This window comes from Streptomyces aidingensis (assembly GCF_900112355.1).
Taxonomy (GTDB): domain Bacteria; phylum Actinomycetota; class Actinomycetes; order Streptomycetales; family Streptomycetaceae; genus Streptomyces; species Streptomyces aidingensis.
On record NZ_FOLM01000001.1, the window covers coordinates 158732 to 270543 of the forward strand.

General features: G+C 72.8%; 111 protein-coding genes and 2 pseudogenes (2 of these 113 running past the window's edge). 87 read left to right on the forward strand and 26 right to left on the reverse strand.

Going from position 1 to position 111812, the window contains the following annotated elements; genetic code table 11:
• Positions 1–818, reverse strand: the 5' portion of a protein-coding gene (locus BM242_RS00705; protein WP_093836612.1) for an LCP family protein. Its footprint begins 388 nt before the window's first position; only the first 818 of its 1206 coding nucleotides appear in the window; it begins with the start codon at positions 816–818; its stop codon lies off the left edge, out of view.
• A 369-nt stretch (positions 819–1187) separates the two neighbouring features.
• Between BM242_RS00705 and rpsL the strand changes: the two genes are divergently transcribed.
• From rpsL to truA, 42 genes are all read left to right on the forward strand, one after another.
• Entirely contained in the window at positions 1188–1559 is a 372-nt protein-coding gene (rpsL, locus tag BM242_RS00710; RefSeq protein WP_093836613.1) for a 30S ribosomal protein S12, read from the forward strand.
• Between the two features lie 3 nt (positions 1560–1562).
• Positions 1563–2033 carry a 30S ribosomal protein S7 gene (gene rpsG / locus BM242_RS00715; protein WP_093836614.1) on the forward strand — a complete coding sequence of 157 codons (471 nt, stop codon included), beginning with the start codon at positions 1563–1565 and terminating at the stop codon, positions 2031–2033.
• Between the two features lie 39 nt (positions 2034–2072).
• The gene (gene fusA, locus BM242_RS00720; RefSeq protein WP_093836615.1) at positions 2073–4190 is read left to right on the forward strand and encodes an elongation factor G; all 2118 of its coding nucleotides are present in this window, start codon (positions 2073–2075) and stop codon (positions 4188–4190) included.
• Positions 4191–4466: 276 nt separating this feature from the next.
• A complete protein-coding gene (gene tuf / locus BM242_RS00725; RefSeq protein WP_093836616.1) occupies positions 4467–5660 on the forward strand; it encodes an elongation factor Tu in 1194 nt (397 codons plus the stop codon).
• A gap of 290 nt (positions 5661–5950) precedes the next feature.
• A complete protein-coding gene (locus tag BM242_RS00730; protein WP_217652340.1) occupies positions 5951–6313 on the forward strand; it encodes a DUF485 domain-containing protein in 363 nt (120 codons plus the stop codon).
• On the forward strand, positions 6310–8010 hold the full coding sequence (locus BM242_RS00735) for a solute symporter family protein (RefSeq protein ID WP_217652342.1): 1701 nt from the start codon (positions 6310–6312) through the stop codon (positions 8008–8010). The genes BM242_RS00730 and BM242_RS00735 overlap by 4 nt, the downstream gene beginning before the upstream one ends.
• 246 nt (positions 8011–8256) lie before the next feature.
• Complete coding sequence (locus BM242_RS00740) at positions 8257–9336, forward strand: sensor histidine kinase (RefSeq protein ID WP_245833721.1); 1080 nt, start codon at positions 8257–8259, stop codon at positions 9334–9336.
• 182 nt (positions 9337–9518) lie between these two features.
• Positions 9519–10382 carry a LytR/AlgR family response regulator transcription factor gene (locus BM242_RS30695; protein ID WP_093836618.1) on the forward strand — a complete coding sequence of 288 codons (864 nt, stop codon included), beginning with the start codon at positions 9519–9521 and terminating at the stop codon, positions 10380–10382.
• Complete coding sequence (locus BM242_RS00750; RefSeq protein ID WP_093836619.1) at positions 10379–10843, forward strand: sodium/substrate symporter small subunit; 465 nt, start codon at positions 10379–10381, stop codon at positions 10841–10843. The genes BM242_RS30695 and BM242_RS00750 overlap by 4 nt, the downstream gene beginning before the upstream one ends.
• Positions 10840–12330: a sodium/solute symporter gene (locus BM242_RS00755; RefSeq protein ID WP_093836620.1), complete on the forward strand. Its 1491-nt coding sequence runs from the start codon at positions 10840–10842 to the stop codon at positions 12328–12330. Before BM242_RS00750 ends, BM242_RS00755 begins: the two co-directional genes overlap by 4 nt.
• A 437-nt stretch (positions 12331–12767) precedes the next feature.
• A complete protein-coding gene (gene rpsJ, locus BM242_RS00760) occupies positions 12768–13076 on the forward strand; it encodes a 30S ribosomal protein S10 (RefSeq protein ID WP_016473429.1) in 309 nt (102 codons plus the stop codon).
• Between the two features lie 16 nt (positions 13077–13092).
• The gene (gene rplC, locus BM242_RS00765) at positions 13093–13752 is read left to right on the forward strand and encodes a 50S ribosomal protein L3 (RefSeq protein ID WP_093837256.1); all 660 of its coding nucleotides are present in this window, start codon (positions 13093–13095) and stop codon (positions 13750–13752) included.
• Positions 13753–13757: 5 nt separating this feature from the next.
• A complete protein-coding gene (gene rplD, locus BM242_RS00770; protein WP_093836621.1) occupies positions 13758–14438 on the forward strand; it encodes a 50S ribosomal protein L4 in 681 nt (226 codons plus the stop codon).
• The gene (gene rplW, locus BM242_RS00775; protein WP_093836622.1) at positions 14438–14785 is read left to right on the forward strand and encodes a 50S ribosomal protein L23; all 348 of its coding nucleotides are present in this window, start codon (positions 14438–14440) and stop codon (positions 14783–14785) included. Before rplD ends, rplW begins: the two co-directional genes overlap by 1 nt.
• Before the next feature lie 43 nt (positions 14786–14828).
• On the forward strand, positions 14829–15665 hold the full coding sequence (gene rplB / locus BM242_RS00780) for a 50S ribosomal protein L2 (RefSeq protein ID WP_093836623.1): 837 nt from the start codon (positions 14829–14831) through the stop codon (positions 15663–15665).
• Between the two features lie 12 nt (positions 15666–15677).
• Entirely contained in the window at positions 15678–15959 is a 282-nt protein-coding gene (gene rpsS / locus BM242_RS00785; RefSeq protein ID WP_093837257.1) for a 30S ribosomal protein S19, read from the forward strand.
• Between the two features lie 46 nt (positions 15960–16005).
• On the forward strand, positions 16006–16353 hold the full coding sequence (gene rplV / locus BM242_RS00790; protein ID WP_093836624.1) for a 50S ribosomal protein L22: 348 nt from the start codon (positions 16006–16008) through the stop codon (positions 16351–16353).
• Positions 16353–17198, forward strand: coding sequence for a 30S ribosomal protein S3 (gene rpsC / locus BM242_RS00795; protein WP_093836625.1), 846 nt, complete (start codon positions 16353–16355; stop codon positions 17196–17198). Before rplV ends, rpsC begins: the two co-directional genes overlap by 1 nt.
• A 6-nt stretch (positions 17199–17204) precedes the next feature.
• On the forward strand, positions 17205–17624 hold the full coding sequence (rplP, locus tag BM242_RS00800; RefSeq protein ID WP_093836626.1) for a 50S ribosomal protein L16: 420 nt from the start codon (positions 17205–17207) through the stop codon (positions 17622–17624).
• Positions 17624–17848 (forward strand): 50S ribosomal protein L29, encoded by a 225-nt coding sequence (rpmC, locus tag BM242_RS00805; RefSeq protein ID WP_093836627.1) that lies wholly within the window; start codon positions 17624–17626, stop codon positions 17846–17848. Before rplP ends, rpmC begins: the two co-directional genes overlap by 1 nt.
• Entirely contained in the window at positions 17848–18141 is a 294-nt protein-coding gene (gene rpsQ, locus BM242_RS00810) for a 30S ribosomal protein S17 (RefSeq protein WP_093836628.1), read from the forward strand. The genes rpmC and rpsQ overlap by 1 nt, the downstream gene beginning before the upstream one ends.
• A gap of 98 nt (positions 18142–18239) precedes the next feature.
• Positions 18240–18608 (forward strand): 50S ribosomal protein L14, encoded by a 369-nt coding sequence (gene rplN, locus BM242_RS00815; protein WP_093836629.1) that lies wholly within the window; start codon positions 18240–18242, stop codon positions 18606–18608.
• Positions 18609–18611: 3 nt separating this feature from the next.
• On the forward strand, positions 18612–18935 hold the full coding sequence (gene rplX, locus BM242_RS00820) for a 50S ribosomal protein L24 (protein WP_093836630.1): 324 nt from the start codon (positions 18612–18614) through the stop codon (positions 18933–18935).
• On the forward strand, positions 18935–19501 hold the full coding sequence (rplE, locus tag BM242_RS00825) for a 50S ribosomal protein L5 (RefSeq protein ID WP_093836631.1): 567 nt from the start codon (positions 18935–18937) through the stop codon (positions 19499–19501). Before rplX ends, rplE begins: the two co-directional genes overlap by 1 nt.
• Before the next feature lie 5 nt (positions 19502–19506).
• Complete coding sequence (locus BM242_RS00830) at positions 19507–19692, forward strand: type Z 30S ribosomal protein S14 (RefSeq protein WP_004571834.1); 186 nt, start codon at positions 19507–19509, stop codon at positions 19690–19692.
• 187 nt (positions 19693–19879) lie between these two features.
• On the forward strand, positions 19880–20278 hold the full coding sequence (gene rpsH / locus BM242_RS00835; protein ID WP_093836632.1) for a 30S ribosomal protein S8: 399 nt from the start codon (positions 19880–19882) through the stop codon (positions 20276–20278).
• 23 nt (positions 20279–20301) lie between these two features.
• Complete coding sequence (gene rplF / locus BM242_RS00840; RefSeq protein WP_093836633.1) at positions 20302–20841, forward strand: 50S ribosomal protein L6; 540 nt, start codon at positions 20302–20304, stop codon at positions 20839–20841.
• 3 nt (positions 20842–20844) lie between these two features.
• On the forward strand, positions 20845–21228 hold the full coding sequence (gene rplR, locus BM242_RS00845) for a 50S ribosomal protein L18 (RefSeq protein ID WP_093836634.1): 384 nt from the start codon (positions 20845–20847) through the stop codon (positions 21226–21228).
• A 52-nt stretch (positions 21229–21280) separates the two neighbouring features.
• Complete coding sequence (gene rpsE / locus BM242_RS00850) at positions 21281–21883, forward strand: 30S ribosomal protein S5 (protein WP_093836635.1); 603 nt, start codon at positions 21281–21283, stop codon at positions 21881–21883.
• The gene (gene rpmD, locus BM242_RS00855; RefSeq protein ID WP_093836636.1) at positions 21883–22065 is read left to right on the forward strand and encodes a 50S ribosomal protein L30; all 183 of its coding nucleotides are present in this window, start codon (positions 21883–21885) and stop codon (positions 22063–22065) included. Before rpsE ends, rpmD begins: the two co-directional genes overlap by 1 nt.
• A gap of 1 nt (position 22066) precedes the next feature.
• A complete protein-coding gene (rplO, locus tag BM242_RS00860; RefSeq protein WP_093836637.1) occupies positions 22067–22525 on the forward strand; it encodes a 50S ribosomal protein L15 in 459 nt (152 codons plus the stop codon).
• A gap of 305 nt (positions 22526–22830) precedes the next feature.
• Positions 22831–24135 (forward strand): preprotein translocase subunit SecY, encoded by a 1305-nt coding sequence (gene secY, locus BM242_RS00865; protein WP_093836638.1) that lies wholly within the window; start codon positions 22831–22833, stop codon positions 24133–24135.
• Complete coding sequence (locus tag BM242_RS00870; protein ID WP_093836639.1) at positions 24135–24791, forward strand: adenylate kinase; 657 nt, start codon at positions 24135–24137, stop codon at positions 24789–24791. The genes secY and BM242_RS00870 overlap by 1 nt, the downstream gene beginning before the upstream one ends.
• Before the next feature lie 130 nt (positions 24792–24921).
• A complete protein-coding gene (gene map, locus BM242_RS00875) occupies positions 24922–25758 on the forward strand; it encodes a type I methionyl aminopeptidase (RefSeq protein WP_093836640.1) in 837 nt (278 codons plus the stop codon).
• 160 nt (positions 25759–25918) lie between these two features.
• Positions 25919–26140, forward strand: a complete 222-nt coding sequence (infA, locus tag BM242_RS00880) for a translation initiation factor IF-1 (RefSeq protein WP_093836641.1) — start codon at positions 25919–25921, stop codon at positions 26138–26140.
• A 58-nt stretch (positions 26141–26198) separates the two neighbouring features.
• On the forward strand, positions 26199–26312 hold the full coding sequence (gene rpmJ, locus BM242_RS00885; protein ID WP_009740505.1) for a 50S ribosomal protein L36: 114 nt from the start codon (positions 26199–26201) through the stop codon (positions 26310–26312).
• A gap of 259 nt (positions 26313–26571) precedes the next feature.
• Entirely contained in the window at positions 26572–26952 is a 381-nt protein-coding gene (gene rpsM, locus BM242_RS00890; RefSeq protein ID WP_093836642.1) for a 30S ribosomal protein S13, read from the forward strand.
• Between the two features lie 66 nt (positions 26953–27018).
• Positions 27019–27423: a 30S ribosomal protein S11 gene (rpsK, locus tag BM242_RS00895; protein ID WP_093836643.1), complete on the forward strand. Its 405-nt coding sequence runs from the start codon at positions 27019–27021 to the stop codon at positions 27421–27423.
• 27 nt (positions 27424–27450) lie between these two features.
• Complete coding sequence (gene rpsD, locus BM242_RS00900; RefSeq protein WP_093836644.1) at positions 27451–28077, forward strand: 30S ribosomal protein S4; 627 nt, start codon at positions 27451–27453, stop codon at positions 28075–28077.
• 127 nt (positions 28078–28204) lie between these two features.
• Positions 28205–29227 carry a DNA-directed RNA polymerase subunit alpha gene (locus BM242_RS00905; protein WP_093836645.1) on the forward strand — a complete coding sequence of 341 codons (1023 nt, stop codon included), beginning with the start codon at positions 28205–28207 and terminating at the stop codon, positions 29225–29227.
• Between the two features lie 147 nt (positions 29228–29374).
• Positions 29375–29896 (forward strand): 50S ribosomal protein L17, encoded by a 522-nt coding sequence (gene rplQ / locus BM242_RS00910; RefSeq protein WP_093836646.1) that lies wholly within the window; start codon positions 29375–29377, stop codon positions 29894–29896.
• Between the two features lie 128 nt (positions 29897–30024).
• On the forward strand, positions 30025–30882 hold the full coding sequence (truA, locus tag BM242_RS00915) for a tRNA pseudouridine(38-40) synthase TruA (protein WP_093836647.1): 858 nt from the start codon (positions 30025–30027) through the stop codon (positions 30880–30882).
• A 22-nt stretch (positions 30883–30904) separates the two neighbouring features.
• Here truA and BM242_RS00920 read toward each other — a convergent pair whose 3' ends face one another.
• Positions 30905–31858 (reverse strand): hypothetical protein, encoded by a 954-nt coding sequence (locus tag BM242_RS00920; RefSeq protein ID WP_093836648.1) that lies wholly within the window; start codon positions 31856–31858, stop codon positions 30905–30907.
• 302 nt (positions 31859–32160) lie between these two features.
• Between BM242_RS00920 and rplM the strand changes: the two genes are divergently transcribed.
• The 3 genes from rplM (at position 32161) to glmM (ending at position 34762) form a co-directional block, all read left to right on the forward strand.
• Complete coding sequence (gene rplM, locus BM242_RS00925) at positions 32161–32604, forward strand: 50S ribosomal protein L13 (RefSeq protein ID WP_093836649.1); 444 nt, start codon at positions 32161–32163, stop codon at positions 32602–32604.
• 37 nt (positions 32605–32641) lie between these two features.
• The gene (rpsI, locus tag BM242_RS00930; RefSeq protein WP_093836650.1) at positions 32642–33157 is read left to right on the forward strand and encodes a 30S ribosomal protein S9; all 516 of its coding nucleotides are present in this window, start codon (positions 32642–32644) and stop codon (positions 33155–33157) included.
• A 204-nt stretch (positions 33158–33361) separates the two neighbouring features.
• A complete protein-coding gene (gene glmM, locus BM242_RS00935; protein ID WP_093836651.1) occupies positions 33362–34762 on the forward strand; it encodes a phosphoglucosamine mutase in 1401 nt (466 codons plus the stop codon).
• A 31-nt stretch (positions 34763–34793) separates the two neighbouring features.
• Here the strand turns inward: glmM and coaA are convergent, their stop codons facing one another.
• Positions 34794–35807: a type I pantothenate kinase gene (gene coaA / locus BM242_RS00940; protein WP_425443802.1), complete on the reverse strand. Its 1014-nt coding sequence runs from the start codon at positions 35805–35807 to the stop codon at positions 34794–34796.
• Positions 35808–35931: 124 nt separating this feature from the next.
• Here coaA and BM242_RS00945 point away from each other — a divergent pair, with 124 nt between their 5' ends.
• The 5 genes from BM242_RS00945 (at position 35932) to tsaE (ending at position 40510) form a co-directional block, all read left to right on the forward strand.
• Entirely contained in the window at positions 35932–36645 is a 714-nt protein-coding gene (locus BM242_RS00945) for a glutamine--fructose-6-phosphate aminotransferase (RefSeq protein ID WP_093836652.1), read from the forward strand.
• The gene (locus BM242_RS00950) at positions 36642–37010 is read left to right on the forward strand and encodes a holo-ACP synthase (RefSeq protein ID WP_093836653.1); all 369 of its coding nucleotides are present in this window, start codon (positions 36642–36644) and stop codon (positions 37008–37010) included. The genes BM242_RS00945 and BM242_RS00950 overlap by 4 nt, the downstream gene beginning before the upstream one ends.
• A gap of 92 nt (positions 37011–37102) precedes the next feature.
• Positions 37103–38647: an NAD(P)H-hydrate dehydratase gene (locus tag BM242_RS00955; protein ID WP_093836654.1), complete on the forward strand. Its 1545-nt coding sequence runs from the start codon at positions 37103–37105 to the stop codon at positions 38645–38647.
• Between the two features lie 13 nt (positions 38648–38660).
• Positions 38661–39938, forward strand: coding sequence for an alanine racemase (alr, locus tag BM242_RS00960; RefSeq protein WP_093837259.1), 1278 nt, complete (start codon positions 38661–38663; stop codon positions 39936–39938).
• An 83-nt stretch (positions 39939–40021) separates the two neighbouring features.
• The gene (gene tsaE, locus BM242_RS00965; protein WP_093837260.1) at positions 40022–40510 is read left to right on the forward strand and encodes a tRNA (adenosine(37)-N6)-threonylcarbamoyltransferase complex ATPase subunit type 1 TsaE; all 489 of its coding nucleotides are present in this window, start codon (positions 40022–40024) and stop codon (positions 40508–40510) included.
• A 76-nt stretch (positions 40511–40586) separates the two neighbouring features.
• On the opposite strand, the gene BM242_RS00970 is transcribed toward tsaE, so the two are convergent.
• Positions 40587–41237 carry a L,D-transpeptidase gene (locus tag BM242_RS00970; RefSeq protein ID WP_093836655.1) on the reverse strand — a complete coding sequence of 217 codons (651 nt, stop codon included), beginning with the start codon at positions 41235–41237 and terminating at the stop codon, positions 40587–40589.
• A gap of 129 nt (positions 41238–41366) precedes the next feature.
• Between BM242_RS00970 and tsaB the strand changes: the two genes are divergently transcribed.
• Genes tsaB through BM242_RS00990 form a run of 4 tightly spaced genes read left to right on the forward strand, consistent with a single transcriptional unit; the run spans position 41367 to position 44086 of the window.
• On the forward strand, positions 41367–42065 hold the full coding sequence (gene tsaB / locus BM242_RS00975; protein WP_093836656.1) for a tRNA (adenosine(37)-N6)-threonylcarbamoyltransferase complex dimerization subunit type 1 TsaB: 699 nt from the start codon (positions 41367–41369) through the stop codon (positions 42063–42065).
• A complete protein-coding gene (rimI, locus tag BM242_RS00980) occupies positions 42062–42667 on the forward strand; it encodes a ribosomal protein S18-alanine N-acetyltransferase (protein WP_093836657.1) in 606 nt (201 codons plus the stop codon). Before tsaB ends, rimI begins: the two co-directional genes overlap by 4 nt.
• Complete coding sequence (gene tsaD / locus BM242_RS00985) at positions 42660–43805, forward strand: tRNA (adenosine(37)-N6)-threonylcarbamoyltransferase complex transferase subunit TsaD (RefSeq protein WP_093836658.1); 1146 nt, start codon at positions 42660–42662, stop codon at positions 43803–43805. Before rimI ends, tsaD begins: the two co-directional genes overlap by 8 nt.
• A complete protein-coding gene (locus BM242_RS00990) occupies positions 43802–44086 on the forward strand; it encodes a hypothetical protein (protein ID WP_093837261.1) in 285 nt (94 codons plus the stop codon). The genes tsaD and BM242_RS00990 overlap by 4 nt, the downstream gene beginning before the upstream one ends.
• Here the strand turns inward: BM242_RS00990 and BM242_RS00995 are convergent.
• Positions 44083–45348 (reverse strand): THUMP-like domain-containing protein, encoded by a 1266-nt coding sequence (locus tag BM242_RS00995; protein ID WP_093836659.1) that lies wholly within the window; start codon positions 45346–45348, stop codon positions 44083–44085. The two genes, BM242_RS00990 and BM242_RS00995, sit on opposite strands and share 4 nt — an antisense overlap.
• A gap of 62 nt (positions 45349–45410) precedes the next feature.
• Here BM242_RS00995 and BM242_RS01000 point away from each other — a divergent pair, with 62 nt between their 5' ends.
• The 3 genes from BM242_RS01000 (at position 45411) to groL (ending at position 48799) form a co-directional block, all read left to right on the forward strand.
• Positions 45411–46469 (forward strand): polysaccharide deacetylase family protein, encoded by a 1059-nt coding sequence (locus BM242_RS01000; RefSeq protein WP_093836660.1) that lies wholly within the window; start codon positions 45411–45413, stop codon positions 46467–46469.
• Between the two features lie 236 nt (positions 46470–46705).
• Positions 46706–47017 carry a co-chaperone GroES gene (gene groES / locus BM242_RS01005; RefSeq protein WP_093836661.1) on the forward strand — a complete coding sequence of 104 codons (312 nt, stop codon included), beginning with the start codon at positions 46706–46708 and terminating at the stop codon, positions 47015–47017.
• A 153-nt stretch (positions 47018–47170) separates the two neighbouring features.
• Positions 47171–48799 (forward strand): chaperonin GroEL, encoded by a 1629-nt coding sequence (gene groL / locus BM242_RS01010; protein ID WP_093836662.1) that lies wholly within the window; start codon positions 47171–47173, stop codon positions 48797–48799.
• A 155-nt stretch (positions 48800–48954) separates the two neighbouring features.
• On the opposite strand, the gene BM242_RS01015 is transcribed toward groL, so the two are convergent.
• The 3 genes and pseudogenes from BM242_RS01015 to BM242_RS01025 all read right to left on the reverse strand — a co-directional run bounded on the left by BM242_RS01015 (position 48955) and on the right by BM242_RS01025 (position 51026).
• Complete coding sequence (locus tag BM242_RS01015) at positions 48955–49662, reverse strand: ester cyclase (protein WP_093837262.1); 708 nt, start codon at positions 49660–49662, stop codon at positions 48955–48957.
• 157 nt (positions 49663–49819) lie between these two features.
• Positions 49820–50587 (reverse strand): annotated as a pseudogene (locus BM242_RS01020) (SDR family NAD(P)-dependent oxidoreductase); the annotation flags it as partial.
• 130 nt (positions 50588–50717) lie between these two features.
• Entirely contained in the window at positions 50718–51026 is a 309-nt protein-coding gene (locus BM242_RS01025) for a WhiB family transcriptional regulator (RefSeq protein WP_093836664.1), read from the reverse strand.
• Between the two features lie 443 nt (positions 51027–51469).
• On the opposite strand from BM242_RS01025, the gene BM242_RS01030 reads away from it, so the two are divergent.
• From BM242_RS01030 to BM242_RS01045, 4 genes are all read left to right on the forward strand, one after another.
• Positions 51470–52081, forward strand: a complete 612-nt coding sequence (locus BM242_RS01030; protein WP_093836665.1) for a response regulator transcription factor — start codon at positions 51470–51472, stop codon at positions 52079–52081.
• Between the two features lie 299 nt (positions 52082–52380).
• On the forward strand, positions 52381–52965 hold the full coding sequence (gene shbA / locus BM242_RS01035) for an RNA polymerase sigma factor ShbA (protein WP_243761444.1): 585 nt from the start codon (positions 52381–52383) through the stop codon (positions 52963–52965).
• Between the two features lie 174 nt (positions 52966–53139).
• Positions 53140–54660 (forward strand): IMP dehydrogenase, encoded by a 1521-nt coding sequence (gene guaB, locus BM242_RS01040; RefSeq protein ID WP_093836667.1) that lies wholly within the window; start codon positions 53140–53142, stop codon positions 54658–54660.
• Positions 54661–54820: 160 nt separating this feature from the next.
• Entirely contained in the window at positions 54821–55936 is a 1116-nt protein-coding gene (locus BM242_RS01045; RefSeq protein WP_093837263.1) for a GuaB3 family IMP dehydrogenase-related protein, read from the forward strand.
• On the opposite strand, the gene BM242_RS01050 is transcribed toward BM242_RS01045, so the two are convergent.
• The 3 genes from BM242_RS01050 to BM242_RS01060 all read right to left on the reverse strand — a co-directional run bounded on the left by BM242_RS01050 (position 55914) and on the right by BM242_RS01060 (position 58558).
• Complete coding sequence (locus tag BM242_RS01050; protein ID WP_093836668.1) at positions 55914–56225, reverse strand: alpha/beta fold hydrolase; 312 nt, start codon at positions 56223–56225, stop codon at positions 55914–55916. The two genes, BM242_RS01045 and BM242_RS01050, sit on opposite strands and share 23 nt — an antisense overlap.
• The gene (locus tag BM242_RS01055) at positions 56222–56917 is read right to left on the reverse strand and encodes an alpha/beta fold hydrolase (protein ID WP_139238231.1); all 696 of its coding nucleotides are present in this window, start codon (positions 56915–56917) and stop codon (positions 56222–56224) included. The genes BM242_RS01050 and BM242_RS01055 overlap by 4 nt, the downstream gene beginning before the upstream one ends.
• A gap of 168 nt (positions 56918–57085) precedes the next feature.
• Complete coding sequence (locus BM242_RS01060) at positions 57086–58558, reverse strand: alkaline phosphatase PhoX (RefSeq protein WP_093836670.1); 1473 nt, start codon at positions 58556–58558, stop codon at positions 57086–57088.
• A gap of 216 nt (positions 58559–58774) precedes the next feature.
• Here BM242_RS01060 and BM242_RS01065 point away from each other — a divergent pair, with 216 nt between their 5' ends.
• A complete protein-coding gene (locus BM242_RS01065) occupies positions 58775–60103 on the forward strand; it encodes a hypothetical protein (protein ID WP_139238232.1) in 1329 nt (442 codons plus the stop codon).
• Positions 60104–60127: 24 nt separating this feature from the next.
• Here the strand turns inward: BM242_RS01065 and BM242_RS01070 are convergent, their stop codons facing one another.
• Positions 60128–61450, reverse strand: a complete 1323-nt coding sequence (locus tag BM242_RS01070; protein WP_093836672.1) for a nucleotide sugar dehydrogenase — start codon at positions 61448–61450, stop codon at positions 60128–60130.
• Between the two features lie 311 nt (positions 61451–61761).
• On the opposite strand from BM242_RS01070, the gene BM242_RS01075 reads away from it, so the two are divergent.
• From BM242_RS01075 to BM242_RS01100, 6 genes are all read left to right on the forward strand, one after another.
• The gene (locus BM242_RS01075; protein ID WP_093836673.1) at positions 61762–63492 is read left to right on the forward strand and encodes a glycerol-3-phosphate dehydrogenase/oxidase; all 1731 of its coding nucleotides are present in this window, start codon (positions 61762–61764) and stop codon (positions 63490–63492) included.
• A 109-nt stretch (positions 63493–63601) separates the two neighbouring features.
• Positions 63602–66571 carry a serine/threonine-protein kinase gene (locus tag BM242_RS01080; RefSeq protein WP_093836674.1) on the forward strand — a complete coding sequence of 990 codons (2970 nt, stop codon included), beginning with the start codon at positions 63602–63604 and terminating at the stop codon, positions 66569–66571.
• Between the two features lie 130 nt (positions 66572–66701).
• Positions 66702–69959, forward strand: coding sequence for a protein kinase (locus BM242_RS01085; protein ID WP_245833722.1), 3258 nt, complete (start codon positions 66702–66704; stop codon positions 69957–69959).
• A 147-nt stretch (positions 69960–70106) separates the two neighbouring features.
• Entirely contained in the window at positions 70107–71762 is a 1656-nt protein-coding gene (locus BM242_RS01090; protein ID WP_093836675.1) for a serine/threonine-protein kinase, read from the forward strand.
• 146 nt (positions 71763–71908) lie between these two features.
• Positions 71909–73483 carry a succinic semialdehyde dehydrogenase gene (locus BM242_RS01095; RefSeq protein ID WP_093836676.1) on the forward strand — a complete coding sequence of 525 codons (1575 nt, stop codon included), beginning with the start codon at positions 71909–71911 and terminating at the stop codon, positions 73481–73483.
• Positions 73484–73558: 75 nt separating this feature from the next.
• Complete coding sequence (locus BM242_RS01100) at positions 73559–75463, forward strand: GMC oxidoreductase (RefSeq protein WP_093836677.1); 1905 nt, start codon at positions 73559–73561, stop codon at positions 75461–75463.
• A gap of 134 nt (positions 75464–75597) precedes the next feature.
• Here BM242_RS01100 and BM242_RS01105 read toward each other — a convergent pair whose 3' ends face one another.
• On the reverse strand, positions 75598–76773 hold the full coding sequence (locus BM242_RS01105; RefSeq protein ID WP_093836678.1) for an LAETG motif-containing sortase-dependent surface protein: 1176 nt from the start codon (positions 76771–76773) through the stop codon (positions 75598–75600).
• Between the two features lie 706 nt (positions 76774–77479).
• Complete coding sequence (locus tag BM242_RS01110) at positions 77480–77845, reverse strand: chorismate mutase (protein WP_093836679.1); 366 nt, start codon at positions 77843–77845, stop codon at positions 77480–77482.
• A 367-nt stretch (positions 77846–78212) separates the two neighbouring features.
• On the opposite strand from BM242_RS01110, the gene guaA reads away from it, so the two are divergent.
• The 3 genes from guaA (at position 78213) to BM242_RS01125 (ending at position 82250) form a co-directional block, all read left to right on the forward strand.
• Positions 78213–79805: a glutamine-hydrolyzing GMP synthase gene (gene guaA / locus BM242_RS01115; protein WP_093836680.1), complete on the forward strand. Its 1593-nt coding sequence runs from the start codon at positions 78213–78215 to the stop codon at positions 79803–79805.
• A gap of 81 nt (positions 79806–79886) precedes the next feature.
• Complete coding sequence (locus BM242_RS01120) at positions 79887–81323, forward strand: sigma-70 family RNA polymerase sigma factor (RefSeq protein ID WP_245833723.1); 1437 nt, start codon at positions 79887–79889, stop codon at positions 81321–81323.
• 102 nt (positions 81324–81425) lie between these two features.
• Entirely contained in the window at positions 81426–82250 is an 825-nt protein-coding gene (locus BM242_RS01125) for an SDR family NAD(P)-dependent oxidoreductase (RefSeq protein WP_245833724.1), read from the forward strand.
• A 28-nt stretch (positions 82251–82278) separates the two neighbouring features.
• Here the strand turns inward: BM242_RS01125 and BM242_RS01130 are convergent, their stop codons facing one another.
• Both BM242_RS01130 and BM242_RS28765 read right to left on the reverse strand, forming a co-directional pair.
• Positions 82279–83244 carry a cytochrome c biogenesis CcdA family protein gene (locus BM242_RS01130; protein WP_175541194.1) on the reverse strand — a complete coding sequence of 322 codons (966 nt, stop codon included), beginning with the start codon at positions 83242–83244 and terminating at the stop codon, positions 82279–82281.
• Positions 83241–84053, reverse strand: a complete 813-nt coding sequence (locus BM242_RS28765) for a DsbA family protein (RefSeq protein WP_093836683.1) — start codon at positions 84051–84053, stop codon at positions 83241–83243. Before BM242_RS28765 ends, BM242_RS01130 begins: the two co-directional genes overlap by 4 nt.
• A 158-nt stretch (positions 84054–84211) precedes the next feature.
• Between BM242_RS28765 and BM242_RS01140 the strand changes: the two are divergent.
• Both BM242_RS01140 and BM242_RS01145 read left to right on the forward strand, forming a co-directional pair.
• Positions 84212–84481: pseudogene (locus BM242_RS01140) on the forward strand (RNA polymerase sigma factor); the annotation flags it as partial.
• 134 nt (positions 84482–84615) lie between these two features.
• The gene (locus tag BM242_RS01145) at positions 84616–85212 is read left to right on the forward strand and encodes a Uma2 family endonuclease (protein WP_093836684.1); all 597 of its coding nucleotides are present in this window, start codon (positions 84616–84618) and stop codon (positions 85210–85212) included.
• Positions 85213–85343: 131 nt separating this feature from the next.
• Here the strand turns inward: BM242_RS01145 and BM242_RS01150 are convergent, their stop codons facing one another.
• On the reverse strand, positions 85344–86021 hold the full coding sequence (locus BM242_RS01150; protein WP_093836685.1) for a LuxR C-terminal-related transcriptional regulator: 678 nt from the start codon (positions 86019–86021) through the stop codon (positions 85344–85346).
• The gene (locus BM242_RS01155; protein WP_093836686.1) at positions 86018–87355 is read right to left on the reverse strand and encodes an ATP-binding protein; all 1338 of its coding nucleotides are present in this window, start codon (positions 87353–87355) and stop codon (positions 86018–86020) included. Before BM242_RS01155 ends, BM242_RS01150 begins: the two co-directional genes overlap by 4 nt.
• 124 nt (positions 87356–87479) lie before the next feature.
• Here BM242_RS01155 and BM242_RS01160 point away from each other — a divergent pair, with 124 nt between their 5' ends.
• Both BM242_RS01160 and BM242_RS01170 read left to right on the forward strand, forming a co-directional pair.
• The gene (locus BM242_RS01160) at positions 87480–89108 is read left to right on the forward strand and encodes a PspC domain-containing protein (protein ID WP_175541195.1); all 1629 of its coding nucleotides are present in this window, start codon (positions 87480–87482) and stop codon (positions 89106–89108) included.
• Positions 89105–89419 (forward strand): hypothetical protein, encoded by a 315-nt coding sequence (locus BM242_RS01170; protein WP_139238233.1) that lies wholly within the window; start codon positions 89105–89107, stop codon positions 89417–89419. Before BM242_RS01160 ends, BM242_RS01170 begins: the two co-directional genes overlap by 4 nt.
• A 340-nt stretch (positions 89420–89759) precedes the next feature.
• Here the strand turns inward: BM242_RS01170 and BM242_RS01175 are convergent, their stop codons facing one another.
• Positions 89760–90299: a DoxX family protein gene (locus tag BM242_RS01175; protein ID WP_093836689.1), complete on the reverse strand. Its 540-nt coding sequence runs from the start codon at positions 90297–90299 to the stop codon at positions 89760–89762.
• Positions 90300–90551: 252 nt separating this feature from the next.
• Positions 90552–91310 carry a DsbA family protein gene (locus BM242_RS01180; RefSeq protein WP_175541196.1) on the reverse strand — a complete coding sequence of 253 codons (759 nt, stop codon included), beginning with the start codon at positions 91308–91310 and terminating at the stop codon, positions 90552–90554.
• A 61-nt stretch (positions 91311–91371) separates the two neighbouring features.
• On the opposite strand from BM242_RS01180, the gene BM242_RS01185 reads away from it, so the two are divergent.
• Entirely contained in the window at positions 91372–91722 is a 351-nt protein-coding gene (locus BM242_RS01185; RefSeq protein ID WP_093837265.1) for a hypothetical protein, read from the forward strand.
• A gap of 37 nt (positions 91723–91759) precedes the next feature.
• On the opposite strand, the gene BM242_RS01190 is transcribed toward BM242_RS01185, so the two are convergent.
• Positions 91760–93055 (reverse strand): C40 family peptidase, encoded by a 1296-nt coding sequence (locus BM242_RS01190; RefSeq protein ID WP_093836691.1) that lies wholly within the window; start codon positions 93053–93055, stop codon positions 91760–91762.
• 483 nt (positions 93056–93538) lie between these two features.
• Between BM242_RS01190 and BM242_RS01195 the strand changes: the two genes are divergently transcribed.
• The 4 genes from BM242_RS01195 (at position 93539) to BM242_RS01210 (ending at position 97531) form a co-directional block, all read left to right on the forward strand.
• Positions 93539–94831, forward strand: coding sequence for a protein phosphatase 2C domain-containing protein (locus BM242_RS01195; protein WP_093836692.1), 1293 nt, complete (start codon positions 93539–93541; stop codon positions 94829–94831).
• Positions 94832–94866: 35 nt separating this feature from the next.
• Positions 94867–96048 carry a hypothetical protein gene (locus BM242_RS01200; RefSeq protein ID WP_093836693.1) on the forward strand — a complete coding sequence of 394 codons (1182 nt, stop codon included), beginning with the start codon at positions 94867–94869 and terminating at the stop codon, positions 96046–96048.
• Between the two features lie 81 nt (positions 96049–96129).
• Positions 96130–96831, forward strand: coding sequence for a vWA domain-containing protein (locus BM242_RS01205; RefSeq protein WP_245833725.1), 702 nt, complete (start codon positions 96130–96132; stop codon positions 96829–96831).
• Between the two features lie 19 nt (positions 96832–96850).
• Positions 96851–97531, forward strand: coding sequence for a hypothetical protein (locus BM242_RS01210; protein WP_093836694.1), 681 nt, complete (start codon positions 96851–96853; stop codon positions 97529–97531).
• 38 nt (positions 97532–97569) lie between these two features.
• Here BM242_RS01210 and BM242_RS01215 read toward each other — a convergent pair whose 3' ends face one another.
• Positions 97570–99531 (reverse strand): outer membrane protein assembly factor BamB family protein, encoded by a 1962-nt coding sequence (locus tag BM242_RS01215; protein WP_175541197.1) that lies wholly within the window; start codon positions 99529–99531, stop codon positions 97570–97572.
• Positions 99532–99746: 215 nt separating this feature from the next.
• Here BM242_RS01215 and BM242_RS29095 point away from each other — a divergent pair, with 215 nt between their 5' ends.
• Complete coding sequence (locus BM242_RS29095) at positions 99747–99950, forward strand: hypothetical protein (RefSeq protein WP_175541198.1); 204 nt, start codon at positions 99747–99749, stop codon at positions 99948–99950.
• Positions 99951–99966: 16 nt separating this feature from the next.
• On the opposite strand, the gene BM242_RS01220 is transcribed toward BM242_RS29095, so the two are convergent.
• Positions 99967–100626 (reverse strand): DUF1707 SHOCT-like domain-containing protein, encoded by a 660-nt coding sequence (locus BM242_RS01220; RefSeq protein WP_093836696.1) that lies wholly within the window; start codon positions 100624–100626, stop codon positions 99967–99969.
• Positions 100627–100724: 98 nt separating this feature from the next.
• On the opposite strand from BM242_RS01220, the gene pcrA reads away from it, so the two are divergent.
• Together pcrA and BM242_RS01230 are read left to right on the forward strand one after the other, a co-directional pair.
• Positions 100725–103235, forward strand: a complete 2511-nt coding sequence (gene pcrA, locus BM242_RS01225; protein WP_093836697.1) for a DNA helicase PcrA — start codon at positions 100725–100727, stop codon at positions 103233–103235.
• A gap of 174 nt (positions 103236–103409) precedes the next feature.
• A complete protein-coding gene (locus tag BM242_RS01230; protein WP_139238234.1) occupies positions 103410–104108 on the forward strand; it encodes a hypothetical protein in 699 nt (232 codons plus the stop codon).
• A 66-nt stretch (positions 104109–104174) separates the two neighbouring features.
• Here BM242_RS01230 and BM242_RS01235 read toward each other — a convergent pair whose 3' ends face one another.
• Positions 104175–105701 (reverse strand): M23 family metallopeptidase, encoded by a 1527-nt coding sequence (locus tag BM242_RS01235; protein ID WP_093836699.1) that lies wholly within the window; start codon positions 105699–105701, stop codon positions 104175–104177.
• 331 nt (positions 105702–106032) lie between these two features.
• On the opposite strand from BM242_RS01235, the gene icmB reads away from it, so the two are divergent.
• From icmB to sucD, 3 genes are all read left to right on the forward strand, one after another.
• Entirely contained in the window at positions 106033–106437 is a 405-nt protein-coding gene (gene icmB, locus BM242_RS01240) for a coenzyme B12-dependent isobutyryl CoA mutase small subunit (protein WP_093836700.1), read from the forward strand.
• Between the two features lie 443 nt (positions 106438–106880).
• On the forward strand, positions 106881–108053 hold the full coding sequence (gene sucC, locus BM242_RS01245; protein ID WP_093836701.1) for an ADP-forming succinate--CoA ligase subunit beta: 1173 nt from the start codon (positions 106881–106883) through the stop codon (positions 108051–108053).
• Positions 108054–108132: 79 nt separating this feature from the next.
• Entirely contained in the window at positions 108133–109023 is an 891-nt protein-coding gene (gene sucD / locus BM242_RS01250; RefSeq protein WP_093836702.1) for a succinate--CoA ligase subunit alpha, read from the forward strand.
• A gap of 142 nt (positions 109024–109165) precedes the next feature.
• On the opposite strand, the gene BM242_RS30700 is transcribed toward sucD, so the two are convergent.
• On the reverse strand, positions 109166–110095 hold the full coding sequence (locus tag BM242_RS30700; RefSeq protein ID WP_093836703.1) for an RNA polymerase sigma factor: 930 nt from the start codon (positions 110093–110095) through the stop codon (positions 109166–109168).
• A gap of 138 nt (positions 110096–110233) precedes the next feature.
• Between BM242_RS30700 and BM242_RS01260 the strand changes: the two genes are divergently transcribed.
• On the forward strand, positions 110234–111697 hold the full coding sequence (locus BM242_RS01260; RefSeq protein WP_093836704.1) for a cell division protein PerM: 1464 nt from the start codon (positions 110234–110236) through the stop codon (positions 111695–111697).
• A 44-nt stretch (positions 111698–111741) separates the two neighbouring features.
• Here the strand turns inward: BM242_RS01260 and BM242_RS01265 are convergent, their stop codons facing one another.
• Positions 111742–111812 carry the end of a hypothetical protein gene (locus BM242_RS01265; RefSeq protein ID WP_093836705.1) on the reverse strand. Its footprint extends 949 nt past the window's final position, so the window shows 71 of its 1020 coding nt (coding positions 950–1020); its start codon lies beyond the right edge, outside the window — the gene reads right to left on this strand; it ends in the stop codon at positions 111742–111744.

Consider the following 111812-nt stretch of genomic DNA (forward strand, 5'->3'; position numbering starts at 1 on the left):
TTCCGGCGCTCCCGGACATAGGCCAGGGCCTGTTCGCCGGTCATCCTCTCGCCGTCGATGGTGACGCCGCCGACCGCGTCGGTGAGTTCCCGGAAGCCGGACCAGTCGAGCACCGCGAGATGGTCGATGCGCAGATCGGTGTAGTCCTGGACGGTCTGCACCAGCAGCGGGGTGCCGCCCCATGAGTAGGCGGCGTTGAGCTTGGCCTCGCCATGGCCGGGGATCTCCACCCAGGTGTCGCGGGGGATGGAGACCAGGGTGGCGGAGGACCGGTCGCCCGGTATGTGCATCAGCATCATGGTGTCGCTGCGGGCCGCCCCGGCCTGCCAGGCGGGGCCCGGCTCGGCGTCCGGTTCCCACTCCGCGTCCAGGCCGATCAGCAGATAGATCTGGGCGTCGCCCGCGGAGGGGGCGGGCTGCTCCTCCTCGGGCAGATCGGGGAGGGCGTCCGGGATGCGGTCCACGGAGTCGAAGGTCTGCTCCGTCTTCCACCACAGCCAGCCGGCTCCGGCCAGGACCAGGCCCAGCAGCGCGGCGGTCACGCCGGCCAGCACCAGCGGCCACCGGCGGCGCCGGCGTTTCGCCGGGGCGCCCCGGCCGGTCTTCCCGCCGTCCCCGTTGCCGACCCCGTTGCCGACCACGGCCCCGTCGGCGTCGGTGTCCGGCGTGTCCGGGCGGGGACGGGGTGTAGGGTCGGCGGCGGCCCCCTCGTCCCGCCGCCCCCGGTCCTGCGTGCCGGCCCGGGCCGGCACCTCACTCGCACTGGTGTCACGCACGGCATCCGTCAGGGATCTGCCGCCGTCCCCTCCTGTTTCCATCTACACATTGTGCCCATCTCCCGTGTCCCCGGGAGGGGTTCGCAAGAGCTTTCGCAGGCCGGAGGGTGCCGGGGAGGGCGGCGGAGCTGTGCGCGTCCTGTTGTTTTGACCCAGGCGGATGCGCTAGGTAGGCTCTGACCTTGTGCCTGGGCTGTCCCCTGCGCGCTCACGTTTTCCCGCCCTCGCCGCGGGGTGGGCCGGGGCGGGGCGGACGTCAGCCGGTGCATCCTCTCCCGGACAACACTCCCCGCCCGGCGGGCGGGTAAAACCCGCGGGATGGTGGACCGGTGGCGACACGCCCGACCGCGTGGGTCGGCCGCGTGGCCCGGGTTAGTTTTACCGAGACGGCACACAGAAACCGGAGAAACTGTGCCAACGATCCAGCAGCTGGTCCGCAAGGGCCGGCAGGACAAGGCCGAGAAGAACAAGACGCTTGCGCTCAGCGGCTCCCCGCAGCGGCGCGGCGTCTGCACGCGTGTCTTCACCACCACCCCCAAGAAGCCGAACTCGGCCCTGCGCAAGGTCGCGCGTGTGCGACTGACCAGCGGGATCGAGGTCACGGCTTACATCCCGGGGGAGGGCCACAACCTCCAGGAGCACTCCATCGTGCTGGTGCGCGGTGGCCGGGTGCGGGACCTGCCGGGTGTTCGCTACAAGATCATCCGCGGTTCCCTGGACACCCAGGGCGTCAAGAACCGCAAGCAGGCCCGCAGCCGCTACGGCGCCAAGAAGGAGAAGTAAGCAATGCCTCGTAAGGGCCCTGCCCCGAAGCGTCCGGTCATCATCGACCCGGTTTACGGCTCCCCCCTGGTGACGTCCCTGATCAACAAGGTGCTGCTGCACGGCAAGCGCTCCACCGCCGAGCGCATCGTGTACGGCGCCCTGGAGGGGCTGCGGGAGAAGACCGGCAACGACCCGCTGATCACGCTGAAGCGTGCGGTGGAGAACGTGAAGCCGACCCTTGAGGTGCGCTCGCGCCGGGTGGGCGGTGCGACCTATCAGGTGCCGGTCGAGGTCCGGGCTTCCCGGTCCGCCACGCTGGCGCTGCGCTGGCTGGTCGGGTACTCGCGCGCCCGCCGGGAGAAGACCATGACCGAGCGGCTGATGAACGAGCTGCTCGACGCGTCCAACGGCCTGGGCGCCTCGGTCAAGAAGCGCGAGGACACCCACAAGATGGCCGAGTCCAACAAGGCCTTCGCGCACTACCGCTGGTAGTCGCTACCCCATCGAGAACCGAGAGAAGACTGAAGCCTTATGGCTACCACTTCACTTGACCTGGCCAGGGTCCGCAACATCGGGATCATGGCCCACATCGACGCGGGCAAGACGACGACCACCGAGCGGATCCTGTACTACACGGGCGTCAGCTACAAGATCGGTGAGGTCCACGACGGCGCAGCCACGATGGACTGGATGGCCCAGGAGCAGGAGCGGGGCATCACCATCACCTCCGCGGCCACCACCTGTCACTGGCCGCTGGAGAACGTGGATCACACGATCAACATCATCGACACCCCGGGCCACGTGGACTTCACCATCGAGGTGGAGCGTTCGCTGCGGGTGCTCGACGGTGCGGTGACCGTGTTCGACGGGGTCGCCGGTGTGGAGCCGCAGTCCGAGACGGTGTGGCGTCAGGCCGACCGCTACGGCGTGCCGCGGATCTGCTTCGTCAACAAGCTCGACCGCACCGGTGCCGACTTCCTGCGCTGTGTGGACATGATCGTGGACCGGCTGAACGCCACCCCGATCGTGATGCAGCTGCCGATCGGTGCCGAGGCGGACTTCCGGGGCGTGATCGACCTGGTCCGGATGAAGGCCCTGGTGTGGTCCGAGGAGGCCAAGCTGGGCGAGATGTACGACACCGTCGACATCCCCGCCGAGCTCCAGGCGCAGGCCGAGGAGTACCGGGCCAAGCTGCTGGAGACCGTGGCCGAGAACGACGACGAGGCCATGGAGAAGTACCTGGAGGGCGAGGAGTTCTCCGAGGACGAGCTCTATGCGGCGATCCGCCGGGCCACCCTGTCCTCCATCGGCGGCGGCACCACCGTCACCCCGGTCTTCTGCGGCACCGCCTTCAAGAACAAGGGCGTGCAGCCGCTGCTGGACGCGGTGGTGCGGTACCTGCCCTCCCCGCTGGACGTGGAGGCCGTGGAGGGGCACGACCCGAAGGACCCGGAGAAGGTCCTGGCCCGCCGGCCGTCCGAGGACGAGCCGCTGTCGGCGCTGGCCTTCAAGATCGCCAGCGACCCGCACCTGGGCAAGCTGACCTTCATCCGCGTCTACTCCGGTGTCCTGGAGGCCGGCACCCAGGTGCTGAACTCGGTCAAGGGCAAGAAGGAGCGGATCGGCAAGGTGTACCGGATGCACGCCAACAAGCGGGAGGAGATCAGCCGCGTGGGCGCCGGCGACATCGTCGCCGTCATGGGTCTGAAGCAGACCACCACCGGTGAGACCCTTTCCGATGCGGCGCAGCCGGTGATCCTGGAGTCCATGGACTTCCCGACGCCGGTCATCGAGGTGGCCATCGAGCCGAAGTCCAAGGGCGACCAGGAGAAGCTGGGCGTGGCCATCCAGCGGCTGGCCGAGGAGGACCCGTCCTTCCAGGTCAAGACCGACGAGGAGACCGGCCAGACGATCATCGCGGGCATGGGCGAGCTGCACCTGGACGTGCTGGTCGACCGCATGAAGCGCGAGTTCCGGGTCGAGGCCAACGTCGGCAAGCCGCAGGTGGCCTACCGCGAGACGATCCGCAAGACGGTGGAGAAGCTCGAATACACCCACAAGAAGCAGACGGGTGGTTCGGGCCAGTTCGCCCGCGTGATCATCGCGGTGGAGCCGCTGGAGGGCGACGGCTACGAGTTCGTCAACAAGGTCACCGGTGGCCGCATCCCCAAGGAGTACATCCCCTCGGTGGACGCGGGCTGCCAGGAGGCGATGGAGTTCGGCGTGCTCGCCGGCTACCCGCTGACCGGCGTCAAGGTGACCCTGCTCGACGGCGCCTACCACGAGGTGGACTCCTCGGAGATGGCGTTCAAGATCGCCGGTTCCATGGCCTTCAAGGAGGCCGCCCGCAAGGCCGGTCCGGCCCTGCTGGAGCCGCTGATGAAGGTCGAGGTCACCACGCCCGAGGACTACATGGGCGATGTGATCGGCGACCTGAACTCCCGCCGCGGCCAGATCCAGGCCATGGAGGACCGCAGTGGAGCCAAGGTCGTCAGGGCTCTGGTCCCGCTCTCGGAGATGTTCGGCTATGTCGGCGATCTGCGGAGCAAGACCTCGGGCCGGGCGAGCTACTCCATGGAGTTCGACTCCTATGGCGAGGTTCCCAAGAACGTCTCCGAGGAGATCATCGCAAAGGCCAAGGGCGAGTAAGGCCGGGCACGCCGTCCGGTCTCACACCCCTTAAGCTGGAGCAATCAGGCATACGGGGCATATGCTCCCAGGTCGGGCGGGCTGCGTTCCGTCGCGGTCCCGCCCGGCCGGAGCATCGTCCCGGTGGCTCTGACCGCCCAGTCAGACCCAGCCAAAACCCAAAGCGAAACGGTCAAGGGCGTCCCCCTCGGGGTCCTGACCGGTTCGGTCTACGACCATCTGGCCCTCTCCGCAAGACGCGGAGGGCGTACAGCACCAGTCCACAGGAGGACCCCAGTGGCGAAGGCGAAGTTCGAGCGGACTAAGCCCCACGTCAACATCGGCACCATCGGTCACATCGACCACGGCAAGACCACTCTTACCGCGGCGATCACCAAGGTGCTGGCTGACACGTACCCGGAACTCAACGAGGCGTCGCCGTTCGACCAGATCGACAAGGCGCCCGAGGAGCGGCAGCGCGGTATCACCATCTCCATCGCGCACGTCGAGTACCAGACGGAGAACCGTCACTACGCCCACGTCGACTGCCCGGGTCACGCGGACTACATCAAGAACATGATCACCGGTGCCGCCCAGATGGACGGCGCGATCCTGGTGGTGGCCGCCACCGACGGCCCGATGCCGCAGACCAAGGAGCACGTGCTCCTGGCCCGCCAGGTGGGTGTGCCGTACATCGTCGTCGCTCTGAACAAGACCGACATGGTGGACGACGAGGAGATCCTGGAGCTGGTGGAGCTGGAGGTCCGCGAGCTGCTCTCCGAGTACGAGTTCCCCGGTGACGACCTCCCGGTGGTCCGCGTCTCCGCGCTGAAGGCGCTGGAGGGCGACGCCGAGTGGGCGAAGAGCATCGTCGACCTGATGAAGGCCGTCGACGAGAACGTGCCGGAGCCGGAGCGCGAGACCGAGAAGCCGTTCCTGATGCCGATCGAGGACGTCTTCACCATCACCGGTCGCGGTACGGTCGTCACCGGCCGTATCGAGCGCGGTGTGCTGAAGGTCAACGAGACCGTGGACATCATCGGTATCCACGAGACCAAGACCACCACCACCGTCACCGGCATCGAGATGTTCCGCAAGCTGCTCGACGAGGGCCAGGCCGGTGAGAACGTCGGTCTGCTGCTCCGCGGCGTCAAGCGCGAGGACGTCGAGCGCGGCCAGGTCGTCATCAAGCCGGGCTCGGTCACCCCGCACACCGAGTTCGAGGGCCAGGTCTACATCCTGTCCAAGGACGAGGGCGGGCGGCACACCCCGTTCTTCAACAACTACCGTCCGCAGTTCTACTTCCGGACCACCGACGTCACCGGCGTGGTGCACCTCCCCGAGGGCACCGAGATGGTCATGCCGGGCGACAACACCTCCATGCGCGTGGAGCTGATCCAGCCCATCGCCATGGAGGAGGGCCTGAAGTTCGCCATCCGCGAGGGTGGCCGCACCGTGGGCGCCGGCCAGGTCACCAAGATCATCAAGTGATCTGACGACGGCCGACCGTCACCCGAAGGGCCCCGGCCCGCCGCATGATCCGCGGCGGACCGGGGCCCTTTGCCGTGCCCGGGGCCGCCGCGTCCCGGCGCCCGGTGAGCGGCGCACCGGCCGTTCGGCGGCCGTTCGGCGCATGGCGGACGGCCGTTCGGCGCGGGACACCCGCTTTCGGCGACTGGGCCGGTAAGGGCACTGCCCAGGGAAAGTGAGCCTCCTTACATTCCCACGACACGTGCCTCGTTGATCAGGCCGACATATCGTCCCCGAACCAGGAGCCGGACATGAGCTCTTCACACGCCTTGCACGAAGCCACCGATCCACCCCGTGGAGAACTTCAGGCCCGCTCGGTGACCATGCACGACGACCCGCGTTTCAAGGAGCTGCGCAGCCGGCTGCTGCGGTTCGTCGTTCCGATGAGCATCGCCTTCTTCGCCTGGTACCTGCTGTATGTGGTGATGTCCGCCTACGCCCGCGGTCTGATGGGCACCGACATCATCGGCAGCTTCAACTTCGCCCTGGTCTTCGGCGTGCTCCAGTTCGTCTCCACCTTCGGCATCGCCTTCTGGTACGCCCGGTTCGCCAACCGCCGGATCGATCCGCTCGCCGACGAACTGCGCGAGGAGCTCGAGGAGGGCGTCCGATGATGACCTTCGCCCAGGAGGCGTCCTCCTCCGGACGTCTGATCACCGTCATCCTGTTCACCGTGATGATCGCCGCCACCCTCGGCATCACCGTGTGGGCCAGCAGGTACACCCGGACCGCGGCCGACTTCCACTCCGGCGGCCGGGAGTTCACCGGCATGCAGAACGGCTTCGCCATCGGCAGCGACTACATGTCGGCGGCGTCCTTCCTCGGCATCGCCGGCATCATCTCGCTCTCCGGCTACGACGGCTTCCTGTACTCCATCGGCTTCCTGGTGGCCTGGCTGGTGGCGCTGCTGCTGGTGGCCGAACTGCTGCGCAACTCCGGCCGGTTCACCATGGCCGATGTGCTGTCCTACCGGATGCGGCAGCGCCCGGTGCGGACCGCCGCCTCGGTCTCCACCCTCACCGTGTCGATCTTCTATCTGCTGGCCCAGATGGTCGGCGCGGGCGCGCTGATCGCCCTGCTGCTGGGCATCCGGCCGGGCGAGACCTACCTCGGCATGAGCGCCGACACCGCCAAGATCATGGGCATCATCATCGTGGGCATCCTGATGATCGTCTATGTCACCTTCGGCGGCATGAAGGGCACCACCTGGGTGCAGATCGTCAAGGCGGTCATGCTGATGGGCGGCGCCGCGCTGCTCACCGTGCTGGTACTGGCCATCTACGGCTTCGACCTGGCCGAGCTGATGAACGACGCGGCCGACGCCAGCGGTGTGGGCGCCGCGTTCCTGGAACCCGGGCAGCGATACGGCGTGGATGTGGCGGGCGATGCCTGGCAGACCATGATCAACAAGCTGGACCTGATCTCGCTGGGCCTGGCCCTGGTGCTGGGCACCGCCGGTCTGCCGCACATCCTGATCCGCTTCTACACCGTGCCGGACGCCAAGACCGCCCGGAAGTCCGTCAACTGGGGCATCGGCCTGATCGGCAGCTTCTACCTGATGACGCTGGTGCTGGGCTTCGGTGCCGCCGCCCTGGTGGGCAAGGACGCCATCACCGCCCAGAACGCGGCCGGCAACACCGCGGCACCACAGCTCGCCGAGGAGGTCGGCATCCACTTCGGCGGCGAATTCCTGGGCGCGGTGATGCTGGCGCTGATCGCCGCGGTGGCCTTCGCCGCCATCCTCTCCACGGTGGCCGGCCTGACCATCGCGTCCTCCTCCTCGCTCGCCCACGACCTGTACAACAGCGTCATCAAGCGGGGCAGGGCCACCGAGCAGCAGGAGGTCCGGGTGGCGCGGCTGGCGGCCTTCGGGGTCGGGGTGGCCGCCATCATCCTGGCGATCTTCGCGCAGAACCTGAATGTGGCGTTCCTGGTGGCGCTGGCCTTCGCCATCGCGGCCTCGGCCAACCTGCCCACCATCCTGCTCAGCCTGTTCTGGAAGCGGTTCAACACCACCGGTGCGCTGTGCGGCATCTACGGCGGTCTGATCAGCGCGGTGGGCCTGGTCTTCTTCTCGCCGGTGGTGTCCGGAAAGGTCGACGCCGAGGGGAACTCCCTCTCGCTCTTCCCGGCCGGGGTCGACTTCTCCTGGTTCCCGCTGTCCAACCCGGGACTGGTCTCCATCCCGCTCGGCCTGCTGTGCGCCGTCGTCGGCACCCTGCTGTCCAAGGAGCGGGACGACGCCCGGTTCGCCGAGCTCCAGGTCCGTGCCCTCACCGGCGCGGGCGCGGAAAAGGCGGTCGTGCACTGAGCCGCACCCGGTGCGGCCCAGCCGCACGTCCTGGGACCGGTGCGCCTTTCGGGCGCGGCGCACCGGTCCTCTTCCCGGGTCCGTCCCGCCGGGCAGCCACCGCTGTGGCCGCCCAGGCGGGGCGGACCGGGTGCATCCGGCGGCCGGGCGGCCGGCCCGGGCCGGGCCGATGACCGACCGGACCACCGGAATTCCGCCATCCCGGCATCTACCTGCCATCGGCTCCGCTGGGCTAGCGTGCCGCCCATGCTGGAGCGGATGCGCCGTCGCAACGTCGCCGCGGGGGAGACCGCGGTGGTGCTGACCGCCGCCCGGCAGATCGGTGAGGACCTGGCCGAGGGCCTGCACGGCCGGCGCGCCGCCTCGGCCGCGGCCCGGCTGCGGCGGCTGCTCGGGGCCGGCGGGGTGCTGCTGGCCGATCTGGACGGCGCCGTGGCCGCGTCCGGCGCCCGGCCGGAGCCCGAGGAGATCGGCGCGCTGCTGGCCCAGGCGTATGAGCACGCCACCCCCGCCCAGCGGGAGGGCTGGACGGCGGCGCCGCTGCTGGTCGCGGGGGAACTGGCCGGGGCGCTGGCCGCCACCGGGGCGGCCGAGCAGGATCTGGTGGCCGCGGCCGATCTGGTGGCCCGCTCGCTGGACCACGCCGCGCTGCGCCGGGCCCGGGCCCGCATCGCCCAGGCCGATCTGCGCACCCTGCGCGCCCAGATCTCGCCGCACTTCCTGCACAACGCGCTGGCCGTGATCGCCGCCCGGATCCGCCCCGACCCGGACCGGGCGCGCACCCTGCTCACCGACTTCGCCGACTATCTGCGCTACAGCTTCTCCACCAAGGGCGACTACGCCACGGTGGCGGACGAGCTCCAGGCCGTGCACACCTATCTGGAGCTCCAGCGGGCCCGGTTCGACGACCGGCTGGAGATCACCGTGCGGATGGCCCCGGAGATCCTGCCGGTGGCCATTCCCTTCCTGGTCATCCAGCCGATCGTGGAGAACGCGGTGCGGCACGGACTGGAGCGCAAGCCGGGCAAGGGCTCGGTCACCGTCTCCGGTTTCGGCGAGGGGCCGCTGTGCGTGATCGAGGTGGAGGACGACGGGGTCGGCATGGAGCCGGAGCGGGCCCAGGCGATCCTGGCCGGGACGGGCGCGCCGGCCCTGGGCGTGCCCCCGCGGGAAGCGTGGGGGAGTGTCGGGCTGGCCAATGTGGACCAGCGGCTGCGCACGGTCTACGGGCCCGAGCACGGGCTGGTCATCGAAACCGCGCCGGGCAGCGGCACCAAGGTGATCGTCCGCATCCCGCGGTTCATGAGAGGAGTCACGCTGGACTGACGGCCGGCCGGCGGGATTGTCCGCTTCATCGGCTTAACGTGACATGCGTGACATAACCGCCGTCCCGCGAAGAACGTGCGCCGGGGGATTCCCTCCGCCCGCCGGGTGAGGTTTGCTGCTGTCATCACCCTTCCGGCTCTCTGCCCGACTCCCGCCGTTTCCCGTCCCTGCGAGGAGAACCGATGACTGGACCCAGCGGAACCGCCGCCGTCGCCGAGGGCGCCCCGGCCGCCGGCCCGGGGCTGCGGGCGCTGGTGGTCGAGGACGAGACCTCCACCCGCCAGGAACTGGCCGGCATGCTGGAGCGCTTCCGGGAGGTCGGCACCGTGCGGCAGGCGGACAGCGGCGAGGCCGCGGTCCGGCTGATCGGCACGGCCGCCTTCGACGTGGTCTTCCTGGACATCTCCATGCCGGGGCTGGACGGCATGGAGGTGGCCCGGGTGCTGAACATGCTCTCCGAGCCGCCCGCCATCGTCTTCGTCACCGCCTCGGAGAACCATGCCGTGGCGGCGTTCGGCGTGGGCGCCGCCGACTATCTGCTCAAACCGGTCCGGCCGGAACGGCTGGCCGAGGCCGTCGCCCGGGTGCGCGGCCCGCGCCGGGCACCGGCCGCCGCCGGGCCGGACGCCGGGGACGGGCCCGGCGCGCCCGGCGGGCCGGCCGGTCCGGCCGCCGGGGAGGAACTGTCCGTGGTGCAGATCGAGACCGGCCGGCACACCGTCTTCGTGCACCGGGACGACATCCAGTACGCCGAGGCGCACGGTGACTACGTCCGGCTGCACACCGCGGAGGGCGTGCACCTCATCCGGCTGTCGCTGTCCTATCTGGAGGACGTCTGGGGCCCGGCCGGCTTCGTCCGGGCGCACCGCGGCTATCTGGTCGCCGTCCGCTGGATCCGGGACCTGCGGGTGACCAGCTCCTCCGGGCTGCTGGCCTGCACCCCGGCCGGTGATGTGCCGGTCAGCCGGCGCCATGCGCGGGCGCTCAAGGAGCGGCTGCTGGCCGCGGTGCGGGACGCCGGGCAGCAGGCCCGGCCGCCGCGGTGACCTCGCCGCGCCGGGTCCGCGTCACCTCCCCGCAGACCCGGATCGCGCTGTCCCGGCGCCACCGGCCGGCCCAGCATCTGCTGCCGCCGCCGGACGGTGACGCCGCCGACCGGCGGGCGGACGCGGAGGCGCGCAAGGTCTTTGTGCGCCAGCGGCGGCTGGCGGTGCGCACCCTGGTGCTGCTGATCGCGCTGCTGTTCGGGCTCAGCGGGATACTCGCCGTCTCCCCGGGGCTGGACCGGGTGACGCTGTTCGGCGCGCCGGTGTCCTGGCTGATGCTGATGACCGGCAGCTATCCGGTGCTGCTGGTGATCGCCTTCCTGCACGTCCGCGCCGCGGAGCGGATCGAGGACGGCTCCTCCTGGCACTTCCGCGAGTCCGGGCCCGGCCCGTTCTCCGGCGGTCCGGCCGGGGACCGGCCCGCGGCCCCGGGGCGCGGGCAGCGGGGGGCGGTGCGGTGACCGGGCTGCTCGCCATCGGGCTGCTGCTCGCCACCAGCATGGCCATCGGCGTCTACGGGGTCCGGGCGGCCCGCTCCACCCCGGACTTCCTGGTCGCCTCGCACCGGGTCAAGCCCGGCTGGAACGCCATGGCCATCGCGGGCGAGTATGTCTCGGCCGCCTCGGTGCTCGGCCTGGCCGGGCTGATGCTGAAGAACGGCGTGGGCACCCTGTGGTACGCGGTCGGCTTCACCGCCGGCTATGTGGCGGTGGCCGCCCTGGTCGCCGGGCCGATGCGGCGCTCCGGCGCCTACACCGTGCCGGACTTCGCCGACTACCGGCTCGCCTCCCGGACCATCCGCAAGCTGTGCGCGGTGATCGTGCTGGTGATCATGTGGCTGTATCTGGTGCCGCAGTTCAAGGGCGCGGGCGTGGTGCTGCATCTGGTCTCCGGCACTCCCTACTGGGTCGGGGTGGTGCTGGCCGGGCTGGTGGTCAGTGTCTCCATCGTCACCGGCGGGATGCGCGCCGCCACCTATGTCCAGGGCTTTCACTACCTGGTCAAGCTGCTCTTCATCGCCGTGCCCGCCATAGTGCTGATCTTCTCGGCCGGCACCGGGCCGCGCGCCGAGGCGCTGCATGTGGACCTTTCCGACTGGAGCCGCCCGCTGCTGGACGTGGGGGACTCCGGCCATCCGCTGCTGGCCACCTGGTCGGTGCTGCTGGCCACCACCCTGGGCGCGGTGGGGCTGCCGCACGTCATCATGCGCTTCCACACCAGCTCCACCGCCCGGGTGGCCCGCCGGGTGGCGGTCGGGGTGATCGTGCTGCTGGGGGTCTTCTACCTCTTCCCGGCCGTCTACGGGCTGCTCGGCCGGGTGTTCACCCCGGATCTGGTGGAGACCGGCGACACCGACACCGTCACCGTGGTGCTGCCCGGCGCGATCGTGCCCGGGCCCTGGGGCACCCTGCTCACCGCCGTGGTGGCGGCCGGGGCGTTCGCCGCCTTTCTCTCCACCTCCTCCGGGCTGCTGCTGGCGCTGGCCGGCGGCCTCTCCCACGATCTGGCCCGCACCGGCACCCCGGGGCCCGGGCTGCGCCGGCTGCGGCTGGCCGTGGCCGGCGGCGCGCTGGTCGCCGTGCTGCTCTCCCTGCCCGCCGCCTCGGTGGACATCAATGTGCTGGTCGGCTGGGCGTTCGCGGTGGCCGCCTCGACCTTCTGCCCGCTGCTGGTGCTGGGCATCTGGTGGCGCGGCCTGACCACGGCGGGCGCCGCGGCCGGGCTGGCCGCCGGGGTGCTGGCCTCCACCGGGGCCGCGCTCGCCTCGGTGTTCGTCCCCGCCGGGCCCGGGGTGGTGGCCGTGCTGCTGGCCCAGCCGGCCGCCTGGACGGTGCCGTTCGCCTTCACGGTGATGTACGCCGTCTCCCGCGTCTCCCGGCTGGGCACCCCGCCGCCCTGGGCCGAGCGCGCGGTCCTGCGGCTGCACACCCCGCTGCGCACCGACTGAGCCGCGCGCCGCGGCGAGGCGCGGAGCAGTGGAGTGAGCAGGATCACACGGCCGGGCCCGCCCATGGGGCCGATTGGCGGGGGGTGTGTCCGGTATGGCACACTGGCCAGGTTGCTCGGTCGAGTGCCGATGCCGCGCGCCTCCCGCCGGGAGGACCGGAAGCGAGTCCCACTGTATTCGTCGTCCCGCGAAAGCCCTGGTCAACGGGGCAGGGGCGGAAGTACCGGGATCTTCCGGGAAGCGTGGGCGGGGTGCCGGCCAGGCGCCTGGCTTTCAGCCTCCCCCTCCTCCTCCCCGGGGAAACCTCCAGGGGGGATCCGCCGTGCGGCGAACTCCGCCCAGGAGTGCGACACGCCCGACCGCGTGGGTCGGAGGGGAAGGCCACCGGAAGCCGGGTCCCGGAAGAGCTCAACGAGAGACAGGACAACGAAGCAGCCATGGCGGGACAGAAGATCCGCATCCGGCTCAAGGCCTACGACCACGAGGTCATCGACAACTCGGCGAAGAAGATCGTCGAGACGGTGACCCGTACCGGTGCGTCGGTCGCGGGCCCGGTGCCGCTGCCCACTGAGAAGAACGTGTACTGCGTCATCAAGTCGCCGCACAAGTACAAGGACTCGCGCGAGCACTTCGAGATGCGCACCCACAAGCGTCTGATCGACATCCTCGACCCGACGCCCAAGACCGTTGACTCGCTGATGCGCCTGGACCTGCCGGCCGGCGTCGACATCGAGATCAAGCTCTGAGGGGCGGGTGATCGAGATGACTGCAACCGTGCAGACCAAGCAGATCAAGGGCCTGCTGGGCGAGAAGCTCGGCATGACCCAGGTGTGGGACGAGAACAACCGCGTGGTGCCGGTGACCGTGGTCAAGGCCGGTCCCTGCGTGGTCACCCAGGTACGCGTGAACGACCAGGACGGCTACGACGCGGTCCAGATCGCCTTCGGCGAGATCGACCCGCGCAAGGTCAACAAGCCGCTCAAGGGCCACTTCGCCAAGGCCGGGGTCACCCCGCGCCGCCACCTGGTGGAGATCCGCACCGCGGACGCCGCCGAGTACTCCCTCGGCCAGGAGCTCACCGCCGAGGTGTTCGAGTCCGGTATCAAGGTCGACGTGACCGGCACCTCCAAGGGCAAGGGCACCGCCGGTGTCATGAAGCGCCACGGCTTCCGCGGCGGCAAGGCCAGCCACGGTGCCCACCGGGTGCACCGCAAGCCCGGCTCGATCGGCGGCTGCGCCACCCCGGGCCGTGTCTTCAAGGGCATGCGGATGGCCGGCCGGGCCGGCAACGAGCGGGTGACCACCCAGAACCTGACCGTCCACGCCGTTGACGCGGAGAAGGGCCTGCTGCTCATCAAGGGCGCGGTGCCCGGTCCGAACGGCGGCCTCGTCCTGGTCCGCAGCGCGGCCAAGGGGGCCTGAGGAACATGAGCACCGTTGACATCCTTTCGCCGGCCGGCGAGAAGACCGGGACCGTCGAGCTCCCCGCGGAGATCTTCGACGTGCAGGTCAGCATTCCGCTGATCCACCAGGTCGTCACCGCCCAGCTGGCCGCGGCCCGGCAGGGCACGCACAAGACCAAGACCCGTGGCGAGGTCCGCGGCGGCGGCAAGAAGCCGTACCGCCAGAAGGGCACCGGCCGCGCCCGCCAGGGCTCCACCCGGGCGCCGCAGTTCGCCGGCGGCGGCGTGGTGCACGGCCCGGTGCCGCGCGACTACAGCCAGCGCACGCCCAAGAAGATGAAGGCCGCCGCGCTGCGCGGGGCGCTGACCGACCGGGCCCGGCACGACCGGATCCATGTGGTGACCAGTGTGGTGGACGGCGAGATCTCCACCAAGGCCGCCCGGACCCTGCTCGGGAAGATCAGCGACCGCAAGAACCTGCTGCTGGTCGCCGACCGGGCCGACGAGGCCCTGTGGCTGTCCGCCCGCAACCTGCCCGGCGTGCACATCCTGGAGCCGGGGCAGCTCAACACCTACGACGTGCTCCTCTCCGACGACGTGGTCTTCACCAAGGCGGCGCTGGACGCGTTCGTGGCCGGCCCGGTCCGGGGCGGCAAGGCCGTGGCCACGCAGGCCGAGGCGGAGCTGGAAGGGAGCGCCGCCTGATGAGCGACGTCACCACGACGGCCGGCCAGACCACCGACGTCACCAGCAAGACCTTCACCGACCCGCGGGACATCCTGCTGCGCCCGGTGGTCTCCGAGAAGAGCTATGCGCTGCTCGACGAGAACAAGTACACCTTCATCGTCGACCCGCGGGCCAACAAGACCCAGATCAAGCAGGCCGTCGAGGCGGTCTTCTCGGTCAAGGTCGCCTCGGTGAACACCATCAACCGGCAGGGCAAGCGCAAGCGCACCCGCACCGGCTACGGCAAGCGCGCCGACACCAAGCGCGCCATCGTGACCCTTGCCGAGGGCGAATCCATCGACATCTTCGGCGGCCCGGTCTCCTGACGGGGACGGGCAGTCACCAACAGTCACCAACAAGGACTGAGAAATGGGAATCCGCAAGTACAAGCCGACGACTCCGGGCCGCCGTGGCGCCAGCGTCGCCGACTTTGTCGAGATCACGCGGTCCACGCCGGAGAAGTCCCTGGTCCGCCCGCTGCACAGCAAGGGCGGCCGGAACAACTCCGGCCGTGTGACCGTCCGCCACCAGGGCGGCGGCCACAAGCGGGCCTACCGGCTGATCGACTTCCGCCGTCATGACAAGGACGGCGTGCCGGCCAAGGTCGCGCACATCGAGTACGACCCCAACCGCACCGCCCGCATCGCGCTGCTGCACTACGCGGACGGCGAGAAGCGGTACATCATCTGCCCGCAGGGCCTGAAGCAGGGCGACCGGGTGGAGAACGGCGCGGGCGCCGACATCAAGCCCGGCAACAACCTGCCGCTGCGCAACATCCCGGTGGGTACCGTGATCCACGCCGTGGAGCTGCGGCCGGGCGGCGGCGCCAAGTTCGCCCGCTCCGCCGGTTCCTCCATCCAGCTGCTGGCGCGGGAGGGCACCATGGCGCACCTGCGCATGCCCTCCGGCGAGATCCGGCTGGTGGACGCCCGCTGCCGGGCGACCGTCGGCGAGGTCGGCAACGCCGAGCAGTCCAACATCAACTGGGGCAAGGCCGGCCGCATGCGCTGGAAGGGCGTCCGCCCGACCGTCCGCGGTGTGGTCATGAACCCGGTGGACCACCCGCACGGTGGTGGTGAGGGCCGTACCTCGGGTGGCCGTCACCCGGTGTCGCCCTGGGGCAAGAAGGAAGGACGTACGCGTTCGCCCAAGAAGGCGAGCAACAAGTACATCGTCCGCCGCCGCAAGACGAACAAGAAGCGCTAGGAGCGGGTGGAGATGCCGCGGAGTCTGAAGAAGGGGCCGTTCGTCGACGACCACCTCATGAAGAAGGTGGACACGCAGAACGAAGCCGGCACCAAGAACGTCATCAAGACCTGGTCCCGCCGCTCGATGATCGTCCCGGACATGCTGGGGCACACGATCGCCGTGCACGACGGCCGCAAGCACGTCCCGGTGTTCGTCACCGAGTCGATGGTCGGTCACAAGCTGGGCGAGTTCGCGCCGACCCGCACCTTCCGCGGGCACGTGAAGGAAGACCGCAAGTCGCGCCGTCGCTGAGGGCGCGGGGTGAGATTCGATGACAGAAACTGTTGAAGGGACAACCATGGAAGCCAGGGCTCAGGCGCGGTACATCCGCGTCACGCCCATGAAGGCCCGCCGTGTGGTGGACCTGATCCGTGGGCTGGATGCCACTGAGGCCCAGGCGGTCCTGCGTTTCGCCCCGCAGGCCGCGAGTGTGCCGGTGGGCAAGGTGCTGGACAGCGCCATCGCCAACGCCGCGCACAACTACAACCACAGCGACCCCTCGACGCTCTACGTCTCCCAGGCGTACGTCGACGAGGGTCCGACCCTGAAGCGGTTCCAGCCGCGTGCCCAGGGCCGTGCCTACCGGATCCGCAAGCGGACCAGCCACATCACCGTGGTCGTCAGCAGCAAGGAAGGGACCCGGTAATGGGCCAGAAAGTCAACCCGCACGGGTTCCGGCTCGGCGTCACGACCGACTTCAAGTCGCGCTGGTACGCCGACAAGCTGTACAAGGACTACATCAAGGAAGACGTCGCGATCCGCCGCATGCTCACGCAGGGCATGGAGCGGGCCGGCATCTCCAAGGTGGAGATCGAGCGCACCCGCGACCGGGTCCGGGTCGATGTGCACACCGCCCGTCCGGGCATTGTGATCGGCCGCCGGGGCGCCGAGGCCGACCGCATCCGCGGCCGGCTGGAGAAGCTCACCGGCAAGCAGATCCAGTTCAACATCCTCGAGGTCAAGAACCCCGAGACGGACGCGCAGCTCGTCGCCCAGGCGGTCGCCGAGCAGCTCTCCTCCCGGGTGTCCTTCCGCCGCGCCATGCGCAAGTCCATGCAGGCGGCGATGAAGGGCGGGGCCAAGGGCATCAAGATCATGTGCTCCGGCCGGCTGGGCGGCGCCGAGATGTCCCGCTCCGAGTTCTACCGCGAGGGCCGGGTGCCCCTGCACACCCTGCGCGCCAATGTGGACTACGGCTTCTTCGAGGCCCGCACCACCTTCGGCCGCATCGGTGTGAAGGTCTGGATCTACAAGGGCGACGTCAAGAACATCTCCGAGGTGCGGGCCGAGAACGCCGCGGCCCGGGCGGGCAACCGTCCCTCCCGCGGTGCGGGCGCGCCCGGCGGTGCCGGCGGCCGTGGCCGCGGCGGCCGGGGCGGGCGCAAGCCGCAGGGCCAGGCCCAGCAGCAGGCCCAGGGTGCCGAGGCCCCGAAGACCGACGTTCCCAAGGTCGAGGCCGCCGCCCCGGCCGCGGAGAACAAGGAGGGCTGAGGAACCATGCTGATTCCGCGCAAGGTCAAGTACCGCAAGCAGCACCACCCCAAGCGCCGCGGCATGGCCAAGGGCGGCACCGAGGTCACCTTCGGTGACTGGGGCATCCAGGCGGTCACCGGCCACTATGTGACCAACCGCCAGATCGAGGCCGCGCGTATCGCCATGACCCGGCACATCAAGCGTGGCGGCAAGGTGTGGATCAACATCTACCCGGACCGCCCGCTGACCAAGAAGCCCGCCGAGACCCGGATGGGTTCCGGCAAGGGCTCGCCGGAGTGGTGGATCGCGAATGTCAAGCCCGGCCGGGTGATGTTCGAGCTGTCCTACCCGAACGAGAAGATTGCACGTGAGGCGCTCACCCGCGCTGCTCACAAGCTTCCGATGAAGTGCCGGATCGTTCGGCGCGAAACAGGTGAGGCGTGATGGCGGTCGGTACGAAGGCCACCGAGCTGCGGCAGCTGAACGACGACGAGCTCGTGATCAAGCTGCGCGAGGCCAAGGAGGAGCTCTTTAGGCTCCGCTTCCAGGCGGCCACCGGTCAGTTGGAGAACAACAGCCGGCTGAAGGCCGTCCGCAAGGACATCGCCCGGATCTACACCCTGATGCGGGAGCGCGAGCTCGGCATCGAGACGGTGGAGGGCGCCTGATGAGCGAGGACCAGAACAACGTGACGCAGACGGGGACGCAGCAGCGCGGCCGGCGCAAGGTCCGTGAGGGCCTCGTCGTCAGCGACAAGATGGACAAGACCGTCGTCGTCGCTGTCGAGGACCGGGTCAAGCACGCGCTGTACGGCAAGGTCATCCGCCGTACCAGCAAGCTCAAGGCGCACGACGAGCAGAACGCCGCGGGTGTCGGCGACCGGGTTCTCCTGATGGAGACCCGGCCGCTGTCCGCGACCAAGCGCTGGCGCATCGTCGAGATCCTCGAGAAGGCCAAGTAATCAGGTAATCCCCTGAGTTTTCTCAGGACGAGTTCCGCCAGGCTCGGCAGGGGCCGCAGGGCCCCTGCCGGGAACCGGCAGACGATCAGGAGACAGACGTGATCCAGCAGGAGTCGCGACTGCGGGTCGCCGACAACACCGGGGCAAAGGAGATCCTTTGCATCCGGGTGCTCGGCGGCTCCGGTCGGCGCTACGCGGGTATCGGTGACGTCATCGTCGCCACCGTCAAGGATGCGATCCCCGGTGGCAACGTGAAGAAGGGCGATGTCGTCAAGGCGGTCATCGTGCGCACCGTCAAGGAGCGCCGCCGCCCGGACGGCTCGTACATCCGCTTCGACGAGAACGCCGCCGTCATCATCAAGAACGACGGCGACCCCCGTGGCACCCGTATCTTCGGCCCGGTCGGCCGGGAGCTGCGCGAGAAGAAGTTCATGAAGATCATCTCCCTCGCGCCGGAGGTGCTGTAACCGATGAAGATCAAGAAGGGCGACCTGGTCCAGGTCATCACCGGCAAGGACAAGGGCAAGCAGGGCAAGGTCATCGTGGCCTACCCGCGCGAGAACCGGGTCCTGGTCGAGGGTGTCAACCGGGTCAAGAAGCACATCAAGGCCGGCCAGACCGCGCGCGGTTCCAAGACCGGCGGCATCGTGACGACCGAGGCCCCGATCCACGTCAGCAATGTGATGCTGCTGGTGGAGAAGGACGGCAAGAAGGTCACCACCCGCGTCGGCTACCGCTTTGACGACGAAGGCAACAAGATCCGCGTTGCCCGGCGGACCGGTGAGGACATCTGATGACTGCCACTGCAACCGCGAACGCGCCGCGCCTGAAGACGCGGTACCGCGAGGAGATCGCGGGCAAGATGCGTGACGAGTTCAAGTACGCCAACGTCATGCAGATCCCGGGACTGACCAAGATCGTGGTCAACATGGGGGTGGGCGAGGCCGCCCGCGACTCCAAGCTGATCGAGGGCGCCATCCGCGACCTCGCCACGATCACCGGCCAGAAGCCGGCCGTGACCAAGGCCCGCAAGTCCATCGCCCAGTTCAAGCTGCGCGAGGGCCAGCCGATCGGCGCGCACGTCACGCTGCGCGGCGACCGGATGTGGGAGTTCCTGGACCGGCTGCTGTCGCTGGCGCTGCCGCGTATCCGCGACTTCCGCGGCCTGTCGCCCAAGCAGTTCGACGGGCGGGGCAACTACACCTTCGGTCTGACCGAGCAGGTCGTCTTCCACGAGATCGACCAGGACAAGATCGACCGGGTCCGGGGCATGGACATCACCGTGGTCACCACGGCCAACACCGACGAAGAGGGCCGCGCGCTCCTTCGTCACCTCGGATTCCCGTTCAAGGAGAGCTGACAGACATGGCGAAGAAGGCTCTGATCGCCAAGGCCGCTCGCAAGCCGAAGTTCGCCGTGCGTGCCTACACGCGCTGCCAGCGCTGCGGCCGGCCGCACTCCGTCTACCGCAAGTTCGGCCTGTGCCGGGTGTGCCTGCGCGAGATGGCGCACCGCGGCGAGCTGCCGGGGGTCACCAAGTCGTCCTGGTGACGGCGGCCGACCCGAGACCCGACATGCCCGGCGGGGCACCCGGCCCCTGCGGAGGCCCCGCCGGACATGGCCCCCGCGGACCGGCGCCACTGGCCGCCCGGTCCGCACAGATCACGACTACGCCGTAGGTCCCCGCCGCGCTACCGGCGGCGGAGAAACCCCGGTGAGAGAGGCCCAAGGCCATCACATGACCATGACCGATCCGATCGCAGACATGCTGACGCGTCTGCGGAACGCGAACTCGGCCTATCACGACACCGTGCTCATGCCGCACAGCAAGATCAAGGCACGCATGGCGGAGATCCTCCAGCAGGAGGGCTACATCAGCGGCTGGCGCACCGAGGACGCCCGGGTGGGCAAGAACCTGGTGCTGGAGCTGAAGTACGGCCCCAACCGGGAGCGCTCGATTGCCGGCCTGAAGCGGATTTCCAAGCCTGGCCTGCGGGTCTACGCGAAGTCCACCGGCCTGCCGCGGGTGCTCGGCGGCCTCGGCGTGGCGATCATCTCCACGTCGCACGGCCTGCTGACCGACAAGCAGGCGCAGAAGAAGGGTGTGGGCGGGGAAGTCCTCGCCTACGTCTGGTAACGGAAGGGAACGGAGGTCAAGCAATGTCGCGTATCGGCAAGCTGCCCATCCCGGTTCCCGCCGGTGTGGACGTCACCATCGAGGGCCGCACGGTCGGCGTGAAGGGTCCCAAGGGCTCGCTGTCGCACACCGTGGTCGAGCCGATCGAGGTCGCGCGCGCGGAGGACGGCACCATCGTCGTCACCCGTCCGAACGACGAGAGCCGGAACAGGGCCCTGCACGGCCTGTCCCGCACGCTGGTGGCCAATCTGATCACCGGGGTGACCGAGGGCTACACCAAGCGGCTGGAGATCAGCGGGGTCGGCTACCGCGTCCAGGCCAGGGGTTCGAACCTGGAGTTCGCCCTGGGCTACAGCCACCCCATCACGGTGGAGGCGCCCGAGGGCATCTCCTTCACGGTGGAGACCCCGACCCGGCTGACCGTGCAGGGCATCGACAAGCAGAAGGTGGGCGAGGTCGCCGCGCGCATCCGCCGCCTGCGCAAGCCGGACCCGTACAAGGCCAAGGGCATCAAGTACGAGGGCGAAGTCATCCGGCGCAAGGTCGGAAAGGCTGGTAAGTAAGCCATGGCATACGGTGTCAAGATCGCCAAGGGCGAGGCGCGCAAGCCCGCCGCCCGCAAGCGCCGGCACATCCGGATCCGCAAGAAGGTCGCCGGCACCCCGGAGCGTCCCCGCCTGGTGGTGACGCGGTCCAACCGTCACATGGTGGCGCAGGTCATCGATGACGAGAAGGGCCACACGCTGGCCTCGGCGTCCTCGCTGGACGTCGCCATCCGCGGTGTGGACGGCGACAAGAGCGACAAGGCCCGCAAGGTCGGAGCGCTGGTCGCGGAGCGGGCCAGGGCGGCCGGCGTCGAGGCCGTGGTGTTCGACCGCGGGGGCAACCAGTACGCGGGGCGGATCGCCGCCCTGGCGGACGCCGCCCGTGAGGCCGGGCTCAGGTTCTGAGCTGGTCCCGAAGCCAGTCGGAACGCTGGCGGAGAAGAGAGAGGTAATTCCAATGGCTGGACCCCAGCGCCGCGGTGGCGGCGCCGGTGGCGGCGAGCGGCGGGACCGGAAGGGCCGGGACGGCGGCGCTGCCGCCGAGAAGACCGCGTTCGTTGAGCGCGTTGTCGCGATCAACCGCGTCGCCAAGGTCGTGAAGGGCGGCCGTCGTTTCAGCTTCACCGCGCTGGTCGTGGTGGGCGACGGCGACGGCACCGTGGGTGTGGGCTACGGGAAGGCGAAGGAGGTTCCGGCCGCCATCGCCAAGGGCGTCGAGGAGGCCAAGAAGAACTTCTTCAAGGTCCCGCGGATCCAGGGCACCCTGCCGCACCCGATCCAGGGCGAGGCAGCCGCGGGCGTGGTGCTGCTCAAGCCGGCTTCCCCGGGTACCGGTGTGATCGCCGGCGGCCCGGTGCGCGCCGTGCTGGAGTGCGCCGGCATCCACGACGTGCTGAGCAAGTCCCTGGGCTCGTCGAACCCGATCAACATCGTGCACGCCACGGTGGCCGCGCTGAAGGGCCTCAAGCGCCCCGAGGAGATCGCCGCCCGCCGTGGTCTGCCGCTGGAGGACGTGGCTCCCGCCGCTCTGCTGCGGGCGCGTGCCGGGGTGGGTGCGTAATGGCCCGCCTGAAGATCACGCAGACCAAGTCCTACATCGGCAGCAAGCAGAACCACCGGGAGACGCTGCGGACCCTGGGTCTGCGGAAGATCAACCACTCGGTGGTGAAGGAGGACCGTCCCGAGATCCGCGGCATGGTGCAGACCGTGCGGCACCTCGTGACGGTCGAGGAGGTCGACTGAGATGGCTGACGCGAGCAAGCCGCTGAAGCTGCACAATCTGCGGCCGGCCCCGGGCGCCAAGACCGCCAAGACCCGGGTGGGCCGTGGCGAGGCGTCCAAGGGCAAGACCGCGGGCCGCGGCACCAAGGGCACCAAGGCCCGCTACCAGGTGCCGGTCGGCTTCGAGGGCGGGCAGCTTCCGCTGATCCAGCGGCTGCCCAAGCTCAAGGGCTTCCGCAATCCGAACAAGAAGTACTTCCAGGTGGTGAACCTCGACAAGCTCGCCGCGCTCTACCCCGAGGGCGGGGAGGTGACCGTGGCCGATCTGGTGGCCAAGGGCGCCGTGCGCAAGAACGAGCTGGTCAAGGTGCTCGGCCAGGGTGAGATCTCGGTGGCGTTGACGGTGACGGTGGACGCCGTCTCCGGTTCCGCCAAGGAGAAGATCACCGCGGCCGGCGGTACCGTCACCGAACTGCTCTGACCCGCTTCGAGCGGTTTATGACAGTGAAAACGGAACTGTAGACGCGGACCGGGGGCGCTGGGCGTCCCCGGTCTGCGTCGTTCCGGGCCGGGGCGGTACCCCGGTATGGTTGCCTGCGGTGTTGACTTCCCCGGCCCTTGTGCCGTGGGGTGTGCAGTACACCCAGAACGACCCCCGCCCAGCACCACCCCGGCACCACCCCGGCAATACCCCCAGCAACACCCGCAGTACCCGTCCCGCATCACCCTTGTTGGATCAAGACCGTCACCCCTCTCGCGAGCATCGCGGGGGGCGCAGGAGGAGCCGTGCTCACCGCGTTCGCCCGGGCGTTCCAGACCCCCGACCTGCGCAAGAAGCTGCTGTTCACGCTCGGCATCGTGGTGCTGTTCCGGTTCGGAGCGCACATCCCGACCCCCGGCGTGAGCTACCCAAACGTCCAGGAGTGCGTGGCCGAGCAGGATACTTCCGGTCTCTTCGGCCTGATCAACATGTTCAGCGGTGGCGCGCTGATGCAGCTCACCATCTTTGCGCTGGGCATCATGCCCTACATCACCGCCTCGATCATCCTTCAGCTTCTGGTCGTGGTCATTCCGCGGCTGGAGGCGCTGAAGAAGGAGGGCCAGTCGGGACAGGCCAAGATCACGCAGTACACGCGCTATCTGACGGTGGCGCTGTCGGTGCTGCAGGCCACCGGGCTGGTGGCCACCGCCCGCAGTGGCACCCTGTTCCCCGGCTGCACCGCGGACATCATCCCGAACGACTCGATCTTCGCCGCCGTGGTGATGGTGATCTGCATGACCGCCGCCACCGTGCTGCTGATGTGGCTGGGCGAGCTGATCACCGACCGCGGCATCGGCAACGGCATGTCGATGCTGATGTTCGTCTCCATCGCGGCCGGCTTCCCCGGCGCGCTGTGGGCGATCAAGACGGGCGGTGAGCTGGCCGACGGCTGGATCGAGTTCGGCGTGGTGATCGTCTGCGGTCTGGCCATCGTCGGCCTGGTGGTCTTCGTGGAACTGGCCCAGCGCCGGATCCCGGTGCAGTACGCCAAGCGCATGATCGGCCGCCGCTCCTACGGAGGAACCTCGACCTACATTCCGCTGAAGGTCAACCAGGCGGGTGTGATCCCCGTGATCTTCGCCTCGTCGCTGCTGTACATTCCGCTGCTGCTGGTCCAGTTCACCGACTCCACCGCGGGCTGGGCGGACTGGATCCGGCGCAATTTCCAGACCATGGACAGCCCGACGTACCTGATCACCTACTTCGTGCTGATCGTCTTCTTCGCGTTCTTCTATGTGGCCATCACCTTCAACCCCGAAGAAGTGGCCGAAAACATGAAGAAGTATGGTGGCTTCATCCCCGGGATCCGGGCAGGTAGGCCCACGGTCGAGTACCTGAGCTATGTGCTGAACCGCATCACATGGCCGGGTTCGCTCTACCTGGGTCTGGTCGCACTGGTTCCAGCCGTGGCCCTGATCATGTTCAACGCCCAGGGTGAGTTCCCGTTCGGCGGCACCTCGGTACTGATCATCGTGGGCGTCGGCCTGGAGACGGTTCGGCAGATCGAGAGCCAGCTCCACCAGCGTAATTACGAAGGGTTCCTCCGCTGATGCGTATCGTTCTCGTCGGGCCCCCGGGTGCGGGCAAGGGCACGCAGGCCGCGTTGCTCGCCCAGCGTCTCGGTGTTCCGCACATCTCGACCGGAGATCTGTTCCGCGCCCACCTGTCCCAGGGCACCGAGCTGGGACTCAAGGCGAAGGCGTTCATGGACGAGGGGCGGCTGGTACCCGACGAGATCACCGTGGGAATGGCGGCCGAGCGGATGGCCCGCCCGGACGCCTCGGAGGGCTTCGTGCTCGACGGCTTCCCGCGGAACATCGCCCAGGCCGAGGCACTGGACACGCTGCTGCGCGAGACCTCGCGCAAGCTGGACGCGGTGCTCGATCTGGAGGTGCCGGAGGACGAGGTGGTGCGGCGGATCGCCGGCCGCCGGCTGTGCCGGGCGGACTCGTCGCACATCTTCCACGCCCAGTACAACCCGCCGGAGACGGACGGCGTCTGCGACATCTGCGGCGGCGAGCTGTACCAGCGCGACGACGACCGCGAGGAGACCGTCCGCAAGCGGCTGGAGGTCTACCGCGAGGAGACCGAGCCGATCATCGGCCACTACCGGGAGCAGGGGCTGGTGCACACCATCCTCGCCCTGGGCGGGGTGGCCGAGGTGACCGGGCGGGCGCTGGCGGCGCTCCCCGGCCACGACGACTGAACAATCCCGCCCGCGTGCGGGCCCGCACCGGCCGGGTGGCCGCCACCCGGCCGGTGTCCCGTCCCCGGGCCTCGGGGCCGCGCACCGGACGCGCACAACGCGCCAGACGCGCGAGGAAGAGGACCCTCCCATGGTGGAACTGAAGACCCCCGAACAGATCGCCAGCATGCGGGCGGCCGGTCTGGTCGTGGCCGAGATGCACCGCCGGTGCTCCGAGGCCGCGGTACCGGGGGCCACCACCAAGGAGCTGGACGAGATCGCCGCCCGGGTGCTGGCCGATCACGGCGCCAAGCCCAATTTCCTCGGCTACGGCGGTTTCCCCGGCAACATCTGCACCTCGGTGAACGAGGTGGTGGTGCACGGCATCCCGACCGAGAACCGGGTGCTCGCGGCCGGGGACATCCTCTCCATCGACGCCGGGGCCATCGTGGACGGCTGGCATGCCGACGCCGCGGTCACGGTTTTCGTGGGCCAGGGGCACCCGGCGGAGGTGACCGAGCTGAGCCGGGTCACCGAGGAATCCCTGTGGGCGGGCATCGCGGCCATGCGCAAGGGCGGCCGGCTGGTGGACATCTCCCGGGCGATCGAGGGCTATGTGCGCCGCCAGCCGCGGCCCGCGGCCGGCCGCTACGGGATCATCGAGGACTACGGCGGGCACGGCATCGGCAGCCAGATGCACATGGACCCGCATCTGCTGAACTATGTGGACCGCCGGCGGGGCCGCGGGCCCAAGCTGGTACCGGGCATGTGCCTGGCGATCGAGCCGATGCTCTCGCTGGGCACCAGCAAGACCCATGTGCTCTCCGACGACTGGACCGTCAAGACCAATGACGGGTCCTGGTCGGCGCACTGGGAGCACTCGGTGGCGCTGACCGAGGCCGGGCCGCTGGTGCTGACCGCGCCGGACGGCGGCCGGGAGCGGCTGGCCCGGCTCGGCGTGACCGCCGCGCCCGACCCGCTGGCCTGAGCCCGCCGCCGGGTTGCCCGATTAACGATCTTGACGCCGGGGAACACATCCCTGGATTCGTCTTTCCGGGCCGCCTGCCGTAGACTGGCTAGTCGGTCCTGGTACGCCTGCGTATTGGGGCTGTCCAGGTAGCCGATCCCGGAAGGTGAAGCGCACAGGCATGGCCAAAAAACAGGGGGCCATCGAGATCGAGGGCACCGTCGTCGAGTCCCTGCCGAACGCGATGTTCAGGGTGGAGCTGGCGAACGGCCACCAGGTCCTCGCGCACATCAGCGGCAAGATGCGCATGCACTACATCCGCATCCTTCCCGACGACCGAGTCGTGGTGGAGCTGTCTCCCTACGACCTCAGCCGCGGGCGGATCGTCTACCGCTACAAGTAGTCCCCCGCCCCTGCCCGGGGCGAGGGACCGTGGATCACGACCCGGAGAACCTCAGACCATGAAGGTCAAGCCGAGCGTCAAGAAGATCTGCGACAAGTGCAAGGTGATCCGCCGCCACGGCCGGGTCATGGTCATCTGCGAAAACCTGCGCCACAAGCAGCGCCAGGGCTGACGCGGCGGCCACGCCTAGCACCCACGCAGCACTTCTCGGCAGCATCAGCCACAGACCAGCCCGGAGCCGCTGCGCAAGCAGTACGGATCCGGCCGCTGATCTGGCGACAGCAAGCACCGCAGCAGCCCGACCCCCCGCCACGCGGGGACGCCACCCCCGGTCCGGAGGCCGGGGACCCGGTCCGCCCGGCCACGGCCGAGCGGCGACCGGGACCGGTGTTGCGGCAGACCTCCGCAACAAGAATCAGGAGAGCCATTAGATGGCACGCCTCGTAGGCGTTGACCTGCCGCGCGACAAGCGCGTCGAGGTCGCCCTCACCTATGTTTTCGGCATCGGCCGGACCCGTTCCCAGGAGACGCTGGCCTCCACCGGCGTCAGCCCGGACACCCGGGTCCGCGACCTGACCGAGGAAGAGCTGGTCAGGCTCCGCGACCATGTGGAGGCCCACTACAAGACCGAGGGCGACCTGCGCCGGGAGATCCAGGCGGACATCCGCCGCAAGGTCGAGATCGGCTGCTACGAGGGTCTGCGTCACCGCCGCGGCCTGCCGGTGCACGGCCAGCGGACCAAGACCAACGCCCGTACCCGCAAGGGTCCGCGCCGCACCATCGCCGGCAAGAAGAAGCCGGGCAAGAAGTAGTCCGCACCGGACCGTCTCCATCCCGGTCCCGTCGCCGGACCGACCACCTCCAGGGAGTAACCCTTTATGCCTCCTAAGGGCCGTACCGCGGGCACCAAGAAGGTGCGCCGCAAGGAGAAGAAGAACGTCGCCCACGGGCACGCCCACATCAAGAGCACGTTCAACAACACCATCGTCTCGATCACCGACCCGCAGGGGAATGTGATCTCCTGGGCCTCCGCCGGCCATGTCGGCTTCAAGGGCTCGCGCAAGTCGACGCCGTTCGCCGCTCAGATGGCCGCCGAGAACGCCGCCCGCCGTGCCCAGGAGCACGGCATGCGCAAGGTGGACGTGTTCGTGAAGGGCCCCGGCTCCGGCCGGGAGACCGCCATCCGGTCGCTCCAGGCCACCGGCCTGGAGGTCGGGTCCATCCAGGACGTCACGCCCACGCCGCACAACGGCTGCCGCCCGCCCAAGCGCCGGCGCGTCTGACCAGCAGGAACAGGAGACCAGTAGACAATGGCGCGTTACACCGGGGCCGACTGCAAGCGTTGCCGTCGGGAGAAGCAGAAGCTCTTCCTCAAGGGAGCCAAGTGCGAGAGCGCGAAGTGCCCGATCGAGATCCGTCCTTACCCCCCGGGTGAGCACGGGCGCGGGCGCACCAAGGACTCCGAGTACCTGCTGCAGAAGCGCGAGAAGCAGAAGGCCGCCCGTATCTACGGCGTGCTGGAGAAGCAGTTCCGCGGGTACTTCACGGAGGCCAACCGGCAGCAGGGCAAGACGGGTGAGAACCTGCTGCGCATCCTGGAATCCCGTCTGGACAATGTGGTCTACCGGGCCGGCCTGGCCAAGTCCCGGGACCACGCCCGTCAGCTCGTCCGGCACGGTCACTTCATCGTGAACGGCCGCAAGCTGGACATCCCCTCGGCGCGGGTATCGGCCAACGACATCATCGAGGTGCGGGAGTCCTCCCGGAACCTCACGCCGTTCCAGGTGGCGCAGGCCGAGGCCGGGGACAAGAACGTTCCGGCCTGGCTGGAGGTCATTCCCTCCCGGCTGCGGATCCTGGTCCACTCGCTGCCCGAGCGCCAGGTGATCGACACCCAGGTGCAGGAGCAGCTGATCGTGGAGCTGTACTCCAAGTAATCCGGGCAATCCGTCGCGGGTGCGGGCGGAGCCACGGCGTTCCACGGTTCCGCCCGTACCCTTGACAACACCACACATCCATCTGGCTCGGCATCAAATAGCGGGTGCCGAAGACTGGAGTCGTCTCATGCTGATCGCTCAGCGTCCCACCCTCACCGAAGAGGTCGTCGACGAATTCCGCTCCCGGTTCGTGATCGAGCCGCTGGAGCCGGGCTTCGGCTACACCCTCGGCAACTCCCTGCGGCGTACCCTGCTCTCCTCCATCCCCGGCGCGGCCGTCACCAGCATCCGGATCGACGGTGTGCTGCACGAGTTCTCCACCGTGCCCGGCGTCAAGGAGGACGTGACCGACCTGATCCTGAACATCAAGCAGCTCGTGGTCTCCTCGGAGCACGACGAGCCGGTGGTGATGTATCTGCGCAAGCAGGGCCCGGGTCTGGTCACCGCGGTGGACATCGCCCCCCCGGCCGGCGTCGAGGTGCACAACCCCGACCTGGTGCTGGCCACCCTGAACGCCAAGGGCAAGCTGGAGATGGAGCTGACCGTGGAGCGCGGTCGCGGCTATGTCTCCGCCGCCCAGAACAAGCAGGCGGGCCAGGAGATCGGCCGTATCCCGGTCGACTCCATCTACAGCCCGGTGCTGCGGGTCACCTACAAGGTGGAGGCGACCCGGGTGGAGCAGCGCACCGACTTCGACAAGCTGATCGTCGATGTGGAGACCAAGGAGTCCATGCGTCCCCGGGACGCGGTGGCCTCCGCGGGCAAGACCCTGGTCGAGCTGTTCAGCCTGGCCCGCGAGCTGAATGTGGACGCCGAGGGCATCGACATGGGCCCGTCGCCCACGGACGCGGCGCTCGCCGCCGACCTGGCGCTGCCCATCGAGGAGCTGGAGCTCACCGTCCGCTCCTACAACTGCCTCAAGCGTGAGGGCATCCACACCGTGGGCGAGCTGGTGGCCCGTTCCGAGGCGGACCTGCTGGACATCCGCAACTTCGGCGCCAAGTCGATCGACGAGGTCAAGGCCAAGCTGGCCGGCATGGGCCTGGCCCTGAAGGACAGCCCGCCCGGATTCGACCCGACCACGGCGGCCGATGCCTTCGGGGCCGAGGACGAGGGCGACACCGGCTTCGCCGAGACCGAGCAGTACTGACCCCGGCGGTACCGACAGCGGTACCGAGCCGGCTTCCGGCGGCCGTCCCGGTCCGGGGCGGACCGCCGGAGACCCGGCGGACAGCAGTCCGTCCGGGCCCTGACACCGGTGCCTGGCACGGCCGGTGCAGAACCGAGGAGAAGGACAATGCCGAAGCCCACCAAGGGTCCCCGCCTGGGCGGCAGCCCGGCACACGAGCGGCTGATGCTGGCCAACCTGGCCACCGCGCTCTTCGAGCACGGCCGGATCACCACCACCGTGGCCAAGGCGCGCCGGCTGCGCCCGGTCGCGGAGCGGCTGATCACCAAGGCCAAGAAGGGCGATCTGCACAACCGCCGGCTGGTGCTGCGGACCATCCGGGACAAGAGCGTGGTGCACACGCTCTTCACCGAGATCGGCCCGAAGTTCGCCAACCGTCCCGGCGGCTACACCCGGATCACCAAGATCGGCCCGCGTCGTGGCGACAACGCCCCGATGGCGGTCATCGAGCTGGTCGAGGCGCTGACCGTGCAGCAGGAGGCGGTCGGCGAGGCCGAGGCCGCCGCCCGGCGCGCGGTCAAGGAGAAGGACGAGGCCGCGGCCAAGGCGGACCTCACCAAGAAGGACACCGAGGCCGCCGAGCCCGCCGCCGAGGCGTCCGAGGCCGGCGAGGAGCAGAAGGAAGCCTGACGGCCCGCCTTCCTCCCGCGCACGGGTCCGCTCCCGCACCACGGGGAGCGGGCCCGTGCCGCATCCGGCGGCGGTGGCGCAAGTGACGGGGCGGCGGGGCGGCGGGGTGGAGCCGAGGAGGGGCACCGATGACTGACGGTCCGGCACCCGGACTGGTCCGGCTGCGGCTGGATCTGTCGTACGACGGCACGGACTTCCGCGGCTGGGCCCGGCAGCGGGAGGGCCAGCGCACCGTGCAGCAGGAGGTCGAGGACGCGCTGCGCGTCGTCACCCGCTCCGCGCACGGCTTCGAGCTGACCGTGGCCGGGCGCACCGACGCCGGGGTGCACGCCACCGGCCAGGTGGCCCATGTGGATGTGCCCGGCTGGCTGTGGGCGGAGCAGCGGGAGAAGCTGCCGCGCCGGCTGGCCGGAAGGCTGCCGCAGGATGTCCGGGTATGGCGGATCGCCGAGGCGCCCCCGCACTTCCACGCCCGGTTCTCGGCGGTCTGGCGGCGCTATGTGTACCGGGTGACCGACCATCCGGCCGGGGTCGAGCCGCTGCACCGCCGCCATGTGCTGTGGCACGACCGCCCGCTGGATGTGGCGGCCATGAACGCCGCCTCGCGTCTGCTGCTGGGCGAGCACGACTTCGCCGCCTTCTGCAAGAAGCGGGAGGGCGCCACCACCATCCGGGCGGTGCGGGCGCTGAGCTGGCAGCGCCGGCCGGACGGGGTGCTGGAGGGCACCGTGCGGGCCGACGCCTTCTGCCACAACATGGTGCGTTCGCTGGTCGGCGCGCTGCTGTTCGTCGGGGACGGGCACCGGCCGCCGCAGTGGGCGGCCGAGGTGCTGGCCGCCCGGGTGCGGGACTCGGCGGTGCGGGTGGTGCGCCCGCACGGTCTGACCCTGGAGGAGGTCGGTTATCCGCCGGACGACCGGCTCGCCGCCCGGGCCGCCGAGGCCCGCACGCTGCGCACCCTGGGCACCGGGACAAGCGAGGTGTAGCGGGGCATGGCGGTGCCGGGCGTCAGCCGTCGCCGTCCTCATCCTGCCGGTTGCGCTCCTGGACCAGCGCCTCGGCGGAGGCCGAGGCCTGGCTCTCGCCGCGCTGCACGATCCGGGCGTGGGCATGGGTGTTGCCGTCCCGGGAGGCCTGCTGGGCGGGGGTGTTGTCGCCGCTGTCCGGAGTGCCGTCGGCATTGCCCGCGATGGTGAGATAGACGTAGCGGCCGATCTGGTTGCGGGACACCCGGCAGCCGCCGCGGTCGCAGAACTCCGCGACCCCGCCGCCGCTCAGCGGCAGCAGATGGGCGGCGCCGCCGCTGAGGCCGGCCGCCTCCTTGGCCGCCTCGGCCTCGGCCTCGCCGGGGAACTGCGCCACGCCGACGGTGACCGCCACACCGCCGGTGGTGTAGGTGGCGCGCAGCATGGTCAGGCAGCCGCTGTCCTGGAGCACCGCGGTCAGCTCGGGGGTGCCCGCCCCGGCGCACCCCTCGGCGGTGTGCAGGGCCCGCCGGGCGTACTCGCGGCCCTCCACGGCCATGGTCTCCCCGGCGAAGAAGCCCTCCTGGGTGAAGGGCGCCAGGTCCTTGTCCGCGTCGCTGATGAACTCCACCGGCTGGGGGATCGGTGGCAGCGTGGTCTCCTGGAAGGACGGTTCGGGGTGGGTGGTCTCGGCGGGCAGGTCGTCCGTGGTGGGCAGTTCGGAGGAGGACGCCCCGGAGCCGTTGCCGCCGCCGCCCTGGTTGACGATGGCCAGCGCCACCCCGGTGCCGATGGCCAGCGCGGCCAGGGCGCCGCCGCCGATCAGCAGCCAGCGCCTGCGCCGGCCGGTGCGTTCCGCCTCCTCGGCCAGGGCTCCCCAGTCCGGGGTGGCCGGGGTCTGTGGTGCGGCGGGCTGCCCGCTCTGCCACTGCGGGTACTGCTGTTGCGGGTATTGCGGCGGCTGCGGCCCGCCGTTCCCCCACTGCCCGTGACTCATGCGTGGCATCTTAGGGAAAGGCGTTTCCGCGTACCGCACCCGGATGGTCACAATCCCCGCACCGCGCCCGCACCGCACCGCCGGGGCATGGTCGTTTTGACCGGCCAGGAGGCGGGAAGGTAGCCTGGCTGGTCGATATGCGTATGGCTTGCTCGATCTCACGTGAGGGGCCTTACGCAGGAGACCGCCCGAGCGTCGGCGGTCGGCCCCCGGCTCGCGTCACCGGTGTCCGACCTGCGTCGGCGCGTCGTCGCGTGATCCTTCGGTAAGGAACCACTCACCACTAAGCGAAGGCTACGACCGTGCGTACGTACAGCCCCAAGCCCGGCGACGTTGAGCGTCAGTGGCACGTCATCGACGCCCAGGACGTCGTGCTCGGCCGCCTGGCGTCCCAGGCCGCGACCCTGCTGAAGGGGAAGCACAAGCCGGTGTACGCGCCCCACGTCGACACCGGTGACTTCGTCATCATCATCAACGCCGACAAGGTGCACCTCTCCGGCAACAAGCGGACCCAGAAGCTGGCCTACCGCCACTCGGGCTACCCCGGCGGTCTGCGCTCCGTCCGCTATGACGAGCTGCTGGCCAAGAACCCCGAGCGGGCCGTGGAGAAGGCCGTCCGCGGCATGCTCCCCAAGAACACCCTCGGCCGTCAGATGCTGAAGAAGCTGAAGGTCTACGCGGGCGCCGAGCACCCGCACGGGGCCCAGAAGCCCGTGCCGTTCGAGATCACCCAGGTCGCGCAGTAGTCCGGCCACTACCGACAGAAGGAATCCGAGGAGAATCGTGGCCGACACCACTGAGTTCGACGCGCAGATCGACACCGAGGAGCCCGAGGTGCAGGAGTACACCTCCGAGTCCGCCCCGGTGGAGGAGTACAGCACCGAGACCCTGGCGTCCCGCTTCGGCGAGGCCCAGCCGGGCGCCGGCACCGGCCGCCGCAAGAGCGCCGTGGCCCGGGTCCGGATCATGCCGGGCTCCGGCAAGTGGAAGATCAACGGCCGTCCGCTGGACGTGTACTTCCCCAACAAGGTGCACCAGCAGGAGGTCAACGAGCCCTTCAAGGTGCTGGAGCTGGACAACCGGTACGACGTCGTCGCCCGCATCTCCGGCGGCGGCACCTCCGGCCAGGCGGGTGCGCTGCGTCTCGGCGTGGCCCGGGCGCTGAACGAGGCCGATGTCGACAACAACCGCGGCCCGCTGAAGAAGGCCGGCTTCCTGACCCGTGACGCCCGCGCGGTGGAGCGGAAGAAGGCCGGTCTGAAGAAGGCCCGCAAGGGCACCCAGTACAGCAAGCGCTGATCGCGCGCGCTGCCCGTCCGCGACGGCGCCCCGCCGGCACCCGGTGCCGGCGGGGCGCCGTCGTGTGCGCCCCGGCGTGCCGCGGCCCGGTGACCTCTCACACCGGTCACGCTGGACCCGGCGGAAGGTTACGAGCCGGTGAAGCCGCCGGTTAGGGTTGTCGGGCGGGGGTTGGCCCGCGGAACGATCTCGGAGGAAACGACAGTGGGACGACTCTTCGGCACGGACGGGGTACGCGGTGTCGCCAATGTGGAGCTGACCGCCGAGCTGGCGCTCGGCCTGTCGGAGGCGGCGGCACGGGTCCTCACGGACGCGCGGGAGGCGGCCGGCGGCGACGGCGGCGAGGCCCGGCCGCGGCCGGTGGCCGTGGTCGGCCGGGACCCGCGGGCGTCCGGGGAGTTCCTGGAGGCCGCCGTGGTGGCCGGGCTGGCCGGGGCCGGTGTGGATGTGCGCCGGGTCGGTGTGCTGCCCACCCCGGCGGTGGCGTATCTGACCGGCTCGCTGGGCGCCGACTTCGGCGTGATGCTCTCCGCCAGCCACAACCCCATGCCGGACAACGGCATCAAGTTCTTCGCCCGCGGCGGGCGGAAGCTGGCCGACGAGCTGGAGGACCGGATCGAGGCCGCGTACCGGGAGGCCGCCGAGGGCAAGCCCTGGGACCGGCCGGTGGGCGCGGCGGTCGGCCGGATCACCGAGTACACGGGCGGCGCCGAGGACTACACCGGCCACCTGGTGTCCGTGCTCCCGGCCCGGCTGGACGGCCTGCGGATCGTGGTGGACGCGGCGCACGGCGCGGCCTGGCGGGTGGCGCCGGAGGCGTTCGCCCGGGCCGGGGCCGAGGTGGTGGCCATCGGCACCGATCCGGACGGGCTGAACATCAACGCCGGCTGCGGCTCCACCCATCTGGACGCACTGCGCGCCGCCGTCACCGAGCACGGGGCGGACCTGGGCGTCGCGGTGGACGGCGACGCCGACCGCTGCCTGGCCGCGGACGCCGCCGGGCGGGACGTGGACGGCGACCAGATCATGGCGGTGCTGGCGCTGGCCATGCGGGACGCGGGCACGCTGCGGCGCAACACCCTGGTGGCCACCGTGATGTCCAATCTGGGCCTGCGGCTGGCGCTGGAGCGGGAGGGCGTGGAGCTGCGCGAGACCGCGGTCGGGGACCGCTATGTGCTGGAGGAGATGAAGCGCGGCGGCTACTCGCTGGGCGGCGAGCAGTCCGGGCATGTGATCGCCCTGGACCACGCCACCACCGGGGACGGCACGCTCACCGGGCTGCTGCTGGCCTCCCGGGTGGCGGCCACCGGGCGGTCACTGGCCGAGCTGGCCGGCGTGGTGACCCGGCTGCCGCAGGTGCTGATCAATGTGCCGGGGGTGGACAGGAGCCGGGTGGCGGAGAACGCCGAGCTGGCCGCCGCCGTCGCCGCGGCGGAGCGGGAGCTGGGCACCACCGGACGGGTGCTGCTGCGGCCCTCCGGCACCGAGCCGCTGGTGCGGGTGATGGTGGAGGCCGCGACCGCGGAGCAGGCCCGGCGGGTGGCGGAGGAGCTGGCGGACGTGGTGCGCACCGCCCTGGCCGTCGCCCCCGTCCCGGGCGGCTGAGCCACACGCGCCCTCGCCCGGTGGTGCCGCGTCACATCTTCCGCAGTGACAGCCGCTGCACCCGGTGGTCGGGCCCCTTGCGCAGGATCAGGGTGGCCCGGCCGCGGGTGGGCACGATGTTCTCCACCAGATTGGGCTCGTTGATGGACTGCCAGATGGAACGGGCGTAGGCCAGCGCCTCCTCCTCGGAGACCTGGGTGTAGCGGCGGAAGTAGGAGGACGGGTCCTGGAAGGCGGTGCGGCGCAGCTTGCGGAACCGCTCCAGGTACCAGCGCCGGATGTCGGCGGGCCGGGCGTCCACATAGACCGAGAAGTCGAAGAAGTCGGCCACCGAGACCCGGGACCGGCCGCCGGTGCCGGGCAGCGCGGGCTGCAGCACGTTCAGCCCTTCGACGATCAGTATGTCGGGGCGGCGCACGGTGAGCCGTTCACCGGGCACGATGTCGTAGATGAGATGTGAGTAGACGGGCGCGGAGACCTCGTCCCGGCCCGCCTTGACGTCGGCCACGAAGCGGACCAGGGCGCGCCGGTCGTAGGACTCGGGGAAGCCCTTGCGGGTCATCAGGCCGCGCCGCCGCAGCTCGGCGTTGGGCAGCAGAAAGCCGTCGGTGGTGACCAGTTCCACCCGCGGGTGCTCGGGCCACCTCGCCAGCAGTTCCTTCAGCAGCCGGGAGACGGTGGATTTGCCCACCGCCACGCTGCCCGCCACGCCGATGACGAACGGGGCGGTGCCCGGCGGCCGGTCGCCGGGGGCGCCGAGGAAGGTGCGCAGCGCGCCGCGCAGCCCGTGGGCCGCGCCGACATACAGATTCAGCAGCCGGGAGAGCGGCAGATAGACCTCGCGCACCTCGTCCAGGTCGATGACATCGCCCAGCCCGCGCAGCCGTTCCAGCTCCCCGGCGGTCAGCGGGAGCGGGGTGCGTTCGCGCAGCGCGCTCCACTCGGCCCGGCCGAGGTCCAGAAACGGGCTGGCGTCGCCCCGGCGCGGGCGGCCGGCCGCCCCCTGGCCGGCGGGGTCCGGCGGAGCCGCCGGCCGGGCGGCCAGGGCCACCGGCGCGTCCGGCTGGATGTAGTCCGACACCCAGCCATCCTCCCACCCGGCCCTGGCGGGGCGGTCGGCCGGGGCTCGCGGGCCGTTGCGGAGGGGAGGCATCCCGTAGTCTGACCCCGTGAGCGGCATTGTCGGATACGTCGGGGGCCAGTCCGCGCTCGAAGTGCTGCTGGACCGGCTGCGGGCCCTGGAGCGGGGCGGAGCGGGGAGCTACGACTCGGTGGGCGTGGCGCTGCTCGCCGACGGTGGCCTGGCCGCCGCCAAGACCGCGGGCAAACTGCCCGATCTGCTGGCCCTGCTGGAGCGGCGTCCGCTGCCGAGCTGCGGCACCGGAGTGGCCCACACCCGCCGGGCCACGCGCGGCGCGCCGTCCGGCACCAACGCCCATCCGCAGCTGGACGAGGCCGGCCGGGTGGCGGTGGTGCAGAGCGGCACGCTGGACGGCGCGGAGGCGCTGCGCGGGGAGGTGAGCGGGCGCGGCCACCGGCTGGTCTCCCAGACCGACACCGAGGTGGTGGCGCATCTGCTGGCCGAGGCGTTCTCCTCCAGCGGCGAACTCGGGGAGGCCATGCGGCAGGTCGGCGGCCGGCTGCGGGGCGGGTTCGCGCTCACCGCGCTGCATGCCGACGAGCCGGACACGGTGGTCGCACTCCGGCGGGGCGCGGCGCGCACCCTGGCGGTCGGTCTGGGCCAGGGCGAGGCCTATCTGGTGACCGACCGGGCGCTGCTGGACGGGCTGCCGGTGTGGGAGATCGTGGAACCGGCCGAGGGCGACGTGGCGGTGGTCCGCCGGACCGGGGACGAGGTCCGCTGCGACGTGGTGCCGGCGTGATCGTCGGGGTGGGCATCGATGTGGCGGAGATCGACCGCTTCGCCGAGGCCCTGGAACGCACGCCGCAGCTCGCGGACCGGCTCTTTGTGGCGAGCGAACTCCGGCTGCCCAGCGGGGAGCGGCGCGGGGTGGCCTCCCTGGCCGCGCGGTTCGCGGCCAAGGAGGCGCTGGCCAAGGCGCTGGGCGCGCCGCCCGGGCTGCGCTGGACGGACGCCGAGGTGTTCACCGAGCCGGGCGGCCGGCCCCGGCTGCGGGTCACCGGCACCGTTCTGGCCCGCGCCGAACAGCTCGGGGTCACGAGCTGGCATCTCTCGCTGAGCCACGACGCGGGCGTCGCCTCCGCCGTCGTCATAGCCGAATCCTGAGCCCCGCCGCGTGAGGTGGCCGGGGCGGGGCGGCGGGGGAGAGGATCGGGCTGCCGGGCGGACGGAAGACGGCCGAGGGAGAGCGAGGCGGCATGCGGAGCGGGTATCACGTGGCGACCGTCCGGAGCGCGGAGCGGGCGCTGATGGCGCGGCTGCCCGAGGGCACGCTGATGCGGCGCGCGGCGGCCGGGCTGGCCGCCGTCTGCGCCGAGGTGCTCGGGGCGCGCAGCGGCGGGCGGGTCTACGGCGCCCGGGTGGCGCTGCTGGTCGGCAGCGGCGACAACGGCGGTGACGCACTCCACGCCGGGGCCCGGCTGGCCGCCCGGGGCGCCGGGGTGACCGCCGTGCTGCTGAACCCGGACCGGGCCCATCCGGGCGGCCTTGCCGCGCTGCTCGGCCGCGGCGGCACGGCGGTGCCCGCCGAGCGGGGCGGCCCGGTGCTGCGCCGCGCGGATCTGGTGATGGACGGCATCGTCGGCATCGGCGGGCAGGGCGGGCTGCGCCCGGCCGCGGCCCGGCTGGTCCGGCAGGCCGGGGAGGGCGGCGCCGCCATGGTGGCGGTGGACCTGCCCAGCGGGGTGCACCCGGACACCGGGGAGGTGCCCGGCGAGGCGGTGCGGGCCGATGTCACGGTGACCTTCGGCACCCACAAGCCCGGCCTGCTGATCGACCCCGGCCGGGAACACGCCGGGGTGCTGCGCCCGGTGGACATCGGGCTGGGCCCGGAACTGGCCCGGCTCGCCGGGGGGCCCGATGTGTGCGCCCTCCAGCATCCGGACGTGGCGGCGCTGCTGCCCGTGCCGGGTGCCGAGAGCGACAAGTACCGGCGCGGTGTGGTCGGGGTGGCGGCCGGCTCGGAGCGCTATCCGGGCGCCGCGGTGCTGGCCGTGGCGGGTGCGCTGCGCGGTGGCGCCGGGGCGGTCCGCTTTGTGGGGCCGCCGGCCGGGGCGGTGCTTGCCCGGCATCCGGAGACCCTGATCGGGCGCGGCCGGGTGCAGGCGTGGGTGGCGGGCTCCGGACTGGGCGACGCCCCGGAGGCGCGCGAGCGGCTGGCGCACGCCCTGAAGGCGGAGGTGCCGGTGGTGGTGGACGCGGACGGGCTGCGGCTGCTGGACGAGGCGCTGCCGGCGGGCGGGCGCACCGCGCCGCTGGTGCTGACCCCGCACGCCGGGGAGGCGGCGGCGCTGCTGGGCAGCGAGCGCGCCACCGTGGAGGCGTCCCGGCTGGCGGCGGTGCGGGAACTGGTCCGCCGCACCGGCGCCACGGTGCTGCTGAAGGGGTCCACCACGCTGGTCGCCGGACCAACGGGCCCGGTGTACGTCAATCCGACCGGGACCGGCTGGCTGGCCACGGCGGGCAGCGGCGATGTGCTGGCCGGGCTGATCGGCTCGCTGCTGGCGGCCGGACTCGCTCCGCGCGACGCCGCGGCGGCCGGGGCCTATCTGCACGGTCTGGCCGCCCGCCGGCTGACACCCCCCTTCACGGCCTCGGAGGTGGCCGAGGCGCTCCCCGCCGCCTGGCGCCTGCTCCGCGGCCACGGCCACGGCCACGGCCACGGCGACCGGGCCCTGCCCGGTGCCGGCGTCCGGCGGACCGGGCCGGGCGGCGGGGCGGGGCCGGGTGCCCCCGGGGGCTGAGAGACTGGGGAGGATGAGCGAGCAGTCAACGTCCTTTCCGGACGGTCTTCCGCGGGTGCGGGCCGAGATCGACCTTGACGCGGTCCGGGTCAATGTCCGCACCCTGCACGGGCTCGCCGCACGCAGCGGCGCCGGTGTGATGGCCGTGGTCAAGGCCGACGCCTACGGCCACGGCCTGCTGCCCTGTGCCCGGGCGGCCCGCTCGGCGGGCGCCGAGTGGCTGGGCACCGCCACCCCCGAGGAGGCGCTGGCCCTGCGCGCCGCCGGCGACACCGGCCCGGTGCTGTGCTGGCTGTGGACCCCGGGCGCCCCCTGGCGGCGGACCGTGGAGGCCGGGATCGACATCTCGGTGAGTGCCCGCTGGGCGCTGGACCGGGTCACCGGCGCCGCCCGGGCCGCCGGCCGCACCGCCCGCGTCCAGCTCAAGGCCGACACCGGCCTCGGCCGCAACGGCTGCCAGCCCGGTGACTGGCCCGCTCTGGTCGACGCGGCCCGCGCTGCCGAGGCCGAGGGCGTCATCCGGGTCACCGGTGTGTGGTCGCACTTCGCCTGTGCCGACGAGCCGGGCCATCCGTCCATCGCCGCCCAGCAGCGGGTGTTCGCCGAGGCGCTGGCGCGCGCGGAGCGGGCCGGGCTGCGGCCGGAGGTGCGGCATCTGGCCAACTCGCCGGCCGCGCTCACCCTTCCGGAGTCGCACTACGACCTGATCCGCCCCGGCATCGCCGTCTACGGCATCTCGCCGTCGCCCGAGACCGGTCTGCCGCAGGACTTCGGGCTGCGCCCGGCCATGACGCTGCGCGCCGCGCTGGCCTCGGTCAAGCGGGTGCCCGGCGGACACGGTGTCTCCTACGGCCACCACTACCTGACCCCCGGCCCGACCACCCTGGCGCTGGTGCCCGCCGGATACGCGGACGGCATTCCGCGCCATGCCTCCGGCACCGGCCCGGTGCTGGTGGCCGGCAAATGGCGCACCGTGGCCGGGCGGGTGGCCATGGACCAGTTCGTGGTGGATCTCGGCGGGGACGCGGCCGAGGCGGGCGACGAGGCCGTGCTCTTCGGGCCCGGCGACGGGGGCGAGCCCACCGCCGAGGACTGGGCGCGGGCCTGCGGAACCATCGGCTACGAGATCGTCACCCGGATCGGCGCCCGGGTTCCGCGGGTCCATCTCGGGGCGGAGCCCGGACCGGGGCCCGAGGGCGGGGGGACGGCGGAGGACGGAGAAACCATGAGCAACATGAAGAACATGAAGAACGTGATCAATGCATCTGATTCGGTGCGCTCCGGCGCGTAGCATCCAGAACCATGAACGAGGTCTTGAGGGATGCCGGGGGCGCCACGTCCGGCGCGCGGATCCCGGTGGACGGTCCGCAGGAGATGCGGCGGCTCGGGCGCGCGCTCGCGGCCCTGCTGGGCCCCGGGGACCTGGTGCTGCTCACCGGTGAGCTGGGCGCGGGCAAGACCACCCTCACCCGGGGCATCGGCGAGGGCCTGGGTGTGCGCGGCGCGGTGACCTCGCCGACCTTTGTGATCGCCCGGGTGCATCCCCCGCTGGGCGACGGCCCGCCGCTGGTCCATGTGGACGCCTACCGGCTGCACGGCGGTCTGGAGGAGATGGAGGACCTCGACCTCGATGTCACGCTGCCGGAATCGGTGGTCGTGGTGGAGTGGGGCGAGGGCCGGGTCGAGGAGCTCTCCGAGGACCGGCTGCATGTGGCCATCCACCGCACGCTGGGCGGCGCCGGGGACGGCCCGGCGCCCGCCGCCGGGGACGCGCCGGAGGTGCGGACGGTGACCCTGATCGGGGTCGGCGAGCGCTGGGCGGATGTGGATCTGGCCGGCCTGGTGCCCGACCGCCTCGGCTGAGCGGGCCGGAGGCCGCGGAGGGCCCAAGGGGCGACGAATCAGGCAGGGCCGGGGGACTCAGGCCGGGTCAGGGCGGTCAGGGGGTGACGACGACCGGCATTCCGGTGGTGGCGAACTCCCACATCCGGGTGCCGTCCTCCGCCGGCTGCCGGATGCCCCCGGTGCGCTGCGGCGACTCCGGGTCCGGCACCGAGCCGTCGGTGGCCGTGCTGAAACCGAAGACCACGCCGTCCTCCGAGGCGGCGAAGACCACCACGTTCTCGATCGGCACCCCGTCGGAGCCGTTCAGCGCCTCATAGCGGTTGTTGACCCGGTACTCGCCGGGGGCCGGGTCCACCGAGCTGTGGAAGACCGGATAGGTGTGCAGTATCCGGTCGCCCAGTCCATCCTCGGCCGTCTCCACCAGCCATACCCGCCGCTCGCTCAGCGAGTAGACCACCCGGCGGCCGGCCCCCGAGTCCTCGGGCAGCGGCGCCACCGCGGCCGGGTCACCGCTCTCGCCCGCCTCACCGGTCTCCCCGCTTCCGGCCGGTCCCCCGGCGCCCGCCGTGCCCGTCTCCCCGCTCTCCTGCGCGGAGCCGCCGTCCCCGGCGGGGGCGGCCGGGCCGCTGCGCTCCCGGTCGGGAGCGGCCGACGCCTGGTAGGCGAAGAAGCCCACCACGGCGAAGGCCAGCACGGTCAGAGCGGTCACAAAGACCCCGGGAGAGCCGGAAGTTCCACGCGCCACGATGCCCTGCCTTCTCCTGTGCCGCCTGCGGAGGATCGCGGAACCGACGGTAGCAGTCCCGCTCCGGCCGGCCCGGCGGAACTCCGCCCGGCGCAGCGTCCCGCCCCCGGAAAGAATTAGGCTTGCGGCGTGCTACTGCTCGCTCTGGACACCGCGACCCCGGCCGTCACCGTGGCGCTGCACGACGGGGAGCGGGTGCTCGCCGCCGCCGATCCCGTGGACGCCCGCCGCCACGGCGAACTGCTGCTGCCCGGTATCGACGGGGTGCTGCGCGCGGCCAGCCGTTCGCTGGACGCGCTGACCGGCATCGTGGTCGGCACCGGCCCCGGCCCGTACACCGGTCTGCGGGTCGGCCTGGCCACCGCGCAGGCGATCGGGGCCGCCCGCGAGCTGCCGGTGCACGGCCTGTGCACCCTGGACGGCATCGCCTGGGCCACCGGACGCGACGAGCCGTTCGTGGTGGCCACCGACGCCCGGCGCAAGGAGGTCTACTGGGCCCGCTACGCCGACGCCCGTACCCGGGAGTCCGGGCCGGCCGTGGACCGCCCGCAGGACATCGCCGGCCGGGTGGCCGGGGTGCCGGCGGTGGGCGCGGGCGCGGTGCTCTACGCCGGCGTCTTCACCGGCCTGCTCGGCGAGGGCCGCCCGCTGCACGCCTCCGCCGCCGCGCTGGCCGCCCTGGCCGCGGAGAAGCTGGCCGCCGGCGAGGCGCTGCCCGCGCCGCTGCCGAGGTATCTGCGCCGCCCGGACGCGCAGGTGCCGAAGAACTACAAGGTGGTCACCCCGCCGCTGTCCGCCGCCCCCGTCCGCCGGGCGGACGGCGGATGACGGCCGGCCGGCCCGCCCCGGGAGCGGCCGGGCCGCGGGAGATCCGGGAGATCCGGGAGATGCGCTGGTGGGATCTGCCGGCGGTGGTGCGGCTGGAGAAGCTGCTCTTTCCGGAGGACGCCTGGTCCGAGGCCATGTTCTGGTCCGAGCTGGCGCACGCCCGCGGTCCCGGCCGCTCCCGCCACTATGTGGTCGCCGTGGTCGCCGACGTCGCCGACGTCGCCGGTACCGGCCCGGGCGGTGCGCTCGCCGGATACGCGGGGCTGGCCGTCGTTCCCGGCGACAGCGCCGATGTGCAGACCATCGCGGTGGCCCCGGAACACCAGGGCGCCGGGCTGGGTGCCCGCCTGCTCACCGAACTGCTCACCGCGGCCACCGCGTTCACCTGCACGCAGGTGTTCCTGGAGGTGCGCACCGACAACGACCCGGCCCAGCGGCTCTACCGGCGGTTCGGCTTCGAGCCGCTCGGCATCCGCCGCGGCTACTACCAGCCCGGCAACCACGACGCCCTGGTCATGCGCCGCGACCACACCGCGCCCGGGCCGCCCCCTCCGCTCCCTCCGCCCGTCACCGAATCTGAGAAGCGCCTGAACCATGGCTGACGAACCCCTCGTGCTCGGTATCGAGACCTCCTGCGACGAGACCGGTGTCGGCGTCGTCCGCGGCCACACCCTGCTGGCCGACGCGGTGGCCTCCAGCGTGGACGACCATGCCCGCTACGGCGGCGTGGTGCCCGAGATCGCGAGCCGCGCCCATCTGGAGGCGATGGTCCCGACCATCAACCGGGCCCTGGCCGAGGCCGGGGTCAAGCCGCGCGACCTGGACGGCATCGCCGTCACCGCCGGGCCCGGCCTGGCCGGTGCGCTGCTGGTCGGGGTCAGCGCCGCCAAGGCGTACGCCTACGCCCTGGGCAAGCCCGTCTACGGGGTCAACCATCTTGCCTCGCACATCTGCGTGGACCAGTTGGAGCACGGCCCGCTGCCCGAGCCCACCATGGCCCTGCTGGTCTCCGGCGGGCACTCCTCGCTGCTGCTGTCCGCCGACATCACCACCGATGTCCGTCCGCTGGGCGCCACCATCGACGATGCCGCGGGAGAGGCGTTCGACAAGATCGCCCGGGTGCTGAACCTCGGCTTTCCCGGCGGGCCGGTGATCGACCGCTACGCCCGGGAGGGCGACCCGGCGGCCATCGCCTTCCCGCGCGGGCTGACCGGACCGCGCGACCCCCGCTACGACTTCTCCTTCTCCGGGCTGAAGACCGCGGTGGCGCGCTGGATCGAGGCGCGGCGCCGGGCGGGCGAGGAGGTCCCGGTGCCGGATGTGGCCGCGTCCTTCCAGGAGGCGGTGACCGATGTGCTGACCCGCAAGGCGATCCGGGCCTGCCGGGACGAGGGTGTGGACCATCTGATGATCGGCGGCGGGGTGGCGGCCAACTCCCGGCTGCGCGCCATGGCCGAGGAGCGGTGCGCGGCGGCCGGGATCAGGCTGCGGGTGCCGCGCATGAAGCTGTGCACCGACAACGGGGCCATGGTGGCGGCGCTGGGCGCGGAGATGGTGGCCCGGGGCCGGCCGGCCTCGGGCTGGGACCTGCCGGCCGACTCCTCGCTGCCGGTCACCGAGCCCCATCTGCCCGCCGCTCCCGGGCACGGGCACGGACACGGACACGGGCACCTGCACGAGCTGAGCCACCGGGAGCTGTGGGGCGGCACCGACACCACCGGCGGGGGCGCCGGGGCATGACGGTCGCGCTGATGTGGGAGGCCCGGGCCGCCGCGGGGCGCGGCGCGGAACTGCTGGCCTGGGTCCGCGCCCAGCCCCTGGCCGGGGACGGCGGGCGGGGCCGGGCGCCGCTGCGCCGCGAGCACTTCACCGCGCCGCAGGACCGGGTGCTGGTGATCACCTGGTGGGACGCGGACTTCGACGCCGGGCTGCCGGAGCTTCCCGACCCGGACCCGGGCCTGACCCACCGCCCCGTCCACCGCTGGCGCTTCCAGGCCGTGGACTGCCCTGGGCCGGCCTAGGGGCCCGGCGGGGGCGGCACGGGGTGGCCGAGCAGCATGGTGGGGGCGCCGGCGATCCGGGTCAGCAGCAGGGTCGCGGTCTCCGGGCCGCTCAGCCGTAGCCTGCCGCGCACCTGCTCCGGCGTCATGGCGAAGCCGCGCTTCTTGATGGTCAGGGTGCCGATGGCGCGTTCCCGGACCAGCGCCCGCAGGCGCTTGAGGCCGAACGGCAGCACATCGGTGATCTCGTAGGCGGTGGCGTACGGGGTGCGGTGCAGGGTGTCGCCGCTGAGATAGGCGATGTCCGGATCGAGCGGCGGGGCGTCCAGTTCGGCGGCCAGTTCGGGGATCAGCCGGGCCCGGATGACGGCGCCGTCCGGCTCGTAGAGATAGCGGCCGGGCGGGCCGGTGCGCGGGGGCGGGCCGGGCCGGGTGCCGCCGGTCCGGCTGTGGCCGCCGGGCAGCAGGGTCGCCCGGTACCGTCCGGCGGCGGTTCCGGCGCCGAACCAGAGCACGGCCTCCTTGACGTCCCCCGCGTCGGAGACCCATTCCCCCTCGGCGTCCTCGGGCACGGCCTCGTGCGGGATGCCGGGGGCGACCTTGAGCGCGGCGTGCTCCATCCGGCGCGCGACGGCCACCGCCCAGGACAGCGGCGGGGCGTAGGACTCGGGGTCGAAGACCCGGGAGCCGCCGGTGCGGCGGGCCGGGTCGAGAAAGGCCGCGTCGCAGTAGGCCGCGGCCTCGGGAGCCGCCTCGGTGACATCGGCGCGGACCACGTCGATGCGGTCGGCCAGGCCCAGGGCCTCGGCATTGGCCCGGGCCACCGCGCAGGTGAGCGGGGAGCGGTCCACGGCGAGCACGGTCAGTCCGGCGCGGGCCAGGGCGATCGCGTCGCCGCCGATGCCGCAGCCCAGATCGGCGATCCGGCGCACTCCCAGCAGCGCGAACCGGGCGGCCCGCCAGTCGGCGACCGATGCGCGGGTGGCCTGCTCCAGGCCGTCCGGGGTGAAGAACATGCGTTCCGCGTCCGCGCCGAACTTGGCCGCCGCCCGCTGCCGCAGCCGGGCCTGGGTGAGCGCGGCCGAGACCAGGGCGGCGGGGTGGTCCCTGCGCAGCCGGGTGACCAGGGCCAGGTCCGCGGCCGGGTCATGGCCGCGGAGTCCTTCCAGGAGGGCGTGTCCGGGGCCGGTCAGCAGGGCCTGGAAGGCGGCGACGGACTCGGCTTCGCCGGGGCCGGTCCGGCCGGCGGGGGAGGGAGAGCTGGGTGGGGCCACACGGGTCATTGTCCCCCGGGGCACCGGAACGGCACCGCGGGAGGCCCGGCACCCGGGTGCACCATCCACATATGAAGATCATCGTACAAATCCGGTCAAAACCCCGGTACCGCGTGGTGGCCGGTGTGTCCGGGGCGGCCGTGCTGGCCGTGGTCTGCGCGGCGGCGGTGGCGCCCGAGCTGGTGATCGCGCCCCTCGCCGGCGGCGGCACCTCGCCGTCGCCGGCCGGGGCGGCAAAGGGCGCCACCGGCGACGGCGCGCGCGGCGCGGACGGCGGGGGCGCCGGGGGTGAGGAGGAGGTGGCGGGGGCGGCCGGTCCGCCGCCCCCGGCCGGGGCCGTCCAGGTCATCCCGCACCGGATTCCGGCCCGCACCGCGGCCGAGGCCATGCTCGGCCATGCCGAGCGCCTGGAGCGCGCCGAACGGCTGCGCGCCACCGCCGCCCGGCGCTGGCGCGTGCCCGAGCTGCCGCCGCTCGCGCCCCCGCCCCCGCCGGAGAAGGTCGAACTCAAGACCGAGCCGGGTCATATCGCCGGTGCGGGCCTGCCCCCGGTGATCACCCGGGTGCCCACCGACGACAAGGTCGTCTTCCTGACCATCGACGACGGCGCGGAGAAGGACCCCGACCTGCTGCGCATGATGCGCGAACTGGACATTCCCTACAGCAGCTTCGTCACCGACTACGTGGCCCGGGACGACTACGGCTACTTCCGCGCCATGCGCAGGGACGGCAACCATGTGCACAACCACACCGTCACCCACAAGGAGCTGCCCAGGCTCTCCCGTGCCGGGCAGCGCGAGGAGATCTGCGACCAGCAGGACAATCTGGAGCGGGAGATCGGCGAGCGGCCCGCGCTGTTCCGGCCGCCCTACGGCGCCTATGACGAGTCCACCCTGCGGGCCGCCGCCGAGTGCGGCGTGCAGGCCGTCCCGCTCTGGGCCGAGGAGGCCTTCGCCGACCGCATGGAGTGGGGGCGGGCCGACCGCAGATTCCATCCGGGGGACATCATCCTCACCCACTTCCGCGGCGAGGACGCCTGGGCGGGCTCCATGCCGGACATGATCCGCCTGGTGCTGAAGACCGTGGCCGAACAGGGTTTCGCCATCGCCAGGCTGGAGGACTACATCTAGCCGCGGCGCGCGGGGCGCGCGGCGTCCGTGCTGCTCAGCGGCGGTGCCGGGGCGCTGCCTGGCACTCTAGTTGACTGAGTGCTAACGGCGTCATAATCTCGATGCTGGCACTCTCCGAAGGCGAGTGCCAGCATCGCGCGACGGGCGGATCCGGCACCCGCGACGACGGGTCCACCAGGTCGTGCCATCCAGACATCCAGTTACCCCGCGAGATCTCCGAAGGGGGAGGTCGGATCGTGACGACCGCCACTAGCTCCAAGGTTGCCATCAAGCCGCTTGAGGACCGCATCGTCGTCCAGCCGCTCGACGCCGAGGAGACCACGGCCTCGGGCCTGGTCATCCCGGACACCGCCAAGGAGAAGCCCCAGGAGGGCACCGTCCTGGCCGTCGGCCCGGGCCGCTTCGAGGACGGCCAGCGCATTCCGCTCGACGTCAAGGTCGGCGACATCGTGCTGTACAGCAAGTACGGCGGCACCGAGGTGAAGTACAACGGCGAGGAGTACCTCGTCCTCTCGGCCCGCGACGTGCTCGCGATCATCGAGAAGTAAGGCCCTCGCAGGTCCGCGCTCCGGTCCGGCTGGGACAGCAGCGGGCCGGGGCGCGGGCGCGCCGGCACTCCCGCGTGCGCCGCGCACGCGACATGCAATCCGTACGACAGCCCGTACGAGGACCCGTACGACGAGGGACAGGCAACCACTCCCATGGCCAAAATCCTGAAGTTCGACGAGGACGCCCGCCGCGCCCTGGAGCGCGGTGTCAACCAGCTCGCCGACGCGGTGAAGGTGACCATCGGCCCCAAGGGCCGCAATGTCGTCATCGACAAGAAGTTCGGTGCCCCCACCATCACCAACGACGGCGTGACCATCGCCCGCGAGGTGGAGACCGAGGACCCCTACGAGAACCTCGGCGCCCAGCTGGTCAAGGAGGTCGCCACCAAGACCAACGACGTGGCCGGTGACGGCACCACCACCGCCACCGTGCTGGCCCAGGCGCTGGTCAGCGAGGGCCTGCGCAATGTGGCCGCCGGCGCCTCCCCGTCCGCGCTCAAGCGCGGCATCGACGCCGCGGTCGCCGCCGTCTCCGAGGACCTGCTGGCCACCGCCCGTCCGATCGACTCCAAGGAGGACATCGCCGCGGTCGCCGCCCTGTCCGCCCAGGACGCCCAGGTCGGCGAGCTGATCGCGGAGGCGATGGACAAGGTCGGCAAGGACGGCGTGATCACCGTCGAGGAGTCCCAGACCTTCGGCCTGGAGCTGGACTTCACCGAGGGCATGGCCTTCGACAAGGGCTACCTCTCGCCCTACTTCGTCACCGACCAGGAGCGGATGGAAGCCGTCCTGGACGACCCCTACATCCTGCTCAGCCAGGGCAAGATCTCCGCCATCGCGGACCTGCTGCCGCTGCTGGAGAAGATCATGCAGGCCGGCTCCTCCCGGCCGCTGCTGATCATCGCCGAGGACGTGGACGGCGAGGCCCTGTCCACCCTGGTGGTCAACAAGATCCGCGGCACCTTCAACGCGGTCGCGGTCAAGGCCCCCGGCTTCGGCGACCGCCGCAAGGCCATGCTCCAGGACATGGCGGTGCTCACCGGCGCCCAGGTGGTGTCGGAGGAGGTCGGCCTCAAGCTCGACCAGGTCGGCCTGGACGTGCTCGGCTCGGCCCGCCGGGTCACCGTCACCAAGGACGACACCACCCTGGTGGACGGCGCCGGCTCCGGCGACGACGTGCAGGCCCGGGTGGCCCAGATCCGCGCCGAGATCGAGACCACCGACTCCGACTGGGACCGCGAGAAGCTCCAGGAGCGGCTGGCCAAGCTGGCCGGCGGGGTGTGCGTGATCCGGGTCGGCGCCGCCACCGAGGTGGAGCTGAAGGAGAAGAAGCACCGTCTGGAGGACGCCATCTCCGCCACCCGCGCGGCGGTGGAGGAGGGCATCGTCTCCGGCGGCGGCTCCGCCCTGGTGCACTCCGCCAAGGTGCTGGCCGGCAACCTGGACCGGTCCGGCGACGAGGCCACCGGCGTGGCCGTGGTCCGCAGGGCGGTCGTGGAGCCGCTGCGCTGGATCGCGGAGAACGCCGGCCAGCAGGGCTATGTCATCACCTCCAAGGTGGCCGAGCTGGACAAGGGCCAGGGCTACAACGCCGCCACCGGCGAGTACGGCGACCTGATCAAGGACGGGGTCATCGACCCGGTGAAGGTCACCCGCTCCGCGCTGGAGAACGCCGCCTCCATCGCCTCCCTGCTGCTCACCACCGAGACCCTGGTGGTGGAGAAGAAGGAGGAGGAGAAGGAGGCCGCCGGCCACTCCCACGGGCACGGCCACGCCCACTGACCCCGGACATCCGGCACCGGACCGGACGCACCCGTCCGGGGGCGCCCGGCCGCAGACGCCGGCCCGGTACCCGCCACGCGGCGGGCACCGGGCCGGCGTTCTCCGTCGGCCGCCGGGGAACCGGAGGGGAACGGTCCGGTGCGGCGGACGGCCGGCTATCCGGGGGTCCGCCGGCGTCCGCCGAGCTGCTCCAGCAGGCCCAGGGTGTCCCAGTTGAACCAGGACTCGGCGATCTTGCCGCCCTCGCAGCGGAAGGTGACGTGCCCGCCGACCTCGATGGCGTTCCCGGTGGGCGCGATGCCCTGGAACTCGCCGGAGTGCCGGGCGCGCACGGTGAACCGGCAGCACACCAGCTCGCCCTCGGCGGCGATGCTGTCGAGGGAGACGTTCTGGGTGTCGAAGGCGGAGGCCAGCTCGCGGTAGGCCTCCTTGGCCTCGTCCCGGCCGAGGGTGTCCTGCGGGTTCGCCGGGTCGTGCTCGATATAGCCGGGCGTGCAGAGCTCGTCGTAGGCGTCCACCATGTCGCGGGCCACCACCTCGTCGAAGTAGCGGCGGGCCAGCGCCTTGTTGAGCTGCTCCTCGCGCACCACGTCGAGGTCGGTGAAGGACGGCATCTCGTCGCACAGCTTCACCAGTTCCTGGAAGACCTGGTCGGTCTCCGGCAGGTTGGAGTTCTTCATCGCCTCCTCGTACGAGGGAAACTCCACGATCTCCACGAGATGGGTGGAGTCCGAACGGTCCGTGCCGACGATCGAGTGGGTGGCGGTGCGCTTGCCCTCGGTGAGCTGCACCCACCTGTCCATCAGCCGGTTCACGTCGTCGACCCTGCTGGTTTTGCAGTCGATGACCTGGACGAATGTCATGACGCCTCCCACCGGGCGCATTGAGCCGTGCCGAACAGTTTCAGGCTAGGCCCGTTCGGGAATGATGTCCTGTTTGCGGTGCTCAGTCCGCTTTCTTGCGGCTGTCGTGCCCGTCCTGCCCGTCCTGCCCGTCCTGCCCGTCCGGGCCCTCCCGGCCGGGGCCGTAGCTGCGTCCGGCCCGCGAGGTGAGGCCGCCCAGGGCGTTGCGCGGCACCAGCCGGGTCACCCCCAGCAGCGCCTTGTAGCGGGCGTCCGGCACCGAGACGGTCCGGCCGCGGGCCAGATCGCGCAGCGCGGTGGCGACCACCTTGTCGGCGTCCAGCCACATCCAGCCGGGGATGTTGCCGGTGCTCATGCCGGCCCGCCGGTGGAACTCGGTGCGCACAAACCCCGGGCAGAGCGCCATCAGCCGCACCCCCTCGCCGCGCAGATCCGCCGCCGCGCCCTGGGTGAACTGCACCACCCACGCCTTGGAGGCGCCATAGGTGCCGCGCGGCGCGAAGGCCGCCACCGAGGCGACGTTGATCACCGCGCCCCGGCCGCGCCGGCGCATCCCGGGCACCGCCGCCGAGGTCAGCCGCAGCACCGCCTCGCAGTGCAGCCTGAGCATCCGCAGCTCGTCGGCCACCGGCACCTGGAGGTACCGGCCCGGCTGCCCGAAGCCGGCGTTGTTGACCAGCAGGCCCACCGGCCGGGCGGGGTCGGCCAGCCGTTCCTCCACCGCGGCGATGCCGTCGTCGCGGGTCAGGTCGGCGGCGAGCACGGAGGCGGACACGCCGTGGCGGTCGTGCAGTTCCACCGCCTGGCGCTCCAGCCGCTGCCGGTCGCGCGCCACCAGTACCAGGTCGTGTCCGTCGCGGGCCAGCCTGCGGGCAAAGGCGGCTCCGAGGCCGGCGGTGGTGCCGGTGATCAGCGCAGTGGTCATGCGACGACGGTAGTCCAGCGGCGGCCGGCAGGGCACGGAAAGCCCCCGCGCCGCCGCGGGGGCCTTCCCGGTGATGCGGTTGCTCCGGTCGGTTTCCTCGGGGCCGGGCGCCGGTGTCCGGCGCCGGCCGTCAGGCGCTGCCGGCGGCCTTGGCCATGCCGCGCCGCGCGCGGCCCAGCAGCTCCTCGCGTTCGTCCTCGGTCAGTCCGCCCCACACGCCGTACGGCTCGCGGACGGTCAGCGCATGGGCTGCGCACTCGGCCCGTACGGGGCAGCGCATGCACACCTCTTTCGCGGAGGACTCGCGCGCTGTGCGGGCCGCACCGCGCTCTCCCTCCGGGTGGAAGAAGAGCGAGCTGTCGACTCCCCGGCAGGCCGCCAGGAGCTGCCAGTCCCAGAAGTCGGCGTTCGGGCCCGGAAGGCGGGAGAAATCTGCCATCAGTGTCCCCTTGCGTACGTCCTGTGCTGCTGTGTCGTGCTGCTGTCAGGGCGTTGCCAGCGGCACATCCGTTCCTTCAAAGCGGATGTAAATATGACTACCAGCCGAATATAGCCCTAGATGTGCCGAACAAGGCAAGAAGGTCCAAAGGGTGCAAAAACGAATGTTCGGCGTGTTGCGCCAACCCCCTCTGTTGTGTCACCGGTCAGTCACGTAGGGTGGTGAAGAGCGACTGTCGGGAGGGTGATCCGGCGGTTCGCCGCCGCTCCCGCCCGCCGGGAAGGGGCCGCCGTAACTCTTTCGGGTGACCGTCGTTGAGAGGACCGAGGCGGGTGTCGGCGTCCCGCCGCACGGCGGACGCCCCCGGGTCCGCCTCCCCGACCCATGACCACCGTGACTGCCTGGAGGCTCAAGGTGATGCGCACCACCTGCGGAGGACGGCCATGACTTCCGTCCTCGTCTGCGACGATTCCCCCCTCGCGCGGGAGGCGCTCCGCCGCGCGGTGGCCACCGTGCCGGGCGTGGAGCGAGTGACGACGGCCGCCAACGGCGAGGAAGTGCTCCGCCGCTGGGGTGCCGACCGGTCCGACCTGGTCCTGATGGATGTCCGGATGCCCGGCCTCGGCGGGGTGGAGACGGTCCGGCGGCTGCTCTCCGCCGATCCCGGCGCCCGCATCATCATGCTCACCGTGGCCGAGGACCTGGACGGCGTGGCGCTGGCCGTGGCCGCCGGCGCCCGCGGCTATCTGCACAAGGACGCCTCCCGGGCCGAACTGCGCGCCACCGTGACCCAGGCCCTGGCCGACCCCACCTGGCGGCTGGCGCCGCGCCGGGTGCGCTCCTCCGACATGGGGGCCGCGCCGACCCTGACCGCCCGTGAGATCCAGGTGCTGGAGGGCATGAGCCACGGCCGTTCGAACGCCGAGATCGGCCGAGAGCTCTTCCTCTCCGAGGACACCGTGAAGACCCATGCCCGCCGGCTGTTCAAGAAGCTCGGCGCCTCCGACCGGGCGCATGCGGTGGCCCTGGGCTTCCGCTGGGGACTGGTCCGCTGACCGCGCACCCTGCCGCCGGCCGTCCCCGGGGACCCCAACCGTCCCGTCCGCGCCCGCAGTTCACGCCGATAAGCGATGTGCCGGTGGGGTCCGATCCGATATTTTCGCGGGTGCCGCATGCTTGAAGCATGACGTTCCTGGGGGAACGAGCCGACCGCGTGCGAGGGGAGGGCCCGGAAATGAGCGCGAATGCGCCCGGTGTACCTGTGCGACAGGGCGACGCCGGGACGGGTAACGACTCGGTGCACAACTCCCGCCGTCCCGGTCCGGACAGATCGGGGGCAGTGCACCATAGACGGATGCGCGATGACCGAGAGCACGACGCCGCCGCCATCGGCACGCTCGTGCATCGGGCCGTAGGGGGGGACTCGCAGGCCACGCACGACCTGCTCGCCCATGTCCATCCGCTGGCCCTGCGGTACTGCCGGACCCGGCTGCGCCGGCTCCCCGGCGAGGCCCGCCATTTCGTCGACGACCTGGCCCAGGAGGTCTGCCTGGCGGTGCTCTGCGCGCTGCCGCGCTACCGGGACACCGGCCGGTCGTTCGACGCCTTTGTGATGGGCATCGCACAGCACAAGATCGCCGACCTCCAGCGGGCCGCGCTGCGCCATCCCGGCTCCACCGCGGTGCCCTCCGACGAGATGCCCGAGCGGGCCGACGACTCCCTGGGCCCGGAGGAGCAGGCCCTGCTGAGCAGCGATGCCGCCTGGGCCAAGGAACTGCTGGACAACCTCCCGGACCATCTGCGGCGGCTGGTGCTGCTGCGGGTCGCGGTGGGGCTGACCGCCGAGGAGACCGGTGCGCAGCTCGGCATGTCGCCGGGCGCGGTCCGGGTCGCCCAGCACCGGGCCCTCACCCGCCTCCGCGCCCTCGCCGACCGCTGACGCGGCGCGCACGGTGCCCGCGCCCGCGCTCCCCGCCGGTGTGGCGCGATCCGTGCGTGCGCGGGGCGGCCGGGGAATGGCGGCCCTCGGGGGGTTTGTTGGCACCGGGAAAGCGATCCTGCCGCAGGCACTAGCATGGAGCCGTCGGCCGGGCAAGAGCGCAGGAAGGGTGTCATGAGCGATCACGTAGCCGCACATGTCGAGGGAGTACCGGAGAAATTCGGGCGGCTCGGGCTGACATACGACGATGTGCTGCTGCTGCCGGGCCCGGCCGACATGGCGCCGGAGGACATCAGCACCTCGTCCCGGGTGTCCCGCAATGTCCGGGTGAACATCCCGCTGCTGTCCGCCGCCATGGACAAGGTCACCGAGGCGCGGATGGCCATCGCCATGGCCCGGCAGGGCGGGGCGGGCGTGCTGCACCGCAATCTCTCCATCGAGGACCAGGCGTCCCAGGTGGACCAGGTCAAGCGCTCCGAGTCCGGCATGGTGGCCAACCCGATCACCATCCGCCCCGACGCCACCCTGGCCGAGGCCGACGAGCTGTGCGGCCGGTTCCGCATCAGCGGGGTGCCGGTCACCGACGCGGCCGGCAAGCTGCTGGGCATCGTCACCAACCGGGACATGGCCTTCGAGCTGGACCGGCGCCGCCAGGTGCGCGAGGTCATGACCCCGATGCCGCTGGTCACCGGCCGGGTGGGAATCTCCCGGGACGACGCCATGGCCCTGCTGCGCCGCCACAAGGTGGAGAAGCTGCCGCTGACCGACGACGAGGGCATGCTCAAGGGCCTGATCACGGTCAAGGACTTCGTCAAGGCCGAGCAGTACCCGCGGGCCGCCAAGGACGCCGAGGGACGGCTGGTGGTGGGCGCCGCGGTCGGCGTGGCCGGCGACGCCTACGAGCGGTCCCAGGCGCTGATCGAGGCGGGCGTGGACTTCATCGTGGTGGACACCGCGCACGGCCACTCCAAGCTGGTGGCCGACATGGCCTCCAAGATCAAGTCCAACCATCCCTCGGTGGACGTGGTGGCCGGCAACGTGGCCACCCGGGACGGCGCCCAGGCGCTGGTGGACGCGGGCGTGGACGCCATCAAGGTCGGGGTCGGCCCCGGCTCCATCTGCACCACCCGGGTGGTCGCCGGGGTGGGCGTGCCGCAGGTCACCGCCATTTACGAGGCCGCGCTGGCGGCCCGCCCGGCCGGCATCCCGGTGATCGGCGACGGCGGCCTCCAGTACAGCGGCGACATCGCCAAGGCGCTGGTGGCCGGCGCCGACACGGTGATGCTGGGCTCCCTGCTGGCCGGCTGCGAGGAATCGCCGGGCGAGCTGATGTTCGTCAACGGCAAGCAGTTCAAGGCATACCGGGGCATGGGCTCGCTGGGCGCCATGCGCTCCCGCGGCGACCGCCGCTCCTACTCCAAGGACCGGTACTTCCAGGAGGGCATCACCGACGAGGACAAGCTGGTGCCGGAGGGCGTGGAGGGCCAGGTGCCCTACCGCGGCCCGCTCGCCTCCGTGGTGCACCAGCTCGTCGGCGGGCTGCACCAGTCGATGTACTACCTGGGCGCCCGGACCGTCCCCCAGGTGCAGGCCAACGGCCGCTTTGTGCGGATCACCGCGGCCGGGCTCAAGGAGAGCCACCCGCACGACGTCCAGATGACCACCGAGGCCCCGAACTACGCGGGCAACCGCTGAGCGTGTCCGCCGCCCGCGGCACCGGCCACCCGGCGTGGCCGGCACCGCGGGCGGCGGCATGTCCGCGCCCCCCGACATACTGGAGGGCGGACCAGCGTCCGGCCGGCCCCGCCGCCGCCCGGACACCGGGGTCCGCACCGCATCACGAAAGGTTCAGCACGTGACTGAGATCGAGATCGGGCGCGGCAAGCGCGGGCGCCGGGCGTACGCCTTCGACGACATCGCCGTGGTGCCGAGCCGACGCACCCGGGACCCGGAGGAGGTCTCGATCGCCTGGCAGATCGACGCCTACCGCTTCGAACTGCCGTTCCTGGCCGCGCCCATGGACTCGGTTGTCTCCCCGGCGACCGCGATCCGGATCGGCCGGCTCGGCGGTCTCGGCGTGCTCAACCTGGAAGGGCTGTGGACCCGCTACGAGGACCCGGAGCCGCTGCTCGCCGAGATCCGCGGGCTGGACGAGGCCACGGCCAACCGGCGGCTCCAGGAGCTCTACGCCGAACCGGTCAGGGAGGAACTGATCGGGCGGCGGATCAGGGAGGTGCGGGAGGCCGGGGTGATCACCGCCGCCGCGCTCTCGCCGCAGCGCACCGCGCAGTTCTCCAAGGCCGTGGTGGACGCGGGCGTGGACATCTTTGTGATCCGCGGCACCACCGTCTCGGCCGAGCATGTCTCCGGGCGGGCCGAGCCGCTCAATCTCAAGCAGTTCATCTATGAGCTGGACGTGCCGGTGATCGTGGGCGGCTGCGCCACCTACACCGCGGCGCTGCACCTGATGCGCACCGGCGCGGCCGGGGTGCTGGTGGGCTTCGGCGGCGGCGCCGCGCACACCACCCGCAATGTGCTGGGCATCCAGGTGCCGATGGCGACCGCGGTGGCGGATGTGGCCGCGGCCCGGCGGGACTACATGGACGAGTCCGGCGGGCGCTATGTGCATGTGATCGCGGACGGCGGGGTGGGCTGGTCCGGCGATCTGCCCAAGGCGATCGCCTGCGGCGCGGACGCGGTGATGATGGGTTCGCCGCTGGCCCGGGCGACCGACTCGCCCGGCGAGGGCCACCACTGGGGCATGGAGGCGGTGCACGCGGACGTGGTGCGCGGCAAGAAGGTGCACCTGGGCACCGTCGGCACCACCGAGCAGGTGCTCACCGGCCCCTCGTACACGCCGGACGGTTCGATGAACCTCTTCGGCGCGCTGCGCCGGGCCATGGCCACCACCGGCTACACCGACCTGAAGGAATTCCAGCGGGTCGAGGTCACGGTCGCCCGCTCCCGCTGAGCGGCTGCGCGGCCCCCGCCGCCGCGGCGGCGGGGGAGAGACATTCGGCGCGGCGCAGATAGGGCAGGCCGGTGATGGGCAGGCCGGCGAAGAAGCGGCCGGCCAGGTCGGCCACCTCGGCGGTGCGTTCCAGATGCACCATGTGGTCCGCCCGCAGGACCTCCGCGAACCAGCTCTCCCGGCAGGTCGCGGCGAGCTCCCGGCCCATCCGGGGCGGGGTGAAGGTGTCATGCTCGCCGATGGCCACCAGCACCGGACCGGCCGGGCGGCCCAGCGCCGGATCGATCATCCGGTGGCGCAGCAGCCGCCGGGTGTTGACCGATGCATGCGCAGTTCGTCCCAGGTGGCGGAGCGGAAGCGGTGCAGCAGCATGCGCCGCACCGCCGCCCCGGACTGCACGGCCGCGGCCGGCTCCGGCCCCTGCGGCCCGCCGCCCATCAGCAGCGCCACACAGGCCTCGGCCAGCGACTCCCGGTCGGTGCCGGCGTCCGCCAGTTCCAGGATGCGGTCCATGGCGCGGCGCGCGTGCCCGGTGATGCGCTGCATGGTGGAGAGCAGCACCATCCGTGCCACCCGCGACGGATGGGCCTGCGCCAGCCGGTAGGCGACGGCCGTGCCGTAGGAGCCGCTCAGCACGTTCACCCGGTCCAGGCCGTGCTCGGCGAGCATATGGGCGAGCGCATCGGCCAGGAAGCCCGCGCCGTGCTGTTCCGGCAGCAGGTCGCCGGCGCCCCAGCCGGGCAGATCGACGCCGACCACATCGGCGTGTGCCAGCAGCCGGCGCTCCAGCCGTCCCCATTCCTCCTTGCGCTGCATCGCGCCGCCGATCAGCACCACCGGCGTCGCCGGCCGTGCCCGCGGCGCCCGCACGATCCGTGATTCGCAGCGGTATCCCCGCCAGGAATGGACCCGGACGGTGACGGATTCCGTCTCGCCGGGAGCTGGACGTTCGGCCAGTGTGCTGCTGCCGGGCCCGGTCACGTGATGCCTCCCAGATCGTCCGCGCGTGGATCGTCAACGAGCGCCGCGCCGGAAAGGTCACCCGGCGCACCCCGTGCCACCGGTGTTCGAAACAGCGGGCCGGGGCGGCGGGAGGGGAGCTGCTCCCGCCGCCCCGGCCGTCCCCCGTGGGCAGCTCCCGGCGGCGCGTTACTTCTGGCGCCGCCAGGGGCCGGTGATGGCCAGCAGGATGCCGGGCCGCTGGATCGAGGCGTACAGCGTGCGGCCGTCGCCCGAGAAGACCACTCCGGCGAACTCCGAGTACTCCGGTTCCGCCGCGGTGCCGGTGTTCACCTCGTTGCGGGCCAGCGGGTAGGTGCGGCCGTCGTCGGTGGCGCCGAACAGATGCTGGTGGCCGCGGCCGTCCTCGGCGATGATCAGCCCGCCGTACGGCGAGACGGTGATGCTGTCGGGGCCGTCCGGGCGGTCCGGGCGGTCCGGGCGGTGGGTCAGGCCGGCCCCGGCGGGGGAGGGGGCGAGGCCGAAGCGGAGCCGGAGGGTGAGGGTGCGCCGCCGGGGCTGGTAGAACCAGACCTGGCCGTCGTGCGGGGTGCCGGGGCTGTCCTCGGCCCGGGCGTAGGAGGAGACGAGGAAGACGCCGCCCTCGCCCCACCACATGCCCTCCAGCTTGCGGGCGCGGGTGACCCGGCCGTCCGCGAACTGCCTGCGCACCGGGGTCCGCCGGGCGTCCCGGTCCGGCACGTCCACCCAGTCCACGCCGTAGACGGTGCCGATCCGCCCGGCCCGGGAGAGGTCGTCCACGAACCGGCCGCGGGAGTCGAAGCAGCGGAACGCCTGGAGCCGGCCCGCGTCCTCGGCCAGGGTGCGCAGCGCGCCGCGTCCGTGCCGGAAGCCGGGCGGCGGGGTCCAGCGGTAGAAGAGGCCGTTGGGCCCGGCGGCGTCCTCGGTGAGGTACAGATGGCCGCGCCCGGGGTCCACCACCACCGCCTCGTGGTCGAATCTGCCGAGCGCCTTGACCGGCCGGGGGTCGCGGTTCGCCGCCCGGTCGCCCGGGTCCACCTCGAAGACATAGCCGTGGTCCCTGGTCATGCCCCGCTCGCCGGCCCGGTCGGAGTTCTCCTCGCAGGTCAGCCAGGTGCCCCAGGGCGTGGTGCCGCCCGCGCAGTTGGTGGAGGTGCCGGCCAGGCCGACCCATTCGGTGACATGAGCGCCGCCGTCCGCGACCTCGACCACGGTGCAGCCGCCGGAGGCCGCCGGGTCGTACACCAGGCCGGGGGCCGGCGGCACCGGATGGGCCCAGCCGGAGCGGGGGCCCTTCAGCTCGTGGTTGACCACCAGCAGTTCGGTGCCGAGCGGCCCGGGGAACGCGCCGGTGCCGTCGTGCCGCTCCGGCGTGGCCTCACCGCTGTCCAGCCGGGTGTGGCCGGCCCGGGTGAGAATCCGGTACGAGAAGCCTGCGGGAAGGGACAGGATGCCGTCGGGATCGGGCACCAGGGGGCCGTAGCCCGGCTGCCGCTCGTCCTCACGGCCGGTGGCGAGCGCGCCCGGCGCGCTGCTCAGCACCGCGGTGCTGCCCGCCAGCGCCACCCCGGCACCGGCGACCGCGCCGGCCTGGACGAAACCCCTCCGGCTGAGATCCGTGTGTACCTCTGACGTGCTCATGCGTTCAGGGTGTCGTCTTTCGGCCAACATGGCCTGAACGGCACACGACACGCCACGGACCGAATCCGGACATAGCCCGCTCGGGGGGTGGGGCCCGGTCACCGGGCGGTTGCGTGCGGCGTACGGACTGATCACGGGTGCCGTCCGGGTCTTCGGCACGGCACCGTGACGGACCTAGCGTCGGTCCGGGGGCGGCACCGCTGGACGGAGAGACACGTGGCAGGTGACGGGGACGAGAGCCGGCACGGCGCAACGCCCGGGACGGGGCCGGAGGACGTGCGGCGGGAGCGTGCGGGACACGGCACCCCGGGAGAGCCGGGCGGCTTCTCCGGGATCAGGACCGGCGCGGTGGACGACTGGGAGGAGCCCGCTGCCGCCCCGGCGCGTCCGGGGGACGCCCGGCGGCCGGGCCGGACCGTAGGCGGCTGCCTGGCCGGCTGCGGCTTCACCGCGCTGGCGCTGTTCTTCGCGGCCGGGGCCGGGATCGGCCTGCTGCTGCTGGCGCTCAAGGGCGCGGGAAACCAGGCGGACCGGGCCGAGCGGCAGGCGTGGGAGCGGGCCCGGGGCGGGCTGACCGAGTTCGCCGGGCACTACGCCGAACTGCTGGCGGGCCAGGACGGTGCGGAGCCGGACGGGGTGGCGGTCCGGGAGCTGGCCGAGCGGCGCGGCGGCAGGCTGCTGGAACTGCGCTGGCAGGGCGATGCCGTGCGGGCCCGGGTCCGCTTCGACGCCGAGTACAGCGGCTTCGGCTTCGTCAAGGGGCGCGGGCTGGTCTCGGTCTGCGGTGTGGTGCAGGGCCGGCTGGGCGCGGCACCGGACGGCGGGTCCGCGGCCGGGCCGGTCTGGCGGGACTGCGCGGAGGACGACGGGCGCCGGGGCGGCGACGGGAGCGGATGCCCGGCCGAGCCGGAGCCCGGGAGCGGCTGCTGGTCGGAGAGCACCGATCCCCGGGCGCTGGCCGCGGCCCGGGGACACCGGCTGCACGGGGAGCTGTCCGCGGCTGCGCTGTCGGCTGCGCTGCCGGCCGGGGGGTCCGGCCCGGCCGGCCCGGCCGGCCCCGACGGCCTCAACGGTCTCGCGGGTCTCGCCGCGGAACACCATGGCCTGCTGTTCGGCTACCGCTCCGGTGCCGGGACCGCCGAGGCGCTGCTGTTGGTGGGTCTGCTCCCCGGGGAACTGGACTGGCCGGAGGCCGCCCGGGCGGCCGGGGCCGGGGAGGAGCGGGGCAACCCGCTGTACTGCGTGGCGCTGCGCTGGGCGGAGCACGGCGGCAGCCGGCCGGCGCGGGGCCCGGTGACGTCCTGCGGCACGGACGCGCCGGTGCCCGTGCCGGTGCCGGTGGCCACCGGCCGGGACTGGTGCCGGGCGGGGGACGACGCCGGGCCGCCGGGTGACTGCTGGCTGCGCGACGGGGAGACCGGCGGGTGGGAGCGGTGGCTGCCGGACCCCGATCCGGCGGCCGGTGATCCGGACTACTGGAGTGACCGGGAGCCGCCCGAGGGATGGCAGGAGTGGCCGGAGCCGTCCGGTCCGGCGGACGGCTGACGGTCCGCCGCGCCCGGCCGGGCGTCACAGCCGGTGTGCCGCACCGGCCGGGGTGACGCCGCGGGTGTCGAACAGCAGCTGCGCCTTGGCGGCCAGCCCCTGGAGGTCGTAGGTGCTGTGGTTCTGCAGCAGCAGGGTGAGATCGGCCAGGGCCGCGGCCTCGTAGAGGGATTCGCACAGCTCACCGGCGTGCGTCACCGGCCGGCCGGCCACCCGCCAGTGCGGCACCAGCGGGTCGTGATAGCTGAGCTGCGCCCCGAGCTGCCGCAGCCGGGAGGCGATCTCGGTGGCCGGTGCGCCCTGCCGGTCGGCCGCGTCCGGCCGGGAGGTGACGCCGAGCAGCAGCACCCGGGCGCCGCGCACCGACTTGCCGTGCTCGTTGAGCAGCGCGGCGGCGCGCTGGGTGACGTAGTGCGGCATGCCGGCGTTCACCTCCTGGGCCAGCTCCACCATCCGCAGCGGGCGGCCCGAGCCGCGGCGCAGGCCGGGCAGCAGCCCGGCGTCGATCGGCCCGGTGTGGCCGCCGGTGCCGGTGCCGGGCCCGGGCCGGAGCGCTCCCGCGTGGCCGCCGCCGCCGGGGCCCGCGCCGGGGCCGCCCGCGGCGGCCGTGCCGGTGAGGGCGGGGTCGGTGCAGCGCAGCACGTCCCACAGATCGACGCCAAGTTCGTGGCAGAGCACCGCCATCTCGTTCACCAGGGCGAGCTGCACATGGCGCAGATTGGTCTCCAGCACCCGGGCGGTCTCGGCCTCCTTCGGGCCGCGCGCCCGCATCAGCTTTTCGGCGAAGCGGCCGTAGAAGGCGGCGGCGGCCTCGGTGCAGGCGGGCGTGAGACCGCCGATCACCCGCGGCCCGCCGGCGGCCTGACCGCCCGGCTCGGCCCGGCTGCCCGCCGAGCAGGCGAGCCGGAAGTCGTGGCCGGCCCGCAGCCCCGAGCCCTGTTCCAGCAGCGGTCTGACCAGCTCCTCGGTGGTGCCCGGACAGACCGGTGACTCCAGCACCACCAGGGTGTGCGGACGCAGCCTGGGCGCCAGGACGCGGGCCGCCTCGCCGATGGCGGTCAGATCCAGCAGCCGGTCCGGGCGGGCCGGGGCGGGCTCGCAGATCAGGGCGGTGCGGACCCTGCTGAGTACCGCCGGGTCGGTGGAGACGGTGAACCCCCCGGTGAGCATGCGGCGGATCTCGGCGGCGGTGAGCGGGCCCTCGGCGGGCGCCCGGCCGGCCGTCAGCGCGGCGGCGGCCCGTGCGTCCCGGGTGAAACCGACCGTCGGCATACCGGCGGCGGTGGTGGCCTGCGCGGCGGGCAGACCGAGGTGCCCCAGGCCGAGAACGGCGACATCTGCGGGCATGTGCGGCAGCTCCTTCCCCGGTTCGAGTGCCACAGCGGCGTCGCACGGCCCTCGCGGGGAACGTCGCGGAGGAACGTCGCCATGGACAGTGCGGGCGCGAGTGTCAGCTTAAGGGGATATATGAAAGATATGGTGGATTGTCAGTCATCTGATCGCGTGGCGGCCCGGTACCCGTGGACAGGCGGTGAGGCGCACCGGCCGCCGGGGCACAAGGTGGGGTGGGCGCAGGACCGGAGGAACACCGGGAGAGCGGCGCAGCGGAGCATGACGGCTCATGACGGCCGGTACCGGCGAGGCGAGGAGGCACTGTTGTGAAGACAGCGGCACTGGGACCCGCGGAGCGCACGGAGGCGCTGGCCCGCCTGACCGCCCCCGGCCGGGAGCTGGACGTCCTGGTCGTCGGCGGCGGCGTGGTCGGCGCCGGCACCGCGCTGGACGCCGTGACCCGCGGCCTGTCCACCGGCCTGGTCGAGATGCGGGACTGGGCCTCCGGCACCTCCAGCCGGTCCAGCAAACTGATCCACGGCGGGCTGCGCTATCTGGAGATGCTGGACTTCGCCCTGGTCCGCGAAGCGCTCAAGGAGCGCGGGCTGCTGCTCTCCCGGATCGCCCCGCACCTGGTCAAGCCGGTGCCCTTTCTCTATCCGCTGCGGCACCGGGGCTGGGAACGGGCCTATGCCGGCTCGGGCGTGGCGCTCTACGACACCATGTCGGTCTCCGCCGGGCACGGCCGCCGGCTGCCGCTGCACCGTCATCTGACCAGACGTCAGGCGCTGCGGGTGGCACCCGCGCTGCGCCGCGAGGCCCTGGTCGGCGCCCTCCAGTACTACGACGCCCAGGTGGACGACGCCCGTTATGTGGCCACCCTGGTGCGCACCGCCGCCGGATACGGGGCGCAGTGCGTCAACCGGGCCCGGGTGACCGGCTTTCTGCGCGAGGGCGAGCGGGTGGTCGGCGTCACCGTCCAGGATCTGGAGGAACGCGACGGCCGGGGCGGGTTCCGCACCCACCACATCCGCGCCAAGCAGATCGTCAACGCCACCGGGGTGTGGACGGACGACACCCAGGCGATGATCGCCGAGCGCGGGCAGTTCCATGTCCGGGCCTCCAAGGGCATCCATCTGGTGGTGCCCAGGGACCGCATCCACTCCTCCAGCGGGCTCATCCTGCGCACCGAGAAGAGCGTGCTGTTCGTCATCCCCTGGGGCCGGCACTGGATCATCGGCACCACGGACACCGCCTGGGACCTGGACAAGGCCCATCCGGCCGCGTCCAGCGCGGACATCGACTATCTGCTGGAGCGGGTCAACGCGGTGCTGGCCACCCCGCTGGCCAGGGACGACGTGGAGGGGGTGTACGCCGGGCTGCGTCCGCTGCTGGCCGGTGAGTCGGACGCCACCAGCAAGCTGTCCCGGGAGCACATCGTGGCCCATCCGGTGCCCGGTCTGGTGGTGGTGGCCGGCGGCAAGTACACCACCTACCGGGTGATGGCCAAGGACGCGGTGGACGCCGCCGTGCACGGTCTGGACATCCGGGTCGCGGACTGCTGCACCGAGGAGGTCCGGCTGGCCGGGGCCGAGGGCTACCACGCGCTGTGGAACGCGCGCGCCCGGATCGCCGGCCGGACCGGCCTGCACAGCGCGCGGGTGGAGCATCTGCTCAACCGTTATGGATCCTTGACCGAGGAACTGCTGGAACTGATCGAACGTGAACCGAGGCTGGGCGAGCCGCTGCCCGCCGCCGACGACTATCTGCGGGCCGAGATCGTCTACGCCTGCACGCACGAAGGCGCCCGTCACCTGGAGGATGTGCTGACCCGGCGCACCCGGATCTCCATCGAGACCTTCGACCGGGGCACCCGCAGCGCACGTGAGTGCGCCGGGCTGATGGCCGGAGTGCTGGGCTGGGACGAGCCGCAGATCGAGCGCGAGGTGCGGCACTACGAGAAGCGGGTGGAGGCGGAGCGGGAGTCGCAGCTCCAGCCGGACGACCGGACGGCGGACGCGGCCCGGCTGGGCGCCCCGGACACCGTGCCGCTGTGATCCCGCGGTGACTTGTCCGTGACAACTGATGCCGGGATCGAACGCCCCTGCGGTGGCGCTGTCGCAGGGATAGGCGACAATGTGCGGAAAGCCGGAGGGGACATGGCGCATGGGCGAGTACAGCGGGGATCGAGAGGCACGGGACGCGGCGGGGCCCGGCGGGGGCACGGCGCCGGAGGGCGGAGAGCCGCCGGACGGGGCGCCGGAGGCGGCTGAGGCCGCGGACGACGGCATCGTCCGTACCCAGGTGTTCAGCGATGCCGACGAGGTCACGGACGAAGCGCCCGCCATCGACCTGCGCAAGGCCGAACTGCCCACGGCCGAGGCTTCTCCCGTCGACACCGCGGATGACGGGGACGGCGCGGATGACGCGGATGACGATGACGGCGCGGACGACGAGGACGCCGAAACCGAGGTCCAGGACGCGGCGGTGCGGGACGAGCCACGGGACGCCGTGCCGGGCCCGCGCGGCTCCCGCGACCGGTCCGGGGATTTCGGCACGGTGGTTCTCGGCCCCGGGGACACCCGGGGTGCCGGTGATGACCGCGGCACGGTGACGCTGGGCCCGGAGGACAAGCGCACCGGGGATTTCGGCACGGTGGTTCTCGGTCCCGAGGACGCCGGGGGTGCCGGTGATGACCGCGGCACGGTGACGCTGGGCCCGGAGGACAAGCGCACCGGCGATTTCGGCACGGTCGTTCTCGGCGACATCGCCTCCGAAGCCGAAGCCGAAGCCGAGGCCGAGGTCCGGGCCGACGCCGCCTCCGACGCCGCCTCCGAGGCCGGCACGGGGCGCACCGAGCGCTCCCACTCCTTCCCGGTCCCGCCGCCCGCCGAGCGGGATCCCGCGGAGCCCGCCCGCGCCCACGCCCTGCCCCTGGAGGAGCTGCCCACCGAGCCGGCCCGCACCGAGCGGACGCCCGAGGCCGCTCCGGCGCCGGAATCCTCCCCGGAGCCGTCCCCGGCGGCGGCCGGCCCGGACGACCCGCGGGCCGTGGTACCGCTGCCGCGCAAGCCCGTCGGCAGCCCGGACCATCCGCCCGCACCGCGTCCGGATCGGTCCCCGGCCCCGCGCGGCCGGCTGCTGAGCGGCCGTTACCGGCTCGGCCCGGTCGTCGGCCGCGGCGGCATGGGCACCGTCTGGCGCGCCACCGACGAGATGCTGGGCCGTTCGGTCGCGGTCAAGGAACTGCGCCTGCCGCCCGGCGTCGACGACCTGGAGCGCCGCCGGCTGATCACCCGCACCCTGCGGGAGGCCAAGGCCATCGCCGCCATCCGCAGCCAGGGCGTGGTCACCATCTACGACGTGGTCGACGAGGGCGCCCGGCCGTGGATAGTGATGGAGCTGATCGAGGGCCGCTCGATGGCCGACATCATCCGTGAGCAGGGCCCGCTGGAGCCGCTCCGTGCCGCCGCCATCGCGCTGAGCGTGCTGGGCGTGCTGCGTGCCGCGCACCGCGTCGGCATCCTGCACCGGGACGTCAAGCCGTCCAATGTGCTGATCTCCGACGAGGACGGCCGGGTGGTGCTGACGGACTTCGGCATCGCCAAGGTGGAGGGCGATCCCTCCATCACCTCCACCGGCATGCTGGTGGGCGCGCCCTCCTACATCTCCCCGGAGCGGGCGCGCGGTGAGGAACTGGGCCCGCCGGCCGACCTGTGGTCGCTGGGCGCGCTGCTGTACTGCGCGGTGGAGGGCCGCCCGCCGTACGACAAGGGCGGTGCCATCGCCACCCTGGCCGCCGTGATGAACGATCCGCTGGAGGTCCCGGAGTCCGCCGGCCCGCTGGCCGAGGTGATCGAGGGACTGCTGGCCAAGGACCCGGAGCGGCGGCTGGACGAGCCGGGCACCCGCCGTCGGCTGGAGGCCGTTCTCGCCGCGGGCGAGGGGCCGGGCGGCGGCGGGGGCGGGAGCACGGCGGGTTTCCTGCTCGGTACGCCGTCCGCCCCGCGCGAGCCCGGGTCCGGTTCCGGGTCCGGTTCCGACGGGGCGTCATCCGTCCCGGCCGCCCCGGCGACACCGCCGCCCGGCTTCGGCCCGCCGGTGCTGCCGCCGGGCGGGTCGTCCCCGTCCGAGGCGGACAACACCCCCGCGCAGCCGGTGCCGGTCGTGCCGCCCGCCGGGCCGTCGGCGCCGCCGCCCGGCCCGGCCGGGGACGGCGCCGAACCGGCCACCGGCACCTCCGTCGGCGCGATCGCGCCCCGCCCGCCGGGCGGCGGCCCGGGGCGCCGCCGCCGCGTCCTGCTGCTCGCCGTGCTGGCCGCGCTGCTGGTCGCCGCGGTGGGTGTGGTCGCGGTCACCCAGCTCGCCGGGGGTGGCTCCGCCGACCCCGGGGAGTCGCCCGGCGCCGCCACCGGAGGCAAGGGCACGGACGAGAAGGAGGACGGGCCGGAGGAGACCGGCGGCACGGACGAGACGGACGCCCCCGGCGACGCGGACGGCACCACCGAGGGCGGCACCGGCACAGGCGGCGGCCAGGAGACCGGCAGCCCCGAGGACCAGGACAGCGACCAGTCCGATGGCGGCGGCGACTCCGGCCGGCCCGATCCGGACACCGGCGGACCGCCCGGCACCCAGCCCGACCGGGACGGGGACTTCACCTTCCCCAGCGACCCGCCGTCCGGCTTCAACCGGACGGTGAGCGCCGAGTTCGAGTTCAGCATCGCGCTGCCCGAGGACTGGGTGCAGCACGGGGTGGCGGGGGAGAACTCCGGCGCCATATTCGGGCCGCCGGGCGGCGGGCCGCCCTGGGTGCAGGTGGACTTCACCGACCGTCCCGGGGACAGCGCCGAGACCGCCTGGCGGCTCCAGGAACCGGCCGTGCGGCAGAACAGCACGGATTACGAGCATCTCAGCATCGAGCCGGTCGAATGGCGGGACTATCCGACCGTTGCCGACTGGGCGTTCCGGCGCACCGAGGACGGCACGCGGGTGCAGGTCCTCAACCGCGGCTTCCGGGTGGACGACGGCCACGGCTACGCGATCATGATCACGTGTGTTGCGGCCGAGTGGGACGGGAATGACTGCCGCACGCTGCGGGATACCGCGTTCGGCACCTTCCAGCCGCTGACCGACTGACGGCCCGCGCCGATCACGACCCGGGCACAACCGAACAAGGAGTTGACGGTCTGTGGGCGGAGTCTGCCCGCGGCACGTATCGTGAGTGTTTGGTCGCCAACGGCCACGGGAGATGTGGGGAGGCACCGCGATGAGGGGCGGCGTGGTGGACAAGTACGCGGGCCGGCTGCTCGCCGACCGCTACCGCCTGCCCAAGCCCCCCACGGACGGCTTCGAGCTGGCCGAGTGCGCGGCCTACGACACCGCCAGCGGCCAGGAGGTGCTGGTCCGTCAGGTGCCGCTGCCCGAGGTGGTGGACGCGGAGACGCTGGCCGGAGGCTTCCGGGGCGCCAGCGAGCGGGCCACCCGCACCCCGGACGATCCGGTGGTGCGGCGCGCCGTGGAGGCCGCTGCCGCCGCCGCCCGGCTCCCCGACCATCCCCGGCTGGACCAGGTCTACGACGTCTTTGTGCAGGGCGACGGTCTGTGGATCGTCAGCGAACTCGTGCCGGCCCGGCCGCTGGCCGCGCTCCTCGCCGAACAGCGGCTGAATCCCTACCGGGCGGCGGAGGTGGCCGCCGATCTGCTGTCCGCGCTGCGGGTGGTGCACGCGAGCGGCTGGGTGCACCGCAATCTGACCGCCCGCACGGTGCTGGTCTGCGAGGACGGCCGGGCCATGCTCACCGGGCTGGCGATCGGCGCGGCCGAGGAAGTGCTCTGCGGCTACGACCCGTTCCCGCTGAGCACCACGGACGACGACGCCCCGGGCGGCCCGGGCGTCCCGACGGAGGGGGCGATAGCCCCGCCGCCCGCCCGTCAGGGTCTGCCGCCGGGCGCTTCCCGCCCCGCCGCGCCGCAGCCCTCGCCGGACCGGCAGCCGCACCCGCAGCCGCAGCCGCAGCCGCGGCCGAATCTGGTCAAGGGTCCCGAGCCGCTGCCCGGCTTCGGTCCGCAGGGGCCGCCCGGACCGCGACCGGAGTCCTCCGTCGGCCGGCCGGCCGAGGAGTCCGAGCCGCTGCCCGCCGGCCCCGAGCCCGGCGTGGTCTACGGGCCGCAGGAACTCACCGTGCACCGCCCGCCCCAGCCGGGCGAGCCCCGCCCGGAGCCGGATGTGGTCTACGGACCGCGGGAGCCGGGGCAGACCCCGGCGCGGCGCCCCGGCGGCGGCGCGGCCGACCTGGTGGCCCGGATGCGTCAGCAGAGCGGAATGCCCGCCCGGCACCCCGTCGAGGACCGGCCGGCGCAGGCCGCCACCGGATTCCCGGAGAGCTGGGACTTCGAGGGCGGCCGTGCGCCGGAGCCCGGGCCCGACCCCCGGCCGGGCGCCCGCCCGCCCGGCGCGGCAGATGCGGCCGGCCCGCAGTCCCCGCAGCAGTCCACTCAGCAGTGGGCCCGCCAGCAGGCGGTGAACGCGGGCCAGGAGTACGGCCGGCAGCCGCAGGCGCACCGGCCCTCACCCGCGGCCGTCGAACGCGCCGGCCGCAGCGGTGCGATCGCCGCCTACCGGGCGGGCGCCCGCGCGGGCGCGGACGCCGCGGAGCGCGGCCGGCCGCCGTCCACCGAGTCCGGTGAGCAGCCGGCGGCGGAGCCGCAGGGCGAGGGGCCGGCCGGGCTGCCCGGCCGGCACCGCACCAGCCACCCCGTCCGCACCGGCTGGGAAACCCCTGCCCCCGGCACCCCGCACGCCGGCTCCGCGGCCCGGCACGAACTGCCCCGCGGCGGCGGTGCCTGGGTGCCGGGCGCTGCGGAGAGCGCGCCGCGCGAAGGGCTGGCGGCCGATGACGGTGTGTCACCGCCCGAACTGTCCGCCCCGGACGCCCGGTCCGGCGGCGCGGACGCCGGGCGGGAGCTCCCGCCCGGCGGTGCGGACGGTGTCCCCCGCGGCGGCTGGGCCCCCGGCCCGCGCCGGGCGCCGCGGCCCGAGGGCGCCGCCGACGGCTCCCAAGGCCATGGCCTGCCGGCCCCCGGCCGGGAGGCCGAGAGCTGGGCCTCGGCGGTGCCGAGCGGCGTGCCGTCGGCCCGCCCGCAGTCCCCCGCAGCCCTCGGCCCCGGCCCCGGCCCCGGCTCCGGTCCTGGCCCGGCTCCGTGGCAGGCTTCGGAGCGGCCGGCCGGTACGGGCCACATCCCGGACCCGGGCCGCCGCTACCGCGGCCCGGACGGAGCCCGGGCCGCCGAGCGGGCCCGGCAGGCCCGCATCACCACCGTCGGCGCGGTCACCGAGCGCTGGGCGCCCGAGCAGGCCGGGCCGGTCTACGACCACTGGCGGCTCGCCCCGCCGGTCGGCCCCGCAGCCGATCTGTGGGCGCTCGGCGCGCTGCTCTTCCGCGCCGTCCAGGGCCACCCGCCCTACCCCGAGGAGAATGCCGCCGAGCTGACCCAGGCCGTCTGCGCCGAGCAGCCGGCCTTCGCCGAGGACAGCGGGGCGCTGCGCCCGGTCATCGAGTCGCTGCTGCGCCAGGACCCGACCGAGCGCCCCTCCACCGAGGAACTGGCCGGCTGGCTGCGCTCGATCATCCGCTCCGCCCCGGCCCCCACGGTCGGGCTGCGCACCGCCACCCCGCCCATGCTCAACCCGGGCGAGCCCGCCGATCCGCACCGGCTGCCGGTGATCCGCCGCCGCGGCGAGCTGGTCTCCCGCCGCAAGCGGCGCACCGCGTCCAGCCCGCGCCGTCTGGGCTGGGTGCTGCTCTCGCTGATCCTGCTCGGCGTGGCCGGCGCCATGGCCTATGCGCTGTTTCTGATGGAGACCGCCGAGACCGGCGGGAGCGGCAGCGCCAACCCCGGCCAGGAGCAGACCGGGCAGAGTGCGGGCACCTCCGGCGACCAGCCGTCCGGCGAGAGCGCCGGGCCCGCCGGCGGAAGCGGCGAGGAGGCCGAGGAGGGCGAGGACGCGACGCCCGGTCCCACCGGCCAGCAGGACCCGACGCCCTCCGGCCCGGTCGAGGGACCCGGCCCGCCGCCCGAGGGCTTCACCCGCCATGAGGACGAGGCCGGTTTCGCCCTGAACATCCCGCAGGGCTGGGAGCGGCGGACGGGCACCCTGGAGGGTCAGGTCCAGTTCGTCAGCGGCGATCTGGTGCTGACGGTGGTTCCCGGCCGGGACGACATGGGCGAGTTCGGCGACGACCCGTCGGAGTACCAGATGGAGCAGGAACCGGAGCTGGCCGAGTTCCGCAGCGCCATCTGGCAGTCCTCCGGCGGTCTGCGGGAGGGCACTCAGGGCAATGTCGCCTTTGCCCAGGGCATCTTCGGCTGGAAGTCCGGCGGTGTGCAGTGGGTGGCCCGCAACTACGCGGCGCTGATCGAGGGGGAGTACCACGTGGTGCTGCTGCGCGGCCGGGAGGAGCAGCGCGACGAGATCAACGAGATCTACGAGACCATCGCGAGCAGCTACACCATCACCGACTGAGCACCGCCCCGGGCCGGCCATCGCCCGGACGGCCCGCAGGGGGCGGGGGCGATGTGTCACAGGCGCGTGACGCCATCGCACCGAGTCGTCACCCGAGTCGCGGCCCCGGCTGGTGGCGTTTCCCTTCCATGCGGTATGCAGGGGGCCATGGCAGACGAGGGGGAACCGGTGGACGAGACCACCAGCTACGGTCTCCGGCCGCCCGCGGCGGCCCCGCCCGGCGGCGTGCCGACGCAGCGCGACGAGCAGTTGCCGGTGCGCCTGCTGGGCGGGCGCTACCGCCTGATCGCCCGGCTGGGCCACGGTGGTATGGGGACCGTCTGGCGGGCCTATGACGAGGTGGTGGAGCGCGAGGTCGCGGTGAAGGAGCCGCGGCTGCCGGAGCAGGTCGCCGAGCGGGAGCGGGAGAACCTCACCCAGCGGATGCGGCGCAAGGCGCGGGCCGCCGCCCGGATCGACCACCCCTCGGTCGTCACCGTGCATGACGTGGTTCTGGAGCAGGGCCGGCCCTGGCTGGTGATGGAGCTGGTGCGGGGCGAGTCGCTGGCCGAGGTGCTGGACTCCGGCACCCTGGAGGGCCGCGAGGCCGCCCGGATCGGCCTGGCCGTGCTGGACGCGCTGGCCGCCGCACACGAGGCGGGCGTGCTGCACCGGGATGTGAAGCCGGCCAATGTCCTGCTGGGCCGCAACGACCGGGTGGTGCTGACCGACTTCGGCATTGCGCGGGTGGAGGGCGAGCAGGGCCTGACCGAGACCGGCTCCTTCGTCGGGTCCCCCGAGTACATCGCGCCGGAACGGGTGCTGGGCCGGCGCCCGGGGCCGGAGTCCGACCTGTGGTCGCTGGGCGTGCTGCTGTACTGCGCGGTGGAGGGCGTGTCGCCGTTCCGCCGCAACACCACCCCGGCCACGCTCCAGGCGGTGCTCTCGGCCGATCCGCCGGTCCCGGCGCGCGGCAAGGGGCCGCTGGCCACGCTGATCATGCAGTTGCTGCGCAAGGAACCCTCGGCCCGTCCGGACGCCGGGGAGGCGCGGCAGGTGCTGCGGGGGATCGTCAGCCCGCCGCAGCCGCACCCCGGCTCCGCGCCGACCCGTGCCTTTGCCGGGTACGGCGGCAACGGGCACGGCGGCGCCGGGGACCGTTCCGGGCTGCCGGGCCGGCTGCTGCCCGCCGGCCGCCGGGCCCGGGCCGGGCTGGGCGGCGGGCTGGCCGCGGTGGTGGTGCTGGCCGTGCTGGCGGTGCTGCTGAATCCGTTCGGCGGGGACGGTGGTCTGCCCGCCCACTGGGAGGTGCGGGACGAGAATTCGGTCGTCGCCCTGTCGATCGGCATGCCCCAGGGCTATGACCGGACCGTCCCCGAGGTCGACGAGACGGTGGAGAACCCCGTCCGGATCATCGACTACGACTCGCCGGACCGCCTCTACCGGATCACCGTCTGGCACTGGGCGGGCGAGGAGCGGGATCCGCTGGTCGCCGCCGGTGACCAGTTCGTCAGCGACCGGGGAAACTCCGACTACGGGGAGAACGACGGCGGCTACTCGGCCCGCGAGTTCCGGGGCCATCCGGCGGCCGAGATGGAGTTCCTCTTCGTCTGGCGGGGCGCGGAGGAGGGCACGCCACGGACACTGCGCCGCTCGCTCTTCGTGGGCAACAAGGACACCGGCGAGATGTGGCGGATGCAGGTCCGGATGCCGGGCGAGCCCGGAGCCGCCCGCGACCTGGGCGAGGAACTCTTCGACGAGGTGGTCGAGCACCTGCGGATCCCGGGTCTGGACAGATCCGGGGACCCGCCCGGGGAGGAGTGAGCGGGCCGCGGGGGACGGAGGCCGCCTCGCGCAGCGGGAAGAGAGCGAGCCCCCGGAGGCTGCTGCCAGTGATCGCTGGCAACTTTCGCGCAAAAGTGGTTACCGATGGGTAGGCAGCGGGCGACCGTGCCTTCTACCCTCCGCACATGACGACTGCGCTGGACGACGCACGCACCCACGCTGCCCGGGTGGTCACCCCCGAACTGGTGGCCCGCCTCACCCGCGGCGTGCCGGGCAGCGGTCGCACCGCCTGCCACAGCCCGCTCACCGGGGAGCGGCTCGCCGAACTCCCCGAGACCACCGTGCCGGAGGTGGCCGGCGCCTTCGACCGCGCCCGCGCCGCCCAGCAGTCCTGGGCGGCGCTCCCGGTCCGCCGCCGCGCCGCCGTCCTGCTCCGCTTCCACGACCTGATGCTCCGCCGCCAGGACGAGATCCTGGACCTGATCCAGCTCGAAACCGGCAAGGCCCGGCTGCACGCCCACGAGGAGGTGCAGGCGGTCGCCATGGCCGCCCGCCACTACGGCCGCAAGGCCCCCGCCTACCTCAGGCCCCGGCGCCACACCGGCAGCATCCCGGTCCTCACCCGGGTCCGTCAGCTTCGCCATCCGCGCGGCGTGGTCGGCCAGATCGCGCCATGGAACTACCCGCTGGAGCTCTCCGCCGGTGACGCCCTGCCCGCCCTGGTGGCAGGCAACGCCCTGGTCATGAAGCCCGACACGGAGACCGCCCTGACCGCGCTGTGGGCCCGCCGGCTGCTGATCGAGGCCGGGCTGCCCGAGGACGTCTGGCAGGTGGTGATCGGCGCCGGCCCGGTCGTCGGCCCGGCCGTGGTGGCACACGCCGACTACCTCTCCTTCACCGGCTCCACCGCCACCGGCCGGGCGGTCGCGCAGGGCGCCGCCGCCCGCCTGGTCGGCGCCAGCCTGGAACTCGGCGGCAAGAACGCCATGCTGGTGCTGGACGACGCCGACCTGGACCGGGCGGCGGCCGGCGCGGTCCGGGCCTGCTTCTCCTCCGCCGGGCAGCTCTGCATCTCCGTCGAGCGGCTCTATGTCCACCAGTCCGTGGCCGACGTCTTTCTGGAGCGGTTCACGGCCCGCACCCGGGCGCTGCGCCTCGGCGGCGGCCTGGACTGGGGCGCCGACATGGGCTCCCTGGCCTCGCAGGCCCAGCTCGACACCGTGCTCCGGCACATCAAGGACGCGGTGGCCAACGGCGCCACCGTGCTGGCCGGCGGCCATCCGCGCCCCGACCTCGGTCCGTACTTCCACGAGCCCACCGTCCTGGACGGGGTCACCCCCGGGATGGCCGTGTGCGAGCAGGAGACCTTCGGCCCGGTGGTCTCCGTCTACCGCTTCCGGGACGAGGACGAGGCGGTGGAACGGGCCAACGCCACCCCCTACGGGCTGAACTCCTCGGTCTGGTCACGCAGCGCGCCCCGGGCACGGCGGATCGCCGCCCGGCTGCGCACCGGCACGGTCAACATCAACGAGGGATATGCGGCGGCCTACGGCAGCGTGCAGGCCCCCATGGGCGGCATGGGCGACTCCGGCCTCGGCCGCCGGCACGGCGCCGAGGGCATCCACAAGTACACCGAGCCGCAGACCATCGCCCACCAGCGGGTGCTGCCGCTGGCCCCGTCCTTCGGCATGGACGACCGCCAGTACGCCCGCTTCATCTCCGGCTCGCTGCGGCTGATGAAGACCCTCCGCCTCCGCTGAACCGCCGCTTTCCCCGCTTCCCGGCGCCTTGCTCCTTCTGCTCCTCGCTCCTCGCTCCTCCCCGGGAGAAACCGCATGTCCCCACGCAACGACGCGTCCCCGGCCCCCGGCAACCACGACGGCCCCGGCAACCACGACGGCCACGACGGCCACGACGGCCACGACGAGTACGACTACGACGTGCTGGTGATCGGCTCCGGCTTCGGCGGCTCCGTCGCCGCGCTCCGGCTCACCGAGAAGGGCTACCGGGTCGGCGTACTGGAGGCCGGCCGCCGCTTCGCCCGGCACGAACTGCCCAAGAACTCCTGGGACATCCGCAACTACCTGTGGGCGCCGCGCCTCGGCCTGTACGGCATCCAGCGCATCCACCTGCTCAGCAACGTCATGGTGCTGGCCGGCGCGGGCGTCGGCGGCGGCTCGCTCAACTACGCCAACACCCTCTACGTGCCGCCGCCCGCTTTCTTCCGGGACCGCCAGTGGGCCGGCATCACCGACTGGCAGGACGAGCTGGGCCCCTACTACGACCAGGCCGAGCGCATGCTGGGGGTACGGATCAACCCCACCATGACCCCCTCGGACATCCATCTCAAGGCCGCCGCCGAGAAGATGGGCATCGGCGACACCTTCCATCTCGCGCCGGTCGGGGTCTTCTTCGGCGACGGCCGGGACGCCGACGGCGCGTGCACCGCCCGCCCCGGCGAGGAAATCCCCGACCCCTACTTCGGGGGCGCCGGACCCGCCCGCCGCGCCTGCACCGAATGCGGCGCGTGCATGACCGGCTGCCGCCAAGGCGCCAAGAACACCCTCAACGAGAACTATCTGCATCTCGCCGAGCGGGCCGGCGCCGTCATCCACCCGCTCACCACCGTCACCGCCGTCGAGGAACTCCCCGGCACGGACGGACCGGCGGCCGGCTACGCCGTCACCGTGGTGCCCACCACCGCCATGCCGCACCGCCGGCGCCGCCGGCAGCGCGTACTGCGCAGCCGCCATGTGGTGATCGCCGCCGGCACCTACGGCACCCAGACCCTGCTGCACCGGATGCGCGACCAGGGCAAACTGCCCCGCCTCTCCGGCCGGCTGGGCCACCTCACGCGCACCAACTCCGAGGCCCTCGTCGGCTCCAGCACCCTGCGCTACCGCTACCGCCGCCGCTGGGGCAAGGAGGCGGTGCCGGAGTTCCACAAGGGCGTGGCGATCACCTCCTCGGTGCACCCCGACGACTCCACCCACATCGAGCCGGTGCGCTACGGGCGCGGCTCCAACGCCATGAGCCTGCTCTCCATCAAGCAGTTCCGGCGCGGCGGCCGGACGCCCCGGCTGCTCGCCTTTCTCGCCACCTCGCTGCGCCACCCGCTGATCACCCTGGCCTCCCGCAACCCCCGCGGATGGTCGGAGCGGACCATCATCGGCCTGGTCATGCAGACCCACGACAACTCGCTGATCACCTACCGGAAACCGAAGGGGATCGGGAAGGGACTGCTCACCGCCCGGCAGGGCCATGGCGCGCCCAACCCCGACTGGATACCCGAGGGCGCGGAGGCCGCCCGGCGGGTGGCGGCGGAGATCAACGGCTTCGCCGGGACGAACGTGGGCGAGCTGACCGGGATGCCGCTCACCGCGCACTTCCTGGGCGGGTGCCCGATCGGCGCCGATCCGGACAGCGGCGTCATCGACCCCTACCACCGGCTCTACGGCCACCCGGGCATCTCGGTGGTGGACGGCTCCGCGGTCTCCGCCAATCTGGGCGTCAACCCCTCGCTGACCATCACCGCCCAGGCGGAACGGGCCATGGCGCTGTGGCCCAACAAGGGGGAGGCCGACCCGCGGCCGGCCCAGGGGGAGGAGTACCGGAGGGTGGGCGCGGTGGAGCCGCGCCACCCGGCGGTGCCCGGAGAGGCGTTCGCCGCGCTGCGCCTCCCGCTGCTGCCGGTGCCCCGCCTCCCGGCCGCCCGGCCCGGGCGGACCGTGGGCGACTGACCGGCGTCGCGCCCGCGGCAGGAGCAAGGCAAGCAGATTGAGCAAGACGAGCAGGGCAAGAGCAGGGGCCCGCCCCGGAAGAACCGGGACGGGCCCCGAAGTGCCCGGTGGACGCGGCGGTGATCAGACAGTGATCAGGCCGCGGAGCCGGCGCTCATGCGCCGCCGGACCACGAACATCGCGCCGGCGCCCAGGGCGACGGCAGCCGCACCGGCCAGCGCGAACATCGGCAGGTTGGAGTTGGCGCCGGTCTGGGCCAGCTCGTCCAGGTCGCCGGCCGGCTTCTTCTCGATCGGCTTGGAGTCACCCTGCGGCTTGGCGTCACCGCCCTTGGGCTCGGCGTCCTTGGCGACGACCTCCACCGCGTACCAGTAGTACTCGCTGCCGGAGCACTCCTCGTTCTCGGTGGTCCAGTACTCGCCCAGCGCCAGGCCCAGCGCCCAGCCGTCGGGGGCGTCCCCGGCGATCTCGAACCGCAGGTCGATGGTGTGCTCGCTGCCGGCCGGGACGTTCACATAGCCGAAGTAGCCGGCCAGGTTCTCCGCGGTGTGCGGAATGGCCTTCCACTCGTCGCCGCTCTTGTACTCCACGTCCAGCAGACCGAGGAAGGAGTCGTCCCACTCCTCCCAGTCCAGGTCCACGATGTCGTAGGTGTACTGCTCGAAGCTGACGTACGGGTAGATGGCCAGGTCCTCGTCGGAGCTGTTGCCCAGAACGAGCTGGAACTCCTGGTAGCCGGTGCCCGCACCGACACTCTCCGGCAGGCCGACCAGCTCGCTGGTGATGCTGTCGTCGAGGTCGCAGACCACGCCCACCGGCGGGTTGTCCTCGCCCTCACCGCCGGTCTCGCCGGTCTCGCCGGTGTCCCCGGTGTCGCCCGTGTCTCCGGTCTCGCCCGTGTCTCCAGTGTCCCCGGTGTCGCCCGTGTCTCCGGTCTCCCCGGTCTCCCCGGTGTCCCCGGTGTCCCCGGTGTCACCGGTGTCACCGGTGTCACCAGTGTCTCCGGTCTCGCCGGTGTCGCCCGTGGTGCTGTCGCCGGTGTCCCCGGTGGTGCTGTCCCCCGTGTCGCCAGTGGTGCTGTCGCCGGTGTCGCCGGTGTCGCCGGTGGTGCTGTCTCCGGTGGTGCTGTCCCCGGTGTCGCCGGTGGAGCCGTTGCCCTCTCCGGTCGTGCCTTCCGCGCTGCTCCCGGTCTGCTCCCCCGTGGTGGAGGTCTCGGACTCGGTGGCGAACGCCGGCGAGGCGACGAAGAGTGCGGCCGGGGCTATGACGGCGGTGGCCGCCGCGGTCGCAACTGCGCGACGCAGCTTCATATCAGTCCTTCGGTTACCGCGGGGACCGCGACGCTGTGTATCGCGGGAACCCGCACGAGTCATGACGATGGTTGGACCCGCCACTCAAACCTTTTGTTGCCCTCACTTTGATCACGAAGACATCACGGCTCACGGTGGTCGGCGTGAACGCATCGTGAAACGGGTAACCCCGGCCCGCGTCTTGGGGGGAGACGCGGTGCCGGGGTTTCGGCGGGCACTGGCGACAGGGCGGCACCAGCGCCGACCGCGCGGTGCCCGGGGGAGACACCGCGGTCCTGGTCCGCCCATGGCGGAGACCGCACCGGAGACCGGACGGCCCGGAGGGCCGGGATTCCGGAAGCGCTGCCTGCATGGTGGTCGACGTGAGGGCTGCGGGCAAGGGTCATGTCATGACGAATGTGTACGCGAGGGTCACAATCCGGCTGTCCCGGCCGCCGGTCCGCGCTTCTGGGGGATTCCGGCACCCGGTGCTCGTCCCCGGACACGGACAGTGGCCGGTCCCCGGCGTCCCGGGAACCGGCCACTGCGTTGTGACCGGTCTGCTGTCCCCTGCTGCCCGGCCACCGCGCCGGAGCGAGGTCCCACGACACGCTGCCTCACCGCACCGGGAGGAGGCCGCGCGTCTCATCGCGCCGGAGCATCCGGTTCAACGAAGCCGTGGGAACCGGGGTCACGCTCCGTACGAGTGACGCGCGGGCACGCCGGTTCAAATACGGCCGCGGCACAGCTCCAGCAGCGTCATGGCCAACTGGGTGCCGGGACGGCCCAGCGCGTCCCGGTAGCGGCCCAGGATCTCCATCTCGCGCGCCAGGTGCACCCGGCGCCCGCCCGAGGCGATGCGGGAGCGCTGGATCACCTCCGAGACCGCCATCCGCTCCTGGATGAGGCCGATGATCCGGTCGTCCAGGGTGTCGATGCGTTCCCGGGCATCGCCGATCGCCTGCGCCGCCTCCGCACTCCGCGCTCCGGTACGGTCCGCGCCCGCCGCACCGGATGCCGGCTCCGCTGCTGCTGCCGCCGCCGCTGCCGTCGTCGCCGTCGGCTCCGCTGTCGTTGTCTTCGCTGCCGTCATGACTGCCGTCTCCTGTCGGGTCCGAGTCCGGCCCCGCCCCCGGCCCGTGACGGCGAGGCGCCCCGGGCCTGAAGGCCCGGGGCGCCTGAAGTCGCTGTCCGTGTTACGCAGTGCGCAGCGCTTCGTATGGCAGCCGGCCGGGCCGGGTGCCATAACCAAAGAAGCGGGTGCGGTGCTGCATGGGGCCGAGTATGCCACCGCCGCCCGGCGGCGGCACCGCGACGGCCGGATGGTGAGACGGCGCAGGCCGGTAGACTCGCGGTATCCCCCCAGTCCAGTTTCTGGGAGCTCTGCACCCACCGCCGGAAGGCCGAACACCCCCGTGGCAAGCGAAACCGCGCACGCAAGCGCAAGCGAGAGCGTCGGCATGGGCGCGCCCGGCACCGACACCCCCGATGCCCCCGACACCGTCCTGGTCGTCGATTTCGGTGCCCAGTACGCGCAGCTCATCGCCCGCCGGGTCCGCGAGGCCCGGGTCTACAGCGAGATCGTGCCGTCCACCACACCGGTGGCCGAGATGCTCGCCCGCCGGCCGGCCGCGGTCATTCTCTCCGGCGGCCCCTCCTCCGTCTACGCCGAGGAGGCGCCCGGTCTGGACCGCGCGCTGTTCGAGGCCGGTGTGCCGGTCTTCGGCATCTGCTACGGCTTCCAGCTCATGGCCCAGACCCTGGGCGGCACGGTGGACAACACGGGCGCCCGCGAATACGGCCGCACCCGGCTGTCGGTGACCCGGACCGGCTCCACCCTCTTCGAGGGCACACCGGAGGAGCAGACGGTCTGGATGTCGCACGGCGACGCCTGCTCGGCGGCGCCGCCCGGTTTCGCCGTCACCGCCGCCACCGAGCAGGTGCCGGTGGCCGCGTTCGAGGACGACGAGCGGCGGCTCTACGGTGTGCAGTACCACCCCGAGGTGCTGCACTCCACCCACGGCCAGCAGCTTCTGGAGCACTTCCTCTACCGGGGCGCGGGGCTGGCGCCCACCTGGACCACGGGCTCCATCGTGGCCGAGCAGGTGGCCGCCATCCGGGAGCGGATCGGGAACCGGCGGGCGATCTGCGGGCTGTCCGGCGGGGTGGATTCCGCGGTTGCCGCCGCCCTGGTCAACAAGGCCATCGGCTCCCGGCTGACCTGCGTCTACGTCGATCACGGGCTGATGCGCAAGGGCGAGACCGAGCAGGTGGAGAAGGACTTTGTGGCCGCCACCGGGGCCCAGTTGCGGGTGGTGGACGCCTCCGAGCGTTTCCTGGCCGCGCTCGCCGGGGTGACCGACCCGGAGGAGAAGCGCAAGATCATCGGGCGGGAGTTCATCCGGGTCTTCGAGCAGGCCCAGGCCGAGATCGTGGCCGAGGCGGGGGAGCTGGGCGAGGAGGTCCGCTTCCTGGTCCAGGGCACGCTCTATCCGGATGTGGTGGAGTCGGGCGGCGGCACCGGTACGGCCAACATCAAGTCGCACCACAATGTCGGCGGTCTCCCCGAGGATCTTCAGTTCGAGCTGGTGGAGCCGCTGCGCAAGCTGTTCAAGGACGAGGTCCGGATGGTCGGCCAGGAACTCGGCCTGCCGGAGGAGATCGTGCAGCGCCAGCCGTTCCCCGGGCCGGGGCTCGGCATCCGGATCGTCGGCGAGGTCACCCGGGAGCGTCTGGACCTGCTCCGGGAGGCCGACGCCATCGCCCGCGCGGAGCTGACCGCCGCCGGGCTGGACCGGGACATCTGGCAGTGCCCGGTGGTGCTGCTGGCCCAGGTCCGCAGCGTGGGCGTGCAGGGCGACGGCCGCACCTACGGCCACCCGGTGGTGCTGCGCCCGGTGTCCTCCGAGGACGCCATGACCGCCGACTGGTCCCGGCTGCCGTACGACGTGCTGGCCAGGATCTCCACCCGGATCACCAATGAGGTGCCGGACGTCAACCGGGTCGTCCTGGACATCACCAGCAAGCCCCCGGGCACCATCGAGTGGGAGTGACGCCCGGCCCTCACTCGCCGCCCTTCTCTCCGTCCGGTGGCAGGATCGGATTGCGTCACGTGTGGGGCGTGACGTTTTCCGGTGGCTGAGGAGGAGGCGGGCGGCTTGGACGCGGAGAGCACCTGCCGGAGCTGCGGCAAGGCGCTGGCCGTGCGGGCGGAGCCCGGCCGGCCGGGCCGGTCGGCGCGCTACTGCTCGGCGGCCTGCCGGCAGAAGGCGTACCGGGCGCGGCGCTCCGGCGGCGGGGAGGCCGCGGGCGGCGGCGCCCGCAGCGTCCCGGAGCTGATCGCGGACATCGGCCGCCGGGTGGAGCGGCTGAATCCCCGGCCGCCGCAGCCGTTCTACGCCGATGTCTCGGCGTTGTCCTCCGTGGTAAGCCGGCTGCACCGCCTGGCGCGCGTCGCCCGGGACGCGGAGGCGGAAGCGGCGGAGGCTACGGAAGCGGCGGAAAACGTCACACCCGCTCGCGTGACGGAATCCGTGACGCAATCCGTGACGGAACCCGTGACGGAATCGGACGAGGTGGCGTTCGCCGAGGCGGTGGAGCCGTTCCGGCGGGAGCTGCATGTGCACTGCTACCGGATGAGCGGCTCCTACGACGACGCCGAGGACCTGCTCCAGGAGACCCTGCTGCGCGCCTGGCGCGGCCGTACCGGCTTTCGCGGCCGGGCCGCCCTGCGCACCTGGCTGTACCGCATCGCCACCAATGTCTGCCTGGACTTTCTGCGCCGCCATCCGCGCACCCCGCGCCCCTACGGCCCCTCTCCCGCGGAGCCGTCGGTGCCGATGGAGCAGCCGCCCTCCATGGTGGCCTGGCTCCAGCCCTACCCCGATGAACTGCTCGCCGAGATCCCCGCCGACGATCCGCAGGGGCCGGATGCCGCCGCGGTCTCCCGGGAGACCCTTGAACTGGTCTTTCTGGCCGCCCTCCAGCATCTGCCGCCCCGCCAGCGGGCCGTGCTGATCCTGCGCGACGTGCTCGGCCGCACCGCCGCGGACACCGCCGGAATGCTGGACATGGGCGTGGCCGCCGTCAACAGCGCCCTTCAGCGCGCCCGCGCCACGCTGCGCGAACGGATGCCCGGACGGCGGATGGACTGGTCCCGCCCGGAACAGACGTCGGCCGGTGAACGCGCCGTGCTCGACCGCTACATGGACGCGGCGCAGCGCGCCGACAGCGCCGCCATGCTGGAGCTGCTGGCCGAGGACGTGCTGCTCACCATGCCGCCCAACCCGCTGTGGTTCGCCGGGCGCACCGCGCTGTCCGGCTTTGTCGGCCCGGCACTCGACCCGGCCTCGCCCTCCTTCGCCGGCCGCTGGCACCACCGGCATATCCGTGCCAACGGGATGCCGGCCACGGCGGGCTGGCTGCAGCGGCCGGGCACCACCGTCTACCGGGCACAGGTGATCGATGTGTTCCGCATCCGGGACGGGCGGATCGCGGAGATCACCTCCTTCGAGCCGCACCTCTTCCCCGCCTTCGGTCTGCCGCTGACGATGTCCGGCGCCCACCGATGAGTTTTCCGCTGCGCTCCGTCTGTATGACTGCCGGCCCATGGAGAGCCCGGGCCGGCGGATCCAGGACCGGACAACCGATGACACAGCGCAGAGGAGCACACCATGTCGATGACCAACGCCACCCCCGGCACCGCCGCCACCCTGGCCGGGAAGAATGCCGTGATCTACGGCGGGGGCGGGGCGATCGGCGGGGCCGTGGCCCGGGCCTTCGCCGCCCGCGGCGCCCGGGTCTTCCTGGCCGGGCGCACCGCCGCCACCCTTGAGGCGGTGGCCGAGGACATCACCGCCGCGGGCGGCACCGCCGAGACCGCCGTGGTGGACGCCCTGGACGGGGACGCCGTCGCCGAGCACGCCCACTCGGTCGCCGGCCGGGCCGGCAGCCTGGACATCTCCTTCAACCTGGTCACCCGGGGCGATGTCCAGGGCAGCCCGCTGACCGCGATGTCCGTGGCCGACTTTGTGCGCCCGGTGACCAACGGGGTGACCGCGAACTTCCTCACCGCCACCACCGCGGCCCGGATCATGACCGGGCAGGAGTCCGGCGGCGTGATCCTCACCCTGAACAGCGGCTCGGCCAAGGGCAGCCCGATGATGGGCGGCACCGGCCCGGCGGACGCGGCGCAGGACACCCTGGTCCGCAACCTGGCCGTCGAGACCGGCCCGCAGGGCGTGCGGGTGGTCGGCATCTGGACCGCCGGGCTGCCGGAGACGCTGAGCGTGGAGCGGCTGCGGCAGGTCAGCCCCGGCATGGAGATGGATCAGGACGGGCTGGCCGCGCTGATCTCCCAGCTCGACTCGATGCGCATGACGCGCCGCTCGCCGACCCTGGCGCAGATCGCCGCCACCGCGGCCTTTCTCGCCTCCGACCAGGCGGGCTCCATCACGGGCACCTTCGTCAACGCCACCGGCGGCATGTTCACCGACTGAGGGCGGCGGGCCGCGGAAGGGCGGCCCGTCAGCCTCCGGGCGGCGGCGGGGACCCGGTGGTCCCCGCCGCCGCTTCCCCGTCGGCCGCCGCCCGCTGTGCCCCTGCCCGCTGTGTCCCTGCCCGCTGTGCCGTCGGCGGTGGTGGCGGCTGCCGCCACGCGCGGTACGCCAGGGCCATGCCGGTGAGGGCCGAGCCGCCCGCCAGGACATACAGCAGTGCCGTGCCCGGCACCGCCGAACCCACGGACACCGCCCACTCCTCCAGCCGGAACCCCTGCTCCGCGCTGAGCGGGCCGGGCAGCCCGGCGGTGCCGTCCGACAGCAGAAACACCACACCGACCAGCACAAAGACCAGGCCGCCGACGACCTGGAGGCTGTGCAGGCGCAGCCGGCCGCCGGCCAGTTCCAGCGTCCGGCCGCGCAGCCCGCGCCGGGCGGCCGGCCGGAACCGGTCCCACACGGCGGCCAGCAGGAACAGCGGGCAGGCCATGCCCAGGGCGTAGACGGCGAGCAGCGCGGCCCCGTACCAGCGGTCGCCGCCGACCGCCGACACCGTCAGCACCGCACCCAGGATCGGACCGGCGCAGAACCCGGCCAGCCCGTAGACGGCTCCCAGCGTGAGCGTGGCGAACAGCGAACCGGACCGGGCCCATTGACCGGCCCGGTGCAGGTGCCGGCCGCTCACCCGGGCCGGCAGGGCCAACCCGAAGCCGAGGATCTGTGCCGTGCCGAGCGCGATCACCGTCCAGCCGCCGACCGCCACCACCAGTTCCCGGTTGCCGTGGAAGAACCGGCCCACCGTGGAACCGGCCACGCCCAGCGGGACCAGGGTGCAGCACAGGCCGGCGTAGAACACGGCGGTGCGGCCCAGCAGCCGGGCGGCCGAGCCGCTGAAGGAGTATGCGAAGAAGGCCGGCAGCAGGACCGCGCCGCACGGGCTGAGCAGTGCGAGCAGCCCGCCCAGAAACGCGACCGGATAGCCGGTGGAGATCACGCGTGGCCCGACTTGCGCAGTTCGTCGTCGATGATCGCCTCGAACCAGCCGATGGGCTGCGCGCCGATCACCATCCGGCCGTTGACCAGGAACGACGGGGTGCTGCCGAAACCGGCCGTCAGCGCCTCCTGGACGTCCTGCAGCACGGCCCGCTGGATCTCCCGGCTGTCCAGATCGGCGCGGAAGCGGTCCAGGTCCACGACCCCCGCCTGCCGGGCGAGCGCCACCAGGGATTCGGTATCGGTGGCCGTGGCATGGCCGCCGTACACCGCGTCGTGGAACTCCCAGAAGCGGTCCTGCTCCGCGGCGGCGTGGGAGGCCACCGCCAGGGCCACGGACTCCTCGCCGAGGACGGGGGTGTGCCGCCATTCGATGCGCAGCAGGCCGTCCTCCACATAGGAGCGGATCAGCTCCGGCTTGGTCTCCCGGGCGAACTGACCGCAGTAGCCGCACCGGAAATCGGCGTATTCGATCATGACGACCGGGGCGTCGACCGCGCCGATGGCAAACGGGTCGCCCGCTGTCCGCCGCGCCAGATCCGGCCGCTCGTCCTCTTCCTCCGGCGCTTCCCCGCCCTCGCTCCGGCTCTCGCCTTCGCCTGCCGTGTCCTCGGCGGGGGCGGGGGCGGCGGTACCGCCGTCGCGGTCGTCCCCGCCGCTGGTGCCCAGCGCCGCGAAGAGGGCGATGATCAGCGCCGTCCCCAGCAGCGCGACCGCCGGGAAGAACCGGGTGCGCGCCGGCGGGGGCGGCGGGACGACGACCGGGGCCTGCGGGGCGGCGGGATCGGACGGCTGCGGGCTGTGCGTCATCACAGGTTTCTCCAAGACGGGGTCCGGCGCGCCGGGCGGGCCATGGCCGGGACAGGGGGCCGCCGGACAGACCTCCTGGAAGCCGCCCGTAAGTGTAGGAGCCAAAGATCACGGCGCCGACACGGTTTTTTCCGCCCGGACGGGCGGAGGTGTCGATCCCGACCCCGGTGGTGGCGCTGGACCGGGCCGTGGCCGTGGCCGAGGCCCACGGCCCGGCCGCCGCCCTGCCGCTGGTCGACGGGCTGGCCCCGCGCCTGGACGGCTACCACCTGTTCCACGCCGTCCGCGCCGACCTGCTGCGCCGCCTGGGCCGCCCCGCGGAGGCGGCCGCCGCCTATGACGCCGCCCTGGCCCGCACCGCCAACACCGCGGAACGCACCCACCTCCAACGCGCCCGCGCCGCCCTCCCTCTCCCGCCGCCCGCCTGATCTCCCCGGCCGCCCACCGCCGGAGGGGAGCGGGCGGGCCGTCCGTCAACGCCCCCACGATCCCGCTTTCCTTCGGGTGACAGAGATACCTTTCTGTGCCGGTTACGCTGATCGGACGGCTTAACGTCCCGTCCATGGGAGTGCTCATGAGCGTCGAGTCCGGGCATGACTGGACCCGTCCGCCGGCGGGCGGCTACACCGCCGAGGACCTCGACCGGCTCCCCGACCTGCCTCCGCACACGGAGCTGATCGACGGGAGCCTGGTTTTCGTGAGCCCGCAGACCAACTTCCACATGCTGGCGGTACGGCTCATCGAGTACGGCCTGCTGCGGACGGTCCCGCGGGAGTTCGAGGTCATCCGGGAGATGAACGTCGTTCTGGGCGAGCAGCAGCGCCCGGAGCCCGACGTCATGGTGGTCCGTGCGGAGGCGATGACGGGAAACCGGCAGACGGCATACCGGGCGGAGGATGTGATCCTCGCTGTCGAGGTGGTGTCACCCGAGTCCCGGGACCGGGACCGGGAGACCAAGCCCCTGAAGTACGCCAGGGCCGGCGTCGAGCACTTCTGGCGAGTGGAGGAAGGCGGCGACGGATTCCCCGCCGTCTACGTCTACGAACTGGACCCGGCCACGCGGTGCTATGCCGGTGCGGGCGTCCACCACGCTCGCCTCAAGCTCGCCGTCCCCTTCCCCGTCGACATCGACCTGACGAGCCTGCGCCGCCCGGTCTGAAGCGCCATTGCCCTCCGGACGTGCCCGCGTACGGAACGCTCGCCAGGCGTGGAACGCCCTGGCCGGACATAGGGGTCGCGCCGCGAGCGCATGTTCGCGACGCGGAATCTCAGCAGCATGCTGTGGCGGGGTCAGATCAGGCGGCGGGCGGTGGCCCAGCGGGTGAGTTCGTGGCGGTTGGAGAGCTGGAGCTTGCGCAGCACCGCGGAGACGTGGGATTCCACCGTCTTGACCGAGATGAAGAGTTCCTTGCCGACTTCCTTGTAGGCGTAGCCGCGGGCGATCAGCCGGAGGACTTCGCGCTCCCGCTGGGTGAGGCGGTCCAGGTCCTCGTCCACCGGGGCGGTGTCGCTGGAGGCGAAGGCGTCGAGTACGAAGCCGGCCAGGCGGGGGGAGAACACGGCGTCGCCCTCGGCGACCCGGAAGATCGCGTCGACCAGATCGGTGCCGGTGATGGTCTTGGTGACATAGCCGCGGGCGCCGCCGCGGATCACGCCGATGACGTCCTCGGCCGCGTCGGAGACGGAGAGGGCGAGAAAGCGGACCGGGCGGTCGGGGTCGGCCATCAGGGGGGCGCAGCGGCGCAGGACCTCCACGCCGCCGCCGCCGGGAAGATGGACGTCGAGCAGGACGACCCCGGGGCGGGTGGCCTTGATCACGGTGACGGCCTGGTCCACGTCCCCCGCCTCGCCGACCACCTCGACGCCGGTGGTCTCGGTCGCGCCGATCTCGGCCTGGACGCCGGCCCGGAACATGCGGTGGTCGTCGACGAGGACGACCCTGGCCCGGCCGCCCGGCTGCTCGGTCATGACGCTCGCTCCATGGTCAGTTCGACTTCCGTTCCCTCACCGGGCGTGGACTTCACCCGGGCCGTGCCGCCGTGGCGCTGCATCCGGCCGATGATGGACTCGCGCACGCCCATCCGGTCCGAGGGCACCGCGTCCAGATCGAAGCCCGGCCCGCGGTCGCGCACCGACAGGAATACGGTACGCCCCTCCACTTCGGCGAAGACCCGGGCGGGCGCGCCGTCCCCGCCGTACTTGGCCGCGTTGACCATGGCTTCCCGGGCGGCCTGGAGCAGGGCGGCGAGGGATTCGTCGACCGGGCAGTCGCCCACGCAGACGACCTCGATGGGGGATCCGTGGTAGTCCTCGACCTCGGCGGCGGTGGCCTTGACCGACTCGGCGAAGCCGGCGGGGCGGGCGTCGCTCTCCTCGCCGCCGCCGCCCGTGGCTGACGACGAGGTGGAGGCGGAGGAGGGGGAGGAGGGGGAAGCGGAGGCGGCGGTGGATTCGGCGGACTTGTAGAGCCAGGACCGCAGATCGCGTTCCTGGGCGCGGGCCAGCCGGGCCACCTCCCGGGGGTTCTCGGCATTGCGCTGGATCAGGGTGAGGGTGTGCAGCACCGAGTCGTGGATATGCGCGGCGACCTCGGCCCGCTCCTGGGCCCGGATGCGCATGGTCCGCTCCTCGGAGAGCTCCTGCACCACCCGGACCAGATAGGGACCGGCGAGCAGGGCGATGCCGACCAGCACCGCCAGCGAGGCCTGGAGGACCCGGCTCAGGTCCTCGCTGACGCCCTGCGCCACCACGAACCCGACCACCCCGACCAGCACCAGCAGCCCGCCCGCCGCGCTGCGCACCAGCGGCAGCCACCGGCTGCGCCGGGTGACCGCCGCCCAGTGCGAGCGCCGCGAGTCGTCCGCCTGCCGCCACACCACCGCGGCGCCGATGCCGATCAGGATCAGCGGCACCAGATAGGCGCCGGCGATCTGGAACTGCACGTTGTCCCAGAACGCGATCAGCCCCATCAGCAGCACGACCAGGGCGAAGACCTGGCCCTTCTGCGCGGCCCGCCGGTTGCGTCGGCGCTCCTTGGGGGTGACCGGCCGCTGCGGATGCGGCTGGGTGCCCAGCGGCACCACGAACCAGAAGATGCCGTAGACCAGCACGCCCAGCCCGCTGGCCATGGTCAGTGCGAGGTAGATGATCCGCACCCAGGACACCGGCAGCGCCAGATGCCCGGCCATCCCCTGCGCCACGCCGCCCAGCCAGCGTCCCTCCGCGCTGCGGTAGAGCTTGCGCGGTGGCGCGGCGTCGTCGAGATCACCGCCGCCCGCGGGTGTGGGCGTGGGGGAGGTCATGCTCCAGATCGTCACATGCCCCGGGTCGCGATGGCATCAGGGCTTTTCCCTGAGCGGAACTCAGGGATGCATCCGGGGCCGCCCCGGATGCGTCGCGCCGCCGTGGCCGGGCACGATGGAGGCCATGAGCGAGGAGCAGCAGCGGCAGCGGGCGCGGGCCGCCGGGGACGCGGCTGCCCGCCCGCGGACCGGCGCCCATCCGGCGCAGCCGCCCCGGCCGCCCATGACCCGCAGCCGGCGCCACAAGGTGGTCGGCGGGGTGTGCGCCGGGCTGGGCCGCTACTTCGACATCGATCCGGTGATCTTCCGGGTGCCGCTGGCCGTGCTCTCGCTCATCGGCGGCATCGGTTTCATCGCCTACGGCATCGCCTGGCTGGTGATGCCGTACGAGGACGAGGACGAGAACGAGATCCGCCGCATGCTGTCCGGCCGGGTGGAGGGGCCCGGCCTGACCGCGCTGCTGCTGCTGGTGGTCGGCGTCGGTCTGCTGCTGGCCTCCATCGAGGCCCGCACCCAGTTCTTCTCGCTGATGCTGCTGGGCGCCCTGGCCGGCGCGGCCTTCTGGTCGCAGCACCGCCGCCGCACCGAGGGCGCCGAGGCCCGGGGCGCGCCCGTGGACGAGGCGACGGTGCAGGCGGTGGCGCAGACGGTGGCCACCGCCCCGCCGGAGGCGCAGCCGCCGCCGGTGCCGGCCGGTCCCTCCTGGTGGCGCGGTACCTCGGACGGCCGGATGGGCGGCACGGCCCGCGGCTATCTGTGGGGCCCGGCGGACGCCGCGCCCGGCGATGCGGACGGCGGGCTGCCGGCGCCGGGGGCGTCCCGGTCCCCGGGGACTCAGGTGCGCATCGAACTGGGCAAGCGGGAGCCGTCGCATTCGCCCTGGGCTCCGCCGCCGCCCGGTACCCCCTCGCCGCGGCCCCCGGCCGAGCCGCGCGGCCTCTGGCTGGGCGCGCCGGTGCTGCTGGCGGCGATCAGCAGCGGGGTGGTGGTCTCCGGGCTGTTCTGGAGCAGCGAGCCGCTGGGCACCGCCCTGGTCTACGGGCTGGCCTCCTCCCTGGCGGTGTTCGGCGTCGGTCTGCTGATCAGCGCCTTTGTCGGCCGCCTGGGCGCCGGCACGGTGGCCGCGGCGATGCTGACGGGGCTGCTGCTGGCGGGCGCCTCGGCGCTGCCGGACTCCATCAGCACCGAGTGGTCCGACACCCGCTGGCAGCCGGAGGCCGCGGCCCAGGTCCGCGACACCTACTCCATGGGCAGCGGTCGCGGCACTCTGGACCTGACCGGGCTGGAACTCTCCGGCGGGGAGCGGGTGCGCATCGCGCTGTCGGGCGGCGCCGGGCAGTTGAAGATCCTGGTGCCGCACGATGTGACGGTCCGGGTGGCGGCCGACATCGGTCTCGGCGGCTATGTGTACGAGGAGCGGGGCGCGGACGGCCGGCAGGTGGCGGCCGGCGGCGGGCTGAACGCGGAGTGGTCGGGCAGCTTCGCGCCGCCGGACGGGGTGGAGCCGGGCGGTGTGGTGCAGCTCACCGTGCATCTGAGCCTGGGGCAGGTGGCCGTCGAGCGCGAGCCGGCTCCGGGCTCGGCGGATTCTGCGGACTCCGCGGACTCCTCCGGGTCCGGCGAGCGGCCCGCGGAGCCTTCCGAGCCGGCCGAGCCCGCCGATCCGGCCGAGCCCGCGGAGCCGGCCGAGCCCGCGGAGCCGGCCGTGTCGTCCGGGGGCGCCGGGCGGGAGAGCGAGGAGGGATCGGGATGAGCGCGATGAGCGGTGGGGGCGGCCCGGCCGTTCTGGAACGGCCGGCCCGGGCGCCGGACGGCGGCGGTCCGGCGGCCCGGCGCGGACGACGGTTCGACCCGGCCCGGTTTCTGCTGGGCCTGTGCATGCTGCTGCTTGCCGCCGGCTTCACCGCCCGCGCCGCCGGCTGGGCGGAGGTGCCGCTGCTGGTGCTGGTCGCGGCGCTGCCGCTGGCCCTGCTGCTGACCGCCGCGGTGGCCCTGACCACCCATGGCCTGCGGCGCCGCGCGGACCGCCGCCGCCGGGGCGCGCCGCCCCCCAGGGACTGCTAGTGCCGTGACCGGGAAGGTTTGCCGGGTCGGCCGGTCCCCGCGCGGTTCGCCTGGCATCTGTGATGTGCCCGGCCAGGCCGTCACGCAGCGAGCGCGGGTCGGCCGCTCCCGGCCTGGCGCCTCCTGGGCGAAATCCCCAGCGAGCCCACTGCGGACCGCTGCGACAGTTCACCCCCGCCGACTCCAACCACCCGGCCACACCGTCCAGACCCGGGCCCGGTGGTGCGGGTCGTGACGTTGTTGATCATCGCGTTTACCACCGGCCCCACGCCGCCATCGGACACCGGCCCCCGGTGGCTCGACCACGGGACGGCGTGACCAACGTCCTGACTTCGTACAACTAGGCGAAGACCGGGCGGTTGCGGTGGGCCAGCGCCGCGTCGACCGAGAGGGCGCCGCCGCCCGCCAGCAGCAGGGTGAGGAAACCGGCCAGGAACGGCAGGTCGGCGCCGAAGTAGTACGGCTCGGTGTTCCAGGAGATGACCAGCCAGAAGGACAGGCTGAGCAGCACCCCGCCGAGCGCCGCCAGCCGGGTCAGCGCCCCGAGCAGCACGCCCGCGCCGACCGCGATCTCCGCCACCGAGGTGGCGTTGAGGAAGAGGCCGGGATTCTCCAGCGCCAGATCCGCCAGCCAGGGCGCGGCGGCCTGCTCCTCGGCGAACTCCAGCATGGACTCCATGGTCGTCCGGTCCATGGGCGAGAACGGGCCCCAGGTGGTGTATTTGTCGATGCCGGCGTAGAGGAAGGTGAAGCCGAGGAAGAGCCGCAGCGGCAGCAGCGCGTAGTGGGCCGCGCGCTCCCGCAGGCCGGCCCCGGGGCCGCCCGTGCCGGGCAGTGGTCCGCGTGCGGCCGGACCGCCCAGTTGTTCCGTCACCGACATAGCCGCTGCTCCTGCCGTCTGCCGCGCCCCGGGCGGCAGGGCCCGGGGCGACGGGCTCGCTGGTTTCCGGCCACGCCCGCCGGTCGTGGTGGTGCCGGTTCCGGAGCCGGTGTGCAGGGCACCGGAACCGCTTGTGAGGCCGGTTGTCCCGCCCAGTCTGCCAGCAGATTCCGGCCACGCGAAGGGAGTTCGCACGTCCGGGCGAACGGAGGGGGAATCAGTCGTACCGGAAGGCGCGTTCCCGGCCGGTGGCTACCCGGACGCGGCCCCGGCGAGCTGCTCGATATGGTCGCGGAACTCCTCCGCCGGCCGGTTGCCCACCAGCGGATGCCCGTCGATGAGGAAGGTGGGCACGGCGCTCACCCCGAGCAGCAGCGCCTCGTCCGCGTCGGCGGCGACCGCCTCGCCGGCCGCCGCGGAGTCCAGGTCCGTGGCGAACCGCTCCAGATCCGGCACCTGAGCCTCCTCGGCCATGGCCAGCACGCCCTCCCGGGAGAACCGGCCGCTGCCGATGTGGGTGTCCTCGGCGTAGGCGGCCCGGTAGAACTCCCAGAACCGGTCCTGCTGCCCGGCCGCCCAGGCGGCGCGGGCGGCCAGGTCCGACTCGGGGCCGTTGACCGGGAAGCTGCGGAACTCGATGCGCAGCACCCCGGCGTCCACATAGTCGGAGACCAGCCCCGGCTCGGTCTCCCGGGCGAAGCGGGCGGCGAGCGCCGACTGGAAGTCGGTGTAGGTGAGCATCACCACCGGGGCGTCCGGGTCGCCGAGGGCGAACGGATCGGCGGCGTCGCGCCGGGCCAGCCCGTGCACCGGGTGGTCCTCCGGCAGCGGCTCCAGCGCGGAGGGGTCGCCGGCGCCCGCCGTCTCCCGGTCCGGTCCGGCGCCGTCGGCGGCCTCCGCGCCGCCGCTGCCGCCTCCGGTCAGCGCGGCGGCGAGCATGCCCAGCAGCAGCGCACCGGTCACCAGCGCCGCCACCACGCCGGCGAGCACCTTGGGATTTGTGCCAATCACCCCTCCAGTGTGCGGGACGCGGTGGCGGTCCGGCGGCCGGGCCCCAGTACGCTCCGGTGCCATGGACGTACTGATCGGCATCTTCCTGGGCTTCCACTTCATCGGCATCGCCGCGCTGCTCGGCGGCTTCCTCTACCAGATGGGCGCGCTGCGCACCGGTGCGGCCCGGGTGCAGCCGGGCATGCTGCACGGCGCGCTGACCATGCTGGTGACCGGGGTGATCCTGGTCGGCCTGCGGGAGGCGGACGACGCGGACGTCAACAATCTGAAGGTCGGCATCAAGCTGGTGATCCTGGTGGCCATCCTGGCCCTGGTCTACCTCAAGCGGGACGAGGAGAAGGTGCCCACGCCGCTGTTCGGCACCATCGGCCTGCTCACCCTGACCAACATTTTCATCGCCACAGTCTGGTGACGGCCGGCGCGGCCGGCGCGGTGGCGGCCCGTGGGGCCTAAGCGGGGCGGACGGCGGCGTAGAAGGGCATGTAGTCGACGGACTCGACCTTGATCACGTCGCCGGGCTTGGGCGCGTGGATCATCATCCCGTCGCCGATGTAGATCCCGACATGGCTGATGTCGCTGTAGAAGAACACCAGGTCGCCCGGGAGCATGGCGTCCCGGGAGATCCGGGTGCCGGCGTTGACCTGGTCGTAGGTCACGCGGGGCAGTTCCACCCCGGCGGCCCGCCAGGCCGCCTGGGTCAGCCCCGAGCAGTCGTAGGAGTTCGGTCCGGTGGCGCCCCAGACGTACGGCTTGCCCAGCTGGGCCTCGGCGAAGGCGATGGCCTCCGCCGCCTTGGCGGCGTAGCCGCCGGAGGCGTCCCCGGTGCCGCTGTCCGCCGAACCCGAGCCGTCCGAGGAGCTGCCGGGGGAGGAATCCGTGGCCGCTTCCGCTTCCTCCTGGGCCGCGGCTGCTTCCTCCTGGGCGGCGGCCTCCGCGGCGGCCTCCGCGGCGGCCCGCTCCCGGGCCAGCCGTTCCTGCTCCTCGCGCTGCCGCTGCTCCTCCAGCAGCCGCCGCTCCTCGGCCTGGCGCTCGGCCTCCTCGCGTTCCAGCCGCTCCAGCTCCGCCAGTTCCGCGGTCTCCTCCTCGGAGAGGGACTCCAGCAGCTCCCGGGCGGCGGCCAGCTTGCCCTGCACCTCCTCCTTGCGCTCCTGGAGCTGCCCCTGCTGCTCCTGAAGGTTCTCCAGCGCGGTGCCGGCCTCCTCGCGGGCGGTATCGGCCTCGGCGCGGCGTTCGGTGAAGTCGTCCAGCGCGCGCTGCTGTTCCTCGGTCGCCCGGCCGAGCACGTACTGGGTGTCGAAGTAGCTCTGCGGGTCGTCGACCAGCAGCAGGGTCGCCGTCTCGGAGCCGTTGCCGTGCCGGTACTGGGCGGCGGCGAACCGGCCCAGTGAGCGCCGTGCCTCGTTGACCTGCTCGGTGGCCCGGGCGGCCTGCTCCAGCAGCTCGTTCACGGTCTCCTGCTGGGCGGCGGTGGCCTCCTCGGCCACCAGGTAGTCCTGGGTCGCCACGCCCGCCTCGTGGTAGAGCGTGTCCACCTGCTCCTTGACCTCGGCGGCGCGTGCCGAGACGCCTTCGGCCTTCTGCCGCTGCTCCTCGATCGCGGCGGCGGCCTCCTCCGCCTCGTCGTCGGCGTGGGCGCCCTGGGCGAAGAGGGTGGCGGAGAGTGCGGCGGTGCCCAGGCCGATGGCACCGCGCCGGGCGGCGGGGGAGTCGAGCAGTCCTTGACGCGGCTTGCGGTGTGCACCCACGGCCGTTCTCCTTCCTCTCCCCGTGCGCGGAAGCACGGGGACGCCCCGCCCGCGGAGCAGGAGGGGAGGCGGGCCGCGCCGCTCGCTGTCGGCGGCTGGGGGGACCGGACCGCTTGGCAGCGCAGGCTAGCCACCCTGACAAGGGGAAGGGAAGACTGATGTTCGATATGCCCGGAATTTCCCGTGACTTTTTCGTGACCATGAGCGGGTTTCGCCCCGCCGGACGGCCCCCGGAGCCGGGCGGCCGCCGGGCACCGTCCGGAGCGGTGTCCGTCCCGGCGGTCGGCGGCCGGCCGGCTGGCCGGCGCTTCGTCCGTCCCGTCCGGCGCACTGGTCACTGCAATTCTCTGCGTGCTGCATTCATTCATCTTTCCGGTCCGGTATTTCCCGGGAAATGCGATGTCCGTGTCCCGGGGGAGCGGGAAACGCCATTCAACGCACCGGCCGGACTGCTAATGTGCGGAACGCGAGGGGGGAGGCAGTATGCCGCGTGAAGAATTCCGTGACAACGCGATCCATGCCCTGGTCGTTGCCGGGGCGCTGCTCGCGCTGGTCGGCCTGGCCCCGGTGGGCGCCTGGGCGGCGCTGTTCCTGCTGCTGGCCGCGCTCGTCTCCGCCTTCCGGCTCGGCCTGGCGCGCCGGCCCGCGGCCGGGCTCGCGGCGTCCGCCGCCGCCCCGGTGCACCAGGTGACGGCGGAGCCGGCCGGCGGGCACGGCTCCGGCGCGGCGGGCGGCCCGGGATTCGACTGGCCGGACAAGCCCCGCCGGCCCGGCGCCGCTTCCCACCCGCCCACCATGGCGGACCCCGGCCCCCGGGCCGGCTCCCGCCCCGGCCACCGCGCCGCCGCCGCCCGCCGCTCCCCGTCCGCCACCGTCGCGCTGTCCGCCGCCGCGGGGGACGCCGCCGGGAACGGCTGCCCGCCGCCCCTGGTCTTCGGCGGCGGCTCCCGAGCCCATGGCGCGCCCTGGCTGCTGCCCCGCCGCCCGGCCCAGCCCGGGGTCACCGCCGACGACGCCACACTCGGCGGCCTCGGCGTGCTGGCCGCCTCGGTGGTCGGCCCCGACCACCGCTGCGCGGAGCCCGCCAAGGCCCGGCAGGACGCCTACCGGATCGCCCGGGACGACAGCGGCGCGCATCTCGTCGTCGCGGTCGCCGACGGCATCTCGGCCTGCCGCTACTCCGATCTCGGCGCCCAGATCGCCGTCACCACGGCGGTGAACCTCCTGGTCGAGGAGTTGCGCGAGGGGGGCGATCCGCGCTTGGTCGACGAGTTCCGCCTCTACCGGGAGGTCGCCGAGCGGATGCGGGCCACGGCCGCCGGCCGCGGCCTGGCCGAGCGGGAGATCGGCGTGGTGATGATCGTCGCCGTGATCGCCGCCGAACCGGAGGCCGACGGCGACCGGACGCTCTGGCTGAGCTGGCTGGGCGATGTCTCCGCCTGGCAGCTCACCGGCGGCGAACGCTGGGAGTGGCTGGCCGGGGAGGGCAAGAGCGGGACCGGCAGCATGCTCCAGGAGCAGGAGATCCACGCCGCCCTGCCCTGGGCGCCGGACGCCGTCCGCCGGGAGGTCTTCCGGCTGCCCGCCGGGGTCCGGCTCGCCTTCCTCACCGACGGCGTCGGCGATCCGCTGGCCGGCAGCCCGGAGTTCAACGCCCACCTCGCCCGGTCCTGGGCGCGCAAGCCCTCGCTGATGTCCTTCCTGCACGACATGGACTTCGACGCCAGGACCTACCTCGACGACCGGACCGCCGTCGTCGTCTGGACCGGCCCCTGAAGGCCCGGCGCGCCGGGGGGAGGGAAGTCGCCGACATGACCACGCAGTACCGGACCTGGCCGCTGCCCGCGGTGGTGCCGCTCGCCGTCCTGGGGCCGCTGGACACCCCGCTCAGCAAGGGCGACGGCCAGTCACGGATGGTCAGCCCGCTGAAGAACCACGACGGCTGGCTCGCCAAGCTCTACCAGTCGCCGCTCGGCGCGGGGGACGCCGGCCGCCTGGACGCGCTGATCGCGCTGCCCGGCGCCGCCCGCGAGGCCGACCGCGAGCTGCTGCGCACGGCCACCTCCTGGCCGGTGGCGCGGATCACCGGGGGCGCCGCCGAGACGGTCGGCTGCGTCATCCCGGCCGCCCCCGCCGGCTACCGGTTCGGCATCCGGACCTCGGCGGGCCGGGCCACCGAGAAGTACCTGGACATCGACTGGCTGGCCCGGCCGGGCGAGGCGCTGAGCGCCCGCGCCATCCCGGCCCCCAGCGACGCCGAACGGCTCCGGGTGTGCCGCTCGGTGGTCGCCGTGGCCGCCTGCCTGGAGCGGCACGGCATCGTCTACTCCGACTGGTCCTACTCCAACACCTTCTGGGACCCCCTGGCCCACACCGCCTTTGTCATCGATGTCGACGGCTGCGGACCGGCCCGGGTGAGCAATGTGTTCCAGCCCAACTGGGAGGACCCGCTGACCGCGCGCACCGTGCCCGCCGACGGCGCCACCGACCGCTACCGGGTGGCGCTGCTGGTGGCCCGCTGTCTGACCGGTGAGCGGGAGGTGCTGCGGGTGCTGCACGCCATCGCCCCGGCCGCCGCGCGGGCCGGGGTCCCGGACGCGGGCGAGATGCTGCTGGACATGCTGCTGGCCCAGGAGCGGCGGCTGCGGCCCACCCTGGACAGCCTGCTGGCCGCGCTGGAGGGCAGATCCGCCATCCGGATGCCCGTGCAGCGGATGAAACTGCCCGCGCTGCCCGCCCGGCCGGGCGGCGATCCGAGGGCGACGGCGGGCGCGGCGACGGCGACGGCCGGTCCGGCGGCGGGTCCGGCGGCGGGTGCGGGGGCCGGTACGGCGGCCGGGCCCCGGCTGCCGCCCCGGCCGCCGGCCGGAGCCCGGCCCGGGCAGTCCGGTTCCGGCATGTCCCAGGAGCGCAAGAACCTCGTCATCACCATGTCGGTGGTCGTCGCGATCCTGCTGGTCATCCTCGTCGTCGGACTGGCGTCCTCGTCCTGAGCCCGGAGCCATGAATCACCGCACCACGTCCCGCACGTCCCTTTTCCGCTTGTACGTCCCCGAAGGAACGAAAGGACCGATGTGAACGAGCCGTGGGCCGCCGAGGCCGAGAATCCCGCCTTCGCCGCCAGCATGCTCCAGAAGTGCCTGCCCACCTATCTGCTGGTCGACGTTTCCTCTTCCATGTCCCCGCACGAGCAGACCCTCAACGACCTGCTGGACTTTCTGCACGGTGAACTGGTTTCCAGCCCGCGGGTCTCGGAGTTCGCCTATATATCGATCGTGGTCTTCTCCAGTGAACCCACCCTGGTGCTGGAAATGACCGACCTCCAGTACGTGCCCTCCATGCCGCGCGTCCAGTGCAGCGGCAGCACGCAGTTCGGAAAGGCCTTCGATCTTGTCAGGCAGCGGATCGAGATGGATGTGCCGCTGCTGCGCGACCAGGGCAAGGCGGTGCTCCGCCCGGCGGTCTTCTTCCTGACCGACGGCGCGCCCATGGACCCCGACTGGGAGAGCGCCTTCCGCCGGCTGGTCGATCCGCAGAGCAAGCGCCGTCCGCATGTGATCGCCTTCGGCTTCGGCAAGGCCCGGGAGGCGGTGCTGTCCCGGGTCGCCACCAAGGCCGCCTTTCTCGCGGAGGGCGTCGGCAACCAGCGGGAGGCCCTGACCGAGGCCATCAACAGCCTGCTCAACTCGCTGGTGGCCTCCGCCCGTGCCGAGGAGATGCGCATCCCCGCCGAGGCCGAGGGGTTCCGCTCCATCCCCATCGAATACGTCGAGTGAGAAGGCCCGAGGACGACGCATGCGCGACTATCCCGACAGCGCCGGGCGCGATGCCCCGGAGCCGCGGCGTCCCGCGGTCCCGGTGTGGCCGGTGGTGTCCGTGACGCTGCTGGCCGTCGGGCTGGTGATGGGTTTCACCGGCGACGGCGACCGGGCCGGCACCTCCGGCACGTCCCAGGAACAGGAACAGGAACAGAATCAGGATCAGCAGCCGGACCGGGAGCAGGAACCCGGTCAGGAGAACCGGACCGGTACGGGCCGCCCCGGGGAGGACACCGAGACCCCCGGGCCCGGGCCGGAGGAGCAGGAGGCGGAGCCCGGCCCCGCCGTGGAATCCGCCGGCCCCGCCGCGGAGCCCGGCCTGTTCTCCCTGCGGCGCCAGGGGCTCGGCCCGGTCGTGCTGACCGCCCAGATCGCCCGCGTCACCGAGGACGGCCGGGACGAGCTGACGGCGGGGCAGCAGGTGCGGTTCCTGCTGGAGACCGCGGACGGCGCGCCCGTCGGGGACTGCGCGGACACCACCGGCGAGCAGGGCATGGCCGAGTGCGCGCTGGCCGTCGGCGGGGACGGGGCCGTGGACCCGGCGGCCTATCGGGTGACCGTCACCCTCTCCGGCGAGTCCGGGGAGCGCCGGGTCTTCCACGGCCCGCTGTCCGGGGTGGACCCGGTGGCGGACAACGGCTCAGCCGGCGAGGGCTGACCCCGCGGCACCCCCGCGGCGCCTCGCGCCGGGCCGGTTCACGCTCCCGCCTCCGGCCCGGCGCCCACCGCCGCGTCCAGCGCGTAGACATGGCCGTCCTGGCTGCTCACATGCACATAGCCGCCCGCAAGCACCGGAGACTGCGTCACCCAGCCCCCGGTCCGGAACCGCCAGCGCACCACGCCGCTGTCCGGCGCCATGGCATACAGCCGGCCGTCCAGGCTGCCGGTGTAGAGGGTGAGGGCGCCCTCGTCCCCGCCCAGCGCCGGCGAGCAGCGCACCGCGCCGCCCGTCCGGTAGCGCCAGCGCACCCCGCCGTGCGCCGCGTCCAGGGCGTAGATCCCGCCGTCCGTGCTGCCCGCGTACACCGTTCCGGTGCCGGGCGGCGCCAGGGGCGAGGAACGCACCGGGCCGCCCGTGTGGTGCTGCCAGCGCGGCGCCCCGGTGCGGGCGTCCACCGCGTGCACGCACATGTCCGCGCCGCCCGCGTACACCGTGCCGCCGTGCACGGCCGGTGCCGACTCCACCGCGCCGCCCACCGCGCGCGACCACAGCCGCCGCCCGGTCGCGGCCTCCAGCGCGTGCAGCCGCCCGGCGGCGTCGCCCAGCCAGAGCGTCCCGGCGCCGTCGTCCGTCACCGGGGATGCCGCCCCGCCGCCGGTGGCGAAGCGCCACCGGGTGGTGCCGTCCGCCGGGTCCAGGGCGTACACCAGGCCGTCGCCGGTGCTCGCGTACACCGTGCCGCCGGACACCACCGGGCGCCGCACCGTCTCCTCGCCCAGCCGCCGGCTCCAGCGCCGCTCCCCGCCGTCCCGGTCGTGGGCGACCAGCAGGCCCCGGGCGCCGCCCACCAGCAGCAGCCGGCCCGCCGCGGCCGGGGCGGTGGGCTGGGCGCAGCCGGCCGGCCGGGTCCACAGCTCGGCCTTGGTCCGCACATCGACCGCGCAGAGCTGCCGCCCGGCATGGGTGACATACAGCACCCCGTCCGCGACCAGCGGCGCGGACGGGGTGTCGGGCAGGCGGCAGCGCCAGGAGCGGCGCACCGGGGTGGTGCGCACCGCCTCCGGCAGCGGCAGCGTGCCGTGCGGCCCGAGGGTCCCCCGGCCCAGCGCCAGGGCCTCCCGGCGGCGGGCGCGCAGCGCGTGCAGCACCGCGTCGGGCAGCACGGCGGTGCCGTCTCCGCCGGGCGGCAGCCGCATCCTCTGGCGGGCGGTGGTGAGCACCTCGGCGGGGGAGGGGCGCCGCTCCGGCTCGTGCGACAGGCAGGCCCGCAGCAGCTCGCCGAACTCCGGCGGCAGCCCGCTCAGATCGGGCGGGGCGGCGGCCACCAGCTGCCCGAAGACGTCCTTCCAGGTGGCCCCGGTGAACGGCGGATGCCCGGTGGCGGCGTACAGGACGGTGGCGGCCAGCGAGTAGACGTCTCCCGGCTGCCGCACGGTGCGGGTGTCGAGCTGCTCGCGCGGCATATAGCCGAGGGTGCCGATCATGGCGCCCTTGCGGGTGTGGCTGCCGCTGTCCAGCAGCTTGGCGATGCCGAAGTCGATCACCCGCACCCCGTCCGGCGCGACCAGCACGTTCGCCGGTTTGAGATCGCGGTGCAGCAGCCCGGCCCGGTGGATGGAGACCAGCGCCTCGGCGATGCCGTCGGCGATCCACCAGACGGCGCGCGGCGGCAGCGGCCCGTGCCGGGCGACGATCTGGTGGAGGGAGAGGGAGGGCACGAACTCGATGGCGAACCAGGGACGTCCGTCGTGCACATCGCCGGCGATCAGCGCCGCCGTGTACCAGCCGCTGACCCGCCGCACGGCGGTCATCTCGCGCTCGAAGCGGGCGCGGGACTCGGGGTCGGCGACGATGTGCGGATGGGCCACCTTCACGGCGGCCAGCGTGCCCGAGCGCGACCGGCCCAGATAGACCCGGCCGAAACCGCCCTCCCCGAGGAACGCCAGCAGACGGAATTCCCCCACGGTGTGCGGATCCTGCCTGGAAAGCTGCTCCACCGGACTGCCTCCCCCATGCGCCGCCCCTTGCGCGAACCGCCCCCAAGCTATCCGCTCCCGCCCCCACCGGTCCGCCGTTTCCCCGACATTCCCCCGGCACTCGGTACGGTCCTGAACACCCGCACGCCAGTACGGCCGATCCGCCGGGACGAACCGGTGAACATCTCCCGCCCGGCCGCCTGTTACTCCGCACAGGACAGAAACTGGGCGACGCCGTGTCCCTGCCCCCCGCCGCCCCGGCCGGCCCCGGCCTCGACGGGATGCGCTCCCTGCCGGAGCAGGGCCGGGGCGGGGAGCCGGCCCGTGCCCTGCGGGACATCGAGGCACTGCTCGCGCTCAACGGCTCGGATCCCGCCGGGCCGCACCCGGGCCGGCGGCTCCTCGTCCCGGCCGGGCTCCCCTCCGGCGACCGCGGCTGACGGCGGGACGCGGGGCTCAGGACGGGGGGTTGTCGCGGAGTTTGCGGCGTTCCCAGCGGTTGGGGTAGCGGACGACCACGCCGCCCATGCCGCCGACGCCCGTCACCCGCAGCAGCGGCGCCCCCGCCACCGGCGGCGCCAGCGCCTTGTTCTTCGCCCCGCCCAGTCCCGGGCTGAGCCCCGTGGTGTCCACCGGCCAGCCCTCCGGGACGACGATCGTCACCCCGCCCATGTCGCCGTGCACATCGATCTCCACCACCGGATGCGGCACCTCGGCGCGGGTGAAGTCCAGCTTGACGCTGCCCATCCCGCCGTACACCTCCATCCGGGGCGGCACCACCCAGTGCCCGACCCGTGACGTGCCGTGCATGCCGCCCTTGATCAGCACCGGCTGCTGCTGCGCCGCCGCCTGCCGGGCGGCCCGCAGCGACTGCTGGGCCACGGCCGCCGGGTCCGGCGGCAGGTCCGCCGTGATCGGCTCCAGCTCGCCATAGGTCTTGGCGGCGAACACCTGGTCGAGCCGGTCCTGGAGCTCCTCCAGATCGATCCGGCCCTCGGCCGCGGCCTCCCGCAGCCGCTCCGCGACCGCTTCCCGGTCGGCGTCCGAGGCGCGCAACTCGCGCCTGGAGTGCGGGGGATCGGGCTCCGGGCCGCTCGGCCGGGGGGAGATCGTCATGACCTGGATTCTAAGCAGCGGACCGCGCTCGCCCAAGGGCCAGGGCCTGCGCAGGGCCCCGGCGGGGGAGCGGCCCGGGCGCATAGACTCGGGGGACGATGAGCGGCCTCTTCGACGACGACACCATGGACAGCCTTCTGGCGGACCTCGGAAAGCGGCGGCCCCGCCCCGCGGAGCCGCCGGACGCCGGGGAACCCCCGCCGCCGCCGGAGGCGGACGACGCCTGGGCGCCTCCGGAGGAGCCCGTCCCCGACGATCTCTTCGCCGGGGCCTTCGCCACGCCCCCCGAACAGGCGTACTACCGCAACGGCGCCGCCATGCCGGTGCTCGACCCCACCACACTGCTGGAGGGGCTGAACGAGCAGCAGCGCGCCGCCGTGGTGCACACCGGCAGCCCGCTGCTGATCGTGGCCGGCGCCGGTTCCGGCAAGACCCGGGTCCTCACCCACCGCATCGCCCATCTGCTGGCCGCCCGGCATGCCCACCCCGGCCAGATCCTGGCCATCACCTTCACCAACAAGGCCGCCGGGGAGATGAAGGAGCGGGTGGAGCAGCTCGTCGGCCCCCGGGCCGGCGCCATGTGGGTGATGACCTTCCACTCCGCCTGCGTGCGCATCCTGCGCCGGGAGAGCAAGAAGCTCGGCATGACCTCGTCCTTCTCCATCTACGACGCCGCCGATTCGCAGCGGCTGATGGCGCTGGTCTGCCGCGATCTCGATCTCGACCCCAAGCGTTTCCCGCCCCGCTCCTTCAGCGCCAAGGTGTCCAACCTCAAGAACGAGCTGATCGACGACGAGGATTTCGCCGCCCGGGCGGCCGACGGATACGAGAAGACCGTGGCCCAGGCGTACGCGCTCTACCAGTCCCGGCTGCGCGAGGCCAACGCCCTGGACTTCGACGACCTGATCATGACCACGGTCAATCTGCTGCGCGCCTTCCCGGATGTGGCCGGGCACTACCGGCGCCGCTTCCGCCACATCATGGTGGACGAGTACCAGGACACCAACCATGCGCAGTACGCCCTGGTGCGGGAGCTGGTCGGCACCCCGCCCGCCGACCCCGGGGCCCCGGACGCGCTGCCGCCCGCCGAACTGTGCGTGGTCGGCGACGCCGACCAGTCCATCTACGCCTTCCGCGGCGCCACCATCCGCAACATCCTCCAGTTCGAGGAGGACTACCCGCAGGCCACCACCCTGCTGCTGGAGCAGAACTACCGCTCCACCCAGACCATCCTCAACGCCGCCAACGCGGTCATCGAGCGCAACACCGGCCGTCGCCCCAAGAACCTGTGGACCCGGGCCGGCGACGGATCGCCGATCACCGGCTATGTCGCCGACACCGAGCACGACGAGGCCCAGTTCGCCGCCGACGAGATCGACCGGCTGACCGACGAGGGCGCCGTCCGCCCCGGGGATGTGGCGGTGTTCTACCGCACCAACGCCCAGTCCCGGGTCTTCGAGGAGGTCTTCATCCGGGTCGGCCTGCCCTACCGGGTGGTCGGCGGCGTCCGCTTCTACGAGCGCAAGGAGGTCCGGGACGTCCTGGCCTATCTGCGGGTGCTGGCCAATCCCGAGGACACCGTGCCGCTGCGCCGCATCCTCAACGTGCCCAAGCGCGGCATCGGCGACCGCGCCGAGGCGATGATCGACGCCCTCGCCCAGCGGGAGAAGATCTCCTTCGCCCAGGCGCTGCGCCGGGTGGACGAGGCCTATGGCATGGCGGCCCGTTCCGCCAACGCGGTCCGGCGGTTCAACGCCCTGCTGGAGGAGCTGCGCACCATCGCCGAGTCCGGCGCCGGCCCGGCCACCGTGCTGGAGGCCGTGCTGGAGCAGACCGGCTATCTGGCCGAACTCCAGTCCTCCCACGATCCGCAGGACGAGACCCGGGTGGAGAACCTCCAGGAGCTGGCGGCGGTGGCCCTGGAGTTCGAGCAGAACCGGCCGGAGGACGAGCCCGGCACCCTGGCCGACTTCCTGGAGCAGGTGGCGCTGGTCGCCGACTCCGACCAGATCCCGGAGGACGGCGAGGGCGGCGAGGGCGGGGTGGTCACCCTGATGACCCTGCACACCGCCAAGGGCCTGGAATTCCCGGTGGTCTTCCTCACCGGGATGGAGGACGGCGTCTTCCCGCACCTGCGCTCGCTGGGCAAGACCAAGGAGCTGGAGGAGGAGCGGCGGCTGGCGTATGTCGGCATCACCCGCGCCCGGGAGCGGCTCTACGTCACCCGCTCGGTGCTGCGCAGCGCCTGGGGCCAGCCCCAGTACAACCCGCCCTCCCGCTTCCTGGAGGAGATCCCGGACTCCTTCATCGACTGGCGGCGGCTGGGCGGCACCGCCTCGGCCCCGGCCCCGGCCGCCTCGGGGCCGGTCTCGGCGCCGCGCGCCGGCGCCGGGGGGCGGCCGTCGTCCTCGGGCTTCGCGACCGGACGGATCAAGGACCGGCCGGTGGTGGAGCTGGCGGTGGGCGACCGGGTCAGCCATGACACCTTCGGCCTCGGCCGGGTGGTCGCCGTCCAGGGCAGCGGCGACAAGGCGCAGGCCACCATCGACTTCGGCGAGGGGCAGACCAAGCGGCTGCTGCTGCGCTACGCCCCGGTGGAGAAGCTGTAACACCCAGCCGCTTGTTGTCCGGGTCGTGTCACAGTGTCCGGGGGCATCTTGTGACGGCGGCGCCCCGGGCGATGTGATGCGGGAAGCCGCCTCGACCAGCCGCGCGCGCCGCCCGTCGACGCGCGCCTGCCCGCCCGCCCACACCCGTCTCGACGTTCCGCAGGGGGAATCGCCATGAACCAGCCCTGGCAGCAGCCGCCACCGGGCGGCGGAGGATACGGGGCGCCCGGGCCCGTGCCCGGCGGCTACGGGGGAGGCTATCCGCATCAGCCGCATCAGCCGCATCAGCCGCATCAGCCGCAGCCCGGCTACGGCTATCCGCAGCAGCCCGGCATGGCCGGACCCCCGCCCGGTGGATACGGCTACCCGCAGTCGCCGCAGCCGCCGCAGCCGGGCGGCTACCCGGCGCCGCCCCCGCCGCCCATGCCCCGGCAGGGCGGGTCCAATCCGGCGCTGGCGGTCATCATGGCGGTGGTCGGCACGGCGGTCGCCGCCCTGCTCTACGCCCTGCTGGTGGACGCCACCTTCGACCAGGAGAAGGGCGAGTTCGCCTCGATCGGATACGCGGCCCTGGCCGTCGGCATCATCGTGGGCCTCGGTCCGGGGCTGTTCGCCAAGCGCAACTGGGGCCTGTACCTGCTGGGTGCCGCGCTGGCGATGGTCTCGGTGACCGCCGGTGAGCTGCTGGGCGTGGCGATCGCCGCCTCGGGCGATTTCGGTGACGGCTTCGAGGCGTTCTTCACGGAGTTCGGCGATCTCTGGGACTTCTGGACGGAGATCAGCAAGCCCGTCAACTATCTGCTGATGCTGCTGGCGCCGCTGGGCGCGATCGGCATCACCCAGGCGGTGCTGCGCGGCGGTTCCCGCCCCTAGCGGCGCCGGGCGCGACGCGCGGTGTGGCGGGGGTCACCGCCGCATCGCGCGTTTTCCGTCGGCCGCTCAGGAGGGTTCCAGGCCCTTGTCGCGGAGCCAGGTGACCGGGTCGACGGTGGAGCCGCCGCCGGGCCGGACCTCGAAGTGCAGATGCGGTCCGATGGAGTTCCCTGAGTTGCCGGTGTAGGCGACCACCGTGCCCGCCTGCACGGTGCCGGAGTAGTAGACGTAAGAGCTCAGATGGGCGTACCAGGTCTCCGTGCCGTCCGGCGCGGTGATGATCATCAGGTTGCCGTAGGAGACGTGCCACTGGGTGCGGATGGTGCCGTCGGTGGCGGCCCGCACCGGGGTGCCGTAGCTGACCGGGAAGTCGATGCCCGTGTGGGTGGACATCCAGTTGATGCCGGACTGGCCGTAGACGGCGCTCAGCCCGCGCTGCTCGACCGGGAGGAAGAACTTGGGCCGGGCGGCCTCGATGCGCTCGGCCTCGTCCTTGGCCTTGCGCGCCTCCTCCGCCTTCTTCTTCTCCAGGTCGATCCGGCCCTGGGTGCGGCTGGCCCGGCCGGCGTAGTCGTCGGCGGCGGCGGTGAGCCCTTCGAGCTGGGTGTTGAACTGCTGGTTGGCGGCGATCTCGGTGGTCTTGTCCGGATCGGCATCGCCGAGCGCGGTGTCCTCGCCGGCCCGGGAGTTGTCCGAGCCGCCCACCGCGGCGGCGGTGGCCACCGCCGTGACGCCCAGCACGCACAGGGAGGGCGCGGCCACGGTCAGGAGCGCGGAGCGGCGGGGTTTGGGCTGGCGGCGGCGGCCCCGGCCGCCCGGCGCCGGCGCGCTGAGCGCGGCCTCGGGGCTGTTGCGCTCCTCCTCGGTGTCGGCCGGGTCGTCCGGCGGATAGCCGTCGTCCCACAGCCCCGGGTCGGGGAGCGCGCCGTCGTCGTATCCGCTGTCCCACTGCGCCGCCGAGTCCTGGACGTCCTGCGGCTGCGGCTGCGGTTCCGGGCCGGTCTGCTGCCGAGGGCCGGTGTTCTCCCACTCGGCCGGGCCGGGCTGGGCCGGGATGAAGCCCGCGGTGCCGGTGGCGGTGGGACAGCCGCCGGAATCCCAGTCGTTGCCGCCGGAGGCCGCCGGCCAGGTGCCCCACCCGCCGCTGTCCCAGCCGCCGGTGTCCCAGCCCTGGGCGGACGGATACTGGCCGCTGTCCGCGAAGTCCTGGCCGTGGTGCTGATGCAGGTGCTGCTGCTGCTGGTGCTCGTGGCCGGGCTGGGCGGGCGGGGCGGCGAACTGCGGAACCCCGTGGGCCGGGGTCTGGTCCCAGCCGGTGATGTCGAACTGGCCGCTGTCGTAGGCCGCGGCCTGGCCGTACGGGTCGCTGCCGTAGCCGCCGTAGGAACCGTAGGCGGAGGCGCAGGCGCCGTAGGCGCCCAGGGCATCGGGGGTGCCGGAGACGGTCGTGCCCAGCGGGTCGTATCCGTATCCGCCGCTCTCGCCGTAGTGCTGCTGCTGTGTGCCGTACCGCGCGTGGTCGTACTGCGGATCACTGACCTGGTCAGTGCTTCCGGCCGGGTAGGAGACCCCCGACGCGTGACGATCACTCACCGACTACGCCTTTCGGCTCGACAACAGGAGCGGGAGTAGCTGTCCCCCGACGGCTGCTGGGCCGTGACTGTACCCGGGGGTACCGGGCACCCACAATCTTTCGCGGGTTTCGGTGCCCGCGGAATCGGGCATTCGGCCCCCTTTCGGGGGAGCCTGCATGAGGGCTGCACGGAGTTTTCGATTTATGTTCGATGTGCAGTGCGATGCGGTGCCGGGGCGCGGTGGTGTGATTTCTCCTACCTCCGCCCTCCGGGGTAGAGCGGGATGCGAGATGCTGGCGCTAACGTTCGTTCACTCCGGCAGTCGGGCCGTGGTGGCATGGGAGGAAGACATGGGTGTGACGGGTCCGATCCGCGTGGTCGTCGCCAAGCCTGGGCTGGACGGCCACGACCGCGGTGCCAAGGTGATCGCCCGCGCGTTGCGCGACGCCGGGATGGAGGTCATCTACACCGGACTGCACCAGACCCCCGAGCAGATCGTGGACACCGCTATTCAGGAGGACGCGGACGCCATCGGCATGTCGATCCTCTCCGGCGCGCACAACACCCTCTTCGCCCGGGTCATCGAACTCCTCAGGGAACGGGAAGCCGACGACATCACCGTTTTCGGCGGCGGCATCATCCCCGAGGACGACATCCCGCCGCTGAAGGAAAAGGGCGTCGCGGAGATCTTCACCCCGGGCGTGCCCACGGGCGACGTCGTCGCCTGGGTCCGCTCCCACGTCCGCGCCGCATAACACCCGCGGCGCACCACGCCGACCGGCGCCCGCGGCCCGTGCGGCGGCGCCCGGAGCGCGCCGGCCATGGCCGGCGGACCGCCGCGCGCCGCCCCGCCCCGCCGCGCGGCATGGCTCAGCGCGGCGCGTCGTGGCCGGTGAGAAGTCCGCAACGGCGGGGAAACGCCGGGCGCGGTTTGTGACAGGTGTCACCGCGCCGGTGTGACCTGGATTTCAGGTTGACCCCCGGAGCCCGGATACGCTCGCTGAGGGCACCTCCCGGGCCGGCACCTGGCGGGCCGGACCGGGGGAGGGCCTGCCGCGTGCCCGGGGCCTCGGCCAAGAAGCTCGTGACCGTCTTGGTGACCGTCTCGTCTTGACCGTCGCCGCCCGAAGAGGTTTCAGCGGCACGCCCACGCCGACGACATGGATCGCGAAGACCACGGACTGAGGGACGGACGCGCGTGGACCTGTTCGAGTACCAGGCGAGGGACATCTTCGCCAAGCATGGCGTACCGGTGCTGGCCGGTGAAGTCATCGACACCCCCGAGGCAGCGCGAGCGGTGGCCGAGCGGCTCGGCGGTCGCGCGGTGGTCAAGGCCCAGGTGAAGACCGGTGGCCGCGGCAAGGCGGGCGGTGTCAAGCTGGCCTCCGACCCCGATGACGCCGTCGCCAAGTCCGGGGCCATCCTCGGCATGGACATCAAGGGCCACACCGTGCACAAGGTGATGCTGGCCCAGACCGCGGACATCGCGGAGGAGTACTACGTCTCCTTCCTCCTCGACCGCGCCAACCGCACCTTCCTGGCCATGGCCTCGGTGGAGGGCGGCATGGACATCGAGGAGGTGGCCGCCACCAAGCCCGAGGCGCTGGCCAAGGTGCCGGTGGACGCCATCTCCGGCGTCGGCCTGGCCAAGGCCCGCGAGATCGTGGCGCAGGCGGACTTCCCGGCCGAGGTGGCCGAACCGGTCGCCGAGGTCCTGGTCAAGCTGTGGGACTGCTTCGTCAGCGAAGACGCCCTGCTGGTCGAGGTGAACCCGCTGGTCAAGACCGCGGACGGCGCCATCATCGCGCTGGACGGCAAGGTCTCCCTGGACGCCAACGCCGGCTTCCGCCAGCCGGAGCACGAGGCGCTGGAGGACAAGGCCGCCGCCGACCCGCTGGAGGCCGCCGCCAAGGCCAAGGGCCTCAACTACGTCAAGCTGGACGGCCAGGTCGGCATCATCGGCAACGGCGCGGGCCTGGTCATGTCCACCCTGGACGTGGTCGCCTACGCGGGCGAGGCGCACGGCGGCGTCAAGCCGGCCAACTTCCTCGACATCGGCGGCGGCGCCTCGGCCGAGGTGATGGCCAACGGCCTGGAGATCATTCTCGGCGACCCGGCGGTGAAGTCGGTCTTCGTCAATGTCTTCGGCGGCATCACCGCGTGCGACGCGGTGGCCAACGGCATCGTCCAGGCCCTGGAGCTGCTCAGCGGCAAGGGCGAGGAGGTCACCAAGCCGCTGGTGGTCCGGCTGGACGGCAACAACGCCGAGGCCGGCCGGAAGATCCTCACCGACGCCGACCACCCGCTGGTCGAGCTGGTGGACACCATGGACGGCGCCGCCGACCGCGCCGCCGAGCTGGCCGCCAAGTAACCCCCGGCGACGACGACTCTCCACGTCACCTCTCTCCCGACATACGAGTTACGACTCACCGAACGAGGACTTCCGCGAAATGGCTATCTTCCTCACCAAGGAGAGCAAGGTCATCGTCCAGGGGATGACCGGCTCCGAGGGCCAGAAGCACACCCGGCGCATGCTGGCGTCGGGCACCAACATCGTCGGCGGCGTGAACCCGCGCAAGGCGGGCACGACCGTCGACTTCGACGGCAACGAGATCCCGGTCTTCGGCTCGGTCAAGGAGGCGATGGCCGCCACCGGCGCCGACGTCACCGTGATCTTCGTGCCGGAGAAGTTCACCAAGGACGCGGTGCTGGAGGCGATCGACGCCGAGATCGGCCTCGCCGTGGTCATCACCGAGGGCATCGCGGTGCACGACACCGCCGCCTTCTGGGCCTACGCCGGCTCCAAGGGCAACAGGACCCGCATCATCGGCCCCAACTGCCCCGGCCTGATCACCCCCGGCCAGTCCAACGCGGGCATCATCCCGGCCGACATCACCAAGCCCGGCCGCATCGGCCTGGTCTCCAAGTCCGGGACGCTGACCTACCAGATGATGTACGAGCTGCGGGACATCGGCTTCTCCTCGGCGGTCGGCATCGGCGGTGACCCGGTCATCGGCACCACCCACATCGACTGCCTCAAGGCCTTCCAGGAGGACCCGGACACCGACATCATCGTGATGATCGGCGAGATCGGCGGCGACGCCGAGGAGCGGGCCGCCGACTACATCAAGGCCAACGTCACCAAGCCGGTCGTCGGCTATGTGGCGGGCTTCACCGCGCCCGAGGGCAAGACCATGGGCCACGCCGGTGCCATCGTCTCCGGCTCCTCCGGCACCGCCCAGGCCAAGAAGGAGGCCCTGGAGGCGGCCGGGGTGAAGGTCGGCAAGACGCCGTCCGAGACCGCCCGGCTGGTCCGCGAGTCCCTGACCGCCACCGCCTGACGCCCGGCGCCCGGCGCCTGCGGGGCCGGGTACGGCCGGCCGCAGCCGCCCGGCGCGACGTGACGCGACGCGAACGCCGGGGTGCGCCCGAAGCACGGGCGCACCCCGGCGTCGCGTTTCCCGCCACGGGGCCTGCCCTGCCCTACGGTCCGGTGAGCGCGGCGGTCAGCAGCGCCGCACTCAGCAGGGCGAACAGCGCGGCGCAGGCGTAGAGCAGCCGACCCGTGGTGCGTTCGCTGCGCAGCCGCGCCAGCCGCGGCGGGGGCGGGCGCAGCGGCTGCGCACCCGCGATCCGGTCCAGCGACCGGGCCAGCAGCCGGCTCTGCTCCCGCGGCTGCGCGCCGGTCAGTTCCGGTACCCGGGCGGCGAGGTGCCGGCGGGCGTGGGCGATCCGTCCGGCGGCGGCCTGGGTGGTCGACTCCACCTCGGCCGCGGTGTCGGCGACCGACATGCCCAGCCCCTCGTGCAGCACCAGCGCGCGGCGGTAGCTGGGCGGCAGCTCCAGCACGGCGTTGAGCAGCGTGCGGTCACCGGGCTCCGGGAGCAGCGCGCGGGGGCGGCGGGGCCCGGGACGCAGCCGGTGCCAGGGCGAGAGCGCGTACTCATAGGCGGCGGCCCGTACCCAGCCCGGTGGATCGGGGTCCACGGCGACCTCCGGCCAGCGCTCCCAGGCCAGCCGGAAGGCGTGCGCCACGGCCTGCTCGGCGCGCTTGTGGTCACCGCAGAGCAGAAACGCCTGCCGGGCCAGCGGCTCGGCCTGACCCTCGTACAGCTCCTCGAACGCATACAGCGGCGCCAGATCGACCTCCGCTTCCGCCGCCGCGGCCCCGGGCGCGGCGCCCGGCGTCTCCCCTTCCCCCGCGCGCCCGGCCCTCGCCTGCCCCTCCCTCTCCTGCCTCTGCTCCCTCTGCTCCCTCTGCTCCCTCTGTCCTTCCTTCTTCTCTTCCCGCTGCTGCTTCTGCCGCGGTCTCCTCCCTGCGTCCGCCCGGCCCGCGGGCCGGGTCCTCGCCTTCGCTCCGGCCGCGTCCCCCACGCGGTCCGCCGCGCCGCGCTTCTGCCGTGCCGTTGTCATTCCGCACTCCCTTCCGGTCGACCGGAGGCCCGTCCTGGGCACAGGCAGGGTGAGAAGTACATATGTCCATACTGGGCGACACCACGACAAATCGCTCGTTACCTCGCCGACTGGCGCCTTGTTGGCACCATGACCCGGGTGAGTGCCCTGCTTGCCGCGCTCGCGGAGCGCGGCCGACCTCCGGCCGGTGGCCGCCCCCGCCGCCTCACCTGGGTGGGCGGCGCCTGGATGTTCGAGGGACTGCTCGCCGCCGGACTGGGAATCGGCGCCGTCTCGGCCGTCGTCCTGCTGGTGTGGACGACCTCCCCGCATCCCGCCGAGGGACCCGGCACCGCACTGCGCGTCGCCCTGGACCTGTGGCTGCTCGGCCACGGCACCGAACTGCTCCGCTTCGACACCCCGGCCGGCGTCCCCGCACCCATCGGACTGACGCCGCTGCTGCTCGCCGCCTTCTGCGGCTGGCTGCTCAACCGCGCGGTCCGCGTCTCCGTGCTCCCGGACGACGCGCCCGACGCCCGGCCGGGGGAGGGCTTCCGGGCCGCACTGTGGATCAGCGCCGGATACTGCCTGGCCGCGGCCGTGGCCGTCGCCCACACCGTGCCGGAGGGCCCGATCCGGCCGGTGCCGCCCAGCGCGGCCCTGCATCTGCCGCTGTTCGCACTCGCCATCACCTTCGCCACCGCCTGGCACCACAGCGGCCCGCCGCCGCTGCGCGGCCCCCTGCGCCGGCCGACCGACGCCCTGCTCCGGCTCCAGGAGACCGGCGCGCCGCGCATCGCCGCCGCCGCGCTGTGCGCGGTCTGCGGCACCGGCGCGCTGCTGGCGGCCGTCGCCCTGGCCCGGCACCACGCCCTGGCCCAGACCGCCTTCGGCAATCTGACGGGCGACTGGTCCGGGCGGCTGGCCGTCCTGCTGCTGGCCGGCGCCCTGGCCCCCAACGCCGCCGTCTGGGCCGCCTGCTACGGCCTCGGCCCGGGCTTCGCCCTGGGCACCCACGCCCTGGTCGCGCCGCTCTCCGCCTCGCCCCCGGCCGCGGTCGCGGCCGCGGCCGCGGCGGACGGCCGGGCCCTCCCGGCCCCCGCTCCCGCCCCCGCCTTTCCGCTGCTGGCCGCCGTCCCGGCGGAAGGGCTGTTCGCCGTGGCCCTGGCGGTGCCCGCCTCCGGGGTGCTGATCGCGGCCTGGTTCGCGGCCCGGGCGGCCGTGCCGGACCGGTCCGCCCGGCAGGCCGCCGCCGGTCCGCTCGCCACCGTTGTCTCCGTGCTGCTGGCGGCGGTGCTCGCCGGGGCCGGGATAGTGGTACTGGCCGCCCTGGCAGGCGGGCCGATGGGCACCGGCCGCCTGGCCGTCTTCGGCCCGGACCGCTGGCTGTCCGGGCTGGCGGTCTGTGCCTGGATCGCCGTCCTCGGCACCCCGGCCGCTCTCGTCCTCCGGGCCTGGCGCCTGCGCCGCCCCCGCCTCGCCCGGACCCTGGGCTCCGCCGTACCGGCCACACTGCGCCGCCTCAAGCCCCGCCGCCGCGCGTCGGGGAACACCGGGAGGGCGGAGCCCGGGCCGCCCCCGCCCCTCGACCGGCGGCCGGACGCCATGCACCCACATGCGTGAGGACACGGCAACGCCCCGCCGGGCGGCCTGACCGGCACTTCCGACTACGACGCAAGCGCCGTCAGGACCGCATCCGTGATCCGCGAGTCCAGGGCCGCGGGCTGTGCATCGCCGG

Excerpts from the sequence above, each read along its gene's own strand:
- BM242_RS00905 (WP_093836645.1), top strand. The coding sequence starts at position 28,205 with ATGCTGATCGCTCAGCGTCCCACCCTCACCGAAGAGGTCGTCGACGAA.
- map (WP_093836640.1), top strand. The coding sequence starts at position 24,922 with ATGGTGGAACTGAAGACCCCCGAACAGATCGCCAGCATGCGGGCGGCC.
- rpsK (WP_093836643.1), top strand. The coding sequence starts at position 27,019 with ATGCCTCCTAAGGGCCGTACCGCGGGCACCAAGAAGGTGCGCCGCAAG.
- fusA (WP_093836615.1), top strand. The coding sequence starts at position 2,073 with ATGGCTACCACTTCACTTGACCTGGCCAGGGTCCGCAACATCGGGATC.
- rpmD (WP_093836636.1), top strand. The coding sequence starts at position 21,883 with ATGGCCCGCCTGAAGATCACGCAGACCAAGTCCTACATCGGCAGCAAG.
- BM242_RS00830 (WP_004571834.1), top strand. The coding sequence starts at position 19,507 with ATGGCGAAGAAGGCTCTGATCGCCAAGGCCGCTCGCAAGCCGAAGTTC.
- BM242_RS01070 (WP_093836672.1), bottom strand. The coding sequence starts at position 61,450 with ATGCCCGCAGATGTCGCCGTTCTCGGCCTGGGGCACCTCGGTCTGCCC.
- BM242_RS01150 (WP_093836685.1), bottom strand. The coding sequence starts at position 86,021 with ATGACCGAGCAGCCGGGCGGCCGGGCCAGGGTCGTCCTCGTCGACGAC.
- BM242_RS01060 (WP_093836670.1), bottom strand. The coding sequence starts at position 58,558 with ATGAGCACGTCAGAGGTACACACGGATCTCAGCCGGAGGGGTTTCGTC.
- rpsS (WP_093837257.1), top strand. The coding sequence starts at position 15,678 with ATGCCGCGGAGTCTGAAGAAGGGGCCGTTCGTCGACGACCACCTCATG.
- rplW (WP_093836622.1), top strand. The coding sequence starts at position 14,438 with ATGAGCGACGTCACCACGACGGCCGGCCAGACCACCGACGTCACCAGC.
- rpsC (WP_093836625.1), top strand. The coding sequence starts at position 16,353 with ATGGGCCAGAAAGTCAACCCGCACGGGTTCCGGCTCGGCGTCACGACC.
- BM242_RS00730 (WP_217652340.1), top strand. The coding sequence starts at position 5,951 with ATGAGCTCTTCACACGCCTTGCACGAAGCCACCGATCCACCCCGTGGA.
- rpmJ (WP_009740505.1), top strand. The coding sequence starts at position 26,199 with ATGAAGGTCAAGCCGAGCGTCAAGAAGATCTGCGACAAGTGCAAGGTG.
- rpsH (WP_093836632.1), top strand. The coding sequence starts at position 19,880 with ATGACCATGACCGATCCGATCGCAGACATGCTGACGCGTCTGCGGAAC.
- BM242_RS01160 (WP_175541195.1), top strand. The coding sequence starts at position 87,480 with ATGAGCGAGGAGCAGCAGCGGCAGCGGGCGCGGGCCGCCGGGGACGCG.
- pcrA (WP_093836697.1), top strand. The coding sequence starts at position 100,725 with ATGAGCGGCCTCTTCGACGACGACACCATGGACAGCCTTCTGGCGGAC.
- BM242_RS00920 (WP_093836648.1), bottom strand. The coding sequence starts at position 31,858 with ATGAGTCACGGGCAGTGGGGGAACGGCGGGCCGCAGCCGCCGCAATAC.
- BM242_RS01145 (WP_093836684.1), top strand. The coding sequence starts at position 84,616 with ATGGGAGTGCTCATGAGCGTCGAGTCCGGGCATGACTGGACCCGTCCG.
- BM242_RS01105 (WP_093836678.1), bottom strand. The coding sequence starts at position 76,773 with ATGAAGCTGCGTCGCGCAGTTGCGACCGCGGCGGCCACCGCCGTCATA.
- alr (WP_093837259.1), top strand. The coding sequence starts at position 38,661 with ATGAGCGAGCAGTCAACGTCCTTTCCGGACGGTCTTCCGCGGGTGCGG.
- rplC (WP_093837256.1), top strand. The coding sequence starts at position 13,093 with ATGACTGCAACCGTGCAGACCAAGCAGATCAAGGGCCTGCTGGGCGAG.
- sucD (WP_093836702.1), top strand. The coding sequence starts at position 108,133 with ATGGCTATCTTCCTCACCAAGGAGAGCAAGGTCATCGTCCAGGGGATG.
- BM242_RS01085 (WP_245833722.1), top strand. The coding sequence starts at position 66,702 with ATGAGGGGCGGCGTGGTGGACAAGTACGCGGGCCGGCTGCTCGCCGAC.
- rplB (WP_093836623.1), top strand. The coding sequence starts at position 14,829 with ATGGGAATCCGCAAGTACAAGCCGACGACTCCGGGCCGCCGTGGCGCC.
- BM242_RS01015 (WP_093837262.1), bottom strand. The coding sequence starts at position 49,662 with ATGACATTCGTCCAGGTCATCGACTGCAAAACCAGCAGGGTCGACGAC.
- tsaD (WP_093836658.1), top strand. The coding sequence starts at position 42,660 with ATGGCTGACGAACCCCTCGTGCTCGGTATCGAGACCTCCTGCGACGAG.
- rplE (WP_093836631.1), top strand. The coding sequence starts at position 18,935 with ATGACTGCCACTGCAACCGCGAACGCGCCGCGCCTGAAGACGCGGTAC.
- BM242_RS01230 (WP_139238234.1), top strand. The coding sequence starts at position 103,410 with ATGAACCAGCCCTGGCAGCAGCCGCCACCGGGCGGCGGAGGATACGGG.
- BM242_RS01125 (WP_245833724.1), top strand. The coding sequence starts at position 81,426 with ATGTCGATGACCAACGCCACCCCCGGCACCGCCGCCACCCTGGCCGGG.
- rplD (WP_093836621.1), top strand. The coding sequence starts at position 13,758 with ATGAGCACCGTTGACATCCTTTCGCCGGCCGGCGAGAAGACCGGGACC.
- BM242_RS01195 (WP_093836692.1), top strand. The coding sequence starts at position 93,539 with ATGCCGCGTGAAGAATTCCGTGACAACGCGATCCATGCCCTGGTCGTT.
- BM242_RS01110 (WP_093836679.1), bottom strand. The coding sequence starts at position 77,845 with ATGACGGCAGCGAAGACAACGACAGCGGAGCCGACGGCGACGACGGCA.
- BM242_RS00870 (WP_093836639.1), top strand. The coding sequence starts at position 24,135 with ATGCGTATCGTTCTCGTCGGGCCCCCGGGTGCGGGCAAGGGCACGCAG.
- BM242_RS01080 (WP_093836674.1), top strand. The coding sequence starts at position 63,602 with ATGGGCGAGTACAGCGGGGATCGAGAGGCACGGGACGCGGCGGGGCCC.
- BM242_RS30695 (WP_093836618.1), top strand. The coding sequence starts at position 9,519 with ATGACTGGACCCAGCGGAACCGCCGCCGTCGCCGAGGGCGCCCCGGCC.
- truA (WP_093836647.1), top strand. The coding sequence starts at position 30,025 with ATGACTGACGGTCCGGCACCCGGACTGGTCCGGCTGCGGCTGGATCTG.
- BM242_RS01050 (WP_093836668.1), bottom strand. The coding sequence starts at position 56,225 with ATGATCGATCCGGCGCTGGGCCGCCCGGCCGGTCCGGTGCTGGTGGCC.
- BM242_RS01025 (WP_093836664.1), bottom strand. The coding sequence starts at position 51,026 with ATGGCAGATTTCTCCCGCCTTCCGGGCCCGAACGCCGACTTCTGGGAC.
- rpsJ (WP_016473429.1), top strand. The coding sequence starts at position 12,768 with ATGGCGGGACAGAAGATCCGCATCCGGCTCAAGGCCTACGACCACGAG.
- BM242_RS00955 (WP_093836654.1), top strand. The coding sequence starts at position 37,103 with ATGCGGAGCGGGTATCACGTGGCGACCGTCCGGAGCGCGGAGCGGGCG.
- BM242_RS01170 (WP_139238233.1), top strand. The coding sequence starts at position 89,105 with ATGAGCGCGATGAGCGGTGGGGGCGGCCCGGCCGTTCTGGAACGGCCG.
- rplR (WP_093836634.1), top strand. The coding sequence starts at position 20,845 with ATGGCATACGGTGTCAAGATCGCCAAGGGCGAGGCGCGCAAGCCCGCC.
- guaA (WP_093836680.1), top strand. The coding sequence starts at position 78,213 with ATGGGCGCGCCCGGCACCGACACCCCCGATGCCCCCGACACCGTCCTG.
- icmB (WP_093836700.1), top strand. The coding sequence starts at position 106,033 with ATGGGTGTGACGGGTCCGATCCGCGTGGTCGTCGCCAAGCCTGGGCTG.
- rplV (WP_093836624.1), top strand. The coding sequence starts at position 16,006 with ATGGAAGCCAGGGCTCAGGCGCGGTACATCCGCGTCACGCCCATGAAG.
- BM242_RS01210 (WP_093836694.1), top strand. The coding sequence starts at position 96,851 with ATGCGCGACTATCCCGACAGCGCCGGGCGCGATGCCCCGGAGCCGCGG.
- rplO (WP_093836637.1), top strand. The coding sequence starts at position 22,067 with ATGGCTGACGCGAGCAAGCCGCTGAAGCTGCACAATCTGCGGCCGGCC.
- rplQ (WP_093836646.1), top strand. The coding sequence starts at position 29,375 with ATGCCGAAGCCCACCAAGGGTCCCCGCCTGGGCGGCAGCCCGGCACAC.
- groL (WP_093836662.1), top strand. The coding sequence starts at position 47,171 with ATGGCCAAAATCCTGAAGTTCGACGAGGACGCCCGCCGCGCCCTGGAG.
- BM242_RS01200 (WP_093836693.1), top strand. The coding sequence starts at position 94,867 with ATGACCACGCAGTACCGGACCTGGCCGCTGCCCGCGGTGGTGCCGCTC.
- rimI (WP_093836657.1), top strand. The coding sequence starts at position 42,062 with ATGACGGCCGGCCGGCCCGCCCCGGGAGCGGCCGGGCCGCGGGAGATC.
- rpsE (WP_093836635.1), top strand. The coding sequence starts at position 21,281 with ATGGCTGGACCCCAGCGCCGCGGTGGCGGCGCCGGTGGCGGCGAGCGG.
- rplX (WP_093836630.1), top strand. The coding sequence starts at position 18,612 with ATGAAGATCAAGAAGGGCGACCTGGTCCAGGTCATCACCGGCAAGGAC.
- rpmC (WP_093836627.1), top strand. The coding sequence starts at position 17,624 with ATGGCGGTCGGTACGAAGGCCACCGAGCTGCGGCAGCTGAACGACGAC.
- BM242_RS00995 (WP_093836659.1), bottom strand. The coding sequence starts at position 45,348 with ATGACCCGTGTGGCCCCACCCAGCTCTCCCTCCCCCGCCGGCCGGACC.
- rpsQ (WP_093836628.1), top strand. The coding sequence starts at position 17,848 with ATGAGCGAGGACCAGAACAACGTGACGCAGACGGGGACGCAGCAGCGC.
- BM242_RS01000 (WP_093836660.1), top strand. The coding sequence starts at position 45,411 with ATGAAGATCATCGTACAAATCCGGTCAAAACCCCGGTACCGCGTGGTG.
- guaB (WP_093836667.1), top strand. The coding sequence starts at position 53,140 with ATGAGCGATCACGTAGCCGCACATGTCGAGGGAGTACCGGAGAAATTC.
- BM242_RS30700 (WP_093836703.1), bottom strand. The coding sequence starts at position 110,095 with ATGACAACGGCACGGCAGAAGCGCGGCGCGGCGGACCGCGTGGGGGAC.
- BM242_RS01095 (WP_093836676.1), top strand. The coding sequence starts at position 71,909 with ATGACGACTGCGCTGGACGACGCACGCACCCACGCTGCCCGGGTGGTC.
- rpsD (WP_093836644.1), top strand. The coding sequence starts at position 27,451 with ATGGCGCGTTACACCGGGGCCGACTGCAAGCGTTGCCGTCGGGAGAAG.
- rpsG (WP_093836614.1), top strand. The coding sequence starts at position 1,563 with ATGCCTCGTAAGGGCCCTGCCCCGAAGCGTCCGGTCATCATCGACCCG.
- BM242_RS01175 (WP_093836689.1), bottom strand. The coding sequence starts at position 90,299 with ATGTCGGTGACGGAACAACTGGGCGGTCCGGCCGCACGCGGACCACTG.
- tsaE (WP_093837260.1), top strand. The coding sequence starts at position 40,022 with ATGCGGCGGCTCGGGCGCGCGCTCGCGGCCCTGCTGGGCCCCGGGGAC.
- shbA (WP_243761444.1), top strand. The coding sequence starts at position 52,381 with ATGCGCGATGACCGAGAGCACGACGCCGCCGCCATCGGCACGCTCGTG.
- BM242_RS01155 (WP_093836686.1), bottom strand. The coding sequence starts at position 87,355 with ATGACCTCCCCCACGCCCACACCCGCGGGCGGCGGTGATCTCGACGAC.
- BM242_RS00990 (WP_093837261.1), top strand. The coding sequence starts at position 43,802 with ATGACGGTCGCGCTGATGTGGGAGGCCCGGGCCGCCGCGGGGCGCGGC.
- BM242_RS01090 (WP_093836675.1), top strand. The coding sequence starts at position 70,107 with ATGGCAGACGAGGGGGAACCGGTGGACGAGACCACCAGCTACGGTCTC.
- infA (WP_093836641.1), top strand. The coding sequence starts at position 25,919 with ATGGCCAAAAAACAGGGGGCCATCGAGATCGAGGGCACCGTCGTCGAG.
- BM242_RS01100 (WP_093836677.1), top strand. The coding sequence starts at position 73,559 with ATGTCCCCACGCAACGACGCGTCCCCGGCCCCCGGCAACCACGACGGC.
- rplF (WP_093836633.1), top strand. The coding sequence starts at position 20,302 with ATGTCGCGTATCGGCAAGCTGCCCATCCCGGTTCCCGCCGGTGTGGAC.
- BM242_RS00740 (WP_245833721.1), top strand. The coding sequence starts at position 8,257 with ATGCTGGAGCGGATGCGCCGTCGCAACGTCGCCGCGGGGGAGACCGCG.
- BM242_RS00735 (WP_217652342.1), top strand. The coding sequence starts at position 6,310 with ATGATGACCTTCGCCCAGGAGGCGTCCTCCTCCGGACGTCTGATCACC.
- BM242_RS01220 (WP_093836696.1), bottom strand. The coding sequence starts at position 100,626 with ATGACGATCTCCCCCCGGCCGAGCGGCCCGGAGCCCGATCCCCCGCAC.
- BM242_RS28765 (WP_093836683.1), bottom strand. The coding sequence starts at position 84,053 with ATGACGCACAGCCCGCAGCCGTCCGATCCCGCCGCCCCGCAGGCCCCG.
- BM242_RS01185 (WP_093837265.1), top strand. The coding sequence starts at position 91,372 with ATGGACGTACTGATCGGCATCTTCCTGGGCTTCCACTTCATCGGCATC.
- rpsM (WP_093836642.1), top strand. The coding sequence starts at position 26,572 with ATGGCACGCCTCGTAGGCGTTGACCTGCCGCGCGACAAGCGCGTCGAG.
- rplP (WP_093836626.1), top strand. The coding sequence starts at position 17,205 with ATGCTGATTCCGCGCAAGGTCAAGTACCGCAAGCAGCACCACCCCAAG.
- BM242_RS01030 (WP_093836665.1), top strand. The coding sequence starts at position 51,470 with ATGACTTCCGTCCTCGTCTGCGACGATTCCCCCCTCGCGCGGGAGGCG.